A 114326-nucleotide genomic window follows, 5' to 3' on the forward strand; every position below is an offset into this window, starting at 1 on the left:
CATTTTGTCATGCCAACCGGCACTGACGACAGGGCCGCCACAAAGGCCATATGGTCTCAGGTGGAGGAGATAGAGGGTCGCCTCAACTGCTTGAGCGAGGAATTCCTAAGCACTGTCAACGGCGGCAATCGCGCCTCGTGGCGCGGCGAAATAGGAAATCCGACCCTTCAACTTGCGCTTAATGCACGCGCCGCCGACCTGATCGTAACTGGGTCGCCGACGGCCGATCTGATAGTAGACCATCACCGCGCCCTGGACATCGCAAGCTTCATCCTAGCAGCCGGCCGCCCGATACTTGTGGCGTCGGAACCCTGTGCTCCGATCAAGGCCGAAAGCATCCTGATTGCATGGAATGACACGCGGGAAGCGCGGCGTGCCGTTGTTGACGCCATGCCCTTCCTGATCGACGCCCGGGATGTTGTGATCGTCACCGTAGATAATGGGGATACCGCACCTCGGGACAATGTTGCAGATGTCGAACTCTTCCTGAGACGCCACGGGGTGAAGGCGCGATCGAAAGTGTTGGATGCGCGGTGCTCCGAACCAGCGGAGATCCTCCTCCAGATCGGACAGGAGATCGCGGCCGATCTCATTGTTCTCGGCGGCTATGGTCACAGCCGTGTGCAGGAAACGACTTTTGGCGGCGTGACGCGCTCGCTACTCCAGAGCGGGTCGTTCCATCGGCTCATCTCGAACTGAGGTGGCGCGCCCGTGCGTGGAGGCCCAATTGATCCGGCGCAATGCGCAGACGCCCTCGACGCTTCGGGATGAAGATGGAAACTTCAAGGAGCATGCCATGAGCCAGCTGTCCCATACCTCTTTCGGCAGTTTCACCCACGCTGCTCAGCAGGCGCAGCAGGGGGTCAACGAGCTTGCCAGGGATCTTTGCTGGAGCGAACCGAGCGCGTGTCGCCTCCTGCGGTCCGTTTTGCACACGGTGCGAGACTGGCTGTCGCCAGCGGAGATGGCCGATCTTTCCGCGCAACTGCCCGTCTTGATCCGTGGCATCTACTTCGAAGGCTGGAATCCATCGGTGCTTGTGCGTGAGCGCAAGAAAAGTGATCCTCAGCGTCTGAACCAGTTTCGGCTATGATGAGGACGTCGATTTCGATGTCGCAATCAACGCGGTGTTCAAAGTTCTCGACCGTCACATTACGCATAGCGAAATTGAGCAGGTAAGAACCTCGATGAAGAAGTCGCTTCGAAAACTGTGGCCGGTAGATTGACCGATGTTCCGCGACCGCAAAGAGGCTGGGGAGAAGCTCGGCACGGAACTGAGCAGGCTTCAACTGCACCAGCCTGTCGTGCTGGCTTTGCCGCGAGGTGGCGTTCCTGTCGCGGTGGAAGTGGCCAGGGCCCTGAATGCTCCTCTTGATCTGCTCATTGTCCGCAAGATTGGCGCCCCCGGCAATTCCGAGCTGGCAGTTGCCGCGATCGTCGATGGCGAGCCTGGGGACGTTGTGTTGAACCGTGAGATCGTCGAGGCCTACGCGCTCGACGACGACGCGCTTCGTGTCTTGGTCGCCAAGGAACGTCCTGAACTCGAGCGCCGGTGCATTGCCTATCGAGGCAACCGGCGGCCCATGTCGATTGCTGGCAAGACAGCGATCATCGTGGATGACGGTGCAGCGACCGGCACAACCATGAAGGTCGCGATCCGTGCGCTGCGGCATCGCTCGCCACGGGAAATCATCGTTGCTGTTCCGGTCTCTCCGCCGGACACTGCGGCTGATTTGGCAAGGGAAGCGGACCGTTTGGTATGCCTCAGCCAGCCAGGGCGGTTCCGTACCCTGGGTCACCACTACCTGCGGTTTCCGCAGCTCTCTGACAGCGAAGTGATTGCCGCCATGGACGAGGCTGCCAAGCTGTACAAGACTGGCCATCGGCACGTCGCCGGCGATGGTTCAAGAGCTAGATAGAAGAGGAGATCACGTCACGCTTGTCCGCACACTTTCGGCCTTGGAGTGCACGAAAATCCTGACGACCAATCGCGTTGGCCGCTTGGCATGCACGAAGGACGGGCAGCCCTACGTCGTGCCCTTCCACTACGCCCATGCGGCTGCTCATCTTTACGCGTTTTCCATGCCGGGCAAGAAGATCGACTGGATGCGAGCCAATCCGCTGGTGTCCGTCCAGGTCGACGAACCTGGCCAGGGACGAGGATGGAGAAGCGTCGTCGTCGATGGTCGCTACGAAGAACTGCCTGATCGTATCGGCTACAAGCTCGAACGAGATCATGCCTGGGCGGTCTTGAGCAAGTACCCGGACTGGTGGGAACCTGGCGCACTCAAGCCGGTCGTTCCTCCCACGGCCGAGAGTGCACCGCATGTTTTCTTCCGAATCCTCATCGTGCAGTTGTCGGGACGAGGAGCAAGTGCGTAGCTTCGCTTCCCTTCGTTGCTATATATGGAATGGGCCGGCGTAATCTGCGCCAGCCCGTTGTTCGCTGCGGTCGAATTTATCGAGCCATCAAAACCGGCAGAGATTGCCCTTCAAGCATCGATTTGGTGACGCCGCCGAAAATCCTCTCGCGCAACCGGGAATGACCATAGGCACCCATAATGATAAGCTCCGCTGCAACGTCACCTGCATGCTGACGAAGCACGTCGGCGACAGAATGGTCCGCGCTCGGCAGTCGTTCGACCGTAACCTTCACGCCGTGCCGGGCAAGATAGGTCGCGGCATCTGCTCCGGGTTCTGCGCCGTGATGGAACTCGTCCTCGATCGGGTCGACCATGACGAGGCGCACATCATCAGCACCTTTCAGCATGTCGAGCGACTCGCGAACGGCGCGCGCTGACTCAAGGCGGGCGTCCCAAGCAACCAGGATGCGTTTCGGCTTCAGCGTTGGCCGCACGCCCTCGGGAACTAGCAGGATAGGCTTTCCCGATGAGAACAGCGCTCCTTGGATGACTTTATCCCTGAGTGTCGGGCTTGTGAGCAGATCTGGGCCAAGAACGGTCAGATCGGCATAGCGGGCGCGCCTTCCGATGACTTCGTCCGCCCAGGCCGTGTCGGGGTAGTCGTCGCTCAGATCAGCCGATACCTCGCTGTGCGAAAGAAAGGCGCCGACTGTCGAGATTCGCTTCTTGAGCCTGTTGACCTCGACCTGACGCTCCTCAAACCAGGCTGGCGAAACGACACCCAGATGCGCACTGCCTGAAGGTGGTGCGGCCAGCTCGAGAACGAGCACCGAGAGATGGGCGCCGATCTGTTCGCACAGGCCGGCGGCCAGCTTGAGATCGCCCTCGCCCTGGTTCGGTCCGGTAACCGTAAGCAGTGTCTTGAACGTCACGGCAACAAACTCCTCATTTCGAAAGAAAGTTCAATCGTTGCTGAAGCGTAAGCGAGAGGGGCTGGTGCGTTCATTGCGCTGAATCAAACACTTTGGTGCGGCGGCATTTGATCCGCATCAACGCACTGTCGAGCCGGGGCTGTAGGCTTGCGCCAATCAATCGGGGGAACGCAGATGAAGTTCCTGATCGCGGTGGCCTTGGCGGTTTTGCCCTTCAATGCGACGGACGCCCAGGAACTCGGCAACGGCAAGGCGGAATACATGAACTCCTGTGCCGTATGCCACGGTCCGGAAGGCAAGGGCGACGGACCGCTCGGCGACGAATTGATCAAGCGGCCGGCTGACCTGACCCGTCTTTCGAAACACAATGGCGGCGCGTTTCCCTATTGGCGCGTTTTCGCCATGATCGACGGCCGCACAATGGTGCCGGAGCACGGCGATCGCGACATGCCGGTCTGGGGTCGCGAGTTCCTCCCCGGCGACGTGAAGAAATATGGTCCGAACGCCGGGGAAATCGTCACCAGGGAACGGATCCATGATCTGGCCGGTTATGTCCAGACGCTGCAACGATGAGAGCAGATGATGGAAACAGTCTCCGGAAGACGCAACATCGAGGATAGCGAACCATGATCGTTGACGGCCAGCAAGCCGCTATCGCGTTTCTGCTTGATCCTGCCTCATACGGCGCGACTACGCCGGTCGAGGCGATCGAGACCCATATCTCGCGTATTTTTCTGACTGGCGAACGCGCCTTCAAGATGAAGCGGGCAGTCAAACTGCCCTATGTCGATTTCTCGACGCCGGCCCTTAGGCTCAGCGCTTGCGAGAAGGAGGTGGAACTCAACTCGAAGACGGCACCCGATCTGTATCGGAGTGTGCGTCGCATCACGCGCGAGGCGGGCGGCAGACTGGCCTTTGACGGCACCGGTCAGATGGTCGAGGCCGCGATCGAGATGGTCCGCTTCGATCAGTCAAGGCTGTTAGATCGGATGGCAACCGCAGGAGAATTGACCCCGGCATTGATGACGGCTGTCGCACGCGTGATCGTGGGGTATCACCGTGCCGCGCCGACGATCCACAATGGCAGCGGGTCGTCCAACATTGCGGGTGTGCTCGACATCAACGAGGCAGGGTTTGCCACCAGCCATGTTTTCACGGAGGCGGAGGTCAAGACCTTTGCCGAAACCTTCCGCACCGCCTTCGCCCGCCATTCCGGATTGCTCGATCGTCGCGAAGCCGCGGGCAAGATCCGCCGGTGCCATGGCGATCTACACCTGCGCAACATCTGCCTCTTCGACGACGAGCCCCGCCTCTTCGATTGCATCGAATTCAACGACCAGATCGCCAGCATCGATGTTCTGTACGACCTTGCCTTTCTGCTGATGGATCTTTGGCACCGGGGTTTTCCCCGGTTCGCCAATCTGGTGTTGAACCGCTACCTTGATGAAGCCGACGATGAGGACGGTTTCATCCTGCTGCCTTTCTTCATGGCAGTGCGAGCCGCGGTGCGCGCTCATGTCACCGCGACCCAGGTTGAGGAAGGCAGCGAAGATTCCGAAAAGTTGATTGCCGAGGCCAGATCCTACTTCGAACTTGCCCGGACATTTCTCCAGGATACCTCGCCACGGCTCGTTGCCATCGGTGGCCTGAGCGGGTCCGGGAAAACGACCACAGCGGAGGCGCTCGCCGCCTATATCGGAGCGCCACCCGGCGCCCGCATTGTTGAAAGCGATCGCATCCGCAAGGCCATGCATGGAGTGCCCGCGGAAACCAGGCTGCCGAACCGGGCTTACCGGCCCGAGGTCTCCGATCGCGTCTACCGCGAAATGGCGTGGCGCGCCGGGCTTATCCTTTCCGAGGGCTGCTCTGTCGTCGCCGATGCCGTTTTCGACAGGCCGGCCGATCGTGAGCGGATCGAGAAGGCGGCGCGCGACCGGGGTATCCCGTTCTCCGGATTTTGGTTGGAGGCGGATCCACTCGTCCTTTGGCAGCGGGTCAGTGAACGCAAGGGCGGCCCTTCAGACGCCACCATAGACATCCTCTCGCGGCAATTGCAGCGTAATACCACCCAGTCCGGCTGGCGCAAGATCAACGCCGACCAAGAGCTCGTCGACATCGTTACGGAACTGAGAGAGGTTTCCAAGAGCGATACTTCCAAGACCCTGCGCACAGCCTCCTGACTGGTTCGGATGATCAATCCCGACGGAGTTCGAGCGTGGCCTCCACGAGGCCGGGATCATTCGGAAGATGCGTTATCGAGAAGCCGAATTCGCGGCACATTGCCAGCATCTTGCTATTTTCGCTAAGCACAATGCCTTCGATGCGGCGGATCCCATCGGCTTTTGCGTAGTCAACGATCTGCCTGAGCAATTCCCAGCCCAGACCATGACCCTGCAGATCGGTGCGGACCAGCAAGGCGTATTCGGCAGCAACGTGGTCCGGATCGCAAGACAGACGGCTGATACCCGCCAATGCGCCAGAGCTCGTCTCCAGAGCGACGAAAGCCATGTTGCGATCGTAGTCGAGTTGGGTGAGTCGCTTCAGCATCTGGTCGGAGAAGCTCTTGCGCGGCGACAGAAAACGCAGGCGCAGATCGTCAGGCGAAACCCTGGCTAGGAATTCGGGATAGAGCGCGATATCGGCCGGCTTGATAGGCCGGATATGATAGTGCGTGCCGCCGGTCGAAAACTCCTTTTCCCAATCCGACGGATAGGGCCTGATGGCAAGCGTCGGGTTGGGGCCAGGCTCCTCCACCCGCGCGGGCTCGATCTCGATGCGGGCATCGAGCGCAATTACACCCTCGGCGTCGGCCAGCAACGGGTTGATGTCCATCGAAACGAGACACGGAAAGTCGACGATCATCTGGGACAGGCCGTTCAGCGCGGCAACGATCGCCTGCCGATCCGCCGGCTTGCGATCTCGGAACCCGGCAAGCAGGCGACCGATCCGCGTTTGCCCGATCAAGTCACCGGCAAGAACATCGTCGAGCGGCGGCAGTGCGATCGCGGTATCGTCCGTCACCTCAACCGCGACGCCACCGGCTCCAAACAGCATCGCCGGGCCGAAGATTGGATCGCGACTGACGCCAAGGATCAATTCCTGCGCCTGTCTTCGTATCACCATCGGCTGGACTGCATAGCCCTCGATATCGGCTTGCGGAGCGTGCTTGCGCACACCCACCTCGATTGAGCGTGCGGCCTCGCCGGCGGCGGCGGCGGCAGTGATGCCAAGCACCACCCCACCAACGTCCGACTTGTGCGAGATCGTCTTGGACAGCAGTTTGACGACGACCTGCTTGGATGCCCTGAGAAGCCGCCCAGCCGCCGCCTCCACTTCGGTGGAAGATCTGGCGACGATCGTCTCGGGCACCGGAATCCCATAGGCGGAGATCGCCGCCTTGGCTTCGGGCTCGGTTAGTAATCGCCGGCCTTCCCTGGCGACCTGCCTGAATATGGCAAGCACGGCTTCCCGGTCGCTCGTTGTGTCCTCGCTGCGACTCGAGGGCGTCCGCATCAATGCCCGCTGGGCTCGCGACCATTCGCTCAGGTAGGAGACTGCGGTTGCGGCATCGGCGGGCGTCTCGAAACTGGCAATGCCGGCGTCCTGAAGAACGCGTCGCCCTTCGCGCGCCGTGTGTTCGCCAAGCCAGCAGGTCAGGACCGGTTTGCCGCCGATCTTGCCGTCCTTGGAAAGTGTTGCCACTGCGCCCGCTGCCGCTAGCGGCGAGCCAAGCCCCGTCGGGCAGTTCATGACCAGGACAACGTCGGCCCTGGGATCAGCCGCTACGGCTTCAACGGCGGCCCTGTAGCGCTCCGGCGAGGCGTCGCCGATGATGTCGACCGGATTGGCGTGGGACCATGTAGGCGGCAGGGCGATATTCAGGCGGGCGATTGTCTCTGGCGAGAGCTCGGCCAGTTCGCCCTTGCAGTCGATGAGTTCATCGACGGCGAGCACACCGGCGCCCCCGCCATTGGTGACGATGCCGACCCGGGTCCGCTCGAGCGGAGCGAAACGGGCGGTCGTTTCAACCGCATCGAACAACTCGGCCAGGCCTTTGACGCGCAGGATGCCTGCGCGCAGCAATGCCGCATCGACGACGCGATCGGCGCCCGACAGCGCGCCAGTGTGGGTCGCGGCCGCTTTGGCTGATTGCTCGTGGCGGCCAGACTTGATCGCGATGACCGGCTTGATGCGTGCAGCGGCACGGGCGGCCGAAATGAACTTGCGCGGATTGGGAATGGTTTCGAGATACATCACGATGGCGCGCGTGTGCGCATCGCCCGCCAGCATGTCGAGACAATCACCCACGTCGACATCCGCCATGTCGCCGAGAGAGACGATCTGCGAGAAGCCGACATTGTTGTGTGCCGCCCAGTCGATCAGCGACGTGGCAATGGCGCCGGATTGCGACAGCAGCGCGATGTTGCCGGGCCTGGCGGCCATGTGTGCAAATCCGGCGTTGAGTTTGACGGGCGGGATCATCAGTCCGACCGTGTTCGGCCCGATGATGCGGAACAGACTGGGCTTGGCGGCATCGAGCATCGCCTGGCGCAGGCCGTTTTCACGTGTCAGCCCAGCCGTGATGACAACTGCCGCCCGCGTGCCCTTTTCAGCAAGGTCGTGCACGATGGCGGGAACTATCCCAGGGGGCGTGACGATAACACCGAGGTCCGGAACACCCGGAAGGTCCGCCGCCTTGGAATAGCAGCGGCGACCCGCGACCTCGGAATATTTCGGGTTGACCGGCCAGATATCGCCTTCGAAGCCGCCATTGACGATGTTGTCGAAGACGACACGGCCGACCGAGCCGTCACGCAAAGATGCCCCAAACACGGCAACCGACTTCGGAGCGAACGCATGTTCGAGATTTCGGATCGTCACCCGTTATGTCTCCCATTCGTGGGCGATAATCGCCTAGTCGATCTTGCCCGTTCGTTGCGTTGGATCAAAGCGTTCTGCGGCCATCGCGATTAGCTCCTACGCAAGGTCACTCGCAAAGTGGCGACGAGCTGTTGCGATCAACGTTTGGAGAGTTAGATGGGTTACTATTTTAGCAAGATCGTCGCCATGCCATTCACGGCGGTAATCGACCACGTGACCGACAAGCTCGCAAGCAAGGGGTTTGGCGTTCTGACCTCGATCGACGTCCAGCAGACCATGAAGGCCAAGCTTGGCGTAGATTTCAGGCCCTATGTTATCCTGGGCGCGTGCAATCCGCATCTCGCATGGCGGGCGCTTCAGTCCGAAGACAAGATCGGAACCATGCTGCCTTGCAGCGTAATCGTCACGGAGGTCGGACCAGGAAAGGTAGAGGTCGCAGCGGTGGATCCGGTCGCTTCAATGGGCGCTATCAGCAATCGTGAGCTTGCGCAGGTCGCGAACGATGTGCGGCGCCTGCTCGAGGAGATGGTCCGCGAACTCTAGCGCCAGGGCCATCAGGGTTGTGGGACATTGTATGAACGAGTCGGCGCTGCGGCGCGCATTGCTGGTCATTGCCATCCTGGGTCTCGCCGTTGGAATCGGGGTCTGGCGAACCGGATTGGGACCAATCGAGGCCGACACAATCTGGACGATGGCGACCTTGCCCGTGGTGGCGGCTCTCGCCATCTCCATTCTGCGTGATTTCTGGATCGGCCGCTTCGGTGTCGATGCAATTGCGCTGGTTTCGATGTCCGCCGCGCTGCTGCTTGGCCAATCGCTAGCCGCGGTGGTTGTCGCGATCATGTATGCCGGCGGCACCGTGCTCGAAGATTTTGCCCGCGGCCGCGCCGAGCGGAACCTCAAGGCACTCACCGACCGGTCGCCGCGTGTCGCACATCGCAAGGCGACAAAAGGAACAGAAACCATCCCCATCGAAGAGGTCGCTGTCGGCGACACTCTGCTGGTACGTGCCGGAGAACTGCTTCCCGTCGACGGCATCCTATTGGATGCTTCGGCCTCGCTCGACGAGGCTGCGGTGACCGGAGAGCCATTGCCGGTGCCGCGCAGCGCTGGCGACACGCTCCGCAGCGGCACCGTCAACGCGGGCGAGACCTTCAGCATGCGGGCTTCCGCCCTCGCAGAACAGAGCACTTATGCGGCGATCGTGCGCATGGTCGCGGCGGCGCAGACCGCCAAAGCGCCCTTCATACGCATGGCTGACCGTTTTGCCCTGTTCCTGTTGCCGGCCACCTTGCTGGTTTCCGGCATCGCGTGGTTTATCTCCGGCGATCCGATCCGGGCGCTCGCCGTGCTGGTCGTCGCGACGCCCTGCCCCCTCATTCTCGCCGCACCTGTTGCCTTCATCGGCGGCGTGTCCCGCGCTGCACGCGCCGGTATCTTGATGAAAGGTTCGGCGGCGCTGGAGGCCCTTGCGCAGGTTCGGACCGCGATCTTCGACAAGACCGGCACCTTGACCATCGGCGGCGCCGAGCTCATCGAAATCGAAGCTGAACCCGGCTGCAATGCCGACCATCTGCTGCAGTTGTTGGCATCGTTGGAACAGGCCTCGCACCATGTGCTCGCAGACTCGATCATCCGGGCGGCGCGCGGGAGGCAGCTGATGCTTTCGCATCCGCATGATGTCCGCGAGCATCGGGGCGCGGGCCTGAAGGGTCGGGTCGAAAGCATGTCCATCGCGGCGGGATCGCAGGCTCTCGTGCTCGGCGACAAACCACTGCCCAGATGGGCGAAAGGCGGTGAAGACCGATACCGGGACCAGCCGGTGTTGAGGGTTTTTGTCACGCTCGGCAATCACCTTGCCGGCATTTTCACCTTCGGCGATGCGCTGCGTGCCGATGCTCACGACGCGCTCGCCAATCTGCGTTCGGCTGGCATCACGCGCATGGTCATGCTGACAGGTGATGACGGTGCCGCCGCAAAGCGTATTTCTTCCATGCTGGATCTGGATGTCATTGTCGCAGATGCTGTTCCAGCGGATAAAGTCGCGACTGTAGAGGCCGAGAAAGCAACGGCACCAACAATGATGGTCGGTGATGGCATCAACGATGCACCCGCTCTTGCCGCCGCGACGGTCGGCGTCGCCATGGGCGCGCGCGGGGCGACGGCCTCTTCCGAGGCGGCGGATGTCATCGTTCTCGCTGACCGGCTGGAGCCTGTCGCCGAGGCGGTGCGGGTCGCCCAACGCACGCGCGCGATCGCCCTGCAAAGCATCGTTGTCGGGCTGGCGCTCTCGGCGATAGCGATGGCTGCGGCGGCCATGGGGCAGATCACGCCAGTGGCAGGCGCATTGCTGCAGGAAGGGATCGACGTGGCGGTTATTCTCAACGCGCTGCGCACTCTTGGCGATGGACGTTTCGGGCGCGCATAGTAGATGACCACAAATCGGTGAATGGCCTTGGCACAGCAGAACCTGGTGGTTTGCAGCAAATGCGGCGGGGTCAACCGCCTGCCGCCGGCTCGCAATGCGGGGGAGGCGAAATGCGGAAAGTGTGGGACCAAACTGTTTTCGGGGCACCCCCAGGACGTCGACGCCGAGACCTTCAATCGTCAGATTACTCGTAGCAGCCTGCCCGTTGTCGTCGACGTCTGGGCACCGTGGTGCGGCCCCTGCAAGATGATGGCGCTGGCTTACAATGCAGCAGCAAATGAACTGGAGCCGCGTGTTCGTCTGATCAAACTCAATTCTGACAATGAGCAGGCTGTTGCGGCCAGGTTCGGCATTCGCAGCATCCCGACCATGATCCTCTTTCATGGCGGACGAGAAACCGCACGCACATCCGGCGCAATGACAGCAGGCCAGATCGTCAGGTGGGTTCGCGACCGCCTTCCGACGGTCGCCGCCTGAAAATTGCCGCACCATGGATCCGTTCATTGCCCGGCTCGGACTGGCCCTGGCAATTGGCTTGCTCGTCGGTCTGGAGAACGCGGCTGGCGGGAGCGGGAGGTGCCCGATCGCAGCCGCACGGCCAGCATTCGTACCTTTGGAATATCCAGCGCTCGGCGGGATTCTGGCCGCACCCAGCACTCGGATGCGGTATCGGTGCTGGTCGGCGAATCGCCTGCTCGGTGCGTTGCGGCTGATCACGCATTCGGTCCGTGTATACGATCTGTCAGGCGCTGCTGGCGGCGCTGGCGGCAAATACGATCGGTCACCTGTCACTGGCGGTGTTTGCCGGTCCGATCAGGTTCTGGTCGCCGCTGGCCGCCGCAACCCTGGTCGCTGTGATCGCTGGCTACAGCGCTGCCGAGCGTCTACGAGAAACGAGCCTCTCACCCTTCTTTGACGCGGATCAAAGTCAAGTGCTGTCGCCGCTTTATGAAACTCGGTCAAAGGAGTTTGCCATGACCAAGCTGAATGACCTTACCGAGAAATTCCGGCATATCCGGCTCTTGCTTGCCCGTGAAAAGGGCCATCTGGAAGGTGACCGCCAAGAGGGCTATGACGTGCTGGCTCCGTTGACCGACGAAGGCCGAATCGATGCCGACGAATGGAAGTTGCACAGGGCCTCCTGCAGTGTTCGCAGGTTTCGAACCGGCGAGGAAGACGTGATCGGCCGGCTGAGGCGCAAGCCCGGAGGACAGTGGTATTTCGACTATGCCGAAGGCGATCGCGACGACGAGATCGGCTTCCATCTTGGCGACGAACGCTTCGTGACCGGTGAATATGTGTCGATCCAACGCAGCGGCGCCATGCACACTTACCAGGTGGCGCGGGTAGAACGGCCTTGACGCCTCGGGGCCAAGCTCCCTGGGAGTAGACCATGTCGCGACGCATCCTGATTGTGGTCGGCCATCCCGACCCGTCCCCGGACCGACTCTGCCGCGGTCTCGCCAAGGCCTATGGCGAGGGCGCGGAAAAGGCGGGGCATGCCGTTCGCCGGATCGATCTGGCAACGCTTGATTTCCCAATGCTGCGGACGATGCAGGCGTTCGAACATGATGCGGTTCCCGACGAACTGAAGGACGCAGTCGAAGCGATCGTCTGGGCTGAGCACATCGTCTTTGTCTTTCCGCTGTGGCTCGGAACCATGCCGGCTCTGCTCAAGGCATTTCTCGAACAGGTCATGCGGCCAGGAACGGCCTTTGCCTACCCGGACAAAGGTGGCGGCTTCACCAAGGCACTGCTTCGCGGACGCTCCGCGCGCCTCGTGGTGACGATGGGAATGCCTTCCGTTCTTTACCGACTATGGTTCCTCGGTCACGGTATCGCCGCCATACGGCGAAGCATCCTGCATTTTGTAGGCATCAGTCCGGTACGCGAGACCTTGTTCGGCATGGTCGCGGGCACCAGCGATGCGACCCGCGCGAAGTGGATCCGGCAACTGCACGGACTGGGTGAACGGGCAAGATAACGCTCGTTGAATGTTAATCACGGCACCAGCACGGCGGCGCCGGTCAACCTCCCTTCCCTCAGATCGTCCAGCGCCTGATTGGCCTGTTCCAGCGGATAGACCTTGGTATGCGTGCGAACCTGCGCGCGCTTTGCAATGGGAAAGAACTCTTCCGCGTCGCGGCGCGTCAGGTTTGCCACCGATACAAGTTCACGCTCTTCCCAGAGTAATGCGTATGCCATCGCTGGAATGTCACTCATGTGAATGCCGCCGCAAACCACCCGGCCACCCTTGCGGACAGCACGAAACGCGATCGGCACCAAGTCACCGACAGGAGCGAAGATGATCGCGGCATCGAGCTGCTTGGGCGGAGATTCATCCGAACCGCCTGCCCAAGCTGCTCCGAGCGAGCGCGCAAATTCCTGTGCTTCTTTGTCGCCCGGCCGGGTGACAGCGAAAACCTCTCGACCTTGCCAGATCGCGATCTGGGCGACGATATGCGCGGCGGCGCCGAAGCCGTAAATCCCGAGCCGCTTGCTATCACCGGTTTTCCTCAGGCATCGCCAGCCGATCAGGCCCGCGCAAAGCAGCGGCGCCAGCGATACGGGGTCGGCATCTGGGTCCAGATCGAAGGCGAATTGGGTGTCTGCAATGGCACGGCTGGCGAAGCCGCCGTCGCGCGTATAGCCCGTGAAATCTGGCTGATCGCAAAGATTTTCACTCCCTGCGACGCAGTAGGAACAACGCCCACAAGTGTGCCCGAGCCAAGGCACGCCCACTCTGCGCCCGATCCTGGAACGCGCGACGCCCTTGCCAACAGAATCGATGATGCCGACGATTTCATGACCCGGGATGAGCGGCAGCTTTGGATGAAGCAGATCCCCATCCGCCACATGCAGATCGGTCCGGCAGACCGCGCATGCCTCGACCTTAAGCCCGATCTCGCCCACCCCAGGTATCGGATCGGGCCTGTCGACCAGTTTCAAAGGGGTGCCGACGCTTTCAAGCATCATTGCTCTCATGACGCGCTCCATACGCCGCGGAAAACAACGCCGAGACCGCCCAGTCTGTTTGGTCGAGCCAGCGTTCGGCCCAGCCGTTGACTTTGCCTTCGGTCGTAACCTTGCCGTCGTGCGGCGGCCAAACCGACAAGACCAGCGATCCCGGCGAGCTTTCAAAAACTGCGACAGTCGCAGGCCAAAGGGTTGCCAGGTGGCCCAAGGCCTATGGATCGACGGTGAACTCGGCCCACATACCGGCTCCATAGTGACCTGGTACGTTGCAGATAAGCAGGTATTTTCCAGCCTTCAGTTCGACGGTCAATGCGCCTGATTTGCCGGGATCGAGCTCCGAGACCTCGCCCTTGTCGCCAGCTTTGTCTTCGTCGACCCGGTTCTCGGCCTCAAGGTAGGGAAGCGGCTTGCCGGGATCCGCAAGGTACATCACGATCATTTCGTGGACGGTGTCCTTGGAGTCATTTTTCACATTGAATGTGACCTCCCCGGCCTTCACAGCACCTGGCGAAGCCGTGATGCCCATAGTCGCCTTTGCGAGATCGAGGCCCGGCACCGCATAGGCGAGACCCATAGGCATCTCCATGCTCGCGCCTTTGTCCCACAGCGAAATCTGGACAAGCGCCGCAGCCTGGACGGCGCCCGCACTGCCGGCCACGAGCATTGCGGCAGCAAGCCCGAGCGCTGCACTCCTCGATATTGTTTTCATGGTGATCCTCTTTCAGGACGGCAGCGGAAGCGCTCTACATCCCGACCGTCATCCTGCTCTTGGCATCACCCGCCGTCCTTGCGCCAGATCAAACTGACCGGCGCAAGCATGATCGGCGCCGCCGATGCAAATGTCGGCGGTTGTCAGGTTGAATTGGCAATGTCGGACCGAAATCTACCCAAGGCACGGCGATCGGGAAAACTGGCTTGGCACCCTAAGGCTGCCTTTGCTGTTCAGCCAACGGCTATTGACCCGTATCAAAGCTGCCAGCCTTGTCTTCCTGTTTAATGCCTCCCATCAGAGCCTTCAAATTTGGGAGAGCATCATGACTACTGCCGGAATCAACATCCCTATCCCTGGAGTCGCGACGTCGGCGTCGCCGAAGCTTCGACTCGGTTCTCTGACCGCATTGGTCATTGGGTCGATGGTCGGTTCTGGCGTGTTCAGCCTGCCGCAGAACATGGCCGCCGGGGCCGGTCCTCTTGCCGTCATGATTGGCTGGGCGATCACCGCCGTCGGCATGCTGGCGCTGGTGTTCGTCTATCAATCGCTTGCAACCCGCAAGCCCGAGCTCGACGCCGGGCCCTACGCTTATGCCAGCGCGGGCTTCGGCCCCTTCATCGGCTTCAACAGCGCCTGGGGCTACTGGATCAGCGCCTGGGTCGGCAACGTCTCCTACGCGGTGATCGTCTTTAGCGCCCTGTCCTATTTCTTCCCGGCCTTCGGTGACGGAAATACCTGGCAGGCTGGCTCGGCGCATCGATCCTGCTGTGGCTGATCCATGCCCTGGTTCTCGCCGGCATCCGGCAGGCCGCCGTCGTGAACCTCATCGTCACGGTGGCGAAGATCGCTCCAATCGTCCTGTTCGTTGGGGTTGTTGCCGTCGCCTTCAAACTGCAAGTCTGGTCTCTCGACTTCACCGGTTTCGGCAACGCCGGTCTCGGCTCGATCACCGCCCAGGTGAAGAGCACGATGCTGGTGACCCTGTGGGTCTTCATCGGCATCGAAGGCGCTAGCGTATTCTCCGGCCGGGCTGAGCGCCGAAAAGACATCGCCATGGCGACAGTCCTCGGCTTCTTCACTTGTCTCGCCCTCTACGCCCTGGTGTCGCTGCTGTCGCTCGGCATCCTCAGCCAACCTGACCTCGCCGCGCTGAAGAACCCGTCCATGGCGGGCGTGCTGGAGGCGGTCGTCGGTCCCTGGGGGGCTGTCCTAATCAACATCGCGCTTGTCGTGTCGGTGATCGGCGCCTTCCTGAGCTGGACGCTGCTTGCAGCCGAAATTCCGCACGTCGCCGGCAAGGACGGGACGATGCCGAAATTCTTCGGCTCGGAGAGCGGGCGCGGCGTGCCGTCGACTTCGCTTCTTATCACCAACCTGCTCGTCCAGGCTTTCCTGGTAATCACGCTTTTCGCGCAAAGCACCTATCAGGCGCTGTTCTACATCGCGTCGGCCGCAATCCTGGTTCCTTACATCTTCTCTGGAGCTTATGCGGCCAAGCTCGCGCTGACCGGAGAGAGCTACGAGAGTGGCGAACAGCGCATCGGACCGCTTTTCGCCGGGTTGCTGGCAACGGTATACGGGCTGTGGCTCGTCTACGCGGCAGGGCCGGCCTACCTCTTCATGTGCGCGATCCTCTACGCGCCAGGCATCATCTTCTACATCTGGGCGCGCCGTGAAACCAATCAGCGCGTGTTCCATCCTGCCGAAGCGGCGCTCGCCGGAACCCTGATCGCTGTCGCCATCCTCGCCGTTTACGAGATGTGGACCGGCGCCATCAGCCCGCTGTGAAAGGATTCGTTCGATGACGAACCTGGGTGTCCACTCCGAAGTCGGCCGTCTGCGCGAGGTGATGGTCCATCGTCCTGACCTCAGCCTGCGCAGGCTAACACCGGAGAACTGCAAGGCGCTGCTTTTCGACGACGTCCTGTGGGTCAAGCGGGCCCGCCAGGAGCATGACGTCTTCGTGGATGCGTTGCGCGAACGCGGCGTTCTGGTGCATTCCTTCGGGGAACTCCTCGCGGAGACAATGAGCCTGGCCAAGGCCCGCGACTGGCTCCTCGACCGCCGGGTCCATCCCGGCGTCGTTGGGCTGGATATGGTCGGCGAGATGCGGGGATGGCTCAACGAGATGCCGTCAGGGCAGCTGGCATCTTACCTTGTCGGCGGCATCGCCCGGGCGGAGCTTCCTTTTGAACCCAAAGGCCTGACTGGAAGGACGCTCCTCCCCCAGGACTTCGTGCTGCCGCCGCTGCCGAACCAGCTCTTCACCCGTGACAGCTCCTGCTGGATTTACGGTTCGGTCTCGGTCAATTCCATGTACTGGCCCGCCAGGCGCCCGGAAGCGGCCAATGTCGAAGCCGTGTACCGCTTCCATCCCCACTTTCGCGAAAGTGGGGCTCCTTTCGTGTCGCCAGACTTGGGAACAGGGACCAGCCTTGAAGGCGGAGATGTCATGCCGATCGGGGGCGGTACGGTTCTCGTCGGCATGGGAGAGCGCACCACGCCGCAAGCCGTGGGCGACTTGGCGCGCAGCCTCTTCGCGGCTGGCGAGGGGACGCGCGTGATTGCCGCCTTGATGCCACGCGATCGCAGTTTCATGCATCTCGACACCGTCTTCACCTTCTGTGATCGCGACCTGGTCACCATGTATCCGCCCGTCGTTGAGCGGTTGCGCACCTTCTCGCTGCGGCCGGGCGATGGAGAAGCGGCGGTCGAGGTCACCGCTGAGACCAAACCGTTCACCGCAGTGGTTGCTGAAGCCCTTGGTCTGAAGTCGCTGCGCATCATCGCCACAGGTGGCGACCGTTACGAGGCCGAGCGCGAGCAATGGGATGATGGCAACAATGTCGTTGCGGTCGAGCCCGGAGTGGTCATCGGATACGACCGCAACGTCTACACCTGCGTCGAGCCGGAATTGAAGTGATCACTGTCGAGGGCGCCGAACTCAGTCGCGGCCGCGGCGGCGGCCACTGCATGACCTGTCCGATTGTCCGCGACGCGACTTGACCAGAGAGGAAATCCACATGTCGATCAACCTTCATGGCCGCTCCGTCTTGACCCTGGACGATCTCACGGCCGACGAAATCCGCTTTCTTCTCAAGCTGGCCGCTGACCTCAAGGCGGCCAAGCTCGCCGGGCACGAGATCCCGCGTCTCGTCAGGAAAAACATCGCTCTGATCTTCGAGAAGGATTCGACGCGCACACGGACGGGGTTCGAAGTCGCGGCCTACGACCAGGGCGCTCACGTCACCTATTTCGGGCCCACGGGCAGCCATATCGGCCACAAGGAATCCATGAAGGATACAGCGCGCGTGCTCGGCCGCATGTATGACGCGATCGAGTATCGCGGCTTTGGCCAACATCAGGCCGAACTGCTTGCCGCGCATGCTGGCGTGCCGGCCTACAACGGTCTCACCGACGAGGCGCATCCGACGCAGATCCTCGCCGATTTGATGACCATGCGTGAATTCACGCACAAGCATCTGTCGGACATGACCGTCACTTTCGTCGGTGAGGGACGGATAATGTCGCGCTGTCGCTTGCACTCGGAGCCGCCAAGGTCGGCATCGACATGCGCATCGCGTCGCCAAAAGAGCTCTGGCCGGATGAGGAATTCTGCGCCCATGTTCGGGACCTGGCGCAACGCAGCGGTGGCCGCCCTCATTGATCCTCGTGAACATGGTCCGCGATCGCGTTTGATGCGTATCAAGGCCAACCGACGGGATGCCTGTTTAGTTGAAACTGGCTAACAGGTTCGGAGGCGGTCATGGCTCACAAACAGATATTGTTCCGTTCAGTCGCGCGCGAAAAGATCCTTCGCGGCGCGACCCAACTCGCCGATGCCGTACGAGTAACGCTTGGGCCGCGCTCGAAGTCTGTACTGATCGAAAAGAAATGGAGTGCCCCGATCGTTTGCAATGACGGGGTGACGATTGCCAAGGAATTCGACCTGAAGGACCCGGAAGAAAATCTCGGCGCCAGGATGCTGAGACAGGCAGCCGAGAAGACCGGTGAAATGGTCGGCGACGGCACCAGCACGTCCACCATCCTCGCTCACGCAATGTTTGCCGACGGCGTTCGCAACGTCGTCGCCGGCGCCAGCGCGATCGACATCAAGCGGGGCCTTGATCGCGCCACCAAACGCGCGATCGATACACTCAAGCAGATATCTCGACCGGTCTCGACCAGGCGAGAGAAGGAACAAGTGGCAACGATCTCAGCGCACAACGACCCGCTCATCGGTCAGTTGGTCGGCGAGGCGATGGAAAAGGTCGGCGGCGAAGGAGTCATCACTGTCGAAGAGTCGAAGACCACTGAAACCGTTCTGGACGTCGTCGAAGGCATGCAGTTCGATCGCGGATTCCTGTCACCGTATTTCGTGACCGATCCCGAGAAGATGGAGGCAGTCTTGGAGGACGCGGTCGTCCTCATCGTCGAAAAGAAGATCGCTTCGCTCAACGACCTCATTAAGCTGCTGGAAGCCGTGGCCAAGTCGGGGTCGCCCCTGCTTGTAATTGCCGAAGAGGTCGAGGGCGAAGCGCTTGCAACCCTGATCGTCAATCAGATCCGGGGCACCTTCAAGAATTGTGCCGTCAAGGCGCCGGGCTTCGGCGATCGCCGCAAAGCCATGCTGCAGGACATCGCCATCCTGAGCGGCGGACAGATCATTTCCGACGATCTCGGGCTCAAACTCGAAAATGTCGCGATGGAGCAGCTGGGGCGTGCAAAGCGGATAGTCATCGACAAGGACACCACGACGATCATCGGCGGTGGCGGGGACGGCAAAGCAATCAAGGGTCGTGTTGAACAGATCCGGCGCGAGATCGAGAACACGACCAGCGACTACGATCGCGAAAAGCTGCAGGAGCGGCTGGCCAAGCTTGCGGGCGGTGTCGCCGTCATCAAGGTCGGCGCGCCGACCGAAGCCGAGATGAAGTCAAAGAAGGAAGCCCTCGACGACGCTATCAGCGCCACCAAAGCCGCAGTCGCCGAAGGTATTGTGCCAGGCGGCGGCCTTGCCCTATTGCGGTGCATCACGACCGTGGCTGACGAGGAACGGCATTGCGAAGGCGACGAGCGGACCGGCGTACAGATCCTCAAGCGAGCTCTCGAAGCACCGGTCAGGCAGATCGCCGAGAATTCAGCTGTCGACGGCGGGGTTGTGATTGCCAAGATGGTTGAAGGCACCGGCAATTTCGGATTCGATGCTGGACGCAAAGAATACGTCGACCTCGTCGAGGCCGGCATTATCGACCCGACCAAAGTGGTGCGCATCGCGCTTGAAAACGCCGTGTCGGTCGCCAGTGTTCTGCTGTTGACCGAGGCGACCATGACCGAAATTCCAGAACTGGCAAAGGAACGGGCGCTGGAGCCCGAGATGACGATGTAGGCACGACGACAGCGAGGCCGATCGTGCCCGGGCACAGCTTTGCTTAGGGTCTTGGCCATGCATCAGAACAAAAACTGGCTTCACCGCATTCCTGAAGACGAGTCCAGGAGCAAAGAAATGACCTTCAACACCATAATGGTTCAACTCGATATCGATTCACCGGCAGCACCACGAACGACATATGCCCGCGAATTGGCTCGAAGGTTCGAAGCGACACTGATCGGTTTTGCCTCGGCTGATGCTTACGTGTTCGTTCCCGGTGACCATGGCAGCATGGCCGCGGCGGAGATATTGCGTCAACGCAGGGCGGAAATCGAGGATCGCCTGAAAATTCTAAGGGAAGAATTCCTGTCCATTGTCGGAGACAAAGCGTCCTGGTGCGAGGAGATCGGAGATCCGACACGTCTGCTCGCGACGCATGGTCGCGCCGCCGATCTGATCGTCACAGGAAATCCGGCAAGGGGCATCGCCAGCGACCGCCACCGCATAGTCGATGCTGGCAGTTTGGTGCTGTCGGCGGGTCGGCCGGTGCTGCTTGCGGCCGACAAACTTGCTCCGCTCAACCCGCAGAACGTTCTTGTAGCGTGGAAGGACGCGCGCGAAGCCCGGCGCGCAGTCAGCGATGCACTGCCCTTTTTGGCCAGCGCACAGCATGTACTGGTGGCGACGATCGAAGAACCGGACCAGATAAACGCCCGCGAAAGTACCGGAGACGTTGTTCGGTTCTTGGCGAAGCATGGCATCAAAGCAAGATCCGAGGTCATAGGCGTCGGCGGTGCAGACCCGTGCGAAGCCGTCGCCGAGCTCGCCGCTGCGATCGATGCAGAACTTGTGGTCGCCGGCGGCTACGGTCATAGCCGGATCCGCGAATGGGCTTTCGGCGGCATGACCCGCTCCCTGCTCAAGCAAGGCACTGTCAATCGGCTGTTTTCAAACTGACTAGGTCACGATGACGTTGCTCTGTGCCAACGGCTGGCCGCATCGACGTTCGGGCCCATGTCTACGTAGTTTCCCGTAGGGACATAACCGAATTTCGCACGCCCCCGATTCGCGCGATTGCTGTTGTCACGGATCAACCGGGGAAACAGGCATGCAAACCCATATCGCCTCAAGGATTTCATTGCCGTCACAACCCTCCCAGCCAAATTTGCCCATAGTTCTTGATTTCGTGCCGTTGCAGCCACTCAACTTCTTCCAGGCCGGTTCGGAAATCTATGCGCAGGGCGAAAAGGCCGGAGGTCTCTATCAGGTCGAGTTCGGCGCGGTCCGCACCTATCGTCTCCTTGCCGACGGTCGCCGACAGATAAGTGCCTTCCACTTGGTTGGCGAGACATTCGGTTTCGAAGCTGACACGACACACCATTTCTTCGCCGAAGCTATCAACGCAACCGGCATCCGTGTCTATCGATTTGGTGCCGGGGCGGATGTCTCCGGCCAGTTGCTGCCCCTGGCCCTCAGAGGCTTGACCAGGGCCCAGGAACACCTCCTTGTCCTCGGTCGCCAGAATGCCATCGAACGGGTCGCGGCGTTCCTAGTCGACATAGCAGAGCGGCAAGGCGGATTGCGGCAGGTCGAGCTGCCAATGTCGCGCATGGATATCGGCGACTATCTCGGCCTCACAATCGAGACCGTGTCGCGAGTCTTCACCCGGCTGAAGGACAAGGGCGTTATCCGCCTGCTGAGCCTGCGCAGCATAGAAATCGTCAAGCAGGACGCGCTTCAAATCATGAGCGAGTAAGGGCGCGTGCCTCGAAAAGAGACGAGACAGCCGCGCCGCAACACAACCTCGAACCTGGGAGATAATGATGGGTAGCACGCTTGCCACGCATACAGGGTTTCGCTTCGATGTACGCCGCGCACGCCCCCAGGATGAGCCGGCCCTGGCGAAATTCTTCACCCATGTGACGCCGGAAGACCTGCGCTTCCGCTTTCTTGGCGGAGTGAAAGAAGTTTCTCATGAGCGGCTCGTAGCTATGACGCGGTCTGATGACCCTCGCATTCACAATTTTCTTGCGTTCTCTCCAGAGGAAATGCTGATCGCGGTGGCAACGCTGGCGTGCGACCAGGCCAATCGGCACGGGGAGGTCGCGATCTGCATTCGATCAGATCGCAAACATATGGGCGTCGGTTGGGAACTGCTTGCCTATATCGCAAAGTATGCTGACGGGATCGGTCTCGAGACAATCGAGTCTATCGAAAGCCGAGAAAACCGTGCTGCGATCGAACTCGAGCGCGACATGGGATTTAGTGTCACTGCTGACCCCGACGACCCGACACTTGTCGTAGTTCAGCGAAAGCTCGGCGCCCCCCTGCCCCGCTAGACTAGCAACCGGTCTTGCGCAAATGGAGGTCGCATCGGGGCTCTTGTTCAAACGTTGAGGATTTCCCTGGAGATCGTTGCTTCCTGGTCAGTGGGGAGGACAAGGACGTCGACGCGGGACCGCGGGCTGCTTTCTTCGTCGTTCCGGTTCAAATCATTGTCGACGCCAGCGGGAAGCAATGCGGCGGCTTCGCATATCCTTTGCCGTGCGCTAGCTGGCAGCTGATGTGTACGACTATCTCTGTGGGACGCCGTTGCTTGCGAGGCATCTCGCCGATGGCTTTCTCGACACTCGGGTACTCCTGTGTAGAATTTGAGCGCGAGCACTTTTACTCTTCGAAGTGCCCCACACTTGCTGGCAGATGACGTTTCGATGTCCCAATGCGATCCGTTGGTCGCGCATCTCCGTTCGAGCTGTGGCGAAGGACATTTTTGTGTCGGCATTGATCCCAATCAATGTGCCCTCCGCTCGCAAGGGCTCTGATCCTGTCCTTGCTCGGCCGAGCCTGATTTGGCGACGTGGGCGCGATGAGCTGCGGCAAGACCGCGGATTCGCGAAGCAATGGACCATTTTGGTGACAACACCTGGCAAGCGGGTCCGCTGACCTCCAACTCTGCGCCTCTTGGGAAACCTAATGTGGAAGGGTGGAGGCGGCGGTACCTGTCAATCAACTCACTCCAAGGAGAAGAGCCATGGCCGAAACTGCCACCAAACTACCTGTCAAGACAGAGAAGAGCACTGGGCCGGCGCCGGCCGGCAACTGGACTACTCCGTTCGAAAGCCTGCGTCGCGAAATCGACCGACTGTTCGACGACTTCCATCCCTTCGATTTTCGGCTGCCTTCGACGCGCTCCCTGTTCGGTCGTGATCTGCCGTCCCTGCACAATGCGGGCTGGTCAGTCGCGCCGGCCATGGATCTGGTCGAGAAGGACAAGGAGTACGAGATCACGGCCGAACTGCCCGGCATCGACGAAAAGAACGTTGAGATCAGACTCGCCAACCGCACACTGACCATCAAGGGCGAGAAGACCGAGCAGAAAGAGGACAAGGAAAAAGACTACTATCTGTCCGAGCGCCGGTATGGCTCCTTCCAGCGTTCCTTCCAGCTGCCTGAAGGCGTCGACGCCGACAAGATCGAAGCAAACTTCGCCAAGGGCGTTCTGACGGTCAAGTTGCCCAAGACGGCCGAAGCCCAGAAGGCCGAGAAGAAGATTGCGGTAAAAGCTGCGTAACAGGCGTGACGACTGGTCGCCTCGGCGCGTTTGTTCCGCGCGCTGAGGCCTTCCAAGACGAGACAAATTGCCAACCTAGGTTCATTTCTCGAGCGGATCGAGCAGGGTCCTTCGCTTGACCGCATCCTGTTCCTAGGCCAGGCGTTGTCGGAAATGCTCGGTATTGAGTGAGCGATCCGCTTATCCACTAGCGGCCTCCCCACAAGTCACAGCCAAATCGCCCGCGTCTAATCCCGTCAGCATGCGTTGGTTCCACCAAAGGCATGCTGCAGATAGCGCGTGCGGCCCTGAGCATGGAGATCCCTCCCTATACGAATGCTGTCGAGCAATCCGCACCTACGGCGATACCGATTTCGCTGGCGCTCGTTGATGCAGGTCAAGGCCGCCAAACGCCACCGGGTGTTTCTTTAGCGTTCGGAAGTCGCTCTGAAGGAGACGATCGATGTTCAATTTGCGTGGTCTTTCCTCCGCAGTTCTGATGCTCAGCGTTGTCGCGATGCCTGTCGCGGCCGGAGCTGAAGACAACGATTCTGGCTGGTGGCATCGTTGGGGAATGGGCCGAATGATGATGGGCCAATGGGGTATGGGCGGCCCGATGGGTGGCTACGATTCAGACGAGATGTTCGATCGGATCGACGGACGCCTCGCTTTCCTCAAGACGGAACTGAAGATCACGGACGAGCAGACCCCCTCCTGGGATGAACTTGCCGGTGTGATCCGCAGCACAGCCGAGTCGCACAATGCACTGATGCAGGGGATGCTCAAGGAATTCCAGGATGGTGAATTCCTGAAGAAGCCCTTGCCCGAGCGACTGGCTTACCAACAGACCCATCTCGAAGCACGTCTAGAACAGGTAAAGACTGTCAGGGCAGCCGTCGAGAAACTATACGCAAAGCTGAGCGATGAGCAGAAGCAGTCGGCTGACGAGATTGTCCTACCGATGATGGGGATGGGTATGGGGCGCTCGGGCGGCTTCGGCCCTGGAATGATGTCCAGATAGCCTCCATTGCGACCTGACCGTGCAGTACGCTGACCGAGCCGGATACCGCAAAGGAACTGAACGCATGTTCACGGTACTTCGCCTTGTGACCGCTAGCGAGCGATCCAAGAATACCGTCACGGAACGCCGGTCAGACTTCATCGCGCCAGAAAGACAGGCAGCGATTGATCTTCAAGCATCGACTGGGTCACGCCACCGAAGATGCGCTCGCGCAATCGCGAATGGCCATAGGCGCCCATCACCATCAGGTCGGCTGCTGTATCGACCGCGTGCTGGCGAAGAACGTCAGAGACGGAATGGTTTGAACTCGGCAGTCGGTCGACCGTAACCTTCACGCCATGCCGGGCGAGATAGGCCGCGGCATCGGCACCAGGTTCCTGTCCATGGTGGTATTCGTCCTCCACCGGGTCGACCATGGCAAGGTGCACTTGGTCGGCGCCGATTAACATTTCGAGTGATTCACGGACGGCGCGCGATGACTCTAGACGAGCATCCCACGCAACCAGCACCCGTTTCGGCCTGAGTGTCGGGCGCGTCCCCGGGGGAACGATCAGCAGCGGCTTTGCGGATGAAAACAAGACGCCCTCGATCACTTTATTCTTCAGCGTCTCTCCAGCGAGCAACTCCGGTCCGATCACCGTAATGTCGGCATAGCGTGCACGACGACCAATTCTTTCGTCAGCCCCGCCAACCTCCGGGTATTCGTTGGAGACATCGGCCGAAAGCGCCCTTTTGGCCAGAAAAGCCGACACGGCAGTGGCCCGCTTCTTCAAACGCCTCTCATCGGCCTGCCGCTCCTTCAGCCAGTCTTCTGAAACGATTGCTGCATACTCTCCGACTGGTGGCGGCGCGGCGATGGCAACTACAAGAACAGCAAGATGGGCGCCGATCTCATCGCAAAGCTCGGCAGCGAGTTTGAGATCGTCGTCACCCATATGCGGTCCCGTAACCGTAAGTATCGTCCTGAAAGCCATGGCGGCTGCTCCCGGTCCTTGTGTCAAATTCCATGACAACGATAACAAGACCGTTCGGTATGCTCATTGCGCTGAATCAAAGACCATGCAGACGCCCAATTGATCGGGATCAAGATATGTGCTGGTCGGCGCGGTAGGCTCAGCCGATCAATCGGTGGATGCGCACATGAGATTTTTGATCGCAGCAATTCTCGCGACCATGGCCTGGGAAGCGTCTAGGGCGCAGGAAATGAGTTACGGCCAGGCAGAATATCTGAACTCCTGCGCTGTCTGTCACGGCATCGACGGCAAGGGCGACGGACCCTTGCGCGACCTGCTGGTCAAGCGTCCGGCCGACCTGACGCACCTTTCCGAACGCAATGGCGGGACGTTTCCCTATTCGAGGGTCTTCGCAATCATTGACGGCCGCTACGCCACACCAAGCCACGGCGACCGCGAGATGCCGGTCTGGGGTCGTCAATTCCTTGAGGACGATGCAAAAACCTACGGCCCCAGTGGGGGCGAGGTGGTGACCACGGAACGCATCCACAACTTGGCGGGTTACATCGCCACGCTGCAGCATTAGACCCAGGCTGCGAAGATCGCCAAATGCCCCATTTGCGCGGACGAAACGAGTGGCGGGCAGTGAGGACTACGAGGTCGAGTACCTTGCCAAGAAGGCAGGCATTACAGTCCAGAAGTCAGGCATTACAGTCCAGCAGGCAAAGGAACTGAGAGCTAACACGGCAACAATGGAACGGGAAGCCAAAGCACTCGGCAAGCGGTGACGACTTCCGATGAGCTACTCCAAGATCAGACGAACGATCAAGGAAGTACTCGTCTACAGGTTTTCCCGCCCCAAGCCCCCGCGTCATCCGACCCGGTTCATCGGGCCAGTGCTCGTCGTCGGCTCCGCCCCTGGATCTAACCTCCCCAAGGGATTCGACGAGAGTTTTTCGGTTCTCACCGTCAACGGTTCCCAGTCGGTGGCGAGGAAATGGGGCATCGCCAAACCTGACGCGACCTTTCTCCATTTCAACCAAGTCGACGGCACGAACGACAATGCCGTGGCCGTACGGCGCGTTCTCAACGGCGAAGAGACCGGCATCCTGTATGTGATGCGCTGGCAGTTCGGAGAGCAGCGCCTGCGCGATGGCCTCGCGGCATTTAACTATCGGTACGACCAGCTCCGGATGGTTAGCACGTACCAGCGCATTGCCCTGCACGAGGCGGTCATGGGCACGCGCCACAGCGAGTTGGACAATGCACGGAAGTTTTCGAACGGGATCACCGCTGTGCTCTATGCATTCAACAGCGGCGCGTCGACTGTCGTCATATCGGGCATCAATCCCGGCTCGACCGGCCATGTCTACAACGAACTCGGCTTGAGGAGGCTTCATAGCGACATGGACAGCTCGATCTTGCTGAAGCTACGCGGCCGTGGCGCCAATCTCTTCACGGCCGATCCTGAAGTCGCGGTATCGACCGGGCTGCCGCTGTGGCAGGCATCCCCAGTTCCACTGCCAGTCTGCGGTGCTCTCTCAGATGGCGATACGACAGCTGCTCCCGCGGCAACCTTGGCGTTGGTGAGCCCGAGGCCTGCTCACGTCGCCGCTCGAGGCAGCTAAGTATTACTGGTTAACACCGCCCGATGCTCTGTAATTGCAATAGTGTTAGCTGCAGCTAGGCTGATGTGGCAACGAAGTATTCGCACGTGTGAAGCGGCCGGCCATCCTGTTGCTCAACGAGTAGACGCCCCGCGGGTTTCTGGCCAGCGGGGCGCTAAACTGAACCCTGAGCGAAGCTCAGCTCTGCACTCATTCAAGGTTCCCAAAACGGAGAAGGTTAGTCTCCAGCACCCTTCCCGCTACCACCTTCAAAGTCCAAACAATTCTCCGGTCCCCTCATGGCTTCCCGGTAGCCCAGCGTTTGCAGGGTGTGTGGCCAAAGGCTGGGGAGTGCCGCAGCGCCCCAAGCGTGCAAATTGCTCTCTGAACGCCGATCATTCTCCGAAGCTGGGGAGTAGCGCTAAAAATCCCTAGGTTTTGACGACAGCAATATCAATGGTCTAGCGCCGGCCTTGCTGCCGCCAGTTTTGCGGTTCGCTCGCCTGTCCAAACAAGACCACAACTATGCCATCTCTTGCCAGGTCCGGCTTGCACCAGCTCCGGACATCGCCAAGCCACTACTCGGACGTCGCGTTTGGGGCCGGAAGTGGACGGGCAGCTTTTCGGGAAGACAATGTTAAGAGCAGCCGTTCCGTTGGCACCTCATAGCGGCCATCCAAGCTTATTGCTCCCTTAAATCTGATGTAACGAACGCGTGCGAGTCACTCCGGCGAGAGCAGTTCAAAAGTCGATGGTGCTTCTGACTCCAACAACGAGGGCGTTGGGGATTGCCTGGCCGGTCGCATCATCCGCAGCTCCTCCGCCGGGATGGACAATGTACTGGAAATCCGGCTGAATATTCCACCATGGTGCCGCGACGAAGTCGTAATTCACCTCGAATATGGTCTCGCCGGAACGTATCGGATACGCTGTGCCTGTTTCGGTTGCGGTGTCTCTATCAAGATTCGATGCCGCATGGCTGATAGCTGAATGACTAACGCCAACGGTCAACGTATCGTCTTTGCGCGTTGGCGATAGGCCCGTAAAGGCCAGGCCTACGTCGACACCCCACGCGACCAGATTCCTGTCAGAAGGCGCCAACTGCCCGCGCAAGAAGCCACCGACTTTGGTGCCGCTTCCCTCAAACAGCGTCTGGTCGACCAGCGCGTAGACACCCCAGTTCCCCGAATGCATGACCGAACCCACCGCTTGAGGCGACGCGAGCGGCACCACACTGCCCGAACCGCTCAGGCCATATCGCTCATCGGCAAACGTGCTGGTGTGATACCAGCCGCCGAGCTTGTAAGAAACCGATGGCCCGTCCGCAGCACCGTCCGGATTGAGTTCGTACGCCAGTTCGGCCATCAGCAGGGCGCCACCGGCCGAACTGAAGGTGGTGCCGTGTAGGTTGCAAACCTGCGGATCGTTTTGGCAATCTCGTCCGGCCGGGTCGCCGCTGAAAAGCCCACTGCGCACGACAAGTTTCGGCTTGAGGTAAACGGCTGAAACCACACCGAGCGTCGCAAGCGGATAGGCCGGTCCGCCGCTCGGCAAATCCGAGGCATTCAGCACAGGCCATCCAAACGCACCGTTTAGCAATTTCCCGGCTGAATTGCTCGTTGCGAAATCCTCGTCCGCCGCAACCTGCCCCAACCTGACAAAACTGCCGTCTGCAAACGTTTGCTGGACCCAGGCGGTGAAGAGCCGCGTCGTCGGAACCGCATCGATGTTACTCGGATCGCCGAGGCTGGCAACCTCAGCGGCGACATTGCGATCATTGAGATCGTGTATTTGATACACCGTCACATGGGCAGATCCACCCTGCCACCGACCCATCTTCTCAAAATCGAGGTCCAAGTTGACGTCGAATCGTCCTTCGTAGGTCGCGCCCTGGCGGATGCCGCCACCCGCCACATCCATGACCTCGCTCACGTAATCGAGGGTGAACTTAATGCCTTTGTCCTCAAGCGCCGTCCGGTCGCCATTCCAGTCCCCAGTGAGGTGATCCCACTGCCAGATTGAGCTACCTGCTTGGCCGGACGCGTCGGCGGCGCCGGCCGGAGCCGCGAGCAAGATTAAATCCGCCAAAAAAATGAATGACAGCGACCGTTGCAACCGACCGCATCGGGACTTCACTTGGCATCCTCCACAATAGGCAAAACCTCGACCACAGACATCATCCCACGACCTCGTGCTCAAGGATGTGGCAGTGCATCACAAATCTCCCGACGTGCACCGGCTCGAGTTCGTTTTCTGCGTTCCGATCAAAATCCCGGCGGCCGGCCCAGCGAATTTGGTGCCGCTGCCGTTGGCTGTCAATGACGCGGAATCGGACCTCGTATTTTCGCGCAAAAGGGACCCCGGCTTTCGGTTGTGGGAGGCACGCCGGTAAGCGCCCGATCAGGCGGAGCTGGTCGGGGTTGCACAGCCTGATCGGGCGCGGCTGATTAGCTTTTCGGCTTTAGCTTTGAGATCGGCTTTTGAAGCGCCAGGACTCGTTTCCGGTCTCGACGATCTCGCAGTGGTGAGTGAGGCGGTCGAGCAGCGCGGTGGTCATCTTGGCATCGCCAGCGAAGACGCTCGGCCATTCCCCGAAGGCAAGATTGGTGGTGATGATGATCGAGGTGCGTTCATAGAGCTTCGAGATCAGGTGGAAGAGCAACTGCCCGCCGGCCCGGCGCTATCATAAGCAACCGGCGTAACGCCCTTGTGGCTCCACCGAAGATTTGCGTAGTTGGAATCCCCCGACTGAAAAGCGTAGACGCCTTCCATAGGGCCATTCGTGCGGTTAAGCGCCTCCAAGAGATACTGCACTGGAGGCCGCGCCTGTTGGAAAGCTCCTGCGATTGCTACGCGACCGTTAAGGCATATTACCACAACTCCTGCTAAGCCGCTAAACCTGCTGAAGGCAGCGCAGAAGCTACCAAGTCGGCATCGCTTAACCGCTATCCCCAGGTTCCCACCCGGTTGGACCGTGCCGAAAAGAATAACTGGCTGAGATTTCGAACCCGGACTGCGAAGGCTGCCAGGCCCGACATTCGACCGTGATCCGTGGGTGCTCGATGCGAATGATGTTAAACGAATTTGCAGCTTGGCGAAGCCGCGATGAAACCGCCGTTCCCGCTTGAATGAGCAGCGCGGCGTAGCCGTCGACAAGGTAGCGCCGTGCGCTCGGCACGAAGCGCATAGTCGGTCGTGTCACGGCCTCGCAGATGGCTTCTGCGTCTGCAGCATCATTCTTCTGCCGCTTCAGATAGGGCTTCACATACTGTGCCGGCAGTAGTCGCACATCGTGGCCACGTGCGATCAGCTCGCGAGCCCAGTAATGCGATGAACTGCACGCCTCGATCCCCACCAAGCATCGCGGCAAGCTCTCGAAGAACGCCAGTACGCGCCTACGAGTCAGCTTCCTGCGAACGGAAACCTCACCAACCGCATCCACGCCGTGCACTGGAAACACGGACTTCGCAATATCCAGACCGACCGTCATAACGTTGCTCATCATAGCGCTCCTCCATCTCTGATCCCCCGAACATACCGCAGGGAGGGAGGAGAGCCGTCCACCGCATCAGAAGCGGACTGGCAGCTTCACGGTGCGGACCGTGAAAACCGGACGTTCAGGTGGACGTGGGCATGGTCGTTATCTAACCCCGGTGGGGACAGCCGGCTTGGCCGCATCAGGGGCACGGACAGCACCGATCCTGCTCAGCCTACAATTTCGTCGCGGGTTAGACGCCCCGTATTTTTTGAAGCACAGGAAGGAGACCCGAGACGATGTCTTTCTGCAAGACAGACAGCTCGATTCCAATTTGCATTTAAGCCGGGAGGCCAACTTTGCTGAGGCCCTCGGACAGATGGTCAACGTCGGCTTGATCGCGGAAGGGGAGCCGTCCAACATGCTCGGCAAAGGAGTATTTCGGATTGATCTCCATCAGTTCGCGCCAGACCCGGCCGGCTTCCTCGGCCTTGTCCAAATGGCCGAGCGCGACAGCAAGAAAGGCGCGAGAGAGGTCGGTCTTCGGGGCGAGCTGTATACGCTCCCTGAACAGCGCCGTGGCAGCTTCGAATTTGCCGGCGACAAGATAGGCGGAGCCGAGAAAGTGGATGTACAGCTGCTTCAACGCGGGATCGAGCCGGATGGCTTGTTCGATATGGGGAATAGCCGCGAGGGGCTGGCCGCCATAGATGTTGACGATGCCGCGCGAGTTGTGCGCCTGAGCGTAGTTCGGATTGAGATTCAGCGCCGCGTCCGCTTCAGCCGCGGATCGGTCGAGATCCTTTTTCCATAAGTAGAAGACCGAGGCGACATAGTGCACGAAGGCAACCTGCGGACTCTTCTGCAGGGCTAACTCGACATCGCGCTCAGCCTTTTCAAGCGACTCGCTCCAGCCATCCGTCCAATGGAACTGCCAGTTGAGCACCTCGGCCATTGCGAGGCCGGCATAGGGTTCGCCATAGCTCGAATCCTGGGCGATCGCTTGCGCGAACAGGTCGATCGAGCGCTCGAACACGTCGCGGTTCCTGATGGCCCCCCACAGCGCCTCGCGCCCGAGCAGGAAAAAGTCGTGTGCCTTGCTGCTGGTTGTTTTGACAGCACCAAGCATCGCGGCTTCGCTCGGGCTCAGTTTGATCATCAGCGCGTCGACGATCCGCCGGGTGACCTCGTCCTGGACCTCGAAGACGTCGCTGAGTTCGCGATCGAAGCGGTCGGCCCAAAGGTGTCCGCCGGTTTCCGCATCGATCAGCTGTGCGGTGATCCTTACACGGTTGCCGGCGCGGCGGATGCTCCCTTCGAGCACTGAGCGGACACCGAGTTCACGGGCCACCTGCCGCACGTCGACAGCCTTGCCCTTATAGGTGAAGCTGGAGTTGCGCGCGATCACCAGCAGGCCGCTGACCTTAGAGAGGTCGGTAATCACATCCTCGGTTATCCCGTCGGCGAAATATTCCTGCTCAGGATCGCCGCTCATGTTCTGGAACGCCAACACGGCAATTGAAGGCTTGTCGGGCGGCGCGAGCTGTGGCGAAGGCTTCTCCGGCACAGCGGGCTCCGCAGGTGTCGCGGGCTTCGCCTGAGCGGGGACTCCGACTTGCAGCGAATAAACTCGGACCGGATCGGCGATATTTTTGAGTTGCACCGCGCCGCGATCGTTGATTGCGAGATCGAGCCTCGCCTTGACCTGCCAGTATGCTTGCTCGGAGAGACAGATGCTGCCAGGCTCGCAAATGCCTTCGAGCCGCGCGGCGATATTGACGCCGTCGCCCATCAGATCGCCGTCGCGCTCCTCCACGACATCGCCCAGATGGATGCCGATGCGAAAGTCGATGCGGCGGTCCGGCGGCAGCCCGGCATTGCGCTCAACCATGCCATTCTGCACCTCGATGGCGCAGCGCACGGCCTCCACGACGCTGCGGAACTCGACGAGGGCTCCGTCCCCGGTGCGCTTGACCACGCGACCATGATGCACGGCGATCGTCGGATCGATCAGATCGCTCCGCAGCGCCCGCAGCCGCGCCAGGATGCGATCCTCGTCCGCGCCGGCGAGCCGGCTGTAGCCGACCACATCCGAGACCAGGATCGCTGCTATTTTCCGGGTCTCACTCACGTCGTGCTCCCTCTATCCAGCCTACTGCAGCCAGATCAGTGCCGTCCTTCTCAACATAGAGCCGTTAAGCACAGGGAAGATAGCCCCGAGCCATTGGTCGGATGGTCCGCATAGGATCGACCCGAGTCGTTCGAGACAGGTCGGCGAAGCGCCAGACCTGGCGCAATCAAGACGTCCAGCCCTGTCAGCCGCGTCTGCTTTGAGGCAGCGGCTAAGCAAATCTCTAGGGCCGACATGCGGCGCATAGCAGACATTCAGTCGCTGACCGACCGCGCCTCGGTCGCTTCATCCCCTCCACGTCGCAGAGCGGAGAACGGCCTGCATATGCTCTGCCAAGTCGAGCTCACACCTCCCCTCGATTTCTAAAAGATACCGAGCCTTGGCTAGGCAGTCCGCCTCCCCAACTGCAGGGTAGCCGCAGATGGCGAGCAACGCCCTCTCCTCCTCCCGGCTCGCTCTGTCGGACTGGCTGCGGCCACCGCCCTTGTGATGCAGGGCTTCAGCGAACGCAGCATAGCTTATGCGCCTCCATCAGCGCTTGCAGACTATCGGACGGTCCTCGGTCTTGACCTGGCGGTTCGGTACAGAGCGCCGTTGCCGCAACTGTTGAGGCGACGACTGCGCTGCCAGAATGGAGGAGCAAGGCGCGGCGGTTGATCCTAGACGTGGCGGACTCTCCATTTGCTTTGAAGCCTATTAAGCCAGTGACCTAAGCCGGCTAGACCGTAACACGATGGTTTACGCGTTCCTGTCAGGATGGAGAGGCTACTGGCAGACGACAGTCAGGACAGCCAGGCGATGCGCAGCGCCGGCGGATGGCGGCCCGACGAACCCTCCGGTGGACGCTTGGATTTGGTGGCGGACGTATCGCCTGCGCTCTTTCCATCGGGACCGTGAAGCCTACGCATCCGCAGTACGGAAGATGGCGCCAGCCGGCAAGCCAGCGCTCGGCCGCTATCTTACGGCCGACGCTGGCGATGTCGGCAATCGGGTCCGTAGTAAGCCTCTCTCCCGGCAGCCGAACCGGCCGCCCATCGCTAGCCACCGCAGGCCAGGTCGACGCGGTTCGACTTTGACTATCCACCACCTCGTTGTGTGCCGGCGAGAGGCTGCCTCAGCGCCGTCCCTGACTACGCCCCTTTCCCGGCCTCATCCTCATCAAAGTGCGGAAACGGCTCCCGCACATTGCACTAACTCACGGGGATAGCTGAGAAATCGACATTCTCGCAAGGTGCAGTAAACATGCGTACATTGCGAAATCACTATCTAACGCATTGAAAAACAAAGACCCGTCCGCCGCGCAATGTGCGGCCTTTTATCCTGCCATCTTAATCGGTTGTTTTTGGCGATACTTTGTAACCATCGTCTTTCCTCCTTCAGGATGCGATAATATACGAATCTATGCTCTGCGCTACGATTCCGCGTTCTGGCGTTGAGTTCCGATGCGCCGTGCAATCTTCCGCGCTCTGCGACGGGCTGTTTTGGCTGCATGAGTGCAGCGCTCGAACCATCGTGGCGCACTTTTCCATCGGACTGACGGAGCATCGTCACAGGCAATCGAGCGCGGTCCGGCCGTCTGTCGATCGGCGCGGCCGCAGGCAGGATAACGTGCGTTCCGTCGTTCCTGGTCTGCATCGGTCCTCATCCGCCGGAGCGGATCTCCCTTGTTCAGATGGCGTCGGTCAGCGGGCCGGCGCCATGCGTTTCAAATGCCGCCGCACTGCTCATCGATGCGCTCCCAGCAGCTTGCGGTCCTTGACATGGGCGCGCCGCTCGGCGGCGTCCTCACTCGCGGCCGGATCGCCGACGTAGAACGTTCCATCGCTCCACATGGCGTGCATGATCACCGCCAGCTTGCGTGCCACCGCGACACAGGCTTTGCGGTGGCAGGAGCGTTTGGCGATGTCCCGGCCCCAGCTCTTGACCCTGTCCTTGCCCTTGAAGCGCGTCATCAAACCTGACGCCGCTTCGTAGAGTGCGCGCCGCACGTCCGCGTCGCCGGCCTTGGAGATGCGGCCCTGAACGTCGATCGAGGTGCCTGACTGCCAGCGCCGCGAGGTCAGGCCAAAATAGGCCGCGACGTCGCGCGAGCGGTGGAAGCGGGTGGGATCGTCGATCGCCGTCATGAACGAAAGCGCCGTCACCGGACCGACGCCGGGGATGGCCATGAAGCGCCGGCACGGTTCGCTGCGCGCCACCGTTTTGACGACGAGATCGTGCAGGCGGCAGTACTGTTTCCACAGTGCCGCGCGCGCCGACAGCATCGCGTCCATCAGCTCGCTCGACAGCGGATCGTTCGCCACTGCCACCCGCACCGCCAGATCGAAGGCTCCGCGTCCGACCTTGCCCAGACGGATGCCAAACGACTTCAGCGAATGGCGGATGGCGTTCTCCAGGTCGAGGAACTTAGCCTTCAGATTGCGCCGGTGGGTCAGCAGAAGCCGCGTTCGATAGCAGCTTTCCGACTTGATATAAGCCTGGCGGAACCAGCCGGTGCGCATGATGTGGGCGATGCCGAGTGCATCAGCCTTGTCGGTTTTGTTGCGCTGCGCCGACATCGCGGCGCGCACGTGTTGCGTCTCCAGGCAGATGGCCGGCAGGCCAAGTTTCTTGAGTTCCGGATGCAGCCAGGGCGACAGCGAGCCTGCCTCGTGGCCGACGCGGCGAAGTCGCCCGAGAAAGGGCTTGAGGATTCCGAAGATCGCTTCCGGATCGGTCACCACCGCCGCCTCCAGATGCACCGCGCCCTCGTCGTCGACGACGCAAACCGCTGTCTCGTCCATCGCCACGTCCAGTCCACAAAAGAATTCCATCGTCCGCCTCCTGCGCTGTTTGACAGGTGCAGAATGTGCCGCCGAACTGCCGACCATCGCCAGCGGAGCCGCGGCTGACACACAGCTTTGCAGCCCTTCCATGCGACCGCCCCGATTACGGGCGGCAATCTTAATCGGTTGTATGTAAGCGTCCGGTCTCTGCACCCAGATTGAGTAGTGCATTTGCGCGACATGTCGGGCTCCTTCGTAGCATGGAGGATCTCCGGTGAATTTGAGACATTTCGAGAACAAGGCGCGGCAATCCTATTGGGTGGTTCACGTCGAGGCGTGGCAGCGCAGCGGTCTGACCCGGACGGAATATTGCCGCGTGCATCGCCTGACGAAGGACACGCTTGATCGCTGGCTGAAGTACTTTGCGGGCAACGACGCGGCCCGTAAGCAGGCGGAATTGCGCCGTCAGAAGCGCCTGGAAGAGCGAGCGAAGCGGCAGAAAAAGGGAACTCGGCGGCGCTTTGCGATAAGCGCGGATGTTCGCAACCGTGGTGTCCAGGCGTTCTGGGCCATGCATGTTGAAGCCATGAACTGGAGCGGCATGGCGTTCGCGAATACACCGCTGCGCTGCATCTTTCGCCGTATTCGCTGCGCATATGGCGTGACCGATTGGACGAGGGCGAGGTCGAAATCGACTGGCGGGCGCATCTTCATCCCTCCGCCAAGTCCAGGAGATTCTGGCTGATGCGAGGCCTGGGCTCGCGGTTACATACGTCGAGCAGGCTTCAGTCTTGCTGGCGGGGCCGGTTGAATGCCTGCGGGGCGGATTGATTGTTGGTGCCCCAGCGGCTGCTCAACGGCGCCAAGGAACGCGGATCAGCCTCGACTGATCCTTGCGCCGCGACCGCGACCGTCAAGCCTCGTCGCCGGCAATGTCTTCTGTGGATGGCTCCCGCGATGCAAGGGGTGATTTGACGTTTTGACGATTGGGTCAGGTGCGGTCTTCTGTCCGGCCTGTTGATGCAGTCGTTCATGTTGACCGCTGGCCTTGATGGTATCCGCGAGTCAGGTCCCACTCTGCTTTGCGGGCAATGACGCCCACGACATTCGCACGGGTTATCCCAGCTCCCGGTATGACCGGTTCGCCATCACATCTCATCGCCCTTGCAACTGGTGAACTTCCTTTTCCTTCTTGGGTCAATGTGGTTGGCGCCTAGGGGGTATCTGCAATCCGCCGCGAACATTGAGGGTGAAGGCATCGCCGCTGTCGTAGCCGGCCTCGGCTCCGAGGAAGAAACTACAGCCGCTATCAGCTTGGTAGGCCATGTCGGCTCCGACGCACCCAAATCCTTGCGAAACCTGTATTAAAACGTTCACGCCGCCGGCTAAATCAGCAGCGCGCGCTGATAATTCGCCAGGCGAGCTAAATCCTGTGTAAGCTGGGAGTCTGGTTTTTCGCAGGGTGGACTATGCACGTTTCGCCGGGGCTAGGGCTTTGATGAGGAGCGGCGAAGCGTACGGTCGAGATTTCGCCAAGCGTTTCGGGGCAAAAGAAGCCCCAGCACTGGTATCGAAAACCCTTCGCAAATCGGAGGTAGCCGCAACTTACTTGCGGCAATATTCACCAACCAATGAATTGTCGGACCCCCAGCCGGTGGTAGACGCCTATTTTGCAAGCTACGTCATGCTGGACAATCCAAGCTTCCGCCTCTGGGAGGACGGCAAAGCTGTTCGGGAGGCGCCAGTGCTGGCCGGACAAACGACGTTCATCGACCTGAGGCTTGCCCCTGTTATGCTCGTCAACAATCCAATGGACGCGCTGCATTTCTATATCCCGCGCGCGGCGTTTAACGCAGTTGCGGATAATGCCGGCGTGGCGCGTATCGGAGATCTCGTCCATGAGCATGGCCGCGGCGCAGACGATCCCGTTATGCAGGCGCTAAGCGCTGCTTTGATGCCAGCATTCAGTGCACCGGATCAGGCAAGCCGGCTATTCATCGACTATGTCACGTTGGCCGTCGTGGCGCATGTCGCGCACCGCTACGGATCGATGAAAGCCCTGCCGGCCCGTGGCGGACTAGCACCTTGGCAGCTGAGACGTGCCATGGAAATTCTCGATGCGCATATCGAGGGCGATATTTCCCCCGAGTGGCTGGCGTATGAATGCGGGCTGTCGCCCAGCCATTTTGCCCGCGCCTTTCGGGCTTCGACCGGCCTGCCGCCACACCGTTGGCTACTGCAACGGCGCGTCGACCGAGCCAAGAATGCGCTCACTAACACCGGGATGTCGCTTGTAGCGATTGCGCTGTCCTGCGGCTTTGCTGACCAGAGCCACTTCACCCGCGTCTTCAGCCGCCTTGTCGGCATATCTCCAGGCGCTTGGCGGCGTAGGAAGCATGACTCGACAGATCGCCTCGTCTAAGCAGAGCTTCGTGCGCAAATTCGCCAAGTGCAACGAAAACGGGCAATACGGCTGAAAACGGAGGAACGAGGATTGCCCCGATTGCGTGCGCTCAGCACGGTCAGGGAGGATTTTCGTGCAAAAGAAAACCAAAATTGGTAGGCGCCTCACTAGGTGGCTTGGAGCCGCCGCACTGGTAGTGGCCGCGGTGAGCAGAACCACGTTAGCGGCGGAAGCCCCTGCGGCACCGCCAATTCCGCCAAATCAATCAGCGCAGGATCTGGTCAACGCCCTGCATTCAGCATTTGGCGAGCATCATGCTCGCGCCGTCCACGCCAAGGGGATCCTGCTGGAAGGCACTTTCACCGCATCTGCGGAAGCCGAGACGCTCAGCCAGGCATTGATCTTCTCCGGAAAAAGTCTGCCGGTGGTCGCCCGGTTTTCCGACTTCACAGGCATACCCGAGATTCCCGACACGATTGGCGCAGCCAATCCGCGCGGCTTCGCGTTCAAGATCAAAGCAGAAGACGGCGACGAGGTCGATGTCGTGTCCCACAGCTTCAATGGGTTTCCGGTCGCCACCAGCGATGAGTTCGCGGTATTCCTGCGCGACATCGGCGCAAGCGGCCCGGGAGTGGCTCACCCAAACCCGATCGAACAGTTCCTAGAGACACATCCGATCGCCAAGACTTTCGTGTCGACGCAAAAGCCGCCGCCAGCATCTTACGCCACTACGGCATTTTTTGGCGTCAACGCTTTCACCTATAAAAATGCCGCCGGCAAGGCCGTGCACGTGCGCTACCGGCTCATTCCGCAGGCCGGCGAACTTTACCTAACAGCCGCGGATCTCGCGACCAAAGGACCCAATTATCTCCGCGAGGAGATTCTCGAGCGCATCGCTGCGCAGCCGATAGGCTTCGACTGGTATGCACAGATTGCCGAGGACGGTGACAAGATAGAAGATCCATCAATCGCCTGGCCTGAGCAGCGCAGGCTGGTAAAACTCGGTTCGATTACAATCACGAAGATCGTCGCCGATCAGGCGGCTGCAGACAAAGGTACGCTGTTCCTGCCCGGCCAGCCACATTCTGGGATCGATCCTGCCGATCCGATGCTGACGCTGCGCAACGAGGCCTATCCGATCTCGTTCCAGGAACGGCAATAGTCCGATGGACGAGGATAGGTCATCGCCGCCATCCGCCTATATGCCAACTATGAAGGCCTGCCGCGTCCACAGGTTTGGTCCACCCGAAGTCATAACGCTGGAGATAATTGCCCGCCCACGGCCCGGCCCGGGAGAAGTTCTCGTAAAGGTGGCAGCCGCCGGTGTTGGACCGTGGGACGGTTGGATACGTGCCGGCAAGAGTGCATTGCCGCAGCCCCTGCCATTGACGCTTGGATCGGATTTATCCGGGCTCGTCGAGGCGGTTGGACAGGGCGTCGAGGCATTCCGGGTCGGCGACTCTGTGTTTGGCGTCACAAACAGGCAGTTCACGGGAGCATATGCCGAGTTCGCCGTCGCATCGGCTAGCATGCTTGCGCGGAAGCCCGGCAGCGTGACGGACGTCACGGCTGCGGCGGTGCCAGTGATCGCCGTTACCGCATGGCAGGCGCTTTTCGACCACGCCCAGCTGCAACGCGGTCACACCGTGCTGGTTCATGGCGCGGCAGGCAACGTTGGTTCGTTCGCTGTTCAGTTCGCACGGCAGGCCGGATTGCGGATTATCGCGACAGGCGGTGCCAGAGACCTCGCCTACCTCGGCGAACTCGGTGCAGACGAGGTGATCGACTTCCAGTCCCGTCAATTCGAAACAAAGGTTAGCGGCGTTGATGCGGTTGTCGATCTGGTGGGCGGAGATACTCAGCGTCGCTCATTCCAGGTTCTCAAGCCAGGCGGCTGTCTGATCTCCGCCGTTTCGGTTCCCGACCAGGCCGATGCAGCCCGCTACAGGGTCCGCGCGTCGTTCTTCCTGGTCGATGTGACGACGCAATGTCTGGATATGATCGCCGGCCTCATCGACAGCGGTTCGATCAGATCACGCGTGGGCACAGTCCTCTCCCTTGGCGAGGCGGAGTTGGCCCATGAAATGCTCGAGGGAACGCGACCTCGCGCAGACGGCAAGATTGTCCTCAACATTAGCAACTGATGGAGATCCGATGCGCCTTAAAAGAAAACTTACGATCGTCGCGGCAAGTGTGACCCTTTGCCTAGGGTACACCCTTACTGTCCACGCAGACGACGACAAAGTCTCTCCAGTCTTTGCAGGAAAATTGCCAAACCTTCCCGGACAGACACTGACCGTCCTGCGCGTCGACTACCCGCCAGGCGGCAAATCCGGCAAGCATCACCACGCGGGATCGGTGCTAGCGTACGTGTTGTCGGGAACGATCCGTTCTGAAAACTCTGCGACCGGCCCCTCAAAAACCTACAAAGCAGGCGAGACCTTTTTTGAGCCTGCCGGCAGTGAACATCTAGTCAGCGAGAATGCCAGTAGCACCGAAAGCGCGAGCCTAATTGCAATCTTCGTCGCTGGAGACGGTGCGATTCTGAAGACTAGCGATTGAACCTTGAGCGGCGCGCATGACCCGCAATAAACTGGAAATGTCTGGTTTGGAGATAGCACTGAGAGGCCCTGAAAGACTGCATTGAGGCGCATCGCTGACCGACAGCTTTGGGCCGCTGGCAGACTCGCAGCTTCTGGATGCAAATCTTCGCGAGCGGACATTAATGAGCGGCGTGGGCAACGTCAGGATCTGACCGGATCCTGACGTTCGCTTCATGACTGTCTACGGACTGAAACCAGCCTTTCTGATTCCATATCGTCGGGTTGGAAGGTCATTCATCGCGCCAGTATGGGTGGGAACAGCTGAATTGGCGCGAGCCAATCAGACGGCGTTTGGTCTCCGATATCGTAGTATTTTCGCCCTGATGCAAGGTCATCGGGTTCTGGCCCCGAAGCGTGGCTACGAACTGGCCAAGCGAGCGGTCCGGCTGAATGGCCATCCACGACGTCTGCTTCTGGGGCGGAGACGAGTTCACCTAGAGGCGCATTTCGGACGTCCAGAGCTAGGTCTTGAACTGTACCAATGGTGCCCATTGATCACACAGATTCAGAGAAGGTTTGTTTCGGGTTCGTTTCCCTCTACCAACTGTGTTCGGCAAACGACCGTTTTCCGCATAGTCCGCGAATGCCACCTGGCCAAACGGCATTCTCCGGTGTTGGTGTATGGAAACTGCGTGCGGATTTCTATTGTTCGGATAACGCTCCACTAGCGGTACTGCACCTTTTCCAACAGTGCGAGAATATCTAGTTTAGAGCCAACGCAGTGAGCTGAACTCTAGGTCCGGTATGGAAGCAAAGCCGCCGACAAAAAACGTAGCACGCTGGCAGTTCGTGCTCACGCGCTATCTGGCGCACGTGCTAGAAGTCGATGCCATCAATGCTATCCAAATACCGAATCTAGTATCCCGCTTTGTCCATAAGCAACCGCAATTCGGGCTGAGGCGCGACCCAGAAAGTTCGAAAAGCTTCCAGGAACCCCAGTCGATCGCGAATTGTAGAACTATCTGACGACCGGTTTGGGCCGAAAGCAGGCGGTCCGGTTCCAGAATTAACTAGCGGGAAAGGCGCCATTTTGCTGGCGACCCCATCTCAGCCGCAACGACGTTGCTGACGCGTCGCGCCATAATCGGACCTCGGTGCGACTGCATAGGAACAACAGTGGGCCTCATGGCAGATTGAAACCAGCGTAGGGTTTCAGCGGGACGATTTCGAAGTCAAGCGTCCCCGCCCTCGCCAGCGGCAACGTCGCCAGCATCTCGCGAACCTCGATCTCGTCCCTCGCCTCGACGATCTGGCACGCACCGGGCATATCACCGCGATGCCAGATCTGGCGCGTGAAGCCGATGCTATAGAGATGGCGGGCCTGTGCCCCCTCGCTGGGTACCAGCTGTTCGAAATCAGCGTCGCTGAATTGGTCCGTTCGGCGTCGAGACAAAACAAGAAATTGCATCGGCCTGGTCTCCGAAGACTTACGCAACGGCTGCGATCATGTGGCGGGCATGCGCAGACCGGACGCCCTTGATCAGATCGGCGCCCTTTTCGCCGATCATCATCGTCGGCCCATTCGTGTTGCCGCTGATCAGGACTGGCATGATCGAGGAGTCGATCACCCGCAACCCGTCGAGTCCGCGCACACGCAGTTCGGGATCGACGACTGCGGTTTCGTCGACGCCCATCTTGCAGGTGCCAACAGGGTGATAGTCGCAGCAGGCATACTGCCTGATGTAGGCCATCAGTTCCTCGTCGGTCTTCGCAGCCGGCCCAGGCAGCCGTTCGACCTTGACGAACTTCGCGATTTCACTTTGCGCCAGCACCTCCCGGATGATCCGTACTGATTTCAGTGCCATGCCGCGATCGTAGGGATCGGATAGATAGTTGGGGTCGACCAGCGGCTCGCCGGCGGGGTTCGACGAGCGCAGCTTCACCGAGCCGATGCTACGTGGCCGAAGGAATGTCGAGTTGATGGTAAAACCATACCCGTCGAGCCGCGTCTGGCCGCCGCGCACCACCATCGCTGGCGCGATGTGAATCTGAAGGTCGGGCCGCTTCGCTCCCTCACTCTGGAAGAAGCCGCCGCCCTCAACGATCACCGAGGCGGCAGGGCCATTGCGATAGAGCAGCCAGCGAATGCCGTGCAGGAGCGCCTTGGGATAGCGATCCTGGCCGTCATAGCTGATCGGGTCCTTGAGCGTCAGATGGACGTTGGTGCAGAGATGATCCTGGAGGTTCCGCCCGACACCGCTGAGATCGGCGATCGTCGCGATCCCGAGAGCTTTCAACTCGTCGGCCGGTCCGATACCGGACAGCATCAGCAGGCGCGGCGAATTGATGGCTCCTGCCGATACGATCACCTCGTTTTCGGCCCGCAACACTTTCCGCGATTTGCCCTCGGACAGTTCGACGCCGACGGCGCGGCCGTTCTCGACAACGATCCTTGTGACCCGGGCATGGGTCCTGACTGTCAGATTGGGCCGCCTGCTGACGGGATGCAGATAGGAAACAGCGGACGAGCGGCGGCGGCCATCGCGACAGGTGACCTGGTAGAAGCCGGCGCCATACATGGTGTCGCCGTTGAAGTCGGGATTGAACGGCAGGCCATATTGTTGCACGGCGCGGACAAAGGCCCGGGTCAATGGGTGCGGGCCGACCTGATCCGAAACTGCAAGTGGACCGCCCTGCCCGTGATAGCGATTGGCGAGCCGATCATTGTCCTCGGATTTACGGAAATAGGGCAAGACATCCTCATAAGCCCAACCGTCATTTCCGAGTGCTGCCCAATTGTCGTAGTCCTCCTTTTGGCATCGGATGTAGATCATCGCGTTGATCGAGCTTGAGCCGCCAAGGGTCTTGCCTTGTGGATACCAGATGGAGCGGTTGTCGAGGTTCTTCTGCGGCACCGTGTGGAACCGCCAGTTGACGCCCGGCCCAAACAGCTTACCGATGCCGCCAGGAATATGGATCATCGGGTTCCAATCCCGGCTGCCAGCCTCCAGCAGCAGGACCTTGACGTCAGGATCCTCGGACAGGCGGTTTGCCAGCACGCAACCGGCCGAGCCCGCGCCGACAATGATGTAATCCCACATAGTCTGCCTCCACTCGCCCGAAGGCGCCTTCCCGTCAGCGCGACGAAACCCGACCGCGGACATTGCTCCTAAATCCTATTTGCCCCTGAAGGCCGGCGCCCGTTTCTCGGCAAAGGCTCGCAGCCCTTCAATCCGGTCCTCCTTGCCGAATGCCTCGACAGTCAGCCGATGCTCGATCTCGAGCCCGCTTTGCAGTTCTGTTTCGAATGCTGCCAGAACGGCCTTCTTGGCATAGGGCGTGATGGCAACCGACTTGGCGGCGATCGCAGCGGCGATCTCCAGCGCCCGTGGCAGGAGCCTGTCGGCCTCCACGACTTCGCTGACCAATCCTTTGCGCTCGGCGAGGCTCGCATCGACCATGTCGCCGGTCAGGACCATCTGCATGGCAAAGGATTTGCCGACGAGGCGTGGCAGACGCTGCGTGCCGCCATCGCCGGGAAACGAGCCGATCTTGATTTCAGGAGTCGCGAATTGAGCTGCTTGCGAGGCAATGACGATGTCGCACAGCAGCGCAAGCTCCAGCCCCCCGCCCAGCGCATAGCCATTCACGGCGGCGATAATCGGCTTGGTGAAGCCCTCAATGGCGCGCCAGCATGCCAGCCGTTCCGGGTCGGCATAGGAGGCGACCCCGCGTTCCAGCATGTCAGAGATGTCGGCGCCTGCCGCAAAGGCGCGACCGGCACCCGTCAGCACCACGCAGCCGACCTCCGTGTCGGCGTCGTAGCCAGAGAGCAGGTGGCTCAATTCGGCCAGCAGCGCTTTGGACAACGCGTTCAGCTTGTCCGGCCGGTTGAGCGTCAGCAGTCGGATGCCGGGCGCCGGTTCCACTGCCTGAACGAGGCGGTCCATCATCGATCAGGCGACCTTCCTGTAAAGCGTCTCCGCGCTCAATCCGGCAGCATTCAGCAGTCCCCGGATCTTCTCGATCTCGGCGGGGTTTGGCTTCATCAGTGGGGGCCGGACGTGAGCTTCGTCCAGTCGCCCGAGCACCACCAGCGCCTCTTTCATGCGATTGTGCATATCGAGAAGCGGCGCGTCATAAAAGGCCCGCACCGTCGGATAGATGCGGTCATTGATCGCCTTGGCAGTCTTGAGATCGTTCGCCTGCACGGCGCGAAACAGCGCAACCTGAAGGCTGGCGATGACGCTGCCGGCGCCCGACAAGAGCCCGTCGCAGCCAAGCGCCAGCGAGCCGAGCAGCCAGGCGCTGTGGGTGGTGAGGGTGTTGACCGGACGGTCGAGCGCTTTCAATTCGCGGATCTGGCGTTCATGCAAATTGCCATCGCCGCACTGGTCCTTGATCGCGACGATCGAGGGAAAACGACGGCAGAGGTCGAGCAATGTCTGCAGCGGGTAGGCAAGGTTCGATGCCAGCGGATACTGGAACAGGATGATAGGAAGGTTCGAAGCATCGGTGATGCGCTTCAGATGCTCGACGATCATCTCTGGGCGCAGATGCCCACCGAGCGTCATGAAGTCCGGCGGGAAAACCAGCAGCGCGTCGGCACCCGCCCGATCAGCATAAGCGGCGATGCGCGCGGCCTCGAGGCTGGAGTTTGTGTAGACACCGACAATGGTCGGAACCTGATCCTGCAACACATCCTTGGTTACCACTATCGCGCGGTATTGCTCGTCGATGGTGAGCGCGTGCACTTCGGCCGCATGACCGTTGATGGTGATGCCGGAAATGCCTTCGACCGAGGAGACGTCAGCGAGGTGCTTGCGGTATGCGCTCTCATCGACAGCCAGATCGGTGGTGAACGGCATCAGGCACGCGGGAATGACGCCGTGGGCAGCAAACGGTTTCTTGTCGCTCATCATTCAGATCCTATTTGAAATTCGGGACGCCGCGTCAGTGCGGCGTCCCGTTGCCCAGGGAGGACTTAGAAGCCCTTGCCGATCATGTCGGCGATGTTGTCCGGGGTCACTGAAACCGTCGGCAAGGTGATCGTCTCCGGGACCTCTTCACCCTTGGCCACCTTGTAAGCGGTCTCGATGCCTTCCGGCGCCACGAACGGATAAACGAAGGTTGCGGCGAGCTTGCCCTGTTTGACCGCCTCGAAAGCCGTCTCCTGGCCGTCGATACCGACCACCGCCACTTCATTGAGCCGGCCGGCGGCCTCCAGCACCTGGATTGCGCCGAGTGCCATTTCGTCATTGTGCGCGTATACCGCCTGGATCTGGCCTGGACCAAACCGCTGCACCATGTCTTCCATGAACTTCACCGCCTTGTCGCGGGTGTAGTCACAGTTCTGCGATGCGACCACCTTCATGTCCGGGTGCTTTGCGATCGCTTCCGCAAACCCCTTGTTGCGATCGATGGTGGCCGATGCCCCAGCCGTCCCCTGCAACTCGATGATGTTGCCCTTGCCATTCAGTTTCTTGGCAAGGAATTCGCCCGCGCCAACGCCGAGCGGCAGGTTCTCGCCGCCGACATGAACAGTCACAGGCGTGTTGACCTTGCGGTCGAGAGTCACAACCTTGATCCCGGCATCCATTGCTTCCTTGACGACCGGGGTCAGTGCCTGCTCGGTCAGCGGCGAGATCATCAGCACCTTGATGCCTTGTGCTATCAGGCTTTCGACGTCTGCCACCTGCTTGGAAGCATCGTTGTTGCCGTCGGTAACGATGAGATCGACATCCGGATAATGCTCAGCGGCGTACTTCTTGTTGCCCTCCACCATGGCGACGCGCCAAGGATGGTTCATGGTGCCTTGGCTGAAGCCGATCTTGATCTTGTCCTGAGCCAGGACCGCGCCCGGCATCATGGCGCCAAGTACCAGGGTGGCGGCAAGTGCTGTGGTGCGTAGGAAATGTCTGCGACTGGTCATTTTTTCACTCCTCCATTGTTTTTCGTTTCAGGCTCCAAAGCGCGACGGCCGGCCCGTCTGGCAAGTGCTGCCGCGCATGGATGTCAGGACCGTCTTTTGTGACGGTAGACCTCGAACATCACCGCGGCGATGATGATGGCGCCCTTCACGATCTGCTGCGTGAATGGCGATATGCCTAGTAAATTCAATATATTAGCCATGACAGCAATGATTGCGGCGCCGATCACGGTGCCGATGACGCCGCCTTCGCCGCCAAACAGGCTGGTGCCGCCGATGACGACAATCGAGATGGCCTCGAGTTCGAGATTGGTGCCGGCGGTGGGCTCACCAACGGTCAGCCGCGAGACGAAAACCAGGGCGGTCAGCGCCGACAACACGCCGGAGATGGCATAGACCGACATCAGCACGCGCGGCACGTTGATGCCGGCAAGCCGCGCCGCCTCGGTGTTTGAACCGACCGCGTAGATCTGGCGACCGAAAGGCGTGTGTCGCAGGACAACGAAAGCCGCGGCGGCTATGGCAACGAAGATCCAGATCGGTACGGGAATGCCGAAGAGAAAACCGCTGCCCAGATAGGAGAAGGCATCCGAAGCATCGCCAAGCGTCTTCGGCTCGCCGTTGGCAATGGTCATGGCAATGCCGCGCCCCATCACCAGCGTGCCGAGGGTCATGATGAAGGGCGGCATGCCAAAGAAAACGACGCCAGCTCCGTTGATGGCGCCGAACAGGGCTCCCATCCCCAGCGCCGCAATCATCGCCAGCGGGATTGGAACGCCAGATGAGAGCATCAGCGCGGTGGCAACCGCGACGACACCGACGATGGAACCGACGGAAAGATCGATGCCGCGTGTCAGAATGACGAAGGTCATGCCGACGCTGACGATGCCAAACAGCGCGACCTGGCGGCCGACATTCAACATGTTGCCGGTCTGGATGAAGCTCGGCGACAGATACACCGCGAAGGCGCACAACACGATCAGGACCCAGAGCAGGCCAAGGCTTTGCGCCCAGCCTCGCAACCGACCCACCGACCCCGGCCGGATCGACGCCAATCCCTGTCCCGTTGTCATCTCAGCCATTCCTTCCTCCCGATTCGTGCGCCATTGCGAGGGTCGATTGCTGTTGCAGCAGCCAGGCCACCGCATCGGCCAGCCCGCCCTCGTCGCAGTATGGTCCAACGAAATGCGCGAGCCGCTTGGCTTCCGGGACCGCGTTTTCGACCGTGACCGCCGTTCCGGCCCAGGCCAGCATCTCGAGATCATTCTCGGCGTCGCCGGCCGCGGCGCAGTCCTGCGCCGCCATTCCGAGTTCGGCCGCAACGGTCGCGATGGCAGTCTTCTTGGAGATGCCGAGCGGACCGATCTCGAGCAGACGTGGATGCGAACCCGATACCGACAGGCACCCGCCAAGCTGCACGCGCAGAGCTCCAAAGGCTTCACGGTCTGTGGGCAGCGCGGCGACACACATGATCTTGCCCGGTTCCCCCGGTAGGTCTTCGAGCGCCTTCGCCACGATCAAAGGCTCTGCGGTCACGCCGGCTTCGCGTGCGATGATCGGGTCTTCGGCAAGTGCGTGAATGGCTTGGCCGGTGAACCACATCGGTCGAACGCCCGCCGCTTGCGCCGTGGCCATGGTGTACAGCGCATCGGTGCGACCGATCCGCTGCTCGGACAGCGCAACGCCGGTCGAGACATTACCGATCCAGCCACCGTTAAAGCAGATGGCGAGGCCTGCAATCCCAAGCTTCTCCGCATAGGGCTTTACCCCGAGCGGCGAGCGCGCCGTTGCCAGAACAATCGTGATGCCAGCCTCTCGCGCCTCGCGAAGCGCGTCTGCCACACGCTGCGGCAACGCATGGTCATGCGTCAGCAAGGTGCGGTCGACATCGGTGACGATGAGGCGCGGAATGGTCATCACCCGCCTCAGACCGGAAACACCGGAGCGCGCGGCCCGGTCTGAATGAGAAGCGTCTTGAGTTGGGTGAACTCTTCAAAGCCCGCCTGGCCCATCTCGTAGCCGAAGCCGGATCCCTTCACCCCGGTGAGCGGCAGCTGCGGCGCACCGTCAATGATTGTGTTGGCCTGCACCCAGCCGCTTTTCAGCCGCTTGGCGACGGTCAGGACTGTGTCGATATTCTTCGACCAGATGTAGTTGGACAGACCATAGGCAGTGTCATTGGCCAACCGCACCGCGTCATCCACCGTATCGAACCGTGTGATGCTGAGCACCGGGCCAAAGATCTCTTCGCGGAAGATGGTCATATGCGGTTCGACCCGGTCGAAAATGGTCGCCTCGTGAAAATGACCGACCGCCCCTGCCGCTGCGTTTCCGCCGAGCACCAGTTGGGCGCCTTCCTCGATCCCGCTTTTGACGAAGCCGGTCACCTTGGCCAGATGGTTGCGATCAATCAGCGCGCCGACATCCGTGTCGTCGTCGAACGGATCGCCGACCTTCATCTTGCGGGAGCGCGCGACCACCTTGGCGATGAAGTCGTCGGCGATGGCGGACTGCACGAACAGCCGAGAACCCGAAACGCAGCACTCACCATTGTTGAAGAACACGCCCATCAGCGCGCCGTCCGCCGCGGCGTCCAGATCCGCATCGGCAAAGACGATATTGGCCGATTTGCCGCCCAGTTCGACCGAGGATTTGACCAGATGACGGGACGTGTTGCCGACCACACGGCTGCCGGTGCGCGTCGAACCGGTGAAGGAAACGAAGTCGATGCCCGCATGCCCGGTCAGGTGGTCGCCGGCGGTTGCGCCATAACCGCTGACGACATTGAAGGCGCCGGCCGGCACGCCGGCCTCGCTCGCCAGCGCGGCGATCTCGAAGGCTGAGCCTGACGTGAACTCCGATGGCTTCAGCACCACAGTGCAGCCGGCAGCCAGAGCGAACGGGACTTTCTGCGCCAGGATCAGCGCCGGGAAATTCCATGGCGTGACCAGCGCCACGACGCCCACTGCCTCGCGGCTGATCAGCGCCGTCTTGCCATCGCCGATGTTCGTGTAGGTCAGGCCCGCCATCTGCATGGCCAGCGAAGCTGCATAGCGTGTCAGGCCGGCTGCACCATCAATATCGCCGCGCGCAAAACGAACTGGCTTGCCGACCTCCTCGACCTCAATCCTGACCAGCCGGTCGCGGTTGGTGCGGATCAGATCGGCAAGACGGTTCAGGACCTCGGCGCGCTCCATGCCGCTCATACGCGGCCACGGCCCTTCCTCAAAGGCGATGCGCGCCGCCTCGACGGCAAGATCGACATCTTCGGGCGTGCCATCGGCATAGCGGGCGACCACGTCACCTGTGGCCGGCGACCGGCGCTCGATCGAACCGGAACCCGAACCATCGACAAACCGCCCGCCGATAAATTGGTGATAGCTGCGCGTGCTCATGTCGTTCCTCACTGCCAAACCGCATGGGCCATGATTGTTTCCTCGGTTGCGTCCTCGCCTTCTAGAACCGCCGAGATGGCGCCCTCGCGCATGACGATGATGCGATTGCAGAGGCCAAGGATTTCCGGCAATTCCGACGAGACCATCACGACGCTTGCGCCGCGCTTGGATGTCAGTTCGGCGAGCAGGTCGTAGATTTCGCGCTTGGCTGCCACGTCGACGCCGCGCGTCGGTTCGTCGACCAGCAGGATTTCCGTTCCCGCATGCAGTTGACGGGCGATGCCGCATTTCTGCTGATTGCCGCCCGACAAGGTGCGGACCTTGGTGCTGGGGCTCGGCGTCTTGATGCGCATCTGCTGGATGAACAGGGAGACAGCCTCGTGCTCGCGCCAGCCACTGATCAGGCCACTGCGGGTCAACGGCGCCATCTGGGAAACGGTGACGTTAAATGCCACCGACTGGTCGAGGAACAGCCCCTCTGTCTTGCGATCCTCGGGCAGCAGGCCGACGCCATGCGCAAGTGCCCGACGCGGCCCGTCGATAGCGACCACTTGGCCGTCGATCCTGATCTCGCCGCCGTCGATCGGATCGGCGCCGGCGATAGCGCGCAGCACCTCGGTCCGGCCCGCTCCGGCAAGACCGCAGATGCCGACGATTTCGCCGCGCCTGACATTGAAGGAGATATCCTTCAGCACGCCGTTCCGCGATAGGTTGCGTACGTCTAAGCGGATCTCGTCGCCGGGCTGCGAGCGCGGTGGAAATACGTCCTTGAATTCGCGCCCGACCATATGGCGGATGAGATCGGCCGTGGTCGTCTGGCCAAGCGGCATCGAGGCAACGACCTGGCCATCCCGAAGCACGGTGACCTCGTCGCAAATCTCATAGAGCTCCTTGAGGCGATGGGTGATGTAGATGAACGAGACGCCGTGTTCGCTGCTCAGCCGCCGGATCGTCTTGAAAAGATGTTCAAGCTCGGAGTCGCCGAGAACAGCGGACGGCTCATCGAGCACCACGATGCGAGCCTCGCGGGCAATCGCCTTGGCTATCTCGACCATCTGGCGCTGCGCGACACTGATCGTGTCGATGCGCGCTGCCGGATCGACACGGAAGCCAAGCCTGTCGAGCACATCCTGAGCTGCGGCTTTCGCCCGGCGCCAGTCGATCGTGCCCAGACGCGTTTTCGGCAGGCGACCGAGAAAAATATTTTCAGCCACCGTAAGATGCGGAGCCTGGGCAAGCTCCTGATAGATGACCGCGATTCCGAGCTCGAGCATCCGCTCAGGCGTCGGCGCCGCCACCACATCTCCGTCGATGGCCACTTCACCTTCGTTGGCCAAGAACGCGCCAGACAGGACGCGCATCAATGTCGACTTGCCGGCCCCGTTTTCACCGATGACGCCGTGCACGCTTCCCTTGCTGACGGCGAAGCTGACATTGTTCAGCGCATACACACCCGGAAAGCGCTTGTGGATGCCGCGCATTTCGAGAACTGCGTCCTTCATCACGTCGTCTCCCAATTCGAGAAATCGTTTTCTCGATCCCTCAAAAAAAGCTCACAGGCGATGCATCTGCATGCCGCCGCCGATGTGGTAGATGTCCCCGGTGCTGAAGGGCATGCCGCCAATGGCCAACGTCGCCACGCCGCGGGCGATGTCTTCGGGCTGCCCCCACCGCCTGATTGCCGAGAGTTGTCCGGCCTCGACCTGCCCCGAATACTTATCGTAGACATCGGCGGTCATATCGGTCTGGATCAGGCCTGGGCGAATCTCGTGCACTCGGATGCCTGCGTCCGCCAGACGAATGGCGAACTGCTGGGAAGCCATCGACAGTCCGGCCTTGGATATGCAGTACGGCCCCTTTTCCGGCGAGACCAAGCCTGCGTTAGCAGAGGTGATCGTCACCACCGAGCGTTCGAGCCGGGCTTGCGGCTGGGAAATCATCGCGCGCGCTACGGCCTGGGTGAAGAAGAACGTGCCGCGCAGATTGATGCCGACCAGCCGGTCGAAGCTCTCCTCGGTAACATCGAGAAGATCGCCGCGCACGGAAACCTGGACGCCGGCGTTGTTGACCAGGCACGTGGTTGCCCCCAGATCGGCTTCAATGCGCTCTATCAACGCCGCATTGTCCGAGGTCTCGGATATGTCCTTGCGATAAAAGGCGGCATTTCGTCCGTGCGTGCGGGCAAGGTTGACTGTCTCGCTGGCATTCTCATCGTCGACTATGTCGACCACAGCGATATCGAAACCCGCCTGCGCGAGTTCACAACAGATGGCTCGGCCGATGCCGCGACGGCCACCCGTCACAATGGCAAGTCCGCGGTTGATGGAGGCTGCGTGCTCGGGCACAGCAACACCGATTGCAGCCGGGGAGACCTGTTCCAGCATCACGAAGCCTTCCTTGCCACTGCATCGTCCTTTTCGCGGGATGCGATCACGGCCTTCGACGCCAGCAGCCGCTGAACCTCGTCATCGGCATAGCCAAGCTCATCCAGGATCTCGCGCGTGTGCTCGCCGATCTCCAAAGCGAGGTATCGCAGCGCGGGCACCTCGCCGTCGTAGCGGTTGGGATGGTTGACCAGGTGGATCGTTCGGCCACGCACGTTCACCTGCCGGAACACTTGCGCGTGGCTGAGCTGCGCGTCGGCCAGCAGATCGTCATAGTAATTGATGGGCGCCCACCAGATGCCATGGCGGTCAAAGCGCTCGGCGAGTTCGGCCACCGCGAACCGGGCCGTGGCACTGGCGAGCCGGCGAGCATAGTCATCGCGTTCGACGTAGCGGTCGACACCGACTACCTCGCGCAGACCGTCGCTGTCGAGCGCTTCGGCCAGCACGGAAGAATCGCAAAGCGACACCACCACATGGCCATCGGAGGCAGGATAGACACCGTAGGGCGCGGCATGGAACCACGTCGCCAGATTCGCCTCGCGGTTGAGCACCTCGCGGGTCATGCCGCCGGCGAAGTAATTGACCAGCGCCTCGCCCTGCAGGTCGATCGCCGAGTTGATCAGGCTTGCCTCGACACGAGTCCCCTTGCCATCCCGCAAGCGGCGCACCAGCGCACCCAGAATGCCCATCGCCAGCAATGCCCCGCCATGTTGGTCGACGATCGCCGCACCGACCGGCGTGGGGCCACGTTCCGGAGTTCCGGTGACGCTCATTAGGCCGGAACGCGCCTGGGCGAGAAGATCCTGGCCGGGCTTCGTCGCCATCGGGCCTGTTGCGCCAAAACCGCTCGCCGAGGCGAAAATCAGATTGGGATTGATGTCCCGGAGTGCATCATCGTCAAAGCCGAGCTTGGCGAACACGCCCGGCCGGAAATTCTCCATCACCACATCGGCGCCGGCGATCAGACGTCGGGCGACTTGCTTGCCCTCGGTGCTCTTCAGATCAATGCCGATGGAGCGCTTGTTGCGGTTGGCGCAGAGATAGAAGCCGCTGACTCCTTCCACGTAAACGTCAGCACCCGACCAGCGGCGTTCATGGGCGCCATCGATAGGTTCGACCTTGACGACATCCGCTCCCATGTCGGCGAGATATTGGGCGCCTGCAGGACCCTGCAGAAAATGGCAGAAGCTGACGACTTTGATGCCGCTGAGCATTTCTCTTCCCTTGGTTCTGCGCTATAAGTTGCGCATTTGTGAAATCGTTTTCACGCCTTTTCTTATAGCTGTCAAGCCTAATTTGAAACGCTTTCTCAAAGAAAGATGGTGTAGCCTTCAGAAAAGAAGTGTGTCATCAGGAAAACGGTTTCTCGAAAACCGTCGGATTCGAGGCTCAATGGATATCGAGGATGGCGGCGCAAAGCTGATTGATGTGGCCAGGCTTGCGAACTGTTCGCCGGCTACCGTCTCCCGCGTGCTCAATGGCAACCCCAACGTGAACGAGGTCGTGCGGGACCGTGTTGTCCGGGCGGCGCGCGATCTCGGCTACGTGCCCAATGGTTCCGCCAGAGCTCTGCGGTCGACCCGGACAAGGTTGGTCGGCGCGATCATCCCCACATTGGACCACGCCATCTATGCCACGATGGTCGATGGACTTCAGGCGCGGCTCTCCGAAAAAGACGTTTCGCTCATCATCAACACCTCGGGCTACGACATCGATCTTGAATACGAGCAGGCACGTCTGCTGGTCGAGCGCGGCGTCGAATCTGTGGTTCTTGTCGGGTCAACGCATCGGCCAGCCACTCTGGCCATGTTCGAACAGAAGCGCATCAACTATGTGTACACTTACACGTCAAAGGCGACAGAGGCGGGTGCGGCCGTGGGGTTCGACAACGAAAAGGCCGGACGGACAGCCGCCCGTTACCTGCTCGACCTCGGCCACACCAAATTCGGGATGATCGCCGGCATCACCCAGGACAATGATCGCGCTGCAGGACGCCGCGACGGTTTCTTGAATGAACTCGAACGGTCAGGCATCGATCGAGGCTTGGTTCCGGTCGTGGAGGGAGCCTACAGACTGGATGACGGCCGCACCTGCATGCAGCGGCTGATGGACGGCGCCAGAAGACCGACCGCGGTATTCTGCGGCAGTGATATCTTGGCCGCCGGCGCCATCAAATACTGCCGCGCCGAAGGCATCGCAGTCCCGGAGGAGGTCTCGGTTGTCGGGTTCGACAATCTGGAGATTGCGGAACTGACCTCGCCGGAACTGACTACACTGGAGGTGCCCGCGCGCGACATGGGTCGGATTGCCGCCGACTATATCTTGGCATCGCCGTCGCAGCGACTGCATCTGAGACATCGCGAACTCGCCATCAGGCTGATTGTTAGGGGAAGTACGGCTGTCGTCAGACGTTGAAACATGGCGGCCGTGCCCATCCCGAGGCAAGAATTGATCTTGCTTGGATCGAATGACCGCTAGGGGTCGCCAGGCGCAGGTGATCAGGCCTTCGTGCTCCCCACAACCACCACCTGAGCGAGCTCAACAGTGGTTGCTAGGCACGAAATCGGGCGGATCTTCGAAAAACCGCAGGGGCAGGCAGGTCTTCAAAGACCCCCGCATGCTCTGGCGCCTCAAGCTCCATTATGTCGCACTGACCCGCCGACCCACTTGCTGTCTCTGGCGATGCGCAAGGATACATTCGGCGAGGGGAGGTCGAGACACTTGCGGCTCGCGGCTGGACGATTATCGAGTGCTGCGCTCCCGCCCAAGCGTAGCAACATTGGCTTAGGGGGGACACAGTGCCTGATCGGCTCTTCGTTATAAGAAGTCTAACGGAGAAGTAGCCTGGGGTGCTCGGTCTGAGCTATTCTATCCTCAACTTTATGGGCGACACCGGAATTCCGCCAAACCTTGCGCTCCATACGTCCCCTGCCCTGACCGGCATTGCTTCGGTCAGCGTTCCTGTGGAGATAAGTTCTCCTGGTTGCAGCGGTTCGTTCGCCTCCAAAATTAGCACGAGCGGTCCTATAAGAAACTGCTAATATTATGCCAGCCGGCAGTGACAGAGCCGGTGAGGCCAGGCAGCTAGTAGGTCACCCCGAGAGACTGTCGGGCCGCTATTCACCTATCGGGTTTCAGTCATGGGGAGGGCGGCGGAATATGCGAACAATCGATCTGTGTGCAGCCGTTGCTCTGTGCATCGTGCCATCCAGCCTACTGGCGGCAGACGAGGCTTCCATCGAACGCGGTTTGTATATTTCGATCATAGGCGGCTGCCATTTCTGCCACACGGAAGGATACCGTGAAGCCGATGGGAAAATCGACCCGGAGAAAGCATTGAAAGGCTCTTCCATTGGCTGGCAGGGTCCATGGGGGACGACCTACGCAGCAAACCTCAGGGACTCGGCGATGGGCTTTAACGAGGACAAATGGGTCGACCACCTCAAGAACAAGGTCAATCTGCCTCCGATGCCCTGGTACCAAGTCAAAGCCATGAGCGAAAGCGACTTGCGTTCCATCTATCTCTACATCAAGTCGCTCGGACCACCCGGCGAGCTGGCCCCGTTTTACCGGGAGCCCGGCAAGGAGCCGAGGACACCTTATGTCACGCTATCGCCACCCCAGACGCCGAAGAAATAAACGACCCCTTCCAACTTTTCGGGAAAAGCCCGCGCCTCTGGCGGATGGGGAACAATCGTTTAGGGCCGGCGTTCCTTGGGCCGCTGCGGGCCGCGTCAACCGGGCTTCAGCTAGCCTGCCGAGGGAGCGTTTTCGCAATGGCCTACACGGTGATTTGGTACGGGAAACAGGGCATCTTTGAAAAGGCGGCCTTCGACGCCGAGAAGGCTGCTGGCTGGTATTGGCGGCGCCGCTGCCTAGGATGTGGTTAGCCTGAACAGGAGACCGTAATCAAGGAGTATGTGCACGAGATGTTTGCCCAATTCGTCAGTGAAGGCAGAACAATCACGAAGATCGAATTCGTCGACAGTCATCCAGAGGATGACGATTGGGTAGACATCACGTTCGGTCCCAGAGATGCCGCCATTTCGCCACTTGAGTTCCCTGGAGCCAGAAGAAAGACCTGAGCCAGGGGGGCGTGAAACATGGTAGGATTTCCAGAGGGACATGATCGGCTTTGCGCAATTGAATGGCTGGTCAGGCGTCTGGCTATAGATCGCTGCTTTTTGGAGGCTGACCCATTGGCTGCAGCGGAAAGGCTCAAGGCCGAAAGCGAAGAATATGGCATGCTGCTTGTCAAACATGCCGCCGACAGCAATGTGACCGAACAAGCCATGGTCGCGATCGAAATCAGTGCTGCGATTTCCATGTTGGTCGAGGATATTCCGGGCGACGTGGAAGGAGCCCTAAGTCTCGGCCGCTCGGTGCTTTAAAACGGCCACCAAGCTAGGACGACGCCAGCGGACGCGGCGAAGGCGACGTGACTGCTGTCTGAGCGTCCGCTTTTAGGAAACTGTACCACTAGTCGGAACGACTACCATTGGGCGCAAAGTTGCCGTTCAGACCGCAGAGAACTCAGGAAGTCGATGCCTTCCGCACTATCAAAAGCCGAATCTAGTATCCTACTTTGTCCATAAGCACCCGCAACTCGGGCTGAGGCGCGACCCAGAAAGTTCGAAAAGCTTCCAGGAACCCCAGCCAACCAATTTCAAACACTTAGCTGCCAAATGCCCCAAAAATCATGTTGCTAGGCCCGTGTAGCGTTAGCAACCTAAGCCATTGATTTGTAACGATTGGTAATGGTTGCGGGAATCGCGATAGCAACATGGATAGCAACATGGCGGCATGAAACCCCATCGAAGTGGGGGCTAAACCTAAACCTTCGTTTAGGCAGCAAGACCTTCGCACAATTGCGGCGACGTACTGCAGCCGGTACTTTATCAGCTATCGGCCATCTACTCCTCCCAAGATGCGATGCCGGTACCCAGCTAACTCCTCCCCCAAGGTTAGCTCAGATAAACCCGCTGCCATTCCCCGTTCGGCAGCGGGTTTTTCGTCTGCGACCACCACAACAAAAAGATCGGATGATTGGGGCTCCGGCGGCCTCCCTGCATGGGAGTAGCGGGAGGTCGGTCTTCCGGGCAGGCTCCAACAGTTCAACCGGTCAGGAGGTCTGCCATGGAACTGTTCGTCGGTCTTGATGTTTCCGTTCGCACCACCAGCGTCTGCGTAATGGACACGGGTGGCAAACTCATTCGAGAGAGCAAGGTGGAGACCGAGCTGGAGGCGATCGGCGCCCTGCTTCACGCGATTGGCGGATCAACAAGACCGATCGCAACGATGCCCGCGGCATCGCGCAGATGATGCGCGTCGGGCTCTACAAGCCGGTTCATGTCAAGACCGTCCGGAGCCAGGAGATCCGGATGCTGCTCACTGCGCGCAAGTTCGTGCAGACGAAGATTCTCGATGCGGAGAACAACCTGCGAGGCCTGCTGCGCAACTTTGGCCTCAAGGTCGGAGCCGTAACCCGGCTGCAGTTCGAGCGGCGCATTATCGAGTTGCTCGAACAATCCCCGCATCTGCACTTGGTGATCGACCCCCTGCTGGAAGTCCGCCGCGTTTTGAGAGAGCAGTTCCARCGCCTACACAAGGCAATGGAACGGCTGGCCGAGAGCGACGACACCTGCAAACTGCTCATGACTGCCCCCGGTGTCGGACCGATGGTCGCCCTGAGTTTCCGAGCCGGCGTCGACGAACCGGCGCGGTTCAGCCGATCGCGCTCCGTTCCAGCCCACTTCGGACTGACGCCCTCGCGCTATCAATCCGGCGAGATCGACCAGGATAGGGGCATTTCGAAGTGCGGCGATGCCGGGATTCGATGGGTATTGGTTGAAGCCGCCGGGATTCTTCTGCGTATCTCGAAGCGGAGTTCGCCACTGAAGGCGTGGGGTCTCTCCGTCGCTCGCCGGCGAGGTATGGCGAAGGCTACCGTGGCGGTGGCGCGGCGTCTGGCGATCATCCTGCATCGGATGTGGGTCGACAACACACCCTATCGCTGGGAGGCCAATGCCGCCTGAGAGATCGAATTAAGGGTTCCGCGTCGCCGCGCGGATAGAGGTCCCGTTCAGGGACGAGTGGGTAGGCAATCTCGAGGCGGGCTTGGACGTCAGGTCAGACTGACAGTTTCGGTAAAAAGATTGAGATGCCTCTCCATCCGACCCGATCATGGAGCGGTCGCGCGCCGACTTCGAAGAGAAGCCAGACCCCTGGCGGGCACTCATCATCTCCGGCGCATCGAAGCCGTTTACGCATCAGCCGTCAACACCACGACCAACGCCGCGCATGGTATGCCACGGTGAGGATCCCTTTGCTTGACAAACCCAGCCCCAAAAGAGAAGATAGTGGTCATAGCACCACTGCACATGCGAGTTGCCTTCATAGACGCGGTTGTTCTCGCTGTTGATGATCGCGCCGGTGATCAGGGCGCCGGTGGCGAAGGCAGCCAGCGGGAACCAGTTGTCGCCATGGCGACGATAGCCGCGATGGTATTCGCGGTAGCCGCGATGACCATTCCAATAGACGCCGCCGTCGTTGTTTCGGGCAAAGTTGCGACGGTTGCCGAAATCGCGGTTGCTGAAGTTGCGGTTGAAATGTCGGTTATGACGCCACTGCGAAGGGCCGTAGCGGGACTCTCCGACATTCAGAATATTCGACGACGAGTCCGATGCCTGTGGCACGAACATCTGAGCCGCATTAGCCGGCATGGCAGCCGCGGCAAACGAAACTGACAAAGTGGTCGCCAGTATACCCGATACGATCTTGTTCACTGTTCTTCTCCTTCGAAAGGGTGATTGACGTCCCTTGTGCTGGGAGAACGGGCGAGCCCGGCAATAGTTCCGCGTTAAAATATCAAGCTGCTGATTTATAATGTTTCTCTGGCTTGACGATGGCCTGGAGCCCATTCGTTCGGCTGCTCCGGACGGCCCTTGATGCCCTGCTCGAAGCGGCCAGGCAGACAACATCGCAGTGCCGGGAAAGCTTGGCTTGCCCATGCTCTTTTTCCGGTTGACCGGTCGAGGCACTCTCCCTATGTTCCGCGCAATTTCGAGGGCAGCGTTTCGAGCCCGCGGGAGCGCGTAGCTCAGCCGGTAGAGCAACTGACTTTTAATCAGTAGGTCATGGGTTCGAATCCCATCGCGCTCACCATTGTTTTCAGATCAGCGCAGATAGTGGTCGAGGTCCAGCGCCTAGGCGCCGGAAGGCAGAAGCTCGACTTCCCGCGACGCGTGCTCTCGGGTGCTTTCCGACATCAGTTGCTGCGCAACCGGCTGCACATTTTCCTTAAAGGTGATGCACCTGTCGTAGATCTTCTTGGCCACGCGGTCTTTGCCAATGCGCTCCCATTCGGGCGTCCAGGGCGCATCCCAGTCAAACTGCTGCGAGATGAGAAGTTCTCGGTCAAAGCATTGCGGATCCCGTTCCAAAATCTGGCGGGCTTCATCGGCCAATGGCGTATAGGCTTGGACCGCAGCCATCTTTCTGGCGCGAGCAGCCGAATCCAGTTGGATTTCCACTTCGACAGCTCCCGGCACGTTGGGAACCGCGGCGGAGCAAAGCTGCTTGCGGCCCGGCTTCGTGCCTTGCAGACGCCTTTTGAGGGCATTGCCGAATGCAAAGGCCAGATCATGCATCGGATTGTAGCCATCGACCGCGTCCGAGACGATTTGCACCTCATGCATGTGAGACAGATCGGCGCTGATTCTCGTCAGCACATCGGCAAAGACGCCACTATCCCTGGCCAACAGCGCTTTATACCAGATGGCGTCGGGAATATCGCCGAACACCGCGCCTGCGGTCGCGCCGGCAGCTTCTACCAAGTCGCGTGAATATTGGGTTCGGGAAGAATGGCGTCCGCCTGAACCGTCCGTCAAAAGGTAGATTCGCGGTTTCTTGAGCTCAAGCCAGTGATGGATCCTGAGCTCATGCCCCGGATGGGCAAGGATCAGCACATGTTGCAACTTTTCAGGCAAAAAACGGCTCCAATCCAGGTTTCGGCATACATCCGCCTTAGACCGCATCAAGGCGGCAGGCATCGAAGGGTTTCCCACATCGAGTTGGCCCCGGCCATCTTTGTGCAACTTGTTTGGCCGATGCCTTCAAACTAAGAACGCTGCCTAGCATCTGTTATCCTCGCCGCCAATGCGGAGGTTGTGAAACAGCTAAGGAGGCGGCATTTGCGGGTTCTCATCACCAATCTGTTCGTGTCGTACAATAGCGGTACCGAAGCCGTTGTTGAATTGCTGGCCGACGGGCTTCGCCGCTGCGGTCATCAAACCATGTTGCTGGCTCCAACGCTTGGCGAGATGGCCGATCGAATGCGCCTGCGCGGACACCATGTGGTGGACCGAATTGCCGAGATCGTCGAAAAGCCCGACATAATTCACGCACAGCATTTGACGCCTTGCCTGACCGCGCTGGCGCGTTTTCCCGATGTACCAGCGGTGTTTTCCTGCCACAGCGCTTTCTTCGAGGTCGAAGCCCCGATGCTTCATCCGCAGATACGCCGCTGGATCGCGGTCGACGAAGCGTGCAAGGCCAAATGCCTGTCGCGGGGTGTGCCGGCGGACAGATTGGACCTCATCTACAATGCAATTGACCTTGAACGCTTCAAACAGCGTCCGCCCCTGCCATCGAAGCCTTTGAAGGGGCTTCTGCTGACCAAGAATTTCGAGCATCAGCAAGCGGTGCGCGAAGCCTGCGCCAGGAGCAATATGCAATTGGATGAGTTGGGACCCGCCACGGGCCGGTTTTCACATCAACTCGAAAAGGATCTGCTGCAATACGATATCGTGTTCGCAACCGCCCGGATGGCCATCGAAGCCGCAGCAGTGGGATGCTCGGTCGTGGTCTGCGACGCTCGTGGTTTCGCCGGTTTGCTCGACACGGCAAACATGGAGGCATGGCGGCGAATGAACCTCGGCGTCGGCCTTCTGACCAGGCCGACCACTGTCGAAAACCTGATGGAGGCGTTGTCAAAATTCGACGCTGACGACGCCGCGGAGGTCTGTGCATACTTTCGAAAGGTGGCGGGTGCCGAGCATTTCATCAACGAGCATCTTCGCACCTACAGTCAGGCCATTGAGACGAATGTCCAAACGACGGACGATGAGCGATCGCTCGCCACCGCATCCTGGATCGAGGAGATAGGCGTTTCGCGCGAACGCCGCAGATGGTTCAGTGTCGCCAACGAAATTGGCGGTGCCTGGCGTGATTCTTCAGAACAGGCGACGCTTCTCGATCTGCTCAGGTCGAACACGAAAACCTTGGAGAGTGGTGCCGCAGCACTGACGGACCTTGGCGAACGGGTCAAATCCTTTGGCTCCGATGCGCTCCTCAACGTGGCCCATGATAGCCAGGCCCGACTATATCGGCTTGAAGGGCAGCTATCCGGCCTTTCAAGCGCTGTCGTTGACAGCGCCGCTTCGCTCCACAACGTGGCCCATGATAGCCAAGCGAGATTGCATCGCCTTGAAGGGCAGCTATCCAGCCTTTCAAGCTCTGTCGCTGATGGTTCTGCTTCCCTCAACAGCGCGACCCAGGACAGTCGGGCTGCATTGCATCGAATTGACGGGGAGCTGTCGCGCCTTTCAAATTTCGTCAATGAGAGCAAACGGCTCTACAACGGCATGATGCCGCTTTTTATAAGAAAAATGTTTCGTCGGGCTCGGGGGCGAGGTTGAAGTTGTCTGGTGGCGTTCGTGGCTATTCAATTTGCACATCGCCAAGGTCCGGCAGCAATTACCTGTGCCAGCATCTCAGCAGCACCGGAATGCTCGGGCATCCGCTCGAGTATTTCAATTGGAGGGGACGCCGCTTTTTCGACGATCCAAATTTTCCCGAAGATGTGGCAGGGCAGGTCGAAAAAATTCTCACCATGGGCGCAACCGCCAATCGTATCTATGGTCTGAAAATCTTTGCCCACCAGCATGATTGGATCTCAAGCGAAATAGGCTGGTTCGACGCGCTTCCGAATCTTCGGTTTATCTCTCTATCAAGGCGGGACCTTCTCGGTCAGGCAATATCCTGGGCGAGGGCCCTCCAAACCGGTCAATACCGCTCTACTCAACCGGTGAGCCAGGAAACGGTTTTCGATGCCGAGCTGATCCAGAGGCAACTCGATGCGCTGGTTCGGGAGAGGGCGCGTTGGGAGATGTTCTTTGCCCGGACCGGGATTGATCCTCTCAGGCTTGAATACGAGTCGATAGTCGCGGATCCCCTGGATGCCATCCGTCACGTCGCGGACATGATGGGTGTGACGCTCCAACGCAGCCCGGATTCGACCAGCATCGTGATCCAGCAACAGCGAGACTCAATCAGCTTCGATTGGGCGGATCGTTTCAGGCGTGAGCGGGGCAATCCAAATACGCTGGACTTTGTGTAGGGCTACCTGCATGCGGTGACGAACGTCGAACGGGTCGGGGATCGACGCTGCCCTTCAGCGACCTTCGAACACCAGCGAAACATGTCCGCCGTCATGCCGCTCGAGCCGGCCGGCGAGGTCGAGTTCCAGGAGCACCATGAAGACCTGGGCCGGATGCAGGCCGGTGTGGCGGATGATCTCGTCGACCGACACCGGCGTCGGGCCAAGCGCCTCGATGACGCGGGCGCGGTCGCTTTCGCCGGGCGGCGGCGTGACCGAGAAGTCGGGCGGGTCTTGAAACGGCGGCACATCCGGCGCCCGCAAACCGGTCAGCGGCGAGATCGCCCTGGAAATGTCCGAGGCCTCGGTGACCAGGGTGGCACCGTCCTTGAGCAGGCCGTTGGTGCCGGCGGCGCGCGGATCGAGCGGCGAGCCCGGCACGGCGAAGACCAGCCGGCCCATTTCGCCGGCAAGCCTGGCGCTGATCAGTGATCCAGAGCGCTGCGCTGCCTCGACCACCACCAACCCAAGGGCCGCGCCCGCGACAAGGCGGTTGCGGCGCGGAAAATCCTGGGCGCGCGGCTGCCAGCCGAACGGCATTTCCGAAATGACGGCGCCGCGCTCGGCAATTTCCTCGCACAAGCCGGCGTTTTCGGGCGGATAGGGCAGGTCGAGCCCTCCGGCCAGCACACCGATCGTGCCGGTCGACAGACTGCCTTGATGCGCCGCCGTGTCGATGCCGCGGGCCAGTCCCGAGACGATGCCGTAGCCGTCGCGGCCGAGTTCGGCAGCCAGCATGCGCGCCATCTTGATGCCGGCCAGCGATGCGTTTCGGGCACCGACGATGGCGACCCCCGGCAGCCGGAACACGGCGGCATTTCCCTTGACGGCCAACAGTGGCGGCGGATGGTCCATGTTGCGCAACAGCGGTGGATAGTCGGGCTCTCCGATGCCGACAAAGCGCGCGCCGGCCTTTCGGGCTGTTTCCAATTCGGCCTCGGCTTCGGCGATCGACGGGATGCGGGCGATGCGGTTGGCGCCGCCCGAAATCATCAATTCCGGAAGGATTTCCAGCGCAACCTCGGCAGAACCGAAGCGGTTGATCAGATCGCGGAAGGAGGCCGGACCGACATTCTGGGTGCGGATCAGCCGCAGCCAGCTCACCCGCTGCCGGTCGCTGAGGCGCGGCCCGGCGGCGGGTTCGCTCACGTCTTGGCTCCGATCTTGCCCTCGGTGCCGGCAAGCAGGCGTGAAATGTTTTCCCTGTGCTTGATGAAGACGATGATGCTCATCACCACGAACAGGGCGGCGATCTGCGGCGTGCTCAGGAAATAGAGGGCGATCGGCACGACAATGGCCGCCGTCAGCGCTGCCAGTGAGGAGTATCGGAACAGGAAGGCCATCACCAGCCAGACGATGGCGAAGATCAGCGCCACCTGCCAGGCAAGCCCAATGAGCACGCCGAGATAGGTCGCGACGCCCTTGCCGCCCCTGAAGCCCAGCCATGCCGGGAAGAGATGACCGAGAAAGGCGCCGAGACCGGCCCAAATCGCCAATTCAGGGGCGAAATGGCCTGTTATCAACACGGCGGCGGTGCCCTTCAGCGCGTCGAGCAGCAGCGTCGCGGCGGCAAGCCCCTTGTTGCCGGTGCGCAGCACATTGGTGGCGCCGATGTTGCCCGAGCCTATCTTGCGCACATCGCCAAGGCCGGCCGCGCGGGTGAGCAGCAGTCCGAAGGGAATCGAGCCCAGGAGATAGCCGAACACCAGCGCCGGGATGAGGCTGTAAGTCATTGTTTCCCCCGCATTTCCCCCAGAATGGCCGGATCAGGCGCGGTGCGCGGTGGCCGGCTCAGATTGAGAACACTGTGCGGCCCGCCACCAGCGTTTGCAAGACCTTGCCCTGCAACCGCGCGCCTTCGAAACAGGTGTTTTTCGAACGCGAGCGAATGCCGCTCTCGGCGACGATCCAGGGTTCGTCCAGATCGACCAGCGCAAGATCGGCAATCGCCCCCGGCTTCAGCGTGCCGCCAGGCAGGCCGAACAATCTCGCCGGCGCAGTCGATAGCGTCTCGATCAGCCTGAGCAGTGGCACATCGCCATTGTGGTAGAGCCGCAATGCCGCTCCCAGCAGGGTTTCGAGCCCGATGGCGCCGGCCGCCGCATCGGCAAAGGGCAGGCGCTTGGTGTCGACATCCTGCGGATCGTGCGAGGAGACGATGATGTCGATGGTGCCGTCCCTGACCGCTTCGATCATGGCCAGCCGGTCTTCCTCGGCGCGCAACGGCGGGGTCAGGCGGAAGAAGGTGCGGTATTCGCCGACATCGTTTTCATTGAGCGACAGATTGTGGATCGCCACGCCCGATGTCACGGTCGCGCCATCGACTTTCGCCCGCGTCACGGCGTTTGCTGCCATCGCGGTCGAGATCTTCGCCGCATGGTACGAACCGCGCGTCAGCCGTGCCAGCGCAAGGTCGCGCTCGAGAGGGATGGATTCGGCTTCACGCGGAATGCCGGAAAGGCCGAGCCAGCTGGCGTATAGGCCCTCGTTCATGACGCCGGACGAACCGAGGTCCGCGTCCTGCGTTTCATGCACGATGGTGGCGCCGAAGTCGCGCGCATAGGTCAGCGCGCGGCGCATAACCAGGGCGCTCGATATGGTGTGGCGGCCGTCGGTGAAGGCGACGGCGCCGGCTTCGCGTAAGAGGCCGAACTCGGTCATCTCGCGGCCGTCGAGGCCCTTGGTGATCGCCGCCGCCGGAAAGACGTTGACGCTTGCGGTGTCCTTGGCGGTGCGCAGCACGAACTCTACCAGCGCCACATTGTCGATCACCGGATCGGTGTCGGGCATCATGACGACGGAGGTGACGCCGCCGGCCGCCGCAGCGACACTGGCCGAAGCGATGGTTTCGCGATGCTCGCCGCCCGGCTCGCCGATGAAGACGCGGCCGTCGATCAGGCCTGGAATGATCGCCTTGCCGGCGCAGTCGATAACGGTCGCACCCCCGGGCGTGCCCTGGTTCAGCGCTGCCTTGCCGGCGGCGACGATCTTGCGGCCATCGAGGATGACGGAGCCGACTTCGTCGACACCGCGCGATGGGTCGACAATGCGAGCGCGCTCAAAGACCGTTATGCTCATGCGCCACGGCCCTCTTGATTGCGGCCCTCTTGATTGCGACGCGGGTCGAGCAGCGCTTCCATCACCGCCATGCGCACGGCAACGCCCATCTCGACCTGTTCCTGGATGACGCTTTGCGGGCCGTCGGCGATTTCTGAGGCGATCTCGACGCCGCGGTTCATCGGGCCGGGATGCATCACCAGCGCGTCGTCCTTGGCGGCCTTCAGCTTTTCGGCATCGAGGCCGAAATAGCGGAAATATTCGCGCACCGAAGGCACGAAGGCACCTTCCATGCGCTCGCGCTGCAGGCGCAGCATCATCACCACGTCGGCGCCCTTGAGGCCTTCGGCCATCGAGCGGGTGACGATGACGCCCATTTTCTCAATGCCACTGGGCAACAGGGTCGACGGTGCAACGACCCGCACCTGCGCGCCGAGCGCGTTGAGCAGCATGATGTTGGAGCGAGCCACGCGCGAGTGCAGGATGTCGCCGCAGATCGCCACGATCAGCTTCGACAGCGGACCCTTGGCGCGGCGGATGGTCAGCGCATCGAGCAGAGCCTGTGTCGGGTGTTCATGCGCGCCGTCGCCGGCATTGACCACCGAGCAGCCGACCTTCTGCGCCAGAAGGGCGGCAGCGCCCGCTGACTGGTGGCGGATGATCAAGATATCGGGCCGCATGGCATTCAGCGTCATCGCCGTGTCGATGAGCGTTTCGCCCTTCTTCACCGATGAACTCGCCACCGACATGTTCATGACATCGGCGCCGAGCCGCTTTCCGGCGAGCTCGAACGACGATTGCGTGCGCGTCGAAGCTTCATAGAAGAGGTTGATCTGGGTGCGGCCGCGCAGCGTCGAAGTTTTCTTCTCGGACTGCCGTGAAATCGCGACAGCGCGGTCCGCCCGGTCGAGCAGAAGCTCGATGTCGGCGGGGGAAAGATCGCGGATGCCCAGAAGATGGCGGTGAGGGTAGAGTGGCAGGGACGAAGCGTCGGTCATCTCAAGGCGTTGCTATAGGGTGGAGATTTTGCGGCTGCAAGCGGCAGCTTTGGATTGGAGCTGTTCTCCCCGGTATTTTCATCGTGCGCCTTGTATGGCTTGGGCTATATCTAGCCGATGGCCTCGGATTCGTGGTTTTCTGACGATAGGGACCTTTCTCCCGATAAAAGGATTGGGCGTGACCGACGACGTGACGAACCAGCCGCCGCCGCTGACGGGCGGCAACGCCTGGCGGGGCGATCCGTTGCTGATCCAGCTTGCGGAGCGCTTTTCCGATCCGGTGCGCAAGGACCTCGACGGGCTCGGCCGTTTCGTGCTGACGCAGGAGGCGCAGGAGTTAGCCCGTCTCGCCAATGCCGAGACGCCGAAGCTCAGGACGCATGACCGCCAGGGGCGGCGCATCGATGTGGTCGAGTTCCATCCCGCCTATCATGCCCTGATGCGCCGCTCGGTGGCCAATGGGCTGCATTCCTCGGTTTGGGAAAACGGCGACGCCGAGATTGGCCGCCGCCACCAGGTCCGCGCTGCCCGTTTCTATCTGACAGCGGAGCTCGAGACCGGGCATCTGTGCCCGATCACCATGACCAATGCTTCCCTGGCGGCGTTGATGGCCAGCCCAAAACTGTTTCGCGAATGGGCGCCGCGGGTGACGACGCGCAAATACGACCAGGGCCAGAAGCCACCGGTCGAAAAGACCGGGCTGACGCTCGGCATGGGCATGACCGAGAAGCAGGGCGGCACGGATGTGCGCGCCAATGTGACAAGGGCGGAACGCGTCGGTAGCGGGTTCTATCGCCTGACGGGGCACAAATGGTTCATGTCGGCGCCGATGTCGGATGCGTTCCTGGTGCTCGCACAGGCGCCGGAGGGGCTGTCTTGCTTCCTCGTGCCGCGCGTTCTCGGCGACGGCTCGGGCAACGGTTTCCGTTTCCAGCGGCTGAAGGACAAGCTCGGCAACCGCTCGAACGCCTCTTCCGAGGTGGAATTCGTCAACGCCATCGGCGAGATGGTCGGCGAACCGGGTGCGGGCGTGAAGACGATCATGGACATGGTGACCTTGACCCGGCTCGACTGTGCGGTCGCATCTTCGGCGATCATGCGTGCAGGTCTTGCCGAAGCCGTTCATCATGCCCGCCATCGACAGGTGTTCGGCGCCAATCTGATCGAGCAGCCGCTGATGCAGCGGGTGCTGGCCGACATGGCGCTCGATGTCGCCGCCGCCACCGCGCTGTCGTTCCGGCTGGCGCGGTCCTTCGACGAGGCGGCGAGCGATCGCGGCGAAGCCGCATTCGCCCGCGCCATGACGCCGGTCGTCAAATACTGGGTGTGCAAGATCGCGCCGCCTTTGCTCTACGAGGCGATGGAGTGCCTCGGCGGCAACGGCTATGTCGAGGAGGCGCCGCTCGCCCGCTACTATCGCGAGGCCCCGGTCAATGCGATCTGGGAAGGGTCCGGCAATGTCATGGCGCTCGACGTGCTGCGCGTGCTCGGGCGCGCGCCCGGCCTGTTCGAGGATGTGCTGGCCGGTATCGACCGTGACCTCGGCGCCGGCGGGCGTGGCACGATCGGCGTGCTGAAGGCGGCGATGCAGGTTGCCGCGACCGACGACGGCTCGGCCCGGCTGCTTACCGAACAGCTGGCGCTATCGGCGGCGGCGGCGGAATTGCGTCGGCTGGGGGCAGGGCGAATCGCCGACGCGTTCGTCGAGACGCGGCTCGCCGGCCAGTGGCGCAACACTTATGGCATGCTCGATTCGCGTCATGACGCGCGCATGATCATCGACACGCTCTATCCGCCTGTGAATTGAGTTTTCAAGATCGCAAAAAAGTGGCGCCATCGATCATTTTGAGGCGTCGGCGAGCCCCCACACGCGCGTCACTAATCGCCGTTAACCTTAACAAATGGTTTCCGTTGCGGTGACGAGCGGCAAAGCCCACTGTCGCGGCGAGAGCAAGGAATGGTTCAAATTGGCCAAATCCCTGCTTTGCGAAGCAGGAATGGCGATGCGACATGTACTGACCTCTTTTCTGGCCTTGCACTGGGCGATCGTTTTCGCCCTGCTTGCGTTCATATGCATCGACGGAAACCGTGGTGTTGCTGCAGCGCTGGGTGTGTTGGGTGCCACCATCGAGGGCACTCGCTTCATCGACCTCGACAACGCCATAGTCGTGGCCCCGCTCGCCACCGCCTTGCTGGTCGTCGCTGTGCTGTTCTTCTGGGCCTTTGTCGAAACCCTGATCAATGACGCGACCAGCCAGGGTGTCGACAGCGTCGCCCGCATCGCTTTCATCTCCGCGTCCGGCGTGTTGTCGCTGATCGTCGTCGGCGGCGCCGCGCAAGGCATCAGCGGGCTGTTCATGGTTGTGGCGGTGCAGCTGGCGGCACTTCTGGCATCCTATGTCGCCATGCTTGCCGAGCGACGGTCCGTTGCGGCGGTTGCTCAGGGCGATGGCGAGATCCGCGTCGCCGCGCACGCCATGGCCGAGGCCGCGGCCCACAATTCGCTGCTTTCGCTCATATCGGGCCGGACGGGCCCGAATCCCAGGGGAGGCCGCTGATGCGTTACATCTTCGCATTGTGGGCAGCCCCGATGGCGCTGTTCTGGGGCTGGTTCTACCTGTCGCTCAACGACATGAACTTCGGTTATGTCATGCTGAGCCGGCGGCTGCACGACTTCGTCTTCCAGCTCTATGGCCAGATGCTCGGTATCGATCCGGCGACCATCCCCGGCATGGTGGCAAAGGCCTGTGTCTTCGACGGGTTTCTGCTGATGGCGCTGTGGGCGTTTCGCCGCCGCCGCGAGATCGCCGGCTGGATCAAGCGGCGCTGGGCGGGTCCGGTTCCGTTCGAGCGGATGCGTGGAGCGACTGAAGCCGGTCCAAAACTCCCTGCAGAATAAACGCGGCTGCCGCCGAATCGATCTTGCCGGCGCGTTTGCGGCGCGAGAAATCCATTTCGATCAGCGTCCTTTCGGCCGCTACCGTCGATAGCCTTTCGTCCCAGAGCACGAAAGGCAGGTCGCTCACCTGCGCCATGTTGCGGACGAAGGCGCGCGATTTCTGTGCGCGTGGCCCTTCCGAACCGTCCATGTTGATCGGCAGTCCGATCACCACCGCGCCGGCATTCTCCTTCTGCAGCAGGGCTAGCAGCACGACAGCGTCGAGCGAGAATTTCCTTCGCATGATGACTGGGCGCGGATGGGCAAAGGAGAACCTCTGGTCCGAGACGGCGACGCCGATCGTCTTGTCGCCGAGGTCAAGCCCTGCCAGCGTCTTGCCGCCGGCAAGCCGCGCCGGCAATTCCTCGATCGTGATAATGCCCAATGGCCGTCCTTCGCCCTTCACCGCCATGTGTTCTCTCAGACACACAACGGACACAGTAACCCTTTGATCTCAGGGCTATCGGCGTTCTATCCTTTGGCAAGGCAAAAATCGAGGAAAGCATTCATGAAATTGACCTGGTACGGCCACTCGGCGTTTCGCATCGAAACCGCTGACGCCAAGATCCTCATCGACCCCTATCTGATCGGCAATCCGTCCTGGACGGGCGGCTGGGAAGGGCCGGCCGAGGGCATCACGCATGTGCTGCTGACGCACGGTCACAGCGACCACATCAGCGGCGCGCTGGAAGTGCTGGGCAAAAGCGGCGCCCAGTTGGTCGCCAATTTCGAAATCTGCATGTACCTGGTGGGCAAGGGCGCCAGCGACAAGAAGATCAACCCGGGCAACATCGGCGGCACCGTCGATTGCGGCGGTTTCACCACCACCTTTGTCCAGGCGCTGCACTCCTCATCGTTCCCGGGCGATGGCGGCCAGAACACCTATCTCGGCAATCCGGGCGGCCTCGTCCTGCATTTCCCGGAAGACCGGACGCTCTATCACATGGGCGACACCGACATCTTTTCCGACATGGCGCTGATCAACGAGTTGCATGAACCGAAGATCGGCATCGTGCCGATCGGCGACCGCTTCACCATGGGCGGTGCGGTGGCCGCGCTCGCCTGCCGCCGCTTCTTCAAATTCGAAACCGTGGTTCCCTGTCACTTCGGCACGTTTCCGATGATCGATCCGACCGCCGATAAGTTCGAGGCGGGCCTGGAAGGATCCGGCGTGAAGGTGGCATTGCCGAAGATCGGTGAGACGATTACGATTTAGACGCAGCCAAAGCGGAATGAAACCATGGCCTTGAGGCAGTCTCTTTGCGTGTCCATGTTGGTCGCGGCGTCACCCGCGCTCGCCGCCGACGATTTCATCGAAGGCGTCTACCTCCAATCCGAGGAGCTTTGCACACAGGCCAGGAAGGCTACGCTGCAGACGCTGATCGACGCTGGCAACATCGTGCTTTCGGCGCATGGCCTGCAAGGTGTCGAATACAATTGCGAGTTCGTACAGATCAGCAAGGCGACAGCCTCGCCAAGCTGGGCGGTGACGGCCATCTGCCAGGAACCGGGTTATGTGTTTCCCGACGTCCTTTCAGTGACCCAGATGAGCTCGACGCAGATCGATCTCGTCTCGGTCCGGCCGGCCGATGACGAAAGCGAGGCGAACGGCAACAGCGGCAGCTACTATCTGTGCGAGGGCGTTGCCCTGCCATAGACAGCATCTAAACGGTAGACCGATGACAGAAGAGCTGGGCCGACGCCTGGTGCTCTCGCACGATGCATGTTGCGCCGCGCGCGCGGCGCCGCTATAGCCCGAACTGGTTTTCCCCGAGGCAAAACATGTCCGTTGACGTCAAGACAGTGAAGCGCGTCGCGCGTCTCGCCCGCATTGCGGTGAGCGAAGAAGATGCCGAACGCATGACTGGCGAGCTGAACGCCATCCTCGGCTTCGTCGAGCAGTTGAACGAGGTCGACGTTTCCGGGGTCGAGCCAATGACCTCGGTGACGCCTATGGACATGAAGAAGCGCCAAGACGTCGTCACCGACGGCAACAAGGCCGCCGATATCGTAGCCAACGCACCGGCGACCGAAGAGAATTTCTTCCTCGTGCCGAAGGTCGTGGAGTAGCGCGCCGATGGCTATCGAGATCGCCGTTGAAACGCCGCTGCAGGAGGACGTGCGCGGTCTGGTCAACGAGCTCAACCAAACGCTGCTCGAACTGACGCCGCCGGAGCACTGCTACCACCTGACGGTTGAGCAGATGGCCGGTGAGGATACGACCGTTTTCATCGCCCGCGACAACGGCCTGGCCATCGGTTGCGGCGCGCTGAAGCGTCATGACGGCGCCATCGGCGAGGTCAAGCGCATGTACACGCGGCCCTCGCATCGCGGACGCAAGATCGGCGCAGGGATCGTCGAGCGGGTCGAGGCGCTGGCGCGCAAGGAGGGGCTGAAACGCCTGGTGCTGGAGACGGGCGATCGTCATCCAGCCGCGTGGACCGTCTACGAACGCGCCGGGTTTTCGCGCTGCGGCCCGGTGCTGGATTATCCCGATTCCGAGTGGTCGGTGTTTTACGAAAAGAGCCTTTGATGAGCGACCTGACCCAGCTTACGATTTCACAGGCCCGTGCCAAGCTGCGCGGCAAGGAAATCACCGCGACCGAAATCACCGAGGCCTATCTCGCCGCCATCGATCGCGCCAATCCGGTGCTCAATGCCTATGTGGCGGTGACCGGCGACAAGGCGCGCGACATGGCCAAGGCGTCCGACGCCAAACTGGCGAAGGGCGAGGGCGGTGCGCTGGAAGGCATCCCGCTCGGCATCAAGGACCTGTTCGGCACCGAAGGCGTCCATACCCAGGCCTGCAGCCATGTGCTTGACGGGTTCAAGCCGCGCTACGAATCGACCGTTACCACCAATTTATGGACCGACGGCGCGGTCATGCTGGGCAAGCTCAACATGGACGAGTTCGCCATGGGCTCGTCCAACGAGACGTCCTACTACGGCCCGGTCATCAACCCGTGGCGGCGTTCGCGCCTCGACACGGTGGTGATGCCGACCACGCATCAGGGCGACGGCGGCTTCGTATCGGCTGGCGGCACCAGGACCGCGCGCAGCCTGGACAATGCGCAACTGGTGCCGGGTGGTTCCTCCGGCGGTTCGGCAACCGCGGTCTCGGCCTTCCTGTGCGCCGGCGCGACGGCGACGGATACGGGCGGCTCGATCCGCCAGCCGGCGGCCTTCACCGGTACTGTCGGCATCAAGCCGACCTATGGACGCTGCTCGCGCTGGGGCATTGTCGCCTTCGCCTCGTCGCTCGACCAGGCCGGACCGATCGCCCGCGATGTGCGCGATGCCGCGATCCTGTTGAGGTCGATGGCCTCCGTCGACCCGAAGGACACAACCTCGGTCGACCGGCCGGTGCCGGACTATGAAGCGGCGATCGGCAAGCCGATCAAGGGCATGAAGGTCGGCATCCCCAAGGAGTACCGCGTCGACGGCATGCCCGAAGAGATTGAGGCGCTGTGGCAGAAGGGCATTGCCTGGCTGAAGGACGCCGGCGCCGAGATCGTCGATATTTCCTTGCCGCACACCAAATACGCGCTGCCGGCCTATTACATCGTGGCGCCCGCCGAGGCGTCGTCCAACCTCGCGCGCTACGACGGCGTCCGCTACGGGTTGCGCGTGCCGGGCAAGGACATCGTCGATATGTATGAGAAGACCCGCGCCGCCGGTTTCGGCCGCGAGGTCAAGCGCCGCATCATGATCGGTACCTATGTGCTGTCGGCGGGCTATTACGACGCCTACTATCTGCAGGCGCAGAAGGTGCGCAATCTGATCAAGCGCGACTTCGAGAAGGTCTTCGCCACCGGCGTCGATGTCATCCTGACCCCGGCGACACCATCCGCCGCCTTCGGCATCGCCGATGAGGACATGGCGGCCGATCCGGTCAAGATGTATCTGAACGACATCTTCACCGTCACCGTGAACATGGCTGGCCTGCCGGGCATCGCCGTGCCGGCGGGGCTCGACGCCAAGGGCCTGCCGCTCGGCCTGCAGCTGATTGGCCGGCCGTTCGATGAGGAAACCCTGTTCCAGACCGCCGCTGTCATCGAGCAGGCGGCCGGCACATTCCAGCCGGAGAAGTGGTGGTAAGGATGTCGCTCGTCCAACGGGGTTGAGCGATGTTCTTCTATCTTTCCAAAGTCTTCTGGTTTTTCGTCCAGCCGCTCAACCTGACGATCTTCCTTCTGCTGGCGGGATTGGTTGCCGCAATGATCGGCCGCCGGCGGCTTGCCGTCACCGGCAGCGTGCTGGCGTTTCTGATCCTTGGGCTGTCGGCCTGGACGTCGCTTGGTGCGATGATGCTCAACCCGCTGGAGGAGCGTTTCGCGCGCCCGCCACTGCCGGAAAAGGTCGACGGCATCGTCGTGCTCGGCGGCGGCTTCGAAGGTGCCATCAACCTGGTGCGCGGCGGCTATGAATTGAACAGCGGCGGCGACCGGATGGTCGAGACCGCGATTCTCGCCCGGCGCTTTCCAACCGCGAGGGTGGTCGTCTCCGGCGGCACTGGCGAACTGTTCCTCGAAGGCGAGGGCGACGCAGCCACGGCACCCCGATTGCTCACTGCGCTTGGTGTGACGGCCGATCGCCTGATCCTCGAGAACAAGTCCCGCAACACCTATGAGAATGCCGTCTTCACCAAGGAGCTGGTAACACCGAAGCCCGGCGAGACCTGGCTGCTGGTGACCTCGGCCTTCCATATGCCGCGCGCCAAGGCGCTGTTCGACAAGGCCGGTTTTGCAACCATTCCCTGGCCGGTCGACTACCGCACCACGGGGCGGGAAGGCATCGGCCTGTTCCGCGACAATCCGGCCGATTCGCTGCAGGTCACCACAATGGCCATCCGGGAATGGATCGGGCTCTTCGCCTACTGGATATCGGGCCGAATCGATCAGCCTTTTCCCGCGCCCGGCGGCTGACCGATCACCGCATGTCTGGCCGCCGAGAAGAACTGGCGCCGCACCAGCACGGCCAGGAGCAACAGCGTCGACAAAACGAACACCGTGGGATCGACGAACCAGCCGAGATAGCCGATCGAGAAGAACACGCCGCGCAGGCCGGAATTGAAATGCTTTCCGGCCAGCATGTTCATTTGCGTCGCACGCCAGACCGCTGTTTCGGTGACCGGGTTGCGTGACGCTTCGCCATGCTGGATCGGCACGGCGCCGATCAGGATCGTGCAATAGTTGAACAGCCGGTACGCCCAGCCGAATTTGAAGAACGAAAACGCCAGGATCAGGACCAGTCCGAACACCTTTATCTGAAAGGCCGCGCGCGACGGGGCGTCGCCCAGGGGCAGGTCGCTCAGCACCTCAAGTACCCGATCGGATGCGCCGAGCAAGGCAAAGCAACCGCCGATCGCGATCAATGAGCTGGAGGCGAAGAAGGCGGTTCCCTGTTGCAACCCGCTCATGATGGCGGTGTCGACGATGCGGATCTCGCGTTCGGCCATGGTGCGCATCCAGGCTTGCCGCTGCGTGTTCATCGCCGTTGTCAGCGACACGCGGCTGACCAGCTTGCCGTCGGAGGCAAGCGTGTGCAGCAGCCACGCGACGAGGAAGAAAGCCAGCGCCGCGAGATCGGCTGTCGAAAGATCGAGGGAATCGCCCATAGTCCGAATTTATCACATTCAGTGCGATCGCTTCGATGCCCGGCAAAGGGCGATCGAACCAATGTCGCTGCCGGAGCAAACAAGGTCGGCAGGCGATGCGCCGCGATTGCCAAAAGAGCGGAAACATCCTCTGAATTCCTATATGTGGTCCTTGACGTGACTCCAGGAGACAGCGCCGCGTGTTCCTTTCGGTTTTCGACCTGTTCAAGATCGGCATAGGACCCTCGAGTTCGCACACGATGGGTCCTATGACCGCCGCAGCGCGGTTTCTCGACGAGGTCGCGGGAACTGACTGGCCGCGTCCGGCGGGCGTCAAGGTCGACCGTCTCGCCGCCAGCCTGCATGGCTCGCTCGCCTACACAGGCATCGGCCACGGCAGTGATCGCGCGGTCGTGCTCGGCCTTGCCGGCCTGACGCCGCAGACTGTCGATCCCGATCAGGCTGATGGCATTGCCAGCCGCATCACCGTGGAGAAGCGCATTTCGCCGCCTGGCCATCCGTCCTATCGTTTCGACCCGGCCACCGATCTGGTGCTGGACCGCAAGACGCCGCTCACCGGCCACGCTAACGGGATGGCGTTCTATGCTTATGATGCGGGCGACCGCCTGCTGCTCAAACGCATCTACTATTCGATCGGCGGCGGCTTCGTGGTTTCGGAAGAAGAGCTGCAGCGGATGAAGGCCAAGGGGTCGGTGACGACCGAAGGCAAGAAGGTGCCGTATCCCTTCAAGAATGCGGTCGAGATGCTGGCGATGGCCGGCAAAAGCGGCCTTTCCATCGCCGACATGAAGCGGATCAACGAAGAGACGCAGATGTCGCGCGAAAAGCTCGACGCCGGCCTCGATGGCATCTGGAGCGCCATGAAGGGCTGCATCGACCGTGGCCTGTCGCAGGACGGCATCATGCCGGGCGGACTGAAGGTGCGCCGGCGCGCGCGCATGCTGCATGACAAACTGCAGGAGCAGTGGCAGCAGAACAGACCCAATCCTTTACTCGCCAATGATTGGCTGTCGATCTACGCCATGGCGGTCAACGAGGAGAATGCCGCCGGCGGCCGCGTCGTCACCGCGCCGACCAATGGTGCGGCCGGCACACTGCCGGCGGTGCTGCGCTACTGGCTGCATTTCCATCCCGAGGCCGATCAGCCGAGCATCCGCGACTTCCTGCTGACGGCCGCCGCCGTTGGCGGCATCATCAAGACCAATGCCTCGATCTCCGGCGCAGAGGTTGGCTGCCAGGGCGAGGTCGGGTCGGCATCCGCGATGGCCGCGGCTGGCTTGTGCGCCGTTATGGGCGGCACGCCAGAACAGGTAGAAAATGCCGCCGAGATCGCGCTCGAACATCATCTCGGCATGACCTGCGATCCGGTCGGCGGGTTGGTCCAGGTGCCCTGCATCGAGCGCAATGCGCTGGGCGCGGTCAAGGCGGTGACGGCTGCGTCACTGGCGATCAAGGGCGACGGCATCCATTTCGTGCCGCTCGACGCGGCGATCGAGACGATGCGCCAGACCGGCCTCGACATGAACGAGAAGTACAAGGAAACCAGCCTTGGCGGGCTCGCCGTCAATGTCGTGGAGTGCTGAGAGGCCGTTTGGAAACCCACTCCGGCGGCCATCTGGCGGCGTTTTCTGCGCTTCCAGTGCTCACGGATCCAAATGTCCGTTGCGCTCCGGTTCTCGAAAACACCACCATATGACTAGCCAGAGCGAATTTCGAAACGGCCTCTGGGCACCACAGGCTTGGTGTCTGGGTGCTGGCACTGTGGAGAAGTCGATCAGGCCGTTGACGCATCCGCGCGCCGGACTAAACCTTAAGCGATGTCTCTCAATCTCATAAAACTCTGTGTCGGCTGCGACAGCGTCGAGGATCTCGAAGAGTGGATCGCCTTTCGCCTCGACGAGCGGCGGCGCGCCGGTGAGCCGGTCGAGCAGTATCACACGACGCGAATGGTGCCGACGCGCGGCGCCGAGATCACCGACGGCGGTTCGCTCTACTGGGTGGTCAAGGGCAATGTGCAGTGCCGGCAGTTGATCACCGAGATCCGGCCGTTCATCGACAGCGAAGGCATCGGCCGCTGTCATCTCATTCTCGATCCGCAAGTCGTGCGCACCGATTGGCAGCCGCGCCGGGCCTTCCAGGGCTGGCGCTACCTGAAACCGTCGGACGCGCCGGCCGATCTCGGCAAGGGCAAGGCCGGACTGATCGAGATGCCGCCGAAGCTCAGGCGTGAGCTTGCGGACCTCGGCCTGCTATAAGCCGTCGCACCTCAAGGGGCTGTCTGCTTCAATTGCGGCTGGTTTGCTGGCCTCAAACTTGCGTCGCACTGGACTTGCAAGCGGCGCGACAACGCCACATCTTGTTTTCATGAGCGACAAAAAGCAGCCCGTGCCCACAAGGGCCAATCCTGCGCCGGTCAAACCTCAATCCAACGCCGGCGAGATCGAAGCGTTTCTTCGGCAGGCAAGGACGCTGGCTGCGTCGGCGATGGGATCGGGCAGGCTAATCCTTTCGCTCGACGCGACGATGAGCCGCCAGCCGACCTGGGATCTGGCTTGTGAGCTGCAGGGCCAGATGTTCGATGCCGTCGGCAAGGCCGGAACCCTCAGCGTCCAACTGGTCTATTTTCGCGGCCTGGGCGAGTGCCGTTCGTCCGCTTTCGTGGCCGACACCAATGCCTTGAAGCAACTGATGACGCGAATCGAATGCCGCAGCGGCAACACCCAGATCGGCAAGGTGCTGGCGCATGCGCTGAAACAGACGGCCACGGCCAAGGTCAATGCGCTGGTCTATATCGGCGATGCGATGGAAGAGAACATCGACGATCTGGCTGAAAAGGCCGGCAGCCTCGGCCTGCATGGCGTTCCCGTCTTCGTGTTCCAGGAAGGTCATGATTCCGGCGCAGAAAAGGCGTTTAAGGAAATCGCGCGGTTGTCCAAAGGGGCTTGGTTCCGATTTGATCGGAGGGCTGCCGCGACCCTGGCAGGACTGCTCTCGGCGGTCGCGGTGTTTGCAACCGGTGGGTTGAAGGCGCTCGAAGCCAGGGGCAAGCCGGAAGACCGGCTTATGATTGAGCATCTACGGGGCGGCGGGAACTGATGGGCGCAATCATCGCATTGGTGGCACTGCTTTTGGTGCTTCTCGGCGTGGCCACGATCTTCCTTCGCGCCGACCCGGCAAAATTGGCCAGCGGCATGAAGACACTTGGGCCGGTCCTTCTAGGGTTGGTCGGCATCGCTATGGTTGCGGTCGGGCGCGAAGGCATTGGCGGCATAATTCTGTCGGCGGCAATCGCCTGGTATGGTTCCATGCGGATGAAGCAGCCGACGGCAAAGCTCGCGCCGGGCAAGCGGTCGACAGTGCGCACCGCGGCACTCGAAATGGAGCTTGATCACGATACCGGCGGCCTCGAAGGACTGGTCCTGGCTGGCCGCCACGAGGGTAAGATGCTTGGCGCGATGGGGCTGGCAGAGCTGCAGCATCTCTACCGCGAACTCTCCGGCGATCCGGAGAGCCGGCAACTGCTAGAGACGTATCTTGACGGCAGATTTCCCGTCTGGCGCAAAAACGCTGAGACGAACGGTGGCGAAGGGCTGGGTGTTGCGCCAGGTTCGGGCGCCATGACTAAGGAGGAGGCCTACAAGGTCCTTGGTCTTGAAGCGGGGGCCGCCGCGGCGGATGTCCGCAAGGCGCACCGCCGCCTGATGCAGCGCCTGCACCCCGATATCGGCGGCACGTCTTTCCTGGCGGCGCGGATCAATGAAGCCAAGGACGTCTTGCTCTCCAATCACAATTAGTTCTCCTTCGACGCAGAATTTTTCCGGGAGATTGTTTCCACTCCGTCCTACTGTTGGACGGCGTAGCACTCGATGTTCTTCTTCTTCAAAGCGGTGCAGGCCTTCCAGGCGGCGGTCTTGGAACTAAAGCCGCCGAAGCGGGCGCGATAATAGGTGACGCCGTCCTTGTCGAAGGCGACGGTGAAGCCGGAAGCGTCGGCCAGCGCCTTGGGTGCTTGCTTGGTGGTCTTGTCGAGGAAGGCCTGGGCTTCGGACTGCTTGGGCGACGAGGCAACCTGGATGGCCCAGCCCGATGGCACCGACGCGGTGTTGACCGGGTCGACAGTTGGCGTCGGCGCCGGCGCCGGTGTTGGTTCGGCATAGGCCGCCACGACCTGAGCCGTGGCCACCTGCGGCGCCGATACGATGACGGTCTTGACCTTTTTCGCCTTGACGACAGGGGCGGCGTCTTCGGCAGCCTCTTCGCTCGGCTCGCTCTGCGCGGTGCTGTCCTCCGCTACAGTGGCGTCCTCGGCAACGGTCGCATCGTCCTGGGTCGCGTCATCTTGCGCCACCACCGGCTTGTCGTCCGGCGTTGGCGCGTCGTGCTTGGGCAGCAGGACCTTGGCAAGGGCCGTGATCGGGTTGCTGCCGCTGGCTTTGGCGACCAGATCGCCGCCACCACGGGTCGATGCGCGCGGCATATAGGTGTTGATCAAGGCAGCCATCTGGTTGTCGCGGCTGCCGCCCGACGTGCCACCCATGACGACGCCGACTATGCGGCGATTGCCGTCGGAAACCGACGAGACGAGGTTGAAGCCGGAGGCGCGGGTGTAGCCGGTCTTGATGCCGTCGACGCCCTTGATGCGCCCAAGCAGGCGGTTGTGACCATTGATGCGCTGGCGCCCATAGAGAAAGGAACGCTGCGAGAAGTAGCCGTAGTACTGGGGGAAATGCTCCCGCAGCGCGATGCCGAGCGTCGCCATGTCGCGCGCGGTGGTGAATTGGCCGGGATTGGGCAGGCCGTTGGCGTTGCGAAACACGGTGCCGTTCATGCCCAGCGCACGCGCCTTGGCGGTCATCATGCGGGCGAAATTGGTTTCATTGCCGCCGAGCATTTCGCCGAGCGCGGTCGCCGAGTCGTTCGCCGATTTGGTGACCATCGACAGGATTGCGGTTTCGACCGTGACCGAGCCGCCCGGCTTCACGCCAAGCTTCGTCGGCGGCTCGGCGGCGGCGTTGGCCGAAAAAACGACTTGCGAGTTCCGGCTGATCTTGCCTTTCGCCAGCGCCTCGAAGGTCAGATAGAGCGTCATCATCTTGGTGAGCGAGGCTGGATAGCGCCTACCATCGGCGTCCGCCGAATAAAGCACCTTGCCGGTCTTGGCGTCGATGACGATTGCCGCGGACCTCGCCGCCAGCGACGAGGCAACGTCGCCGCAGACGACTGTCATCGCCAGGGCGAAGATCATCATCGTTTTGAGAGGGGAGGTGGATTTGGAAACGATGCCCAACAACGCCTGACGCACTTGTATTTCCCTTGGATTCTTCGTTGCGCTGGAGGCGGCAAAGGGTCCTGCCTCACTTCCAGCCAAAGCTACCGGGGCAGCGTTACCAATCCGTTTATGGTAACCGCCGCGTTCACCATTTTCTTCGGGCTTGAAGCTCTCTTTATTCGATTTTTAGCCATTGATTGCGCAGGCGGTGTCTGGACGCCGGCGAAATGTTGACTTTTGTGCGACGCACAATATATTAGCGTGCATTGCACAAGAGCGCCCCGAAGAAGGACGCTTCAACCCAAGGGAATGCGTGAAATGACCCAGACCTATGAGGACTTCAGCAAATACGGCAAAGAGTTTGCCGATACCGGATTGAAGAGCTTCGCTTCGCTCTCCAAGGGCGCGCAGGCGATCGCCACCGAAGCTGGCGAATACACCAAGAAGAGCTTCGAAGCAGGCAGCGCCGCCGTCGAGAAGATGTTCTCGGCCAAGTCGCTGGAAAAGGCGATCGAGATCCAATCCGATTATGCCAAGCAATCGTATGAGGCGTTCGTAGCCGAGGCCACCAAGATTGGCGACCTCTATGCCGAACTCGCCAAGGAAGCCTACAAGCCGTTCGAATCGATCGTTGCCAAGGCAAAGTAATTTCGCCTGACGTGAGCAAGATCCGGCCCTTTGGGTGCGGGACAAAACCCGGTCGCGGAAGCGTGGCCGGGTTTTTTCATGTCAATTTCCGCTCCAAGGCCTCGCGCCCCTTCACGATTGCGAAAATCGGCCAAGTTTGGTCACCTAGCCATATTGTCAGCTAAACAGAAGGGCTTAAAATCGTCCATCGAACACCTACATGTCGAACTCGCATGGGGATTCGAAGAGGCAGGAATACGTGACGATCGATTTGACTGCCACGAGACGCGTGGCGCGGATGCAAAACGGCGGCGGCGACGGCAATGAGGCCGGCCGCGGGACGGCCGTTATCACGCGCACCAAAACCAAGACCAAGAAGCCCAGCCTTTACCGGGTCCTCATCCTCAACGACGACTACACGCCCATGGAGTTCGTGGTTCACGTGCTGGAGCGTTTTTTCCAGAAGGACCGCGAAGCCGCCACACGCATCATGCTTCATGTTCACAATCATGGAGTGGGCGAGTGCGGGGTCTATACATTCGAGGTGGCCGAGACCAAAGTGTCTCAGGTCATGGATTTCGCCCGACAGAATCAGCATCCGCTGCAATGCGTGATGGAGAAGAAGTGAGGTAACATGCCGGCTTTCTCCCAAGGCCTGGAAAAGGCGCTTCACCAGGCGCTGACGCTCGCCAATGAGCGGCACCATGAATATGCAACTCTTGAACATTTGCTGCTCGCGCTCATCGACGACACCGAGGCGGCCGCCGTCATGCGCGCCTGCAATGTCGATCTCGACGAGCTGAAGCACACGGTTCTCACCTATATCGACACCGAGCTCGACAATCTGGTCACCGGCTACGACGAGGATTCCAAGCCGACCGCCGGTTTCCAGCGGGTCATCCAGCGCGCGGTGATCCATGTGCAGTCGTCCGGCCGCGAGGAAGTGTCGGGCGCCAACGTGCTCGTCGCCATCTTCGCCGAGCGCGAGAGCCATGCCGCTTATTTCCTGCAGGAACAGCAGATGACCCGCTACGACGCGGTCAACTATATTTCGCACGGCATTGCCAAGCGTCCGGGCGCGTCGGAAACGCGTTCGCCGCGCGGCTCCGATGACGAGCAGGGCGGCCAGAACGGCGCCGAGCCGCAAGAGGAAGGCGGCAAGAAGAAGCAGCAGCAGGACGCGCTGACCGCTTATTGCGTCAACCTCAACAACAAGGCCAAGGCCGGCAAGATCGATCCGCTGATCGGCCGCGAGTCCGAGATCAACCGCACCATCCAGGTGCTGTGCCGCCGCTCCAAGAACAATCCGCTCTATGTCGGTGATCCCGGCGTCGGCAAGACGGCGATCGCCGAAGGCCTCGCCAAGCGCATTGTCGAGGGCGACGTTCCCGAAGTGCTGCACAATGCCACGATCTTCGCGCTCGACATGGGCACGCTGCTCGCGGGCACGCGCTATCGCGGCGATTTCGAGGAGCGGCTGAAGCAGGTCGTCAAGGAACTCGAGGACTATCCAGGCGCGGTGCTGTTCATCGACGAGATCCACACGGTCATCGGGGCAGGGGCCACATCAGGCGGCGCCATGGACGCGTCGAACCTGTTGAAGCCGGCCTTGTCGTCGGGTGCGATCCGCTGCATCGGCTCGACCACCTACAAGGAATTCCGACAGTTCTTCGAGAAGGACCGTGCCCTGGTGCGGCGCTTCCAGAAGATCGACGTCAACGAGCCGACCATCGAGGACGCCATCGAGATCATGAAGGGCCTCAAGCCCTATTATGAGGAGTTCCACAAGGTGAAGTTCACCAACGAGGCGATCAAGGCCTCGGTGGAGCTGTCGGCGCGCTACATCAACGACCGCAAGCTGCCGGACAAGGCGATCGACGTGATCGACGAGACCGGTGCCTCGCAGATGCTGGTGCCCGAAGCCAAGCGCAAAAAGACGATCGGCATCAAGGAGATCGAAGCGACGATCGCCACCATGGCCCGCATCCCGCCGAAGACGGTTTCGGCCGACGACGAGAAGGTGCTGCAGGGTCTCGATATCGAGCTGAAGCGCGTCGTCTATGGCCAGGATACCGCGATCACTGCGCTGACCTCGGCGATCAAGCTGGCGCGTGCCGGCCTGCGCGAACCGGAGAAGCCGATCGGCTCCTACCTGTTCTCGGGCCCGACCGGCGTCGGCAAGACCGAAGTGGCCAAGCAGTTGGCTGCATCGCTCGGTGTCGAGCTGATCCGCTTCGACATGTCGGAATATATGGAACGCCACACCGTATCGCGGCTGATCGGCGCGCCTCCCGGCTATGTCGGATTCGACCAGGGCGGTCTGCTGACAGACGGCGTCGACCAGCATCCGCACTGCGTGCTGTTGCTGGACGAAGTCGAGAAGGCGCATCCGGACCTGTTCAACATCCTGTTGCAGGTGATGGACCACGGCAAGCTGACGGACCATAACGGCAAGCAGATCGACTTCCGCAATGTGATCCTGATCATGACCACCAATGCGGGCGCGTCGGATGCGCAGCGCGCGGCGATCGGCTTCGGTTCGACCAAGCGCGAAGGCGACGACGTCGAGGCGATCAACCGGCTGTTCACGCCGGAATTCCGCAACCGTCTCGATGCGATCATCCCGTTCGGCTCGCTGCCGGTGCCGGTCATCCATCAGGTGGTGCAGAAGTTCGTCATGCAGCTCGAGGCCCAGCTTTCCGAGCGTGGCGTCACCTTCGACCTGTCGCCCGATGCCATCGCCTGGCTCGCCGACAAGGGTTATGACGAGCGCATGGGCGCTCGGCCGCTCGGCCGTGTCATCCAGGAGCACATCAAGAAGCCGTTGGCCGACGAGGTGCTGTTCGGCAAGCTCAAGAAGGGCGGCACGGTGCGCGTCACAGTCGAGAAGAAGGAAACCGGCGAGACCGGCTTGAAGCTCGAGTCGCTCGCCGACGAGGCGCCTGTGAAGCCGAAGAAGGAAGAGCCGGAAGAAACGCCGAAGCCCACAAAGGCCGTGGCGAAAAAGCCTGCGGCCAAGAAGCTGGTGGCGCCGAAGCCCGAAGCCAAGGGCAAGGACGGCGGCAAACGCAGCCTCGTGCCGCAATTGCCCAGAAAGAACTGACCTTAAAGCGCGTCGCATCGAAACGGATTCGGGCGACGCGCTTTAAGTTTCTTTTTTGTGCATGTCGCTGCCCCAAAACCGGGGCCACTTTTGGGCGACATGCATTAGCGAAAGTCGAAAAAGCCCCGGAGACGGGGCTTTTTTCATTGGAGCAATGAGGGACGCATGGCCGGGCAGATCGTCATCCTGAACGGTGCGCCGCGATCGGGAAAATCAAGCATCGTCCAGGCCGTCCAGGAGAATCTTGATGGTGTCTGGATCAATCTCGGCGTCGACGTTTACGAACAGGCCACGCCACCACGCTATCGGCCTGGAATAGGCTTGCGGCCGGGCGGCGAGCGTCCGGACCTTGAAGGCCTGGTGCCCGATTTCTACGCCGCGCTTTACGAATCGATCGCCGCCCATAGCCGGCTGGGGCTGAACGTCGTGGCGGATGTCGGCCACCATGATGCCTATTCAAAACCCCTCGATTGCCTCGCCGATTGCGCGCGCCGTCTCGCTGGCCTGCCGGTGCTGTTCGTCGGCGTCCGCTGCCCGATTGCAATCATCATGCAACGACGCGCCGCCAGTGAGGCGGCACGGGGATATGTGACCGGCTCGCCCGGCGATCCCGTGCCGATACCCGTGCGTCTGTGGCAGGAGGAGGTGCACCGGCCAGGCGTGTACGACCTGGACGTCGACACCTCCTTGCTGAGCCCCACGCAATGTGCCGATGCGATCCGCCGGCGGCTGGAGCAAGGGATCGTTGGGCCGAGCGCGATCGAGCAACTGGCTCAAACCACCGCCAGGTAAAATTGCTTCGTCGCAAAGTGAGGTGCGGCGTCAGCTTCGCAGCGCCGCTCGTATCTTTTCGGCGCTCTCAGCCAGCACTTCCGGCTTCTCCATCCCGCCCGTGTGCGGCTTCAGGGGAATGCCGTCGAAGCGTGGGATGACATGCACATGCAGATGATAGACGGTCTGCCCCGAGGCTGGCTCATTGAACTGCATGACGGTGACGCCGTCGGCGCCAAACCCTTGTTTGACGGCCCGCGCCACTTTCTGGACGACCGTGAAAAGCGGTCCGAACGTTGACGGATCGGCGTCGAGCAGGTTGCGCGACGGCGCCTTCGGCACCACCAGCGTATGGCCCGGCCCCTGCGGCATCACATCCATGAAGGCGACGATCGCTTCGTCCTCGTAGACGCGGTGCGAGGGAATTTCACCGCGCAGGATCTTTGCGAAGATGTTGTCGGTGTCATAGGCGGCCTCAGCCATGGCGAACGCTCCGGATTGTGCCTTTTTGTGTAGCGAAGCCGTCGAAAGTCGGCAAGACGATCGGGTAAAGTCGCCCCGCCGATCGGGGCAGGCCGGTCGCTACTCCTCGAGATCCCTGCGGAATGGGGTGTGCTCTTCCAGATATTCGCTCATCCGCTCCACCTCATGCCGTTCGCGCCTGAGATAGTCGGCAACGGCGTTGCGCAGGCCGGGGTGCGCGATGTAGTGCGCTGAATGCATGGTCACCGGGCGGTAGCCGCGCGCCAGCTTGTGCTCTCCTTGAGCGCCGGCCTCGACAACCCTGAGCTTGCGCTCGATGGCGAAGTCGATCGCCTGATGGTAGCAGACCTCGAAATGCAGGAAGGGATGGTCCTCGATGCAGCCCCAGTTACGGCCGTAGAGTGCGTCGGAGCCGATGAAATTGATGGCGCCGGCAATGTAGCGCCCGTTGCGTTTGGCCATCACCAGCAGGATGTCGTCGGCCATGCGTTCGCCGATCAGCGAGAAAAACTGGCGGCTGAGATAGGGCCGGCCCCATTTGCGGCTACCGGTGTCCATGTAGAAGGCGAAGAAGTCGTCCCAGGCCTTTTCGGTGAGATCCTTGCCGGTCAGCCAGTCGATCGAGATGCCGTTGGCCAGCGCCTCGCGCCTCTCCTTCTTCATCGCCTTGCGCTTGCGCGAGGCAAGGGTGGCGAGGAAGTCGTCATAGGTTGAAAAGCCTTCGTTGAAGAAATGGAACTGCTGGTCGGTACGATGCAGGAACCCTGCCGCTTCCAGCACCTCCACGTCGCTTTCCTGGGCGAAGGTGACATGAGCGGAAGAGACGCCCAGTTTTTGCGTGACCGCCTTCAGGCCCGCCGCCAGTCCGGCCTTGACGGCGCCGACATCCTCGCCCTTGGTGACCAGCAGGCGAGGGCCGGTGACCGGTGTGAACGGCACCGCGCATTGCAGTTTTGGATAGTAGCGGCCGCCGGCGCGTTCGAAGGCATCCGACCAGCCATGATCGAACACATATTCGCCCTGGCTGTGCGATTTGAGATAGCACGGGACCGCCCCGAGCAGCTTACCCTGCGCGGTCTCCAATCGCAAATGATGACCTTGCCAGCCGGTGCGCCGCACGGCGCAGCCTGAGTCTTCAAGCGCGCTCAGAAAAGCGAATGAAACAAGCGGGTTGTAGCCGTTTTCTGCGTCGCCACTCGTGGTTCCGCTGAGGCTGTTCCACTCATCCGGGGTGAAAGCGCCGATGCCAGCGGCGATGCGGATCAAATAGTCCGCATTCGCCGTCTGGTCATCGCCATCGTCGCCTTGATCCATGGGGCTTACTTAAGCTCCGTCCGGCCGGGTACAAGTCACGTTTCAGACACCGACTTCAGGCGACTTTGACCAGGTCGGGTTCGAATCCCTCGAACGTCATCTGGTCGGCATATCTATAGGTCAGGTCGACCGCCGGCTGGTCATGCACCGTCCAGGTGATGACCGGCATTTTCAGTTTTTCACGGACGAAGCTGACGAACCGGTTGGGCAGGTCGCCGGCGGCATAGGAGGTGAAGGCGATCTCATGCGCCAGCATGGCGAAATGCGCCTCGATCAGCTTGACGTCCTTGCCGTAGGCGGTCAGTCCGGCCGGAATGCCCGGCGCGTGTTTCGGAAAATCGCGGATCAGCCAGTGGTCGAACGACATGATAGCCGACTTGCCCTTGTAGCGCTTGAGCATCTTGCCGACGATCGCCACGAGACCCTCGTCGCGGCCCGGGATGCCTTTCAGCTCAACGACCATCGGCACCCGGCCATCGACCAGGTCGAGCGCTTCCTGCAGCGTCGGTACATGATCCGACGTGCCGCCGACCTTGAGCGCCGTGAGCTCCGCCGCGGTACGCTGCCAGACGAAACCGTCCTGACCGGTCAGCCTCAGCAGATCGTCGTCATGAATGATGACGGGAACGCCGTCCAGCGACAGGTGCACGTCGCATTCGATGGCGTAGCCGCGCTCGGCCGCCGCGGCGAAGGCAGAAAGCGTGTTTTCCCATCGCGTCTTGTTCATGTCGTGGAAACCGCGATGGGCGACAGGCCGGGCGGTCAGCCAGGATAGGTCGGTCATGGTCGTCTCCTGGCTCACTCGACTTCGAAGACCGCTTCGATTTCCACTGCGGCATTAAGTGGCAGCGAGGCAGTGCCGACAGCGGAGCGGGCATGCTTGCCGCGCTCGCCAAGTGCCGCAACAAGGAAATCGGAGGCACCGTTGGCAACCAGATGCTGTTCGACAAAATCCGGCGTCGAGGCGACGAAAACGGTGATCTTCACCAGGCGACGGATTTTCTCGAGGTCGCCGAGTGCGGCCTTGGCCTGCGCCAGGATATTGATCGCGCAGTATTTTGCCGCGTCCTTGCCGGCCGCGGTGTCGACGTCGCGACCGAGCAGGCCGCTCGCCTGCAGCTTGCCGTCCTTGAGAGGCAACTGCCCGGCGGTGAACAAGAGGTTGCCGGTCCTGCAATAGGGCACATAGTTGGCGGCGGGCGCGGCGGCGACAGGAAGCGTCACGCCCAGATCGCTTAGCCGCTTTTCGATTGTTTCACTCATGGTATTTCCCTATTGCTTGGGTGACGCCGCGCTGGCCGGGCCGAAATTGCTATTTTTGCCTCGCTTCCGCCACGACTTTTTTTAAGCTGGACCATCTTTCCATGCGGCCTGCCATCAGCCGCGACGATCGGAGTACCTCATGCGCGCAACGCGCCTTGCATTCAATGCCGTCCTGTTGTCGGCGGTGTTCTCGATAGGCCCTGCTTTCGCCGTGCCGGCGCTGCAAGCCCACCGCGCTGTTTACGATCTCACCCTCAACAAGGCATCCGATCAATCCGGCATCACTGGCATATCCGGCCGCATGGTCTATGAGTTCAACGGCTCGGCCTGTGAAGGCTATACGGTGAAATTCCGTTTCGTCACCCAGATCGTCACCAACGAGAACACGAAGCTGACCGACCAGCAGACGACCACTTTCGAGGACGCCGAAGGCAAGACCTTTTCATTCGTGACGAAGTCCTTCGTCGACCAGAACCTCGACAAGGAGGTCAAGGGCATCGCCACGAAAGAGACCAAGGGGTTGAAGGTCGATATCGACAAGCCCGAAAAGAACAGCCTCGAACTGGCCATGACCCAATTTCCGACTCAGCATCTGGTCGAACTGATTGGCAAAGCCGAAAAGGGCGAGAATTTTTACGAAACCAACCTTTTCGACGGTTCCGAAGACGCCAACAAGGTTATGACGACCACGGTCGTCGTCGGCAAGAAAACCGATGCCGACAAGGCCGACCCGGAGGCCCCAGCATTGGCGAAGCTCGCCACCGACAAATACTGGCCTGTCGACATCGCCTATTTCGACGACACCGACAAGACAGGCGAAGAGGTGCCGGAATACCGGATCAGCTTCAAGCTGCACGAGAATGGCATCACCCGCGACCTCGTCATGGACTATGGCGACTTCTCGATGACCGGCAAGCTGGTCAATCTTTCGCTGTTCGACCAGGCGAAGACCTGCCCGACCAAATAGTGCTTCAGCTGGCCACTTGACTCACGACGACACGGCGTTGTCGTGGCAAACGACTTGAACGCGCCGTAATTGCTCCCCAACTTCCTCCAGCGTCGAGACGCAAAGGGGGGAGCAGCTTGAGCAGGATCGATGTCTTCGTGGCGCCGAGGCCAAATCCGGCGCTGATCAGGGCCATGACGACAGTCAACCGGATCGTCATGCTGCGGGGGATACCGGGTTTTCGTGATATCTTACCCTTCAACCGCCTGGCCGGGCTGCGGGGCGTCGCCAATGTCCGCCATATCGATTTTCCCCACGCCGACCTCGAGCGGCTGAGGGCCAGTTGCGGAGCGGGGAAGGCAACCTTCATCACGCCCAATCATCCCGAGTTCTTCACCGACTGGATGATCGACAAGGAGATCGTGTCGCAGGTCAGCCCGCTTGCTGCGTCCTGGGCAACGAATGGCGTCGTCAACGGGCTTGGCCGGCTGATGCAGAAATTCTGGCTGGCCAACAACCTGATCGCCCAGATTCCCGGCAACAGCGGGGCAGCCAAGGAACACTCCGTCGCCTGGGCATTGAAAGGCCATGGCGTGCTGCTGCATCCAGAAGGCGGCGTCGGCTGGCATGCCAACATCGTGGCGCCGTTGCTGCCGGGCGCCGTCGAGATGGGGCTTGAGGCGCTCAAGCGAGGTCGGGCCACGGATCCAGATTTCAAGGTCTGGATCGCGCCGGTCGTCTGGAAACTGGTCTTCACCAGGAATGTCGAAGCGGCGCTGGCGAAGGAATGCACCTTTGTCGAGAAAAACCTGAAAATAGAACGCCAAGCGACCGACACGCTGCCACAGCGCATCCACCATATCTATTCGACGCTGCTGGCCCGCGACGAAGCCGGGTGGAGCCTGTCATCCGAAGAGGGCGCGAGCTATGCCGGGCGCCAGAAGGCTTTGGTCGCCGAACTCAGCCGTCGGCTTGGCCAGGCCATTTCTCCAGACACCGCCGTCCCCGACACCACCGAGCTTCTGAGGCTGGCGCGTCGTTCGCAGCGCGAAAACACCGGCGATGCGGACGAGCAAAAGAAGGTCCGCGCGCTCGCCGACACGATTCAGAGGCTGCAACGCGTCGGGTCGTGGGCCTCGGCCAATCCGCGCATCACGCAGGAGGAGATCGCCGAGCACCTGAAGCGGATCCGCAACGACTATTGCCGGAGCGGATTGCGCGACACGATGAACCGGCTCATTCCGCAGCCGGCCGGACCGCGCTGCGCCTACATCCGGGTACCCGATCCACTTGGCTTGCATGAGCATGCCGGCTCGGTCGACGATGCGGTTGCCGAGTTGCACCGTCGCATGCAGGCCACAGTCGCCAGCACGGTGGCTGAGCTTACGGCCGGTGGCAGCTTCATTTTCTATCCGAATCCATTCTATCGTCACTGACATTCACACGGGCCATGTGGCCGATCGTCATTCGCTTGCGAAAAATGGCGGATTGCGAAGAATGAAAGGCAGACAGCAAGCTTCATGGCAGTCTATGTCGACGCGGCGATCTGGAACTGGGCTGGCCATCGCTGGTGCCATCTGATGGCTGACGACACCGACGAGTTGCATCGCTTCGCCGCGCAACTCGGCCTCAAGCGCTCATCCTATCAGGGGCCGCCCAAGACTTCGGCGCCGCACTATGACATAACCGGCTTCGAGCGCGACCGTGCGGTGCGGCTCGGCGCTTTCGAATGCAGCCGCGAGGAGATCGTCGCGATCTTCCGGCGGGTGCGGGTGCCCAATGGAAAGGCTCGGCGATGACACCAACGGCATTTCTGGCTTATTGCGCCGCGATCACGCTTGCAGCCGCAACACCGGGACCGGCGATGTTCGCGGTCATAACCAATGGTGTGTCGCGCGGGTTTCTTCGTGCGTTCGTGGCCGGGGTCGGCGTCGCCGCCGGCGATGCCGTGCTGGTCACCCTGGCGTTGCTCGGACTGGTGGCGTTGGCCCAGACTTTCGAATGGGTTTTTCTCCTGCTGAAATACGCGGGCGCTACCTATCTGGTTTTCCTCGGCATCAGGATGTGGCGAGCCGCCGCCACGCAATCGGATGAACCACAGGCGTCGCAGGCGCGATTGTCACGGTCGTTCTTCCTCGGCGCATCCATTGCGCTGGGCAATCCGAAGGCGATCCTGTTCCATGCTTCGATCATGCCGCTGATCCTGAACCTCAACACCATGACCCTTGCCGACGGACTGCTGGTGGTCGCGGTCGTCATCAGCGTCAACATCCTCACCATGGGTATCTATGCTGCACTTGCCGGGCGGGCTGCGGGCTGGTTCAGGACGCCGAGACGCATGCGGCTGATGAACAGGTTTGCCGGCAGCGCGATGATCGGCACAGGAGCGCTGATTGCCGCACGCTGAGCGGTGAAACGCCACACGGCTTGCGTTTGTCGCGCATCCCCTCTATATGCGCGCTCATTCCACACACGGACTTTGGTGTCTGCCCGGGAGAAATCCGGCTGAAACCTCCGGTGGCGTTCGAGGACAAAGTCCAAAAATGCCTGTGTCCGTGGAGGCTAACCGGAAAGGAACTAAGAATGGCTCTGCCTGATTTCAGCATGCGCCAGCTTTTGGAAGCTGGCATTCACTTCGGCCACCAGACCCACCGCTGGAACCCGAAAATGGCGCCCTACATCTATGGCGCCCGTAACAACATCCACATCATCGACCTCTCGCAGACGGTGCCTTTGCTGCACCAGGCACTGAAGCAGGTTTCCGACACTGTCGCCAAGGGCGGCCGCGTGCTGTTCGTCGGCACCAAGCGCCAGGCGTCCGACATCGTCGCCGATGCGGCACAGCGTTCGGCCCAGTACTATGTCAATTCACGTTGGCTCGGCGGCATGCTGACCAACTGGAAGACGATCTCGAACTCGATCCAGCGCCTGCGCAAGCTCGACGAGATGCTGGCCGGCGAGGCCCAGGGCCTCACCAAGAAGGAGCGCCTCAACCTCGACCGCGAGCGCGAGAAGCTCGACAAGGCGCTGGGCGGCATCAAGGACATGGGCTCGACGCCCGACCTGATGTTCGTCATCGACACCAACAAGGAAGCGATCGCAATCCTCGAGGCCAAGCGCCTCGGCATCCCGGTCGTCGCCATCATCGATTCGAACTGCGACCCGGACAAGATCGACTTCCCGATCCCCGGCAATGACGACGCTGCCCGCGCCATCCAGCTCTATTGCGACCTGATCGCCAAGGCTGCGATCGACGGCATCGCCCGCCAGCAGGGTGCACTCGGCGTCGACATCGGCGCTTCGGTCGAAGCTCCGGTCGAACCGGCTCTCGATCCGGCTCCGGCATCGGAAGCCCCCGAAGCTTAACAATCGAAGGCCGGTTGCGGCCTTCATCTTTCTCATATTTTGGCACGCTAAACAGACGCATCATCGAGGTTCGATGGTGCGTCGGTGCATTTAAAACAAAGAGGCGACAATGAGCATTTCGGCTGCACAGGTCAAAGAACTCCGCGACTTGACCGGCGCGGGCATGATGGATTGCAAGGCGGCGTTGAACGAAACCAACGGCAACATGGAAGAGGCCATCGACTGGCTGCGCAAGAAGGGCATTTCCAAGGCTGACAAGAAGGCCGGCCGCACCGCGGCTGAGGGCCTGATCGGCGTCGATTCCGGCCCGCGCGAAGCTGCCGTCGTCGAAGTCAATTCCGAGACCGACTTCGTTGCTCGCAATGCTGCATTCCAGGAGATCGTTGCCAATGTGGCCAAGGTCGCGCTCGCCTATGGCGGCAAGACCGACGCGGTTGCAGCGGCCAAGTATCCGGGTTCGGACAAGTCGGTCACCGACACCATCAAGGACGCCGTCGGCACCATCGGCGAGAACCTGGGCTTCCGCCGTTCGGCCAAGCTCACCGTTCCGCATGGCGCCGTCGCCACCTACGTCCACAACGCGGTTGCCGATGGCCTTGGCAAGCTCGGCGTGCTGGTCGCGATCGAGACCACGGGCAACGAGCATGCGGCCAACGCGTTTGCGCGTCAGGTCGCGATGCATGTCGCCGCCACCAGCCCGATGGCGCTGACCACCGAAGAACTCGATCCGGCGGCAATCGAGCGCGAGAAGGCGATCTTCTCCGATCAGGCACGCCAGTCCGGCAAGCCGGAAGCGATCATCGAGAAGATGGTCGAAGGCCGTCTGCGCAAGTTCTACGAGGAAGTCGTCCTTCTGAAGCAGGCCTTCGTGCTCAATCCCGACATCACCGTCGAGAAGGCGCTGAAGGATGCCGAGAAGGACATCGGCGCCCCGGCCAAGATCACCGCCTATCTGCGCTTTGCGCTGGGCGAAGGCATCGAGAAGGAAGAGACCGATTTCGCGGCGGAAGTCGCGGCGGCGGTCAAGAAGTAAGCTGCCGCGGCAGCTGTCCTTCTAACGAATTTTATCGGCCGGGTGTCCGCAGGGATGCCCGGCCGATTTCTTGTGCGGTGTCGATGAAAGCCCTGAGCTTTGGCGCCATCGACGCCCGGCGGGGAAAATAGAGGAACAGCCCCGGCTCGTCGATCGCGGCTTCGCGCAGCACCTCGATCAGCCGGCCGGCCTGGATATCGGCCCGCACCAGCGGCTCGAACAGATAGGCCAGCCCGATGCCGGCCAGCGCCATGTCGCGCGCCGACAGCGGATCGGTGACGACGACGCTGCCACGCGTTTCGACGCCGATATCCTTGCCCTGGTCGGACAGATCCCAGCGGTAGAGCGCGCGCGATCGCAACAGCCGATAGCCGATGCAATTATGGCTGGAGAGATCAGCCAGCGTTCGCGGCTTTCCGTGGCGGCCAACATAGGCGGGGGAGGCGACGATGATCGTTCGGAACGGCTCGGTCAGCCGCACCGTCACCATATCCTCGGCAATCATCTCGCCCAGCCTTATGCCGGCGTCGAAGCCCTCGCCGACAATGTCACTCAGGCGCTCGTCGGTGAACACTTCCACCGTCACCTCGGGATAGCGCTCGGCCATTGCCGACAGGATGGGCATCAAGGCGAGCGGCAACGCCAGGCGCGGCACATTGATCTTGAGCAGGCCGCTCGCCCTGCCTTTCACCGAGCGAATCCGCTCGATCCGATCCGCGATATCCTCCAGGGCAGGCTCCGCTGCCGCCACAAGCGCCTCACCGGCCTCAGTCAAGGCAACGCTTCGCGTGGTGCGGGCAAACAGCGGCTGGCCGATCCTCTCTTCGACAAGGCGCACCGCGTGGCTGACAGCCGAAGGGCTCATGCCAAGTTCCGCGGCGGCCGACGCAAAGCCGCCACGCCGCGCCACGGCGACGATGACGGGAAGATGGCTGAGCAGGTCGCGATCCATTCATGCATGATATCGCATAGTCTGTGCAGATAATGCAATCTTCTCGACGCCGGCGGGCTGGCCCACATTGTCGCCAACAGATCGGCGGCGGCCGATGCGTAAAGGAGAAGAGACATGAATGCATTGAAGTACGCGACCTTCGCGGCGGGTATTGCGCTGGCGCCGGTCGATGCCGGCGGAGCCGAGCCATCCCGCGAAATGACGCCCGCCGATGAGCGCGCGGTCATCCGTATCGCCGATGCCATCGATCGTGCCGTCGATGCACAGGATTGGCGGCTGGCCCGCAGCTATTTCGCCGACCGTGTCACCGTCGACTTCAGCAGCCTGAGCGGACAGCCCTCGGCCACCATCGCTTCGGACGATCTGATCGGGACCTGGGCAGCGAATCTCAGGGGCAGCAAGACCAGCCTGCATCTTCGTACCAACCACCAGGTCGCCATCGACGGCGACGCCGCGACCGTGTCCTCCAATGGCTATGCCTGGAACCGGATGGAAGGCAATGGCGACCCGCTCTGGGAAGTCTGGGGCACTTACGAACACCACCTGACCCGTTCGGGCGCGGGTTGGATGGTGGACGGCTTCAGATTCCGCATGACGCATGAGCGCGGCAATCCGTGGGTCAAGGCGACCCCCGGACAGGATCAGCATTGAACAGGATCGGAACGACATCATGACCATGTCCTACTACACCCTTGGCAACAGCGGGCTACGAGTCACCCGCCTGGCACTCGGGACCATGACCTTCGGCACCGAATGGGGCTGGGGTGCCGACAAGGAGACGGCGCGCGCCCTGGTCGATGCCTATGTCGAGGCAGGCGGGAATTTCTTCGACACCGCCGACGCCTATACCGGCGGCACCTCCGAGACCTGGCTTGGCGAGTTCATCGCCGAGCGCGGCCTGCGCGACAAGGCGGTGATCAGCACCAAGTTCAGCATGAATCTGGAGCAGGGCAATCCGAATGCCGGCGGCAATGGCCGCAAGAACATCATCCGCGCCGTCGAAAGCTCGCTGAAGCGGCTCGGTACCGACTATATCGATCTCTATATCCTGCATGCCTGGGACAGGCTGACGTCGCCGGAAGAGGTGATGCGGACGCTTGACGATCTGGTGCGCGCCGGAAAGATCCGCCATGTCGGCCTCTCCGACGTCCCCGCCTGGTACGCGAGCAGGGCGCAATCCGTCGCCGAGCAACGCGGCTATGAACCGGTTTCGGCGCTGCAGCTCGAATATTCGCTGGCCGAGCGCAACATCGAGCATGAATTCGTGCCGTTCGGCACGCGCTACGGCGCCGGCATCATGGCCTGGAGCCCGCTGGCAAGCGGCCTTCTGAGTGGCAAATATCGTTCGGATACAATCAATAAGGCCGGCGGCAGGCTGGAGACGATGCGCGGCTCGAGCAATCCGGGCTTTCAGAAATTCAGCGACCGCAACTGGGCAATCGTTGCCGAACTGGAAAAGGTTGCCGGCGAGCTTGGCCGCGGCATGGCCCAGATCGCCTTGAACTGGGCGGCGACAAGGCCAGGTGTCGCCTCGGTGATCATCGGTGCGACCAGGCTGGATCAGCTCAAGGACAATCTCGGCGCGCTCGATTTCGAGATTCCGCGAGAGCTTCTGGTACGGCTCGACGCAGTCAGCCGGCCAGTCACGCCGTTTCCATATTCGTTCTTCGGACCGGAAATCCAGGGCGGCCTCACCGGGGGCCAGGCGGTCGGCGGCAAGCCGATGGGCTACTTCCCGGACCTGCTGATAGAGGGCGCTTTTGCCGGCGTCAGCTAATGATTGGCTGAGCGTCTCGATCTCGAATTTCCGGCTCGGGCGCCGCGTGACATCGCGGCGCCCTTCGTGTATCGGAACACGGCATCGCGCCATGTTTCGGGGCGGCGCCTGCGCGAGGGTAGCCACCCGGAACGCGTCACATGCAAAATGACGAGGACCAGATGACGGTGAAGCCCCTCTACCGACGTGTCTTGTTGAAAGCGTCGGGCGAAGCGTTGATGGGCGAACAGCATTTCGGCATCGACGTTTCGGTGGTGGATCGCATCGCCGCCGATATCGCCGAAGCCCGCGCACTGGGCATCGAGGTCGGCGTCGTCATCGGCGGCGGCAACATCTTTCGCGGCGTGGCCGTTGCCTCCAAGGGCGGTGACCGCGTCACCGGCGACCACATGGGCATGCTTGCCACGGTCATCAATTCACTGGCGCTGCGCACGTCATTGAACAAGATCGGCGTCGACGCCGTGGTGCTTTCTGCGATTGCCATGCCCGAACTCTGCGAGAGTTTCTCACAGCGCCAGGCAACCGCCTACATGAACCAGGGCAAGGTGGTGATCTTTGCCGGCGGCACCGGCAATCCGTTCTTCACCACTGATTCGGCGGCTGCACTTCGTGCGGCCGAAATCGGCGCCGACGCGCTGTTCAAGGGCACTCAGGTCGACGGTGTCTACTCGGCCGACCCGAAGAAGGACCCGGATGCGACGCGTTTCGAGCGCATCAGCCATGGTGAAGTCATAAAACGCGGCCTCTCCATCATGGATACGGCTGCGATTGCACTTGCGCGCGAAAACAACATTCCGATAATCGTCTATTCGATCCACGAAAAAGGTGGGTTTGGCGATATTCTAAGGGGCGGCGGCCGCTGCACGGTCGTCGCGGACGATTGATCCTGGGGCCTGGTCCCGAAAAAGGGATGACGGTTTTCGAAAATCAGGCTCGAACACGGGGCCTTGCCCCAAAGCAGTGAACCCGCGCTAGACGGGTCGAGGAGATTAAGATGAGTGGTGTGTACGACGATCTCAAGCGGCGCATGGACGGGGCAATCGCCGCGTTCAAACATGATCTGGCTTCGCTGCGGACCGGTCGCGCCTCCAGCAATCTGCTCGACGCGATCCAGGTGCAGGCCTATGGCACCACCATGCCAATCAACCAGGTCGCCAACGTCTCGGTGCCGGAACCGCGCATGATTTCGGTGTCGGTCTGGGACAAGTCGATGGTCGGCGCGGTCGACCGCGCCATCCGCGAATCCAATCTGGGCTTCAACCCGATCGTCGACGGCACCAATCTCAGGATTCCGCTGCCCGAGCTCAACGAACAGCGCCGCAAGGAACTGGTCAAGATCTCGCATGGCTACGCCGAGAACGCCCGCGTCGCCGCTCGCCACGTGCGCCGCGATGGCATGGACTTCCTGAAGAAGGCGGAAAAGGACGGCGACATCAGCGAGGACGATCAGCGCAAGCGTTCCGAACAGGTCCAGAAACTTACCGACGAAACGATCAGCACCATCGACCACCTGCTTTCCGATAAGGAAGCTGAAATCATGCAGGTTTAGGGTTTTGGCCATCGGCTGACCCGAAAGCGAGAACATGGCAACGCCCGCGCATGTCGCGATCATCATGGACGGAAACGGACGCTGGGCCAAAGCGCGCGGCATGCCTCGTCTTGCTGGCCATCGGGCCGGTGTCGAAGCGCTGCGCAAGACGGTGCGCGCCGCACCCGGGCTCGGCATCTCCTTCCTGACTGTCTATGCCTTCTCGTCGGAGAACTGGTCGCGGCCGAAGTCCGAGGTCAGCGACCTGATGGGCCTGCTGAAACTGTTCATCCGCCGTGATCTCGCCGATTTGCACCAGAGCGGTGTGCGGGTCAGAATCATCGGTGACAGGGCAGGGCTGCAATCCGACATCAGGGGGCTGCTCGACGAGGCCGAATCGCTGACCGCCGCAAATGAAGCGCTGACCCTGGTGATCGCCTTCAACTATGGCGGACGCGACGAGATCGTGCGGACGGCGCGCAAGCTTGCCGCAGCCGTGGCCCGTGGCGAACTCGACAGCGAGGCGATATCCGCCGAAAGCTTTGCCGGCGCACTCGACACGCAAGGCATCCCCGACCCGGAACTGGTCATCCGCACCAGTGGTGAGCTGCGGCTGTCGAACTTCCTCCTGTGGCAGGCTGCCTATAGCGAGCTCGTCTTCCTGCCTTGCTACTGGCCCGACTTCAGCCGCGAGCATCTTGCCGAGGCCCTGCGCGAATTTGCCAGCCGCGAACGCCGATTCGGCGGACTTGGCTCGCAGGACGTTGCCTCGCGACCGGCCGCAGGATGAGCAATCTCCAGCTTCGCGTCATTTCGGCAGTCGTGCTTGCCATCATTACCCTTAGCTTGACCTGGTTTGGGGGGCTGCCGTTCCGGTTGCTGTGTGCCGTGATGGCGGCGGTGATTTTCTATGAATGGACACGCATGTCGCGCCCGGCCGAGGCCACGGGCCTGGGTTTCCTGCCGGAAGCGCTGCTGGTTGTTTTCATTGGGGCCTTGATTGCCGGCCTTGCCGCATCGTGGCTGCTGCCGCTTGTCGTGGTGGCGGTTGCCGCAGTGGCGATTGCCGCCTCGGTTCGCAAGACCGGACGATGGGACGCGGCCGGTCTTGCCTATGCCAGTGTTTCCGGCCTGTCGCTTGCCCTGTTGCGCGACGGGGATCGTTCAGGCCTCGTCGCCATCCTGTTCCTGTTCGCGGTCGTCTGGGCCACCGATATCTTTGCCTATTTCGTTGGCCGTACGGTCGGCGGCCCAAAACTGGCGCCGTCGATCTCTCCCGGCAAGACACGCAGCGGCGCGCTCGGCGGCGCTGTCGGCGGAGTTGTGGCCGGGCTCATCCTGGCCGCGGTTGCCGGCGTCGGCAATCTGGCGTTGCTCGGCCTTGTGGCGCTCGTGCTGTCGATTGTCGCCCAGGCTGGCGACCTGTTTGAATCCTGGATCAAGCGCCGCCACGGTCGCAAGGATTCGGGTGCGCTCATCCCCGGCCACGGCGGCGTCATGGACCGTGTCGACGGGCTTGTCGCGGCGGCTTTCGCCCTATACGTCATCGGCTGGATTTCGGCGACCGCCGATCATCCGGCGCAGGGGCTGTTTCCGGTTTGAGAGGCGTCATTTCAGGGCTCGATGCGCGCCGCGCCTTGGATTCGCCTGGATTGATGCCACAGTCACGGCGCTATCCGCGCCGCGGAAGAATTTGAGGGTTTATCTTGAACGAGATTCTTCACGCGCTTTTCAGCACACAAGGCTTCGTCCTTGGCACGCTCGTGCCGTTCCTCTTTGTGCTGACCGTGGTCGTGTTCGTCCATGAAATGGGCCACTACCTCATCGGGCGCTGGTGTGGCATCGGGGTCAAGGCCTTCTCGATCGGCTTCGGCCCGGAGCTTTTCGGCTTCAGCGACAGCCACGGCACGCGCTGGAAACTGTGCGCGATACCGCTTGGCGGCTATGTCAAATTCGTCGGCGACATGAACGCCACATCGAGTCAGCCGACTTCGGAAGAGATCGAGACGCTGACCGAGGAGGAACGCAAGGTCGCTTTTCACACGCAGCCGATCTGGAAGCGCGCGGCGACGGTCGTCGCCGGGCCGCTGTTCAATTTCCTGCTGACGATCGTCGTCTTCACCGTGTTGTTTTCCGCCTATGGCCGCTATGTCGCCGAGCCGATGGTCGCCGAGGTGACGGCTGACAGCCCGGCGGCGAAAGCCGGCATCCTGCCCGGTGACCGATTCGTCAGCGTCGACGGCAGCAAGGTCGAAACCTTTGGTGACGTCCAGCGTCTGGTTTCCGGCCGTGCCGGCGACGCCATCACCTTCGTCATGCTGCGCGACGGCAAGGAGGTCACGGTGACCGCGGCGCCGCGGCTGATGGAACAGGAAGACGCGCTCGGCAACAAGGTCAAGGTTGCCGTGATCGGCGTCGTCAACAACAAGGAACTCGGCCAGCCCCGCCTCGTCACCTACACGCCCGTCGGGGCGGTTGCCGCGGCAGTCGAGGAGACTGGGCATGTCATTCAGCGCACTGGTCAGTTCCTGCAGCGTTTCGTTGTCGGGCGTGAGGATAAATGTCAGCTGGGCGGCCCGGTGAAGATCGCCGACATGGCCGGCAAGGCAGCGAAACTTGGGTTCGAATGGCTCGTGCAACTGATTGCACTGCTGTCTGTCGGCATCGGGTTTCTGAACCTTTTGCCGATTCCCCCCCTCGACGGCGGCCATCTCTTGTTCTACGGGGTGGAGGCCGTCATTCGCCGTCCGGTGTCGGATCGGATGATGGAAATGGCCTATCGGGCCGGGTTGCTTCTGGTGCTGTGCTTCATGGGTTTCGTTTTCTGGAACGATCTGTTTGGATGCTGAAATCATGAAGAAATTTGGCTTTGGCATGGACGTTGTTGAGACGCCGTTTACCATGCCCCGGAATATGAGTGACGCGAAAGCCACGCCGCAAGGTTAAGTAAATTCAAATTAACCAGAAGCCTTGCGTGTAGGGAAAATCCGGTTAATACGGTAGGAGAAATTACCGCACGTCCGGTTTTCTCGCCGTGGGGACTACGAGAAAAGGTTATTAAGCCCGATGAAGGCAGCATCCAAGTTTCTGAGCGCCGCGTCCGCGGTGACCCTGTCTGCGGCCCTTGTGGTGCCAGGCGCGCTCGCAGTGCAGTTCGTTGCCACATCGGCGGCCGAAGCCGCTGTCGTCAGCAGAGTAGAAGTGAGCGGCAACCAGCGTATCGACGCTGAAACCATCCGCAATTACATCACCATCAAGCCGGGCAAAGCTTTCTCCAGCTCCGATATCGACAGCGCGGTCAAGGCGCTGTTCGGCACCGGCCTGTTCTCGGATGTGCAGATCAATCAGGTCGGCTCGACACTGGTGGTCAAGGTTGCCGAATACCAGGTCGTGAACCAGGTGCTGTTCCAGAACAACAAGAAGCTCAAGGACAACGCGCTTGAGATGGCGGTGCAGTTGAAGCCGCGCGGAACGTTTTCGCAGGCGACGCTCGACTCCGACGTCGAAGCGGTCAAGGCTGCCTACAGGCGCATCGGTCGCGACGATGTGACCGTGACCACGCAGGTCATGCAGCTTGGCGATAACCGCGTGAACGTCGTCTTCAACATCAGTGAAGGCGATCGCACTCAGATCGCGGCGATCAATTTCGTCGGCAACAGCGCCTATTCCAGCCGCCGCCTGTCGGATGTGATCAACACCAAGCGTTCGTCCTGGGTTTCGTTCATTCTGCGCGACGACGTCTATGACGACGACAAGCTGCGCGCCGACCAGGAGCTGCTGCGCCGCTTCTATTACAATCACGGCTATGCCGATTTCCAGGTCGTGTCCGCCGTCGGCGAACTCGACAGTGCGACGAACAAGTACACGGTCACCATCACCGTCCAAGAAGGCGACCGCTACACGTTCGGCGATGTCAGCGTCGAAAGCACCATCCCGGAAGTCGACTCGAAGTCTCTGGAATCGGTGGTCGAGACCCGCAAGGGCGACGTCTACAATGCCAAGGACGTCGAGGACACCATCATCGCGCTGACCGAGAAGGTGGCCGGTTCCGGCTATGCCTTCGCGCAGGTGACGCCGCGCGGCGACCGCAATTTCGAGAACCACACCATTTCGGTGGTCTACACCATCGACCAGGGCACCAAAGCCTATATCGAACGCATCGAGATCCGCGGCAACGACCGCACGCGTGATTATGTCATTCGCCGCGAGTTCGACGTCAGCGAAGGTGACGCCTTCAATCAAGTTCTCATCCAGCGCGCGAAGAAGCGCCTGGAAAACCTGAATTACTTTGAAAAAGTCGATATCTCGACCGTTCCAGGCTCGCAGCCTGACCAAGTCGTGCTGGTGGTCGACGTTGTCGAAAAATCGACCGGCGAATTCTCGGTCGGCGCCGGCTACTCGACCGGTGGAGACACGGCGGGTCCGTCCATCGAAGGATCGATCACCGAGCGCAACTTCCTAGGCCGCGGCCAATTTATCAAGCTGTCGGCAGGCGGCGGCAAGAATTCGCGCGACTACAGCCTGTCCTTCACCGAACCCTATTTCCTCGGACGGCGCATCGCCGCCGGCTTCGATATCTTCCAACAGACCCGGAATTACGATCACTACGATAGCGAGACCACGGGTGCGACGGTGCGCTTCGGCCTGCCGATCACCAACAGCATCTCGACGCAGTTGGCGTACAACATCGCCCGGGAAAAGTACGAGTACGACGACGGTTGCGATGACAATGGAGACGGCGTGCTGGGCGACTGCGATGTTTCGCAGGCGATCGTTCAAGGTATCGAGGAAAGCCCCTGGATCAAGTCGTCGGTCAGCCTGGGGCTGGTCTACAACACCATCGACGACATGAAGAACCCGCACGAAGGCATCTATGCCACAACGACGGCCGAATTTGCCGGCCTCGGTGGCGACGCCAAGTATGTGAAGCTGACTGGGCGCGGCAGCATCTATCAGACGCTTTCAGAGCAGTTCGATCTGGTTGGCCTCCTCTCGGCTGGCGCGGGTCATGTCGAGGGTTACGGCGGCGACGGCGGTTTGCGTATCTTCGATCAGTTCCAGAGCACCGACCGCATGATCCGTGGTTTCGAATATGGCGGCATTGGCCCTGTGGACAGTGTTACGGGTGACCATCTCGGCGGCACGACTTATTTTAATGCCTCGGCCGAAGCCCAGTTCCCGCTGCCAGTCATTCCGGAGAGCTTCGGGCTGCGCGGCGCGGTGTTCGCGGACGCAGCAACGCTCTATGGCACCAAGATCGAGAATGCGGCTGTCACCCAGACGTCGACTGACCTGAAGCTGCGCGCCTCGGTCGGCCTCGGCTTGATGTGGGCATCGCCGTTCGGTCCGATCCGTATCGACTATGCGATCCCGGTCAAGAAGGAAGCGACCGACAACGTGCAGGAGTTCAATTTCGGCATATCGACCCGCTTCTGATCGACGGCCAACGATGCTCCCGGATTTTTCAGGTCCGGGAGAGATGTTCCGACCTAGCTGGATATAGCTTCTGGAATGACCGATCCGGTGTTCTTCGCGCCATCACGCCGGTATACGGCGGGCGAAGTCGCGAATCTGACCGGCTCGGTGCTTGTCGATTCCGGCCAATCCCATATCTCGATCGAAGCGCTCGCGCCGGCCAATGAGGGCGGCGAGAATGCGCTCGTTTTCGTCGATGGCAAACGCAATTCCGCGCTGATGCTGTCGCTGCGGGCGGCCGCGGTCCTGTGTCCGGCGGAATTCGCCAGCAAGGCGCCGGCCGGCATCGCGGTACTCATTCATCCGCGTCCGCAACAGGCCTTCGCGCTGGTCGGCCGTCTGCTGTTCCCGACGGCCGCGACACCGGGACCAATGACCAGTGAAACCGGTGTCTCGCCGCATGCTCATATCGATCCGACCGCGCATGTCGAGGCAGGTGCTGTCATCGAGGCAGGTGCCGTCATCGGGCCGGGTGCTTCGATCGGCGGCGGTACGGTCATCGCGCCCAACGCTGTCATCGGACAATCCTGCCAGATCGGCCGCGACGGCTATGTCGGTCCAGGCGCCAGCATCCAGTATGCCTTGATCGGCAACCGCGTCATCATCCATGGAGGCGCCAGGATCGGCCAGGATGGTTTTGGCTTCGTCGGCGGCGCCAAGGGACCCGAACGCGTGCCGCAGGTCGGCCGTGTCGTTATCCAGGACGATGTCGAGATCGGCTCCAACACCACCGTCGATCGCGGCGCCATGTCCGATACGATCATAGGCCAGGGCACCAAGATCGACAATCTCGTACAGATCGCCCATAACGTCCGCATCGGCCGCAATTGCATAATAGCCGGGCTTTCGGGTATCTCGGGTTCCGTGATCGTGGGTGACAATGTCACCATGGGCGGCGGCGTCGGGCTTGCGGATCACCTGACCATCGGGTCTGGGGCCAAGCTCGCCGCCAGAAGTGGGTTTATGAGCAATGTCCCTGCAGGCGAGATCTGGGGTGGTTATCCGGCACAGCCGATGGCGGAAGCCATGCGGGAGATAGCCATGCTGCGCAAGCTCGCCAGGACCCGCAAACAGGGCGAGGGAGGCAATGGCTGACATGATCGCTTCGACTACGCTGGAAGCGGTCGACATTATGGGGCTCATGAAGCTCCTGCCGCACCGCTATCCGTTCCTGATGATCGATCGCATCGTCGACATCGATGGCGACGAGTCCGCCGTCGGCATCAAGAACGTGACCATAAACGAGCCGCATTTTCAGGGCCATTTCCCCGAGCAGCCGGTGATGCCGGGAGTGCTCATCGTCGAGGCGATGGCGCAGACGGCCGGCGCCATCTGCATCCGCAGCCTGCGCACTGAAAAGCCGTCATTGGTCTATTTCCTGACCATCGACAATGCCAAATTCCGCAAACCGGTCGTTCCCGGCGACCAGTTGAGGATCCATGTCAAGAAAATCAAGAAACGCGGCAACCTGCTGAAATTCGCTTGTGAAGCCATGGTCGACGGCGCCAAGGCGGCCGAGGCCGAGATTTCAGCCATGATGGTCACCAGCGACTGACGATCGAATGCTTATGAAAATCAAGACATCCATTCATGCTTCCGCTGTCGTGGAGGAGGGCGCCCAAATCGGTCAAGGCGTGCGCATTGGGCCGTTTTGTCATGTCGGCGCCGATGCGGTGATCGGCGACGGCGTCGAACTGGTCAGCCATGTCTCGGTGATGGGCGCGACCACCATCGGTGCCTCGACCAAGGTCTACCCGATGGCAATACTGGGCGGGCCGCCGCAGAACACCAAGCACAAGGGCGGCCGCACCACTTTGGTCATCGGCACGAACTGCACGATCCGCGAAGGCGTGACCATGCATCTCGGCACCGATTCCAGCCGCGGGGAGACGACGATCGGCGACAATGGCAATTTCCTTGCCTACGCCCACATCGCCCATGATTGCGTCGTCGGCGACAATGCGACGTTCGCCAACGGAGCGACGCTGGGCGGCCACTGCGAGGTCGGCAACAACGTCTATATTGGCGGACTGACGGCGGTTCATCAGTTTGTCCGTGTCGGCGACAATGCCTTTCTGGGCGGCTGCTCAGCGATCGTGGGCGATGTCATTCCCTATGCCATCGCGGTTGGCAATCGCGCCAGTCTGCGCGGCCTCAACATCATTGGCCTGAAGCGTTCTGGCCTGCCGAGGTCCGAAATCCATGTGCTGCGCAAGGCTTACAAGATGATCTTCGATCGCTCTCGCACCGTTGGCGAGAACATCGAATTCGCCAAGGCCGAATTCGCGTCGTCGCCGACCGCCATGAAGATCGTCGATTTCATCACCAGTCGCGGCAAGCGGCATTATGCGGTGCCGTCGCTCAAGGGCGGCGATGGCGACGATGTCGATGACGAAGGCTGAGACCGCGGCAGCCGGTCTTGATCTCCCATCGGGCGCCAGGGTCGGCATCATCGCCGGCGGCGGCAGCCTGCCGGTCGAAGTCGCGGCCGGTGCGGCGCAACGAGGCCATCCTCCCTTTGTCATCCTGATGGAAGGCGAGGTGGACCGCATGGCGGAGCTCTCCCGGTATGAGCATGAAAGCCTCGCTCTGGAAGGTATCGGCTCGCTGATACCCTTGTTGAGGCGGCACCGGATTACCCACCTGGTGCTTGCGGGCGAGATCAAGCGCAGGCCACGATTGCTTGCGCTGCGGCCCAGTCTCAGCCTGCTCGCGGTGATTCCCCTGGTGGTCATGGCGCTGGCGCGTGGCGACGATGGCTTGCTGAAGGTGGTGGCACGAGGTCTCGAAGCACGAGGCATAAAGATCGTCGGCGCCCACGAGATCGTGCCAGACCTCGTCGCCGCCGAGGGTGTCCTGACCAAGGCCTCGCCACGCAAATCGGACTGGCTCGACATCGAGGCAGGCCTTGCAGCGGCAAAGGCGATTGGGGCGCTGGATATTGGCCAGGCGGCGATCGCAGTCGGTGGCCGCACTATTGCACTCGAAGGCATCGAGGGAACAGCCGGACTGCTTGATCGCGCGAAGCTGTTGCGTGGCCACGGCCGTATCGCGGGCAAGACCCGCGGCGTGCTGGTCAAATGCGCCAAGCCTGGCCAGGAACTGCGTGCGGATCTTCCTTCCATCGGTCCGCAGACGATCGAGGCGGTACATGCGGCCGGGCTTGCCGGCATTGCCGTCGAGGCGGGACGTTCGCTGGTTCTCGAAGGCCCTGAAACCGTCGCGCGCGCCAACGCCCTCGGCCTGTTCGTCATCGGTCTGCCTGCCGCTACGGAGCCGCATCATGCCTGACAGGGCATTGAAGATTGCGATTGTTGCCGGCGAAGAGTCGGGCGATCTGCTTGGCGCCGACATCGTGCGTTCGCTCAAGCAGGCTACCAGGCGCGAGGTGGAGCTCGTCGGCCTCGGCGGCCGCCATTTGCAGGCGCTGGGACTGACGTCGCCGTTCGATGCCGGCGAGATCGCCCTGATGGGTTTCAGCGCCATTCTACGCGACCTGCCACGCCTGATGCGGCGGATCAACCAGCTGGCCAAAACTGTTGCGGACGAGAAGCCCGATTGCCTCGTCACCATCGACAGTCCTGACTTCTCGTTGCGCGTCGCCAGGAAGGTGCGTGGGGCCAATCCGTCGATCCCGATCATCCACTATGTCTGCCCAAGCGTGTGGGCATGGCGGCCGGGCAGGGCGGTGGCCATGAAGCCCTATGTCGACCATGTACTCTGCATCCTGCCGTTCGAGGTGAAGGAACTCGAACGACTGGGCGGCCCGCCCGGAACCTATGTCGGGCATCGCCTCACCCATGATGCAGGCGTGCTCGGTGCTGCCAAGGCGCAGGATCTGCCGCGCGATCTTGCGTCTCCGGATCGCGTCAAGACACTGCTCGTCCTGCCTGGTTCGAGGCGCGGCGAGGTGCGACGGCTGCTCGAGCCGTTCGGCGAGACGGTGTCGATGCTGCATGCGCGCGGGCATCGCCTGCGGCTGCTGCTGCCGACCGTCCCGCATGTCGCCGACCTCGTCAGGGCCTCGGTCACACGGTGGGATGAGAAACCCGAGATTATCCTTGATACCCAACGCAAATGGCAGGCCTTCGGCAAGGCCGATGCGGCGCTGATCGCGTCGGGGACGGTATCGCTGGAGCTGGCGCTGGCCGGTGTGCCGATGGTCTCCTGCTACAGACTCGATCCCGTCGCGCGCGTCGTGGCGCCTTACCTGTTGTCCGTCTGGTCGGCGCTGTTGCCCAACCTGATCGCGGATCGGGCGCTGGTCCCGGAATTCTATAATGAGTACGTCAAGCCGAACAATCTGACCCGGCAACTGGAAGCGCTGTTTGCCGACAGCGGGATGCGCGCCTGGCAGAAGCAAGGTTTTGCCGAGATTACCCGGCGCATGGCGACCGACAAGCCGTCCGGCGAGATCGCGGCGGGTGTCGTGCTTCGTCACATAAAAAAAGCGCCCTGACGGGCGCCTTTCTCAATCCGGAAAGCCTCGATCACCGCTTGGCGATCGGCACGTAGTCACGCTCCGGCGCACCGGTATAGAGCTGGCGCGGGCGGCCGATCTTCTGGCGCGGGTCCTCGATCATCTCCTTCCACTGCGCGATCCAGCCGACGGTGCGGGCGACCGCGAACAAGACGGTGAACATCGTGGTGGGGAAGCCCAGCGCCTTAAGCGTGATGCCGGAATAGAAGTCGACATTCGGGTAGAGTTTCTTCTCAATGAAATAGGGATCGGTCAGCGCGATCTTTTCCAGCTCCATGGCGATATCGAGCAGCGGATCGTCCTTGATGCCGAGCTCGCCCAGCACCTCATGCGCCGTCTTCTGCATGATCTTGGCGCGCGGATCGTAGTTCTTGTAGACGCGGTGGCCAAAGCCCATCAGCCGGAACGGGTCGTTCTTGTCCTTGGCGCGAGCGATGAATTCCGGGATGTGGTCGACATGGCCGATTTCGCCCAGCATGTTGAGCGCCGCTTCATTGGCGCCGCCATGGGCCGGGCCCCACAGGCAAGCGATGCCGGCGGCGATGCAGGCGAACGGGTTGGCACCCGATGAGCCGGCAAGACGCACGGTCGAGGTCGAGGCGTTCTGCTCGTGATCGGCATGCAGGATGAAGATGCGCTCCATGGCGCGCGCCAGCACCGGATTGATCTTGTACTCCTCGCACGGCACGGCGAAGCACATATGCAGGAAGTTGGCGGCGAAGTTCAGCTCGTTCTTCGGGTAAATGAAGGGCTGGCCGATATGGTATTTGTAGGCCATCGCCGCGATCGTCGGCATCTTGGCGATCAGCCGCATGGAGGCAACCATGCGCTGGTAGGGGTCGGAGATGTCGGTGGAGTCGTGGTAGAAGGCCGACAGCGCGCCAACGACGCCGCACATCACCGCCATCGGGTGCGCGTCTCGGCGGAAGCCGGTGAAGAAGCGCGACATCTGCTCGTGCACCATGGTGTGGCGCGTCACGCGGTAATCGAAATCGTCCTTCTGCGCCTTGGTCGGCAATTCGCCATAGAGCAGGAGATAGCAGACCTCGAGGAAGTCGCCGTGTTCGGCCAACTGGTCGATCGGATAGCCGCGGTGCAAGAGGATGCCGGCGTCGCCGTCGATGAAGGTGATTTCGGACTCGCAGCTTGCGGTCGAGGTGAAGCCGGGATCGTAGGTGAAGGCGCCGGTGGTGCTGTAGAGCGAGGCGATGTCGATGACATCAGGCCCGACCGAGCCGCTTCGCACCTTGAACTCGTGCGTCTTGCCGGCGAATTCAAGCGTTGCCGTGGCCTCGTGGGTGTTGCCGCCCAAATCCAGTTTTTTCGCAGCTTCGGTCATTGCAAACTCCTTCTTGTTTCCTCATGCCGGCAAAGGCAAAATTCCGCAGAGCGACACGTCGAAATCACCGCAATGCGCGTATTCGCCACCGCATTCTAGGAGGTGCGTGCCAGATTGGGCCAGGGCCTAATGTTGCACTGCGAAACGCGCCTTTCAATGCCAATCTTCTTGGGCCAGTTCGCTCCTAATCGATTTGATCCGCTATGCGCGCCAGGCTTTCCTCGCGGCCGAGCACGGCAAGCACGTCGAACACACCCGGCGAGGTGCTTTTGCCAGTCAGGGCGGCGCGCAAAGGCTGGGCCACGGCGCCAAGCTTGTGGCCGCCGGCCTGCGCATAGTCGCGCACGGCGGCTTCAGCCGCAGTGGCCGTCCAGTCACCTGACAGGGTCGTCAAAGCTTCGTGAGCGCCGCGCAGGATCTTGCGCGCGTCTTCATTGAGCAGCAGTGCCGCCTTGTCGTCGATCGGCAGCGGCCGGGTGGCAAACAGGAAGGCGGCGCCGTCGACAAGTTCGACCAGTGTCTTGGCGCGCTCCTTCAGGCCGGGCAGCGCTGCCAGCAGTTGCGCCTTGTTCCTGTCGTCGAGGCGCGCGGCCATCGCCGGCCCCCCCTCGAGATAGGGCAGGGTGGCGATGAAGATGTCGAACAGCTCAGCATCGCTCATGCGGCGCATATGGACGCCGTTCAGCGCCTCGAGCTTGGCGAAGTCGAAGCGGGCGGCGCCCTTGTTCACATCGCCGATGTCGAACCAGGAGATCATGTCCTTGATCGACATGATCTCGTCGTCGCCATGGCTCCAGCCGAGGCGCGCCAGGTAGTTCAGCAACGCCTCCGGCAGGTAGCCCATGGCGCGATAGGCCTCGACGCCGAGCGCACCGTGCCGCTTCGACAGCTTGGCGCCATCGGCGCCGTGGATCAGCGGGATATGCGACATGGACGGCACGTCCCAGCCCATGGCGTCGTAGATCACCGTCTGGCGGGCGGCATTGGTCAAATGGTCGTCGCCTCGGATGATGTGGGTGACGCCCATGTCGTGGTCGTCGACGACGACGGCATGCATATAGGTCGGGTTGCCGTCCGAACGCAGGATGATGAAGTCGTCGAGATCCTTGTTGGGGAAGCGCACCTCGCCCTGGACACGGTCGTGCACCACCGTCTCGCCCGTGGTCGGCGCCTTGATGCGGATGGCGCCCTTGGCGCCTGCGGGCGCCTCGGAGGGGTCCCGGTCACGCCACCGGCCGTCATAGCGGGGCGGCAGGCCCTTGGCGCGTGCTGCCTCGCGCATTGCCTCGAGCTCGGCAGGCGTCTCGTAGCTGTAATAGGCCTTGCCCATGCGCACGAGCTCCTCGGCCACCTCGCGATGACGCGGCGCGCGCTCGAACTGCGAGACGGCCTCGCCATCCCAGGAGAGGCCGAGCCAGGAAAGCCCGTCGAGAATGGCTGCGGTCGCGGCATCGTTGGAGCGCTCGCGATCGGTGTCTTCGATGCGCAGCAGCATGGTGCCGTCAGTGTGCTTTGCGTACAGCCAGTTGAACAGCGCCGTGCGCGCGCCGCCTATGTGCAGGTAACCGGTGGGCGAGGGGGCAAAACGGGTGACGACCTTGTCGGACATGAAACTCTCGGAAACCATCTGAAGCGGGGTGTGGTTGCGCGGACTTTCGCGCGTTGCGCGTTCATGTAGCATAGGGTGTCGAGGGCGCAAGGGGCAGACCCGATGGCTGGACGGGGCCGGGGCTCGGATCAGGGCGAGGACGCCGCTATTGGCGTCAGCGAACGGTCCCTGTTTGCGACGCCGCTGCCGGCTGCGTTACCGCTGCCATCACCTCTCGTGCCGGCCCCCGGCAACCCGCCGTTGCAAGCGGATGTCTCCGCCCCCGCTCCTGTTGCCGAAGTTGGCAGGATCGTGCGCGTGCGCCGGCAAATCGGCCGGATATCGCTGCCTCGGCTGCGCCACAGCGTGGCCACGGCAGCGGGCCTGGAGCTTGATCGAGGCGTAGCCTTCCTGCTGGTGCCGGTCTGTCTGGCGATCGGAGCGATCGGCTATTTTTCGCTGACGGTGGAACCTGATTTTGCGAAGCCTGTCGCGGTCGTCGTTCTGACGGGGCTCTGCGCGTTCGTCTCGCGTTCCAGGCCGAAAGCCCATCTTTGTTTCATGGCTGCGGTGCTGTGCACGCTCGGCCTGCTCGCCGGCAAGGTCGAGACATGGCGGGCGGGAACGCAGTTGCTCGGTTCGGAAATCTCGACTCAAGTGACCGGCCGCGTCGTCTCGCTTGACCGAATGGAGTCCGGCCGCATCCGGCTGACCATCGACGTGACGTCGACAGCCAGGCCGAAATTGCGCTATGCGCCGGAGCGGGTTCGGCTTTCGGCACGAAAGATCCCGGCAGAGATAACCCCAGGCTCGCTGGTCACCGGCTACGCCAAGCTATTGCCGCCCACCGGCCCGGTGCGGCCGGACAGCTACGACTTCTCCTTCGACAGCTATTTCGCCGGCATTGGCGGCAGCGGGTTTTTCCTCGGCAATCCAAAGCTTGTCGCCGGCAATGACGACGACATTCCGCTGTCAGCCCGCCTTGCCTCGGGGATAGAAAATGCCCGTGAAGCCATCGCCGACCATATCAGGGGCAGTATCGGTGGCGCCGAAGGCGAGATCGCCGCGGCGCTGATCGTCGGCGTGCGCGCCGGCATTCCCGATGAGATCAACGAAGCGATGCGGCGCACCGGCATCTACCACGTCATCTCCATTTCAGGGCTGCACATGGCGCTGGTGGCCGGCACAATCATGATGCTGATGCGCAGCGCCTTCGCCCTGTTTCCGGACTTTTCCGCGCGCCGGCCAGTCAAGAAATACGCCGCGGCCGCCGCGCTTTTCTCGATCGCCGCCTATCTTGTCATCTCAGGCGTCGTCGTTGCCGCAGAGCGCAGCTTCATCATGCTGGCGGTGATGCTGATTGCCGTGCTGTTCGATCGGGCGGCGCTGACCATGCGCAACCTGGCGATCTCGGCGATCGCGGTCATTGCGGTGTCGCCGCATGAAGTGGTCGGCCCAAGTTTCCAGATGTCGTTCGCGGCGACCGCGGCGCTGGTCGGTGCCTATGCCGGCTGGTCTGATCATCGTGCGGCGAAAACGAAACCGCCGCCGCCACGGCGATCTCTCCATGGCTTTCTCACCAGAAAATTCCTGTTGGCGATGGGCGGCCTTGCCATGACCTCCATCATCGCCGGCTCTGCCACGGCGCTGTTTGCCATCTGGCATTTTCAGCGGGTGTCGCCGCTCAGCCTGTTCGCCAATCTCGCCATCATGCCAATCGTCTCGCTGGTTGTGATGCCTTTCGCCGTCCTCAGTGCGCTGGCGATGCCCTTTGGCGCCGATGGCCCCTTTCTTTACGTGATGGGCAAAGGCCTGACGGTGATGATCGCCATGTCCGGATGGATTTCCCAGCGCTCGCCGGTCGACGCGGTCGGGTTGATTTCGCAGCAGTCCGTCCTGCTGGTTGCGATTGCCTTGGTCATCGCGACGATGGCCACGACATGGCTGCGGCTCGCAGCCCTTCCGTTCGCGCTTGCCGGCCTGTTGACCGTCTCGGACACGCGCGCACCGGACGTGCTGATCTCGGAGGACGCCCGGCTGGTTGCGCTGCCGATCGGGGGTGGCGAACTCGCCGTCAGCCGGGCACGCCCGAACGAATTCACGGTCGACAACTGGAAACGCGCGCTGACATCCGAGACCATCGTCATACCGGAGGTGTTCAGCAAAGGAGACGGGCAATTCGAGATAGCCGATGCCGCCGAGCTGCCGTCGGGAGCGCCTTTCTATTGCACATCGGGCATTTGTCTCGCCAAGCATCCATCCGGTGCGATCATCGCGCATGTCGAAGACCGAAAGGACGCCTGGATGGCCTGCGGCTTCGCCGACCTGATCGTCATCAATGACGCCACGGCCTATGACCCCTGTCACAATCCACTTGTGCTCGTCATCACCAAGCGACAACTGGCCCGCAAGGGTAGTGCGGCCGTCTTCTTCGATCGCCAATCTGCGACCACGCCTGCGACGATCAGCTTCGCGGTGGACGGGTCATACCGGCCCTGGCACACGCAGCGCAAGTTTTCGCGCGAGGCGAGGGGCCTGCCACCCTACCGCAAACCCGAAAAGCCGGTCGCAAGCCCTGCTCAGTAGCGCCTGATCAGCCCGACGAGCTTGCCTTGCACCTTGACCCTGTCCGGTCCGAAAATGCGGGTTTCATAGGCCGGGTTGGCGGCTTCGAGAGCAATCGAGGCACCCTTGCGGCGGAACCGCTTCAGCGTCGCTTCCTCTTCATCCACCAGCGCCACGATGATCTCACCCGGGCTGGCTGTATCGGCGTTGCGGATGATGACGGTATCGCCGTCGAAGATGCCGGCCTCGATCATCGAGTCGCCCTTGACCTCCAGGGCATAGTGTTCGCCGCCCATGATCATGTCCGGCGGCACCGAGATCGAATGCGTCTGGTGCTGGATGGCGTCGATCGGCACACCGGCCGCGATGCGTCCCATGACCGGGATCGACACGGCGGAGACCACGTCGTCGTCATTGCCGGCCGAAGGCATCCGCGAAGATGCAGGCTTGAGTTGCCGGCCAAGGCCGCCTTGACCGAGGCTGCCCTGGATGACGCTTGGCGAGAACTTCTTTGCCGCGTTGAGGCCTGGCGCGATCGAATCCGGCAGCCGCAGCACTTCCAACGCGCGCGCCCGATTGGGCAGGCGGCGAATGAAGCCGCGCTCCTCCAGCGCCGTGATCAGCCGGTGTATGCCGGATTTGGAGGCAAGGTCGAGCGCTTCCTTCATCTCGTCGAAGGATGGCGGAATGCCGCTTTCCTTGAGCCGTTCATGAATGAACATCAGCAGTTCGTGTTGTTTACGCGTCAGCATGGCAGCCCCCAGGTTACCCAAAACCAGAATCGGAAAAACAAACCCAGAACAAACACTATCTGTTCCAGTTGTGTTCCGCAACCGTTTAAAGTTTAATGAACTTGTTAAGGCGGCTGAAATTATTTGGCGCCCCGGAAGTGGGTCGCGATCGACGCATGCCTGCCACCGCCGAGCGCTTGGTTGGATTGAAATTGCTATGGTTAATGGCCTGTGGCTCACCCAGTGTCGGGCTTGGCCTCGGCTAACGCTGGAGCTCGACAAGAGGGCTCGGTTCACTTCACCGGTCGTGGCTCCCGTGAACGAAAGGGAGCCAAAATGCCAACTTTGGCGGAGGAATTGCCCGTATCGGCCTTGCCTTGTTCCTCGTCGCATTACCGCTTGTTTGTGCTGCCGTCGCCGGCATGGACATAGACATGCAGCGTGTAGCCGATGTGGGCAACCATCAGGGTTTTCGCGCGCTCGATGTCGCGATCCAGCGCCGCTTCCATGAGCGCGGTATGATGTTCGATCGCGACGGCCTGGCGCAGCGCCTCCATGGCCTCTTCGTAGCCATGCTGGAGACCGGCGGCCGCCCGCAAGGTTGGCGCCAGGCCAAGAAAGCGGTGATGGCGACGCAACTGATCCGCGATCGTGGAGTGGAAGGTCAGCAGCCAGGGGGACGCTGCCGCGCTGAGCAGTGCCGCGTGGAAAGCCTCGTGCTTTTCATCCCATTCGTCGACCACTTCGTCGGACGGGTCGTCGACCGCGGTCCTGCTGCGCGACAGCCGGTAATGGGCAGCGACGACGGCGTCCTCCCATTCACGGCCGCCTTTCTCGATCGATTC

Annotated in this window: 106 protein-coding genes, 1 tRNA gene and 4 pseudogenes (2 of these 111 running past the window's edge); 72 read left to right on the plus strand and 39 right to left on the minus strand. The window is 61.4% G+C overall.

Annotated features, from left to right (window positions below; translation table 11 throughout):
- The 4 genes from AC1D08_RS29570 to AC1D08_RS29585 all read left to right on the plus strand — a co-directional run.
- Positions 1-699: the 3' portion of a universal stress protein gene (locus AC1D08_RS29570; protein ID WP_477304584.1), read on the plus strand. Its footprint begins 126 nt before the window's first position; 699 of the gene's 825 nt are visible here — the last part of the coding sequence; the start codon falls outside the window, past its left edge; its stop codon occupies positions 697-699.
- A gap of 28 nt (positions 700-727) precedes the next feature.
- On the plus strand, positions 728-1093 hold the full coding sequence (locus tag AC1D08_RS29575) for a DUF2267 domain-containing protein (protein WP_477304582.1): 366 nt from the start codon (positions 728-730) through the stop codon (positions 1091-1093).
- A 136-nt stretch (positions 1094-1229) separates the two neighbouring features.
- Entirely contained in the window at positions 1230-1919 is a 690-nt protein-coding gene (locus AC1D08_RS29580) for a phosphoribosyltransferase (RefSeq protein WP_477304580.1), read from the plus strand.
- Positions 1900-2382, plus strand: a complete 483-nt coding sequence (locus AC1D08_RS29585) for a pyridoxamine 5'-phosphate oxidase family protein (RefSeq protein ID WP_477304578.1) — start codon at positions 1900-1902, stop codon at positions 2380-2382. The genes AC1D08_RS29580 and AC1D08_RS29585 overlap by 20 nt, the downstream gene beginning before the upstream one ends.
- 76 nt (positions 2383-2458) lie before the next feature.
- Here AC1D08_RS29585 and AC1D08_RS29590 read toward each other — a convergent pair whose 3' ends face one another.
- Positions 2459-3295, minus strand: coding sequence for a universal stress protein (locus AC1D08_RS29590; protein WP_477304576.1), 837 nt, complete (start codon positions 3293-3295; stop codon positions 2459-2461).
- Between the two features lie 174 nt (positions 3296-3469).
- Here AC1D08_RS29590 and AC1D08_RS29595 point away from each other — a divergent pair, with 174 nt between their 5' ends.
- Together AC1D08_RS29595 and AC1D08_RS29600 are read left to right on the plus strand one after the other, a co-directional pair.
- Positions 3470-3868, plus strand: a complete 399-nt coding sequence (locus tag AC1D08_RS29595) for a c-type cytochrome (RefSeq protein WP_477304575.1) — start codon at positions 3470-3472, stop codon at positions 3866-3868.
- Between the two features lie 53 nt (positions 3869-3921).
- On the plus strand, positions 3922-5475 hold the full coding sequence (locus AC1D08_RS29600; protein WP_477304574.1) for a bifunctional aminoglycoside phosphotransferase/ATP-binding protein: 1554 nt from the start codon (positions 3922-3924) through the stop codon (positions 5473-5475).
- 13 nt (positions 5476-5488) lie between these two features.
- Here the strand turns inward: AC1D08_RS29600 and AC1D08_RS29605 are convergent, their stop codons facing one another.
- Entirely contained in the window at positions 5489-8176 is a 2688-nt protein-coding gene (locus tag AC1D08_RS29605) for a bifunctional acetate--CoA ligase family protein/GNAT family N-acetyltransferase (RefSeq protein WP_477304573.1), read from the minus strand.
- A gap of 156 nt (positions 8177-8332) precedes the next feature.
- On the opposite strand from AC1D08_RS29605, the gene AC1D08_RS29610 reads away from it, so the two are divergent.
- From AC1D08_RS29610 to AC1D08_RS29630, 5 genes are all read left to right on the plus strand, one after another.
- Positions 8333-8719, plus strand: coding sequence for a DUF302 domain-containing protein (locus AC1D08_RS29610; RefSeq protein ID WP_477304571.1), 387 nt, complete (start codon positions 8333-8335; stop codon positions 8717-8719).
- A 31-nt stretch (positions 8720-8750) separates the two neighbouring features.
- Positions 8751-10604, plus strand: a complete 1854-nt coding sequence (locus AC1D08_RS29615) for a heavy metal translocating P-type ATPase (RefSeq protein WP_477304569.1) — start codon at positions 8751-8753, stop codon at positions 10602-10604.
- A gap of 21 nt (positions 10605-10625) precedes the next feature.
- Positions 10626-11081: a thioredoxin TrxC gene (trxC, locus tag AC1D08_RS29620; protein ID WP_477398166.1), complete on the plus strand. Its 456-nt coding sequence runs from the start codon at positions 10626-10628 to the stop codon at positions 11079-11081.
- 497 nt (positions 11082-11578) lie between these two features.
- Positions 11579-11965 carry a hypothetical protein gene (locus AC1D08_RS29625; protein WP_477416554.1) on the plus strand — a complete coding sequence of 129 codons (387 nt, stop codon included), beginning with the start codon at positions 11579-11581 and terminating at the stop codon, positions 11963-11965.
- A 32-nt stretch (positions 11966-11997) separates the two neighbouring features.
- Positions 11998-12588 carry an NAD(P)H-dependent oxidoreductase gene (locus AC1D08_RS29630; protein ID WP_477304564.1) on the plus strand — a complete coding sequence of 197 codons (591 nt, stop codon included), beginning with the start codon at positions 11998-12000 and terminating at the stop codon, positions 12586-12588.
- Positions 12589-12605: 17 nt separating this feature from the next.
- On the opposite strand, the gene AC1D08_RS29635 is transcribed toward AC1D08_RS29630, so the two are convergent.
- On the minus strand, positions 12606-13589 hold the full coding sequence (locus AC1D08_RS29635) for a zinc-dependent alcohol dehydrogenase family protein (protein WP_477304562.1): 984 nt from the start codon (positions 13587-13589) through the stop codon (positions 12606-12608).
- Positions 13590-13791: 202 nt separating this feature from the next.
- Complete coding sequence (locus tag AC1D08_RS29640) at positions 13792-14289, minus strand: sulfocyanin-like copper-binding protein (RefSeq protein ID WP_477304560.1); 498 nt, start codon at positions 14287-14289, stop codon at positions 13792-13794.
- A gap of 124 nt (positions 14290-14413) precedes the next feature.
- On the opposite strand from AC1D08_RS29640, the gene AC1D08_RS29645 reads away from it, so the two are divergent.
- The 10 genes and pseudogenes from AC1D08_RS29645 (at position 14414) to AC1D08_RS29690 (ending at position 24234) form a co-directional block, all read left to right on the plus strand.
- The gene (locus AC1D08_RS29645; protein WP_477304558.1) at positions 14414-15067 is read left to right on the plus strand and encodes an amino acid permease; all 654 of its coding nucleotides are present in this window, start codon (positions 14414-14416) and stop codon (positions 15065-15067) included.
- Positions 15068-15090: 23 nt separating this feature from the next.
- Complete coding sequence (locus AC1D08_RS29650) at positions 15091-16080, plus strand: amino acid permease (RefSeq protein WP_477416564.1); 990 nt, start codon at positions 15091-15093, stop codon at positions 16078-16080.
- 13 nt (positions 16081-16093) lie between these two features.
- Positions 16094-17298: pseudogene (locus tag AC1D08_RS29655) on the plus strand (arginine deiminase).
- 47 nt (positions 17299-17345) lie between these two features.
- Entirely contained in the window at positions 17346-18041 is a 696-nt protein-coding gene (locus tag AC1D08_RS29660; protein ID WP_477424710.1) for a Rossmann-fold NAD(P)-binding domain-containing protein, read from the plus strand.
- 17 nt (positions 18042-18058) lie between these two features.
- Entirely contained in the window at positions 18059-19681 is a 1623-nt protein-coding gene (gene groL, locus AC1D08_RS29665; protein WP_477304554.1) for a chaperonin GroEL, read from the plus strand.
- A 57-nt stretch (positions 19682-19738) separates the two neighbouring features.
- On the plus strand, positions 19739-20620 hold the full coding sequence (locus AC1D08_RS29670) for a universal stress protein (RefSeq protein WP_477304552.1): 882 nt from the start codon (positions 19739-19741) through the stop codon (positions 20618-20620).
- Between the two features lie 151 nt (positions 20621-20771).
- Positions 20772-21419 (plus strand): helix-turn-helix domain-containing protein, encoded by a 648-nt coding sequence (locus AC1D08_RS29675; protein ID WP_477304550.1) that lies wholly within the window; start codon positions 20772-20774, stop codon positions 21417-21419.
- A gap of 67 nt (positions 21420-21486) precedes the next feature.
- Complete coding sequence (locus AC1D08_RS29680; protein WP_477304549.1) at positions 21487-22002, plus strand: N-acetyltransferase family protein; 516 nt, start codon at positions 21487-21489, stop codon at positions 22000-22002.
- Positions 22003-22694: 692 nt separating this feature from the next.
- On the plus strand, positions 22695-23234 hold the full coding sequence (locus tag AC1D08_RS29685) for an Hsp20/alpha crystallin family protein (protein ID WP_477304547.1): 540 nt from the start codon (positions 22695-22697) through the stop codon (positions 23232-23234).
- Positions 23235-23676: 442 nt separating this feature from the next.
- On the plus strand, positions 23677-24234 hold the full coding sequence (locus AC1D08_RS29690; protein ID WP_477304545.1) for a Spy/CpxP family protein refolding chaperone: 558 nt from the start codon (positions 23677-23679) through the stop codon (positions 24232-24234).
- Positions 24235-24371: 137 nt separating this feature from the next.
- Here AC1D08_RS29690 and AC1D08_RS29695 read toward each other — a convergent pair whose 3' ends face one another.
- Positions 24372-25208 carry a universal stress protein gene (locus tag AC1D08_RS29695; protein ID WP_477304543.1) on the minus strand — a complete coding sequence of 279 codons (837 nt, stop codon included), beginning with the start codon at positions 25206-25208 and terminating at the stop codon, positions 24372-24374.
- Between the two features lie 166 nt (positions 25209-25374).
- Here AC1D08_RS29695 and AC1D08_RS29700 point away from each other — a divergent pair, with 166 nt between their 5' ends.
- Together AC1D08_RS29700 and AC1D08_RS29705 are read left to right on the plus strand one after the other, a co-directional pair.
- The gene (locus AC1D08_RS29700) at positions 25375-25773 is read left to right on the plus strand and encodes a c-type cytochrome (RefSeq protein ID WP_477304541.1); all 399 of its coding nucleotides are present in this window, start codon (positions 25375-25377) and stop codon (positions 25771-25773) included.
- A gap of 211 nt (positions 25774-25984) precedes the next feature.
- Positions 25985-26815 (plus strand): membrane-anchored protein, encoded by an 831-nt coding sequence (locus AC1D08_RS29705; RefSeq protein WP_477304539.1) that lies wholly within the window; start codon positions 25985-25987, stop codon positions 26813-26815.
- 720 nt (positions 26816-27535) lie between these two features.
- On the opposite strand, the gene AC1D08_RS29710 is transcribed toward AC1D08_RS29705, so the two are convergent.
- From AC1D08_RS29710 to AC1D08_RS29730, 5 genes and pseudogenes are all read right to left on the minus strand, one after another.
- Entirely contained in the window at positions 27536-28867 is a 1332-nt protein-coding gene (locus tag AC1D08_RS29710) for a carbohydrate porin (RefSeq protein WP_477398170.1), read from the minus strand.
- A 388-nt stretch (positions 28868-29255) separates the two neighbouring features.
- Positions 29256-29471, minus strand: a pseudogene (locus AC1D08_RS29715) (ATP-binding protein); the annotation flags it as partial.
- 495 nt (positions 29472-29966) lie between these two features.
- A pseudogene (locus tag AC1D08_RS29720) lies at positions 29967-30296 on the minus strand (IS110 family transposase); the annotation flags it as partial.
- A gap of 313 nt (positions 30297-30609) precedes the next feature.
- On the minus strand, positions 30610-32400 hold the full coding sequence (locus AC1D08_RS29725; RefSeq protein ID WP_477304535.1) for an adenylate/guanylate cyclase domain-containing protein: 1791 nt from the start codon (positions 32398-32400) through the stop codon (positions 30610-30612).
- Positions 32401-34124: 1724 nt separating this feature from the next.
- Entirely contained in the window at positions 34125-35213 is a 1089-nt protein-coding gene (locus AC1D08_RS29730) for an IS110 family RNA-guided transposase (RefSeq protein WP_477304533.1), read from the minus strand.
- A 226-nt stretch (positions 35214-35439) separates the two neighbouring features.
- On the opposite strand from AC1D08_RS29730, the gene tnpA reads away from it, so the two are divergent.
- From tnpA to AC1D08_RS29755, 5 genes are all read left to right on the plus strand, one after another.
- A complete protein-coding gene (gene tnpA / locus AC1D08_RS29735) occupies positions 35440-35910 on the plus strand; it encodes an IS66 family insertion sequence element accessory protein TnpA (protein ID WP_477304531.1) in 471 nt (156 codons plus the stop codon).
- Between the two features lie 753 nt (positions 35911-36663).
- A complete protein-coding gene (locus AC1D08_RS29740) occupies positions 36664-37587 on the plus strand; it encodes a helix-turn-helix domain-containing protein (protein WP_477399648.1) in 924 nt (307 codons plus the stop codon).
- Positions 37588-37702: 115 nt separating this feature from the next.
- Entirely contained in the window at positions 37703-38731 is a 1029-nt protein-coding gene (locus tag AC1D08_RS29745) for a catalase family peroxidase (protein ID WP_477304527.1), read from the plus strand.
- Between the two features lie 49 nt (positions 38732-38780).
- Positions 38781-39713: an NADP-dependent oxidoreductase gene (locus AC1D08_RS29750; RefSeq protein ID WP_477304832.1), complete on the plus strand. Its 933-nt coding sequence runs from the start codon at positions 38781-38783 to the stop codon at positions 39711-39713.
- Positions 39714-39723: 10 nt separating this feature from the next.
- Positions 39724-40131 carry a cupin domain-containing protein gene (locus AC1D08_RS29755; RefSeq protein WP_477304526.1) on the plus strand — a complete coding sequence of 136 codons (408 nt, stop codon included), beginning with the start codon at positions 39724-39726 and terminating at the stop codon, positions 40129-40131.
- Between the two features lie 1164 nt (positions 40132-41295).
- Here AC1D08_RS29755 and AC1D08_RS29760 read toward each other — a convergent pair.
- The 11 genes from AC1D08_RS29760 to AC1D08_RS29810 form a co-directional block, all read right to left on the minus strand.
- On the minus strand, positions 41296-41580 hold the full coding sequence (locus tag AC1D08_RS29760) for a muconolactone Delta-isomerase family protein (RefSeq protein WP_477226053.1): 285 nt from the start codon (positions 41578-41580) through the stop codon (positions 41296-41298).
- Positions 41581-41599: 19 nt separating this feature from the next.
- The gene (locus AC1D08_RS29765) at positions 41600-43213 is read right to left on the minus strand and encodes a GMC family oxidoreductase (protein ID WP_477226052.1); all 1614 of its coding nucleotides are present in this window, start codon (positions 43211-43213) and stop codon (positions 41600-41602) included.
- 75 nt (positions 43214-43288) lie between these two features.
- Positions 43289-44065: an enoyl-CoA hydratase-related protein gene (locus AC1D08_RS29770; protein ID WP_477304524.1), complete on the minus strand. Its 777-nt coding sequence runs from the start codon at positions 44063-44065 to the stop codon at positions 43289-43291.
- A gap of 3 nt (positions 44066-44068) precedes the next feature.
- The gene (locus AC1D08_RS29775) at positions 44069-45031 is read right to left on the minus strand and encodes a dihydrodipicolinate synthase family protein (RefSeq protein ID WP_477304522.1); all 963 of its coding nucleotides are present in this window, start codon (positions 45029-45031) and stop codon (positions 44069-44071) included.
- A gap of 65 nt (positions 45032-45096) precedes the next feature.
- Positions 45097-46044 (minus strand): substrate-binding domain-containing protein, encoded by a 948-nt coding sequence (locus AC1D08_RS29780; RefSeq protein ID WP_010909835.1) that lies wholly within the window; start codon positions 46042-46044, stop codon positions 45097-45099.
- 83 nt (positions 46045-46127) lie between these two features.
- On the minus strand, positions 46128-47123 hold the full coding sequence (locus AC1D08_RS29785; RefSeq protein ID WP_477226049.1) for an ABC transporter permease: 996 nt from the start codon (positions 47121-47123) through the stop codon (positions 46128-46130).
- On the minus strand, positions 47116-47958 hold the full coding sequence (locus tag AC1D08_RS29790) for a Cof-type HAD-IIB family hydrolase (RefSeq protein ID WP_477304520.1): 843 nt from the start codon (positions 47956-47958) through the stop codon (positions 47116-47118). Before AC1D08_RS29790 ends, AC1D08_RS29785 begins: the two co-directional genes overlap by 8 nt.
- 8 nt (positions 47959-47966) lie before the next feature.
- Positions 47967-49436, minus strand: a complete 1470-nt coding sequence (locus AC1D08_RS29795) for an aldehyde dehydrogenase family protein (RefSeq protein WP_477304518.1) — start codon at positions 49434-49436, stop codon at positions 47967-47969.
- A gap of 8 nt (positions 49437-49444) precedes the next feature.
- Positions 49445-50938, minus strand: coding sequence for a sugar ABC transporter ATP-binding protein (locus tag AC1D08_RS29800; RefSeq protein ID WP_477304516.1), 1494 nt, complete (start codon positions 50936-50938; stop codon positions 49445-49447).
- A gap of 51 nt (positions 50939-50989) precedes the next feature.
- Positions 50990-51820 (minus strand): 3-ketoacyl-ACP reductase, encoded by an 831-nt coding sequence (locus tag AC1D08_RS29805; RefSeq protein ID WP_477304830.1) that lies wholly within the window; start codon positions 51818-51820, stop codon positions 50990-50992.
- Positions 51820-53037, minus strand: coding sequence for a CaiB/BaiF CoA transferase family protein (locus AC1D08_RS29810; RefSeq protein WP_477304514.1), 1218 nt, complete (start codon positions 53035-53037; stop codon positions 51820-51822). Before AC1D08_RS29810 ends, AC1D08_RS29805 begins: the two co-directional genes overlap by 1 nt.
- Here AC1D08_RS29810 and AC1D08_RS29815 point away from each other — a divergent pair.
- The 4 genes and pseudogenes from AC1D08_RS29815 to AC1D08_RS29830 all read left to right on the plus strand — a co-directional run bounded on the left by AC1D08_RS29815 (position 53024) and on the right by AC1D08_RS29830 (position 57858).
- Positions 53024-54238, plus strand: a complete 1215-nt coding sequence (locus AC1D08_RS29815; RefSeq protein ID WP_477226044.1) for a LacI family DNA-binding transcriptional regulator — start codon at positions 53024-53026, stop codon at positions 54236-54238. The genes AC1D08_RS29810 and AC1D08_RS29815 overlap by 14 nt on opposite strands.
- Before the next feature lie 744 nt (positions 54239-54982).
- Positions 54983-55462 carry a hypothetical protein gene (locus tag AC1D08_RS29820; RefSeq protein ID WP_477226043.1) on the plus strand — a complete coding sequence of 160 codons (480 nt, stop codon included), beginning with the start codon at positions 54983-54985 and terminating at the stop codon, positions 55460-55462.
- 560 nt (positions 55463-56022) lie between these two features.
- Positions 56023-56214: a hypothetical protein gene (locus AC1D08_RS29825; protein ID WP_477226041.1), complete on the plus strand. Its 192-nt coding sequence runs from the start codon at positions 56023-56025 to the stop codon at positions 56212-56214.
- Positions 56215-56959: 745 nt separating this feature from the next.
- Positions 56960-57858 (plus strand): annotated as a pseudogene (locus AC1D08_RS29830) (IS110 family RNA-guided transposase).
- Positions 57859-58092: 234 nt separating this feature from the next.
- Here AC1D08_RS29830 and AC1D08_RS29835 read toward each other — a convergent pair.
- Positions 58093-58608 carry a BA14K family protein gene (locus AC1D08_RS29835; RefSeq protein WP_477424712.1) on the minus strand — a complete coding sequence of 172 codons (516 nt, stop codon included), beginning with the start codon at positions 58606-58608 and terminating at the stop codon, positions 58093-58095.
- Positions 58609-58911: 303 nt separating this feature from the next.
- On the opposite strand from AC1D08_RS29835, the gene AC1D08_RS29840 reads away from it, so the two are divergent.
- Positions 58912-58987, plus strand: a tRNA-Lys gene (locus AC1D08_RS29840).
- 41 nt (positions 58988-59028) lie between these two features.
- Here the strand turns inward: AC1D08_RS29840 and AC1D08_RS29845 are convergent.
- Positions 59029-59874, minus strand: coding sequence for a hypothetical protein (locus AC1D08_RS29845; RefSeq protein WP_457154337.1), 846 nt, complete (start codon positions 59872-59874; stop codon positions 59029-59031).
- A gap of 141 nt (positions 59875-60015) precedes the next feature.
- On the opposite strand from AC1D08_RS29845, the gene AC1D08_RS29850 reads away from it, so the two are divergent.
- Both AC1D08_RS29850 and AC1D08_RS29855 read left to right on the plus strand, forming a co-directional pair.
- On the plus strand, positions 60016-61521 hold the full coding sequence (locus AC1D08_RS29850) for a glycosyltransferase (protein WP_477424714.1): 1506 nt from the start codon (positions 60016-60018) through the stop codon (positions 61519-61521).
- 2 nt (positions 61522-61523) lie between these two features.
- Positions 61524-62222, plus strand: a complete 699-nt coding sequence (locus AC1D08_RS29855; RefSeq protein ID WP_477424811.1) for a Stf0 family sulfotransferase — start codon at positions 61524-61526, stop codon at positions 62220-62222.
- Positions 62223-62276: 54 nt separating this feature from the next.
- Here AC1D08_RS29855 and dprA read toward each other — a convergent pair whose 3' ends face one another.
- Genes dprA through AC1D08_RS29875 form a run of 4 tightly spaced genes read right to left on the minus strand, consistent with a single transcriptional unit; the run spans position 62277 to position 66316 of the window.
- Complete coding sequence (dprA, locus tag AC1D08_RS29860; RefSeq protein ID WP_457150862.1) at positions 62277-63410, minus strand: DNA-processing protein DprA; 1134 nt, start codon at positions 63408-63410, stop codon at positions 62277-62279.
- Entirely contained in the window at positions 63407-63994 is a 588-nt protein-coding gene (plsY, locus tag AC1D08_RS29865) for a glycerol-3-phosphate 1-O-acyltransferase PlsY (RefSeq protein WP_457150863.1), read from the minus strand. Before plsY ends, dprA begins: the two co-directional genes overlap by 4 nt.
- Before the next feature lie 58 nt (positions 63995-64052).
- Positions 64053-65339 (minus strand): dihydroorotase, encoded by a 1287-nt coding sequence (locus AC1D08_RS29870; protein WP_457150864.1) that lies wholly within the window; start codon positions 65337-65339, stop codon positions 64053-64055.
- Entirely contained in the window at positions 65336-66316 is a 981-nt protein-coding gene (locus AC1D08_RS29875) for an aspartate carbamoyltransferase catalytic subunit (RefSeq protein ID WP_095091837.1), read from the minus strand. Before AC1D08_RS29875 ends, AC1D08_RS29870 begins: the two co-directional genes overlap by 4 nt.
- A 178-nt stretch (positions 66317-66494) precedes the next feature.
- Between AC1D08_RS29875 and AC1D08_RS29880 the strand changes: the two genes are divergently transcribed.
- The 3 genes from AC1D08_RS29880 (at position 66495) to AC1D08_RS29890 (ending at position 69215) form a co-directional block, all read left to right on the plus strand.
- Positions 66495-68123 (plus strand): DNA alkylation response protein, encoded by a 1629-nt coding sequence (locus tag AC1D08_RS29880; RefSeq protein ID WP_457150865.1) that lies wholly within the window; start codon positions 66495-66497, stop codon positions 68121-68123.
- A 196-nt stretch (positions 68124-68319) separates the two neighbouring features.
- A complete protein-coding gene (locus AC1D08_RS29885) occupies positions 68320-68874 on the plus strand; it encodes a hypothetical protein (protein WP_457150866.1) in 555 nt (184 codons plus the stop codon).
- Positions 68874-69215 carry a DUF6105 family protein gene (locus AC1D08_RS29890; protein WP_457150867.1) on the plus strand — a complete coding sequence of 114 codons (342 nt, stop codon included), beginning with the start codon at positions 68874-68876 and terminating at the stop codon, positions 69213-69215. Before AC1D08_RS29885 ends, AC1D08_RS29890 begins: the two co-directional genes overlap by 1 nt.
- Here AC1D08_RS29890 and ruvX read toward each other — a convergent pair.
- Positions 69133-69639, minus strand: a complete 507-nt coding sequence (gene ruvX, locus AC1D08_RS29895) for a Holliday junction resolvase RuvX (protein WP_457150868.1) — start codon at positions 69637-69639, stop codon at positions 69133-69135. The genes AC1D08_RS29890 and ruvX overlap by 83 nt on opposite strands.
- Before the next feature lie 123 nt (positions 69640-69762).
- On the opposite strand from ruvX, the gene AC1D08_RS29900 reads away from it, so the two are divergent.
- The 6 genes from AC1D08_RS29900 to AC1D08_RS29925 all read left to right on the plus strand — a co-directional run bounded on the left by AC1D08_RS29900 (position 69763) and on the right by AC1D08_RS29925 (position 74179).
- Positions 69763-70470: a metal-dependent hydrolase gene (locus tag AC1D08_RS29900; protein WP_095091835.1), complete on the plus strand. Its 708-nt coding sequence runs from the start codon at positions 69763-69765 to the stop codon at positions 70468-70470.
- A gap of 24 nt (positions 70471-70494) precedes the next feature.
- Positions 70495-70911, plus strand: coding sequence for a hypothetical protein (locus AC1D08_RS29905; protein WP_457150869.1), 417 nt, complete (start codon positions 70495-70497; stop codon positions 70909-70911).
- A 125-nt stretch (positions 70912-71036) separates the two neighbouring features.
- Complete coding sequence (gene gatC, locus AC1D08_RS29910; RefSeq protein WP_095091833.1) at positions 71037-71324, plus strand: Asp-tRNA(Asn)/Glu-tRNA(Gln) amidotransferase subunit GatC; 288 nt, start codon at positions 71037-71039, stop codon at positions 71322-71324.
- A gap of 7 nt (positions 71325-71331) precedes the next feature.
- Positions 71332-71787, plus strand: coding sequence for a GNAT family N-acetyltransferase (locus AC1D08_RS29915; RefSeq protein WP_457150870.1), 456 nt, complete (start codon positions 71332-71334; stop codon positions 71785-71787).
- A complete protein-coding gene (locus tag AC1D08_RS29920) occupies positions 71787-73352 on the plus strand; it encodes an amidase (protein WP_477303558.1) in 1566 nt (521 codons plus the stop codon). Before AC1D08_RS29915 ends, AC1D08_RS29920 begins: the two co-directional genes overlap by 1 nt.
- A 29-nt stretch (positions 73353-73381) precedes the next feature.
- Entirely contained in the window at positions 73382-74179 is a 798-nt protein-coding gene (locus AC1D08_RS29925) for a YdcF family protein (protein WP_457150872.1), read from the plus strand.
- Here the strand turns inward: AC1D08_RS29925 and AC1D08_RS29930 are convergent.
- Positions 74152-74871, minus strand: coding sequence for a DUF599 domain-containing protein (locus tag AC1D08_RS29930; RefSeq protein ID WP_457150873.1), 720 nt, complete (start codon positions 74869-74871; stop codon positions 74152-74154). The two genes, AC1D08_RS29925 and AC1D08_RS29930, sit on opposite strands and share 28 nt — an antisense overlap.
- Positions 74872-75050: 179 nt before the next feature.
- On the opposite strand from AC1D08_RS29930, the gene AC1D08_RS29935 reads away from it, so the two are divergent.
- From AC1D08_RS29935 to AC1D08_RS29950, 4 genes are all read left to right on the plus strand, one after another.
- Positions 75051-76454 carry an L-serine ammonia-lyase gene (locus AC1D08_RS29935; RefSeq protein WP_457150874.1) on the plus strand — a complete coding sequence of 468 codons (1404 nt, stop codon included), beginning with the start codon at positions 75051-75053 and terminating at the stop codon, positions 76452-76454.
- Between the two features lie 234 nt (positions 76455-76688).
- Positions 76689-77126 (plus strand): DUF1489 family protein, encoded by a 438-nt coding sequence (locus tag AC1D08_RS29940; protein ID WP_457150875.1) that lies wholly within the window; start codon positions 76689-76691, stop codon positions 77124-77126.
- 109 nt (positions 77127-77235) lie between these two features.
- Positions 77236-77967, plus strand: a complete 732-nt coding sequence (locus tag AC1D08_RS29945; protein WP_457150879.1) for a vWA domain-containing protein — start codon at positions 77236-77238, stop codon at positions 77965-77967.
- The gene (locus AC1D08_RS29950; RefSeq protein ID WP_457150876.1) at positions 77967-78665 is read left to right on the plus strand and encodes a DnaJ domain-containing protein; all 699 of its coding nucleotides are present in this window, start codon (positions 77967-77969) and stop codon (positions 78663-78665) included. The genes AC1D08_RS29945 and AC1D08_RS29950 overlap by 1 nt, the downstream gene beginning before the upstream one ends.
- Positions 78666-78712: 47 nt before the next feature.
- Here the strand turns inward: AC1D08_RS29950 and AC1D08_RS29955 are convergent, their stop codons facing one another.
- Positions 78713-80173 carry an SPOR domain-containing protein gene (locus AC1D08_RS29955; RefSeq protein ID WP_477424717.1) on the minus strand — a complete coding sequence of 487 codons (1461 nt, stop codon included), beginning with the start codon at positions 80171-80173 and terminating at the stop codon, positions 78713-78715.
- 285 nt (positions 80174-80458) lie between these two features.
- On the opposite strand from AC1D08_RS29955, the gene AC1D08_RS29960 reads away from it, so the two are divergent.
- From AC1D08_RS29960 to AC1D08_RS29975, 4 genes are all read left to right on the plus strand, one after another.
- Positions 80459-80788: a phasin family protein gene (locus AC1D08_RS29960; protein ID WP_184874143.1), complete on the plus strand. Its 330-nt coding sequence runs from the start codon at positions 80459-80461 to the stop codon at positions 80786-80788.
- A gap of 277 nt (positions 80789-81065) precedes the next feature.
- Positions 81066-81395, plus strand: a complete 330-nt coding sequence (clpS, locus tag AC1D08_RS29965) for an ATP-dependent Clp protease adapter ClpS (RefSeq protein ID WP_010909565.1) — start codon at positions 81066-81068, stop codon at positions 81393-81395.
- A gap of 6 nt (positions 81396-81401) precedes the next feature.
- On the plus strand, positions 81402-83870 hold the full coding sequence (clpA, locus tag AC1D08_RS29970; RefSeq protein ID WP_477424719.1) for an ATP-dependent Clp protease ATP-binding subunit ClpA: 2469 nt from the start codon (positions 81402-81404) through the stop codon (positions 83868-83870).
- Between the two features lie 165 nt (positions 83871-84035).
- Positions 84036-84662, plus strand: coding sequence for a chloramphenicol phosphotransferase CPT family protein (locus tag AC1D08_RS29975; RefSeq protein WP_457152204.1), 627 nt, complete (start codon positions 84036-84038; stop codon positions 84660-84662).
- Between the two features lie 30 nt (positions 84663-84692).
- Here the strand turns inward: AC1D08_RS29975 and AC1D08_RS29980 are convergent, their stop codons facing one another.
- The 4 genes from AC1D08_RS29980 to AC1D08_RS29995 form a co-directional block, all read right to left on the minus strand.
- A complete protein-coding gene (locus AC1D08_RS29980; RefSeq protein WP_457152203.1) occupies positions 84693-85124 on the minus strand; it encodes an HIT family protein in 432 nt (143 codons plus the stop codon).
- Between the two features lie 99 nt (positions 85125-85223).
- Positions 85224-86438 (minus strand): GNAT family N-acetyltransferase, encoded by a 1215-nt coding sequence (locus tag AC1D08_RS29985; protein ID WP_457152202.1) that lies wholly within the window; start codon positions 86436-86438, stop codon positions 85224-85226.
- A gap of 55 nt (positions 86439-86493) precedes the next feature.
- Positions 86494-87222 (minus strand): glycerophosphodiester phosphodiesterase, encoded by a 729-nt coding sequence (locus tag AC1D08_RS29990; RefSeq protein WP_457152201.1) that lies wholly within the window; start codon positions 87220-87222, stop codon positions 86494-86496.
- A 14-nt stretch (positions 87223-87236) separates the two neighbouring features.
- Entirely contained in the window at positions 87237-87701 is a 465-nt protein-coding gene (locus AC1D08_RS29995; RefSeq protein ID WP_457152200.1) for a RidA family protein, read from the minus strand.
- A gap of 139 nt (positions 87702-87840) precedes the next feature.
- On the opposite strand from AC1D08_RS29995, the gene AC1D08_RS30000 reads away from it, so the two are divergent.
- The 6 genes from AC1D08_RS30000 to tsf all read left to right on the plus strand — a co-directional run bounded on the left by AC1D08_RS30000 (position 87841) and on the right by tsf (position 93046).
- Positions 87841-88668, plus strand: a complete 828-nt coding sequence (locus tag AC1D08_RS30000) for a cell envelope integrity EipB family protein (RefSeq protein WP_457152199.1) — start codon at positions 87841-87843, stop codon at positions 88666-88668.
- A gap of 116 nt (positions 88669-88784) precedes the next feature.
- Entirely contained in the window at positions 88785-90083 is a 1299-nt protein-coding gene (locus AC1D08_RS30005) for a lysophospholipid acyltransferase family protein (protein ID WP_457152198.1), read from the plus strand.
- 84 nt (positions 90084-90167) lie between these two features.
- Complete coding sequence (locus tag AC1D08_RS30010; RefSeq protein WP_095081470.1) at positions 90168-90446, plus strand: DUF4031 domain-containing protein; 279 nt, start codon at positions 90168-90170, stop codon at positions 90444-90446.
- Entirely contained in the window at positions 90443-91054 is a 612-nt protein-coding gene (locus AC1D08_RS30015; protein ID WP_457152197.1) for a LysE family translocator, read from the plus strand. Before AC1D08_RS30010 ends, AC1D08_RS30015 begins: the two co-directional genes overlap by 4 nt.
- A gap of 176 nt (positions 91055-91230) precedes the next feature.
- Positions 91231-92013: a 30S ribosomal protein S2 gene (gene rpsB / locus AC1D08_RS30020; RefSeq protein WP_023777441.1), complete on the plus strand. Its 783-nt coding sequence runs from the start codon at positions 91231-91233 to the stop codon at positions 92011-92013.
- A 109-nt stretch (positions 92014-92122) separates the two neighbouring features.
- Positions 92123-93046 carry a translation elongation factor Ts gene (gene tsf, locus AC1D08_RS30025; protein ID WP_457152196.1) on the plus strand — a complete coding sequence of 308 codons (924 nt, stop codon included), beginning with the start codon at positions 92123-92125 and terminating at the stop codon, positions 93044-93046.
- Positions 93047-93077: 31 nt separating this feature from the next.
- Here the strand turns inward: tsf and AC1D08_RS30030 are convergent, their stop codons facing one another.
- Positions 93078-93998, minus strand: coding sequence for a LysR family transcriptional regulator (locus tag AC1D08_RS30030; protein WP_457152195.1), 921 nt, complete (start codon positions 93996-93998; stop codon positions 93078-93080).
- Positions 93999-94112: 114 nt separating this feature from the next.
- Between AC1D08_RS30030 and AC1D08_RS30035 the strand changes: the two genes are divergently transcribed.
- From AC1D08_RS30035 to lpxB, 13 genes are all read left to right on the plus strand, one after another.
- Positions 94113-94649 carry a nuclear transport factor 2 family protein gene (locus tag AC1D08_RS30035; RefSeq protein WP_457152194.1) on the plus strand — a complete coding sequence of 179 codons (537 nt, stop codon included), beginning with the start codon at positions 94113-94115 and terminating at the stop codon, positions 94647-94649.
- A 19-nt stretch (positions 94650-94668) separates the two neighbouring features.
- Complete coding sequence (locus AC1D08_RS30040) at positions 94669-95775, plus strand: aldo/keto reductase (protein ID WP_457152193.1); 1107 nt, start codon at positions 94669-94671, stop codon at positions 95773-95775.
- Positions 95776-95936: 161 nt separating this feature from the next.
- Complete coding sequence (pyrH, locus tag AC1D08_RS30045) at positions 95937-96659, plus strand: UMP kinase (protein ID WP_013895365.1); 723 nt, start codon at positions 95937-95939, stop codon at positions 96657-96659.
- A gap of 110 nt (positions 96660-96769) precedes the next feature.
- Positions 96770-97324 (plus strand): ribosome recycling factor, encoded by a 555-nt coding sequence (gene frr, locus AC1D08_RS30050; protein WP_457154608.1) that lies wholly within the window; start codon positions 96770-96772, stop codon positions 97322-97324.
- 34 nt (positions 97325-97358) lie between these two features.
- Complete coding sequence (locus tag AC1D08_RS30055) at positions 97359-98093, plus strand: isoprenyl transferase (protein WP_095081447.1); 735 nt, start codon at positions 97359-97361, stop codon at positions 98091-98093.
- Entirely contained in the window at positions 98090-98905 is an 816-nt protein-coding gene (locus AC1D08_RS30060) for a phosphatidate cytidylyltransferase (protein WP_457154609.1), read from the plus strand. Before AC1D08_RS30055 ends, AC1D08_RS30060 begins: the two co-directional genes overlap by 4 nt.
- A 104-nt stretch (positions 98906-99009) precedes the next feature.
- On the plus strand, positions 99010-100152 hold the full coding sequence (gene rseP, locus AC1D08_RS30065; protein ID WP_477227264.1) for an RIP metalloprotease RseP: 1143 nt from the start codon (positions 99010-99012) through the stop codon (positions 100150-100152).
- Positions 100153-100369: 217 nt separating this feature from the next.
- Positions 100370-102739: an outer membrane protein assembly factor BamA gene (bamA, locus tag AC1D08_RS30070; RefSeq protein ID WP_477227263.1), complete on the plus strand. Its 2370-nt coding sequence runs from the start codon at positions 100370-100372 to the stop codon at positions 102737-102739.
- 75 nt (positions 102740-102814) lie between these two features.
- Positions 102815-103873 (plus strand): UDP-3-O-(3-hydroxymyristoyl)glucosamine N-acyltransferase, encoded by a 1059-nt coding sequence (gene lpxD, locus AC1D08_RS30075; RefSeq protein ID WP_477227262.1) that lies wholly within the window; start codon positions 102815-102817, stop codon positions 103871-103873.
- Positions 103866-104333: a 3-hydroxyacyl-ACP dehydratase FabZ gene (gene fabZ / locus AC1D08_RS30080; RefSeq protein WP_095081436.1), complete on the plus strand. Its 468-nt coding sequence runs from the start codon at positions 103866-103868 to the stop codon at positions 104331-104333. The genes lpxD and fabZ overlap by 8 nt, the downstream gene beginning before the upstream one ends.
- A gap of 13 nt (positions 104334-104346) precedes the next feature.
- A complete protein-coding gene (gene lpxA / locus AC1D08_RS30085; protein WP_457152564.1) occupies positions 104347-105180 on the plus strand; it encodes an acyl-ACP--UDP-N-acetylglucosamine O-acyltransferase in 834 nt (277 codons plus the stop codon).
- A complete protein-coding gene (locus AC1D08_RS30090; protein ID WP_457152565.1) occupies positions 105167-106069 on the plus strand; it encodes an LpxI family protein in 903 nt (300 codons plus the stop codon). The genes lpxA and AC1D08_RS30090 overlap by 14 nt, the downstream gene beginning before the upstream one ends.
- A complete protein-coding gene (gene lpxB / locus AC1D08_RS30095; RefSeq protein ID WP_457152566.1) occupies positions 106062-107237 on the plus strand; it encodes a lipid-A-disaccharide synthase in 1176 nt (391 codons plus the stop codon). The genes AC1D08_RS30090 and lpxB overlap by 8 nt, the downstream gene beginning before the upstream one ends.
- A gap of 31 nt (positions 107238-107268) precedes the next feature.
- Here the strand turns inward: lpxB and gltA are convergent, their stop codons facing one another.
- Both gltA and gltX read right to left on the minus strand, forming a co-directional pair.
- Positions 107269-108597, minus strand: coding sequence for a citrate synthase (gltA, locus tag AC1D08_RS30100; protein WP_095081430.1), 1329 nt, complete (start codon positions 108595-108597; stop codon positions 107269-107271).
- Positions 108598-108781: 184 nt separating this feature from the next.
- Positions 108782-110206: a glutamate--tRNA ligase gene (gltX, locus tag AC1D08_RS30105; RefSeq protein WP_457152568.1), complete on the minus strand. Its 1425-nt coding sequence runs from the start codon at positions 110204-110206 to the stop codon at positions 108782-108784.
- A gap of 102 nt (positions 110207-110308) precedes the next feature.
- On the opposite strand from gltX, the gene AC1D08_RS30110 reads away from it, so the two are divergent.
- A complete protein-coding gene (locus AC1D08_RS30110) occupies positions 110309-112771 on the plus strand; it encodes a ComEC/Rec2 family competence protein (RefSeq protein ID WP_457152569.1) in 2463 nt (820 codons plus the stop codon).
- Here the strand turns inward: AC1D08_RS30110 and lexA are convergent.
- Both lexA and AC1D08_RS30120 read right to left on the minus strand, forming a co-directional pair.
- Positions 112765-113502, minus strand: a complete 738-nt coding sequence (gene lexA, locus AC1D08_RS30115) for a transcriptional repressor LexA (protein WP_095081425.1) — start codon at positions 113500-113502, stop codon at positions 112765-112767. The genes AC1D08_RS30110 and lexA overlap by 7 nt on opposite strands.
- A 371-nt stretch (positions 113503-113873) precedes the next feature.
- Positions 113874-114326: the 3' portion of a GntR family transcriptional regulator gene (locus tag AC1D08_RS30120; protein WP_457154758.1), read on the minus strand. 285 nt of this gene lie beyond the right edge of the window; the window shows 453 of its 738 coding nt (coding positions 286-738); the start codon falls outside the window, past its right edge — the gene reads right to left on this strand; the stop codon is at positions 113874-113876.

It is taken from the genome of Mesorhizobium sp. P2_E6, assembly GCF_056403835.1.

Excerpts from the sequence above, each read along its gene's own strand:
- AC1D08_RS29580 (WP_477304580.1), top strand. The coding sequence starts at position 1,230 with ATGTTCCGCGACCGCAAAGAGGCTGGGGAGAAGCTCGGCACGGAACTG.
- AC1D08_RS29585 (WP_477304578.1), top strand. The coding sequence starts at position 1,900 with ATGGTTCAAGAGCTAGATAGAAGAGGAGATCACGTCACGCTTGTCCGC.
- AC1D08_RS29595 (WP_477304575.1), top strand. The coding sequence starts at position 3,470 with ATGAAGTTCCTGATCGCGGTGGCCTTGGCGGTTTTGCCCTTCAATGCG.
- AC1D08_RS29600 (WP_477304574.1), top strand. The coding sequence starts at position 3,922 with ATGATCGTTGACGGCCAGCAAGCCGCTATCGCGTTTCTGCTTGATCCT.
- AC1D08_RS29610 (WP_477304571.1), top strand. The coding sequence starts at position 8,333 with ATGGGTTACTATTTTAGCAAGATCGTCGCCATGCCATTCACGGCGGTA.
- AC1D08_RS29615 (WP_477304569.1), top strand. The coding sequence starts at position 8,751 with ATGAACGAGTCGGCGCTGCGGCGCGCATTGCTGGTCATTGCCATCCTG.
- trxC (WP_477398166.1), top strand. The coding sequence starts at position 10,626 with ATGGCCTTGGCACAGCAGAACCTGGTGGTTTGCAGCAAATGCGGCGGG.
- AC1D08_RS29625 (WP_477416554.1), top strand. The coding sequence starts at position 11,579 with ATGACCAAGCTGAATGACCTTACCGAGAAATTCCGGCATATCCGGCTC.
- AC1D08_RS29630 (WP_477304564.1), top strand. The coding sequence starts at position 11,998 with ATGTCGCGACGCATCCTGATTGTGGTCGGCCATCCCGACCCGTCCCCG.
- AC1D08_RS29635 (WP_477304562.1), bottom strand. The coding sequence starts at position 13,589 with ATGAGAGCAATGATGCTTGAAAGCGTCGGCACCCCTTTGAAACTGGTC.
- AC1D08_RS29640 (WP_477304560.1), bottom strand. The coding sequence starts at position 14,289 with ATGAAAACAATATCGAGGAGTGCAGCGCTCGGGCTTGCTGCCGCAATG.
- AC1D08_RS29645 (WP_477304558.1), top strand. The coding sequence starts at position 14,414 with ATGCAAATGTCGGCGGTTGTCAGGTTGAATTGGCAATGTCGGACCGAA.
- groL (WP_477304554.1), top strand. The coding sequence starts at position 18,059 with ATGGCTCACAAACAGATATTGTTCCGTTCAGTCGCGCGCGAAAAGATC.
- AC1D08_RS29670 (WP_477304552.1), top strand. The coding sequence starts at position 19,739 with ATGCATCAGAACAAAAACTGGCTTCACCGCATTCCTGAAGACGAGTCC.
- AC1D08_RS29675 (WP_477304550.1), top strand. The coding sequence starts at position 20,772 with ATGCAAACCCATATCGCCTCAAGGATTTCATTGCCGTCACAACCCTCC.
- AC1D08_RS29680 (WP_477304549.1), top strand. The coding sequence starts at position 21,487 with ATGGGTAGCACGCTTGCCACGCATACAGGGTTTCGCTTCGATGTACGC.
- AC1D08_RS29685 (WP_477304547.1), top strand. The coding sequence starts at position 22,695 with ATGGCCGAAACTGCCACCAAACTACCTGTCAAGACAGAGAAGAGCACT.
- AC1D08_RS29690 (WP_477304545.1), top strand. The coding sequence starts at position 23,677 with ATGTTCAATTTGCGTGGTCTTTCCTCCGCAGTTCTGATGCTCAGCGTT.
- AC1D08_RS29695 (WP_477304543.1), bottom strand. The coding sequence starts at position 25,208 with ATGGCTTTCAGGACGATACTTACGGTTACGGGACCGCATATGGGTGAC.
- AC1D08_RS29700 (WP_477304541.1), top strand. The coding sequence starts at position 25,375 with ATGAGATTTTTGATCGCAGCAATTCTCGCGACCATGGCCTGGGAAGCG.
- AC1D08_RS29705 (WP_477304539.1), top strand. The coding sequence starts at position 25,985 with ATGAGCTACTCCAAGATCAGACGAACGATCAAGGAAGTACTCGTCTAC.
- AC1D08_RS29730 (WP_477304533.1), bottom strand. The coding sequence starts at position 35,213 with ATGGAATTCTTTTGTGGACTGGACGTGGCGATGGACGAGACAGCGGTT.
- AC1D08_RS29740 (WP_477399648.1), top strand. The coding sequence starts at position 36,664 with ATGAGGAGCGGCGAAGCGTACGGTCGAGATTTCGCCAAGCGTTTCGGG.
- AC1D08_RS29750 (WP_477304832.1), top strand. The coding sequence starts at position 38,781 with ATGAAGGCCTGCCGCGTCCACAGGTTTGGTCCACCCGAAGTCATAACG.
- AC1D08_RS29755 (WP_477304526.1), top strand. The coding sequence starts at position 39,724 with ATGCGCCTTAAAAGAAAACTTACGATCGTCGCGGCAAGTGTGACCCTT.
- AC1D08_RS29760 (WP_477226053.1), bottom strand. The coding sequence starts at position 41,580 with ATGCAATTTCTTGTTTTGTCTCGACGCCGAACGGACCAATTCAGCGAC.
- AC1D08_RS29765 (WP_477226052.1), bottom strand. The coding sequence starts at position 43,213 with ATGTGGGATTACATCATTGTCGGCGCGGGCTCGGCCGGTTGCGTGCTG.
- AC1D08_RS29770 (WP_477304524.1), bottom strand. The coding sequence starts at position 44,065 with ATGATGGACCGCCTCGTTCAGGCAGTGGAACCGGCGCCCGGCATCCGA.
- AC1D08_RS29775 (WP_477304522.1), bottom strand. The coding sequence starts at position 45,031 with ATGAGCGACAAGAAACCGTTTGCTGCCCACGGCGTCATTCCCGCGTGC.
- AC1D08_RS29780 (WP_010909835.1), bottom strand. The coding sequence starts at position 46,044 with ATGACCAGTCGCAGACATTTCCTACGCACCACAGCACTTGCCGCCACC.
- AC1D08_RS29785 (WP_477226049.1), bottom strand. The coding sequence starts at position 47,123 with ATGGCTGAGATGACAACGGGACAGGGATTGGCGTCGATCCGGCCGGGG.
- AC1D08_RS29790 (WP_477304520.1), bottom strand. The coding sequence starts at position 47,958 with ATGACCATTCCGCGCCTCATCGTCACCGATGTCGACCGCACCTTGCTG.
- AC1D08_RS29795 (WP_477304518.1), bottom strand. The coding sequence starts at position 49,436 with ATGAGCACGCGCAGCTATCACCAATTTATCGGCGGGCGGTTTGTCGAT.
- AC1D08_RS29800 (WP_477304516.1), bottom strand. The coding sequence starts at position 50,938 with ATGAAGGACGCAGTTCTCGAAATGCGCGGCATCCACAAGCGCTTTCCG.
- AC1D08_RS29805 (WP_477304830.1), bottom strand. The coding sequence starts at position 51,820 with ATGCTGGAACAGGTCTCCCCGGCTGCAATCGGTGTTGCTGTGCCCGAG.
- AC1D08_RS29815 (WP_477226044.1), top strand. The coding sequence starts at position 53,024 with ATGCCGCTGAGCATTTCTCTTCCCTTGGTTCTGCGCTATAAGTTGCGC.
- AC1D08_RS29810 (WP_477304514.1), bottom strand. The coding sequence starts at position 53,037 with ATGCTCAGCGGCATCAAAGTCGTCAGCTTCTGCCATTTTCTGCAGGGT.
- AC1D08_RS29820 (WP_477226043.1), top strand. The coding sequence starts at position 54,983 with ATGCGAACAATCGATCTGTGTGCAGCCGTTGCTCTGTGCATCGTGCCA.
- AC1D08_RS29845 (WP_457154337.1), bottom strand. The coding sequence starts at position 59,874 with ATGCCTGCCGCCTTGATGCGGTCTAAGGCGGATGTATGCCGAAACCTG.
- plsY (WP_457150863.1), bottom strand. The coding sequence starts at position 63,994 with ATGACTTACAGCCTCATCCCGGCGCTGGTGTTCGGCTATCTCCTGGGC.
- AC1D08_RS29870 (WP_457150864.1), bottom strand. The coding sequence starts at position 65,339 with ATGAGCATAACGGTCTTTGAGCGCGCTCGCATTGTCGACCCATCGCGC.
- AC1D08_RS29875 (WP_095091837.1), bottom strand. The coding sequence starts at position 66,316 with ATGACCGACGCTTCGTCCCTGCCACTCTACCCTCACCGCCATCTTCTG.
- AC1D08_RS29885 (WP_457150866.1), top strand. The coding sequence starts at position 68,320 with ATGCGACATGTACTGACCTCTTTTCTGGCCTTGCACTGGGCGATCGTT.
- AC1D08_RS29890 (WP_457150867.1), top strand. The coding sequence starts at position 68,874 with ATGCGTTACATCTTCGCATTGTGGGCAGCCCCGATGGCGCTGTTCTGG.
- AC1D08_RS29900 (WP_095091835.1), top strand. The coding sequence starts at position 69,763 with ATGAAATTGACCTGGTACGGCCACTCGGCGTTTCGCATCGAAACCGCT.
- AC1D08_RS29905 (WP_457150869.1), top strand. The coding sequence starts at position 70,495 with ATGGCCTTGAGGCAGTCTCTTTGCGTGTCCATGTTGGTCGCGGCGTCA.
- gatC (WP_095091833.1), top strand. The coding sequence starts at position 71,037 with ATGTCCGTTGACGTCAAGACAGTGAAGCGCGTCGCGCGTCTCGCCCGC.
- AC1D08_RS29915 (WP_457150870.1), top strand. The coding sequence starts at position 71,332 with ATGGCTATCGAGATCGCCGTTGAAACGCCGCTGCAGGAGGACGTGCGC.
- AC1D08_RS29920 (WP_477303558.1), top strand. The coding sequence starts at position 71,787 with ATGAGCGACCTGACCCAGCTTACGATTTCACAGGCCCGTGCCAAGCTG.
- AC1D08_RS29925 (WP_457150872.1), top strand. The coding sequence starts at position 73,382 with ATGTTCTTCTATCTTTCCAAAGTCTTCTGGTTTTTCGTCCAGCCGCTC.
- AC1D08_RS29930 (WP_457150873.1), bottom strand. The coding sequence starts at position 74,871 with ATGGGCGATTCCCTCGATCTTTCGACAGCCGATCTCGCGGCGCTGGCT.
- AC1D08_RS29940 (WP_457150875.1), top strand. The coding sequence starts at position 76,689 with ATGTCTCTCAATCTCATAAAACTCTGTGTCGGCTGCGACAGCGTCGAG.
- AC1D08_RS29945 (WP_457150879.1), top strand. The coding sequence starts at position 77,236 with ATGAGCGACAAAAAGCAGCCCGTGCCCACAAGGGCCAATCCTGCGCCG.
- AC1D08_RS29950 (WP_457150876.1), top strand. The coding sequence starts at position 77,967 with ATGGGCGCAATCATCGCATTGGTGGCACTGCTTTTGGTGCTTCTCGGC.
- AC1D08_RS29960 (WP_184874143.1), top strand. The coding sequence starts at position 80,459 with ATGACCCAGACCTATGAGGACTTCAGCAAATACGGCAAAGAGTTTGCC.
- clpS (WP_010909565.1), top strand. The coding sequence starts at position 81,066 with ATGCAAAACGGCGGCGGCGACGGCAATGAGGCCGGCCGCGGGACGGCC.
- clpA (WP_477424719.1), top strand. The coding sequence starts at position 81,402 with ATGCCGGCTTTCTCCCAAGGCCTGGAAAAGGCGCTTCACCAGGCGCTG.
- AC1D08_RS29975 (WP_457152204.1), top strand. The coding sequence starts at position 84,036 with ATGGCCGGGCAGATCGTCATCCTGAACGGTGCGCCGCGATCGGGAAAA.
- AC1D08_RS29980 (WP_457152203.1), bottom strand. The coding sequence starts at position 85,124 with ATGGCTGAGGCCGCCTATGACACCGACAACATCTTCGCAAAGATCCTG.
- AC1D08_RS29985 (WP_457152202.1), bottom strand. The coding sequence starts at position 86,438 with ATGGATCAAGGCGACGATGGCGATGACCAGACGGCGAATGCGGACTAT.
- AC1D08_RS29990 (WP_457152201.1), bottom strand. The coding sequence starts at position 87,222 with ATGACCGACCTATCCTGGCTGACCGCCCGGCCTGTCGCCCATCGCGGT.
- AC1D08_RS29995 (WP_457152200.1), bottom strand. The coding sequence starts at position 87,701 with ATGAGTGAAACAATCGAAAAGCGGCTAAGCGATCTGGGCGTGACGCTT.
- AC1D08_RS30000 (WP_457152199.1), top strand. The coding sequence starts at position 87,841 with ATGCGCGCAACGCGCCTTGCATTCAATGCCGTCCTGTTGTCGGCGGTG.
- AC1D08_RS30010 (WP_095081470.1), top strand. The coding sequence starts at position 90,168 with ATGGCAGTCTATGTCGACGCGGCGATCTGGAACTGGGCTGGCCATCGC.
- AC1D08_RS30015 (WP_457152197.1), top strand. The coding sequence starts at position 90,443 with ATGACACCAACGGCATTTCTGGCTTATTGCGCCGCGATCACGCTTGCA.
- rpsB (WP_023777441.1), top strand. The coding sequence starts at position 91,231 with ATGGCTCTGCCTGATTTCAGCATGCGCCAGCTTTTGGAAGCTGGCATT.
- tsf (WP_457152196.1), top strand. The coding sequence starts at position 92,123 with ATGAGCATTTCGGCTGCACAGGTCAAAGAACTCCGCGACTTGACCGGC.
- AC1D08_RS30030 (WP_457152195.1), bottom strand. The coding sequence starts at position 93,998 with ATGGATCGCGACCTGCTCAGCCATCTTCCCGTCATCGTCGCCGTGGCG.
- AC1D08_RS30035 (WP_457152194.1), top strand. The coding sequence starts at position 94,113 with ATGAATGCATTGAAGTACGCGACCTTCGCGGCGGGTATTGCGCTGGCG.
- AC1D08_RS30040 (WP_457152193.1), top strand. The coding sequence starts at position 94,669 with ATGACCATGTCCTACTACACCCTTGGCAACAGCGGGCTACGAGTCACC.
- pyrH (WP_013895365.1), top strand. The coding sequence starts at position 95,937 with ATGACGGTGAAGCCCCTCTACCGACGTGTCTTGTTGAAAGCGTCGGGC.
- frr (WP_457154608.1), top strand. The coding sequence starts at position 96,770 with ATGAGTGGTGTGTACGACGATCTCAAGCGGCGCATGGACGGGGCAATC.
- AC1D08_RS30055 (WP_095081447.1), top strand. The coding sequence starts at position 97,359 with ATGGCAACGCCCGCGCATGTCGCGATCATCATGGACGGAAACGGACGC.
- AC1D08_RS30060 (WP_457154609.1), top strand. The coding sequence starts at position 98,090 with ATGAGCAATCTCCAGCTTCGCGTCATTTCGGCAGTCGTGCTTGCCATC.
- bamA (WP_477227263.1), top strand. The coding sequence starts at position 100,370 with ATGAAGGCAGCATCCAAGTTTCTGAGCGCCGCGTCCGCGGTGACCCTG.
- lpxD (WP_477227262.1), top strand. The coding sequence starts at position 102,815 with ATGACCGATCCGGTGTTCTTCGCGCCATCACGCCGGTATACGGCGGGC.
- fabZ (WP_095081436.1), top strand. The coding sequence starts at position 103,866 with ATGGCTGACATGATCGCTTCGACTACGCTGGAAGCGGTCGACATTATG.
- lpxA (WP_457152564.1), top strand. The coding sequence starts at position 104,347 with ATGAAAATCAAGACATCCATTCATGCTTCCGCTGTCGTGGAGGAGGGC.
- AC1D08_RS30090 (WP_457152565.1), top strand. The coding sequence starts at position 105,167 with ATGACGAAGGCTGAGACCGCGGCAGCCGGTCTTGATCTCCCATCGGGC.
- lpxB (WP_457152566.1), top strand. The coding sequence starts at position 106,062 with ATGCCTGACAGGGCATTGAAGATTGCGATTGTTGCCGGCGAAGAGTCG.
- gltA (WP_095081430.1), bottom strand. The coding sequence starts at position 108,597 with ATGACCGAAGCTGCGAAAAAACTGGATTTGGGCGGCAACACCCACGAG.
- gltX (WP_457152568.1), bottom strand. The coding sequence starts at position 110,206 with ATGTCCGACAAGGTCGTCACCCGTTTTGCCCCCTCGCCCACCGGTTAC.
- AC1D08_RS30110 (WP_457152569.1), top strand. The coding sequence starts at position 110,309 with ATGGCTGGACGGGGCCGGGGCTCGGATCAGGGCGAGGACGCCGCTATT.
- lexA (WP_095081425.1), bottom strand. The coding sequence starts at position 113,502 with ATGCTGACGCGTAAACAACACGAACTGCTGATGTTCATTCATGAACGG.